Genomic DNA, 115,343 nt, shown 5'->3' with positions numbered 1-115,343 from the left:
CGCTAGCCTGGGTGGTTACCCGGCGTTTGTGGGGGCGTGCCGGCTCCGGGGCGCCCTCATCGGCGCGAACGTGGAGAGCGCCGTGAACGCAGGTCCCGTTCACCTGGAGGTCGGATGCCGCCCCTCGTCCACAGCCATGTGGAAATCGTCGCTCGCCTGTGGATAACTCTGTGGGCGGTGGAGAGCTGGGCGGGCTAAACCGGATATCTATCTATATTTCGGGCAGGACTAGTCACATAACTAGCCTGCGGGGCTGTGGACGAAGATGTGGACAACGCTGTGCACATCCGGCCGGCAAAGTGTCCGGCCGGTTAACGCGAAGGGGCGCTCATGCCGGAATACGTGCAGGTCCAGGTCGCGGTGGACGACCGCGCCACGGCGGCCGCGCTCGCACGGTCGGCGGTCGAGGCCAGGCTCGCCGCCTGCGCCCAGATCGTCGGCCCGATGACCAGCGTCTACCGCTGGAAAGGCGAGATCGAGACGGCCGAGGAGTTCCTGTTGCTCGTCAAGACGACGCGCGAGCGCTCCGGCGAACTCACCGAGCACATTCGGCGGGGGCATCCGTACGAGACCCCGGAGATCATCGCGCTTCCCATCGAGGGCGGGCTCGGCGCGTACCTCCGGTGGATCGGCGAGGAAACGGCGCCCGTCCCCGCAGAACCCCGGGAACCGTAGGAAGAGGTCCCGTCCCGAGAACGGTTAAGATGCGGGTTCGCGGGGAACAGGCACCAGGCGCGATAGTGACGCCTGCTGCGAGCGTTACGGCCGATACAAAGGGGAATATAGGCGCAAATTTCGACGCGATCAGTGTCACGGGAGCGCTGAGACCATTGACCCTCCCATTGACACGCCAATCCATAGTGGATGAGCATGGGTCCGGTTTCTAACCCTGAGCTTGGTGCAAGCTGCACGCGATGGTACGAGAATTTCGGGCCATAACCGAAGATCCCCCGTCATAACATATCCGTGACCATGCCGTTCCGCCCCGTGGTCATGCGGTTCGTCTCGATCGGCCCAGAGTTGATCGATATCAGCGCATGGTGCGGGCGTCGGCCCGGTCCCTGATTCGGGAGCCCCCCACCCATGAGGATCAGCGAGAAACCCGACCGCGACAGCCGTGCGCCCGTCAACGCGGAGCGCCCGGGGTCGCCGGGCGCGCTGTCGGGCCCCGCGTCCCGCAAGCTCCCCGTGCCGCCCCGCGAGCGCAAGCCCGCCCTCGCGGCCCTTGCCCTGCTGCTCGTCCTCGGCGGCGCCCTCGCCACCACCCTGCTCGTCGTGCGCAGCGGCGACCGCGTCACGGCCATCCGCATCACCCAGCAGATCGGCCCTGGCCAGCCGATCATCCCCGCGGCGATGGAAGAGGTCCAGATCGCCGACACCGGCATCGCCTACGTCGACTACCGCCACCGCGACGAGGTCGCCGCCACCTTCGCCCGCGTCACCCTGCTGCCGGGCACCCTGCTCACCGAGGCGATGGTCAGCAGGGACAGCGAGCAGAGCGGCCCCGGCAAGGTCACCCTCGGCCTCGCGCTCAAGCCCGGCCAGATGCCGATCGGCCTCCAGCGCGGCGACCACGTCCAGGTGCTGTACGTCCCCGGCTCGGGCAGGGGCACCACGCAGGGCAAGGTGCTCGCCCCGAGCGCGCTCGTCGAGAACGTGGGCTCCAGCGAGACCAGCAGCACGGGCCTGGTGTCGATCATCGTCGACTCCTCGGTCTCGCCCACCGTCGCCATGTACGCCTCCAGCGGCGAGATCGCCCTGGGCAAGCTCGCGGGCACGGGCTGAGGTGGCGCTCATCGCCCTCGCCGCCGACAAGGGAGCCCCCGGCGTGACGACCGCCGCCACCGCCCTCGGCGCGGTCTGGCCCCGGCCGGTGCTCCTCGCCGAGTGCGACCCCTCCGGCGGCGACCTCGTCTACCGCCTGCCCGGCATGGACGGCGCCGTCCTCAACCCGTCCCGGGGCCTGCTGAGCCTGGGCGCGACGGCCCGGCGCGGCCTTCGCCCCGAGCAGATCCACGAGCACACCCAGAAGCTCGTCGGCGGCCTCGACGTCCTCACCGGGCTCACCAACGGCGAGCAGGCCGCCGGGCTGACCTGGCTGTGGGGGCCGCTCGGCCGGGCGCTCGCCGCGCTGCCGCAGGCCGACGTCCTCGCCGACCTCGGCAGGCTCGGCGCCCACCCGCAGATGAACGAGCTGATCGCCGAGGCCGAGCTGACGCTGCTGTTCACCAGGCCGAGCCTCGACCACGTGGCACACCTGCGCGAGCGGCTCATGCTGATCACCGGGCAGGTCGGCGTGGTCGTGATCGCCGAGCCCCGGTCCTACCGCGCGTCGATCGACGAGGTGCGGCGCATCGTCGCCGCGACCAGCAAGGAGGTCGCGTTCGTGGGAGGCCTCGCGTACGACCCCAAGGGCGCCGAGCTGCTGCGCGGTCAGTGGGGCGGCCGCCTGGACCGCTCCCTGCTGATCCGCACGGCCCGCGAGCTGGCCGGACGCCTGGCCGCCCGCGTCGCCCCCGGCCGTACGCCGGCCCCCGGCCGCACGCCGCCTCCGTCCGGCGACGTGCCGCGCCCGCGGACGGGAGGGCTGTCGAGATGACCGTGACCGCATCGACGGGGGAGGAGGCGAGCGGGTGAGCATCGACCACACGCTGGTGAAGCGGTTCCGGCAGGAGGTCGGCGACCGGCTCGCGCACCAGCGCCGCGTGGACCAGGCGAGCGGCCTCGCGCCCATGTCGGGCGAGGACGAGCGCCAGTTCGCGCGGGCGCTGATCTCCCAGGTGCTGGAGGAGCACGCCCGCAACGAGATCGGCTCGGGCCGCACCCCGCCCACCGCCGAGGAGGAAGAGGCCCTCGCGGCGGGCATCCACGCCGCGCTGTTCGGCGTCGGCAGGCTCCAGCCTCTGCTGGACGACCCCGAGGTCGAGAACATCGACGTCAACGGCTGTGACCGCGTGTTCGTCGGGTACGCCGACGGCCAGGAGCTCATGCACGACCCGGTGGCCGACTCCGACGAGGAGCTGATCGAGCTCATCCAGATCCTCGCCGCCTACAGCGGCCTGTCCAGCCGGGCTTTCGACACCGCCAACCCGCAGCTCGACCTGCGCCTGCCCGACGGCTCACGCCTCTCGGCGGTGATGGACGTCACGGTGCGCCCCGCCGTGTCCATCCGCCGGGCGCGCCTCGGCAAGGTCTTCCTCAGCGACCTGGTCGGCAACGGCACGCTCACCCCCGAGCTCGGCCGCTTCCTGTCGGCCGCCGTGGCCGCCAGGAAGAACATCATGATCGCCGGCTCCACCAACGCCGGGAAGACCACGCTGCTGCGGGCCCTCGCCAACGAGATCCCGCCGCACGAGCGGCTGATCACCGTCGAGCGCGCCCTGGAACTGGGCCTGGACCAGTTCCCCGAGCTCCACCCCAACGTGGTCGCCTTCGAGCACCGCCTGCCCAACTCCGAGGGCCAGGGCGAGATCACCATGGCCGAGCTCGTCCGCCGCTCGCTGCGCATGAACCCCAGCCGGGTGATCGTCGGCGAGGTCCTCGGCGACGAGATCGTCACGATGCTGAACGCGATGACCCAGGGCAACGACGGCTCGCTGTCGACCATCCACGCGAACTCCTCGATCGAGGTGTTCAACCGCATCGCGACCTACGCCCTGCAGGCCGAGGAGCGGCTGCCCATCGAGGCCACCCACATGCTGATCGCGGGCGCCATCGACTTCGTCGTGTTCATCGAGAAGCGCAACGACTACCACCAGGGCGGCCGCCTGCGCCGGTACGTCGCCAGCGTCCGCGAGGTCGCGGGCGTCGACGGGCGGGTGCTCTCCTCGGAGGTCTTCGCCCCCGGCCCGGACGGCCACGCCGTGCCGCTCGCGCCGATCGCCTGCCTGAACGACCTCATCGACCACGGCTACGACCCGACCATGGGGGGCTGGCCGTGATCCCGCTGCCCGTAGCGCTGTTCGACTGGCTGGCCCTGCTGGCCGGGGCTGCCGTCGGCGGGGGCCTGTTCCTGCTCGGCCTAGCCCTGTACGGCGTCCGTCCCCGGCCCGCCACCCCCGACCGCGGCGCGCGCCGCCGCGAGCTCGTGCGCAGGCTCTCCACCCGCTCGGCGGTCGCCACCATCACCGGCGGCCTGGTGCTCGTCGTCACCCGGTGGCCGGTCATGGCGGCGGGCGCGGTGCTGCTCGTCCTCGCCTGGCGGGGCCTCACCGGCGGCGCGGCCGAGGAACGCTCGGCCATGAGCCGCCTCGAAGGGCTCGCGGCCTGGACCGAATCGCTCAGGGACACCATCGCCGGGGCCGCGGGCCTGGAACAGGCGATCCCGTCCTCGATCAGGGCGGCGGCGCCGACCCTGCGTCCCCACCTGCGCTCTATGGTCGACCGCCTGCACACCCGCATGCCCCTGGCCGACGCGCTGCGCCTGTTCGCCGACGAGCTGGACGACCCGTCCGCCGACCTGGTGATCGCCGCGCTGATCCTCAACGCCAAGCTGCGCGGCCCCGGCCTTCGTGAGGTGCTCGGCGCGCTCGCCGTCTCGGCCCGCGAGGAGCTGGACATGCGCCGCCGCGTCGAGGCCGAGCGCAGGTCGACGCGCCGCAGCGTCCAGATCGTGGTCGGCACGGCGATCGCCTTCGCCGGGCTGCTCGTGGTCTTCAACCGCTCCTACGTCGAGGAGTACAACACGCTGCTCGGGCAGGCCGTGCTGGTCGTCGTGGCCGCGCTGTTCGGCGCGGGGTTCGCCTGGATGCGGAGGCTCGCCCGCTTCGACAAGCCGGCCCGGCTGCTCGGCCCGGCCACGAGCGCCCCCGTGGAGCGCGAGCCGGTGCCGGGAGGCGCCCGTGGTTGAGAACATCCTGGCGGGCGCGGCTGTGGGCCTCGGCCTGTTCCTGCTGTTCCGGGCCCTGTTCCCGCCCCGCCCCGGCCTGGTGGCCCGCCTGCTCGCGCTGGACTCGGTGCGCGAGGGCGACGACGCGTTCCGGCTCCAGCTCATCAGCCCGGACGAGAACGTCAGCGCGTTCCGGCGCGGCCTCGGCGTGCGGCTCGCGCAGTTCTACGCCGCCCGCGGCTGGGAGGTCCGCTCCGTCCGCGCCGACCTGACGCTGCTCGGCCGCTCCTTCGAGGGGTACCTCGCCACCAAGGTGCTGCTCGCGGTCGCCGGGCTGCTGTCCTTCCCGGTCCTGGTGGGCTGGCTGGCGCTGATCGGCTGGTCGATCTCGCTCCAGGTGCCGCTGTGGGCCGCCCTGCTGGTCGCCGTGGTGTTCTTCTTCCTGCCCGACCTGCAGATACGCCGGGACGCCGCCGTGCGCAGGCGCGACTTCCGGCACGCCGTCGGCGCCTTCCTCGACCTGGTGTCGATGAACCTCGCCGGAGGCAGGGGCGTGCCCGAGGCGCTGCTGATGGCGGTCTCGGTCGGCGACGGCGGCGGCACGTCCAACTGGGCGATGGCCCGTATTCGCGAGGCGCTCGGCAACGCCAGGATCGTCGGCATCACCCCCTGGCAGGCGCTCGGCCAGCTCGGCGACGAGATCAACGTCGACGAGCTGCGCGACCTGTCGGCTGCGCTCGGGCTGGTGGCCGACGACGGCGCCAAGGTCCGGACCTCGCTCACCGCCCGCGCGGCGACCATGCGGCGGCGCGAACTCGCCGAGGTCGAGGGGCAGGCCGGCGAGCGGTCCCAGTCCATGCTGGTCGCCCAGCTCCTGCTCTGCGCGGGATTCGTGGTCTTTCTCAGTTTTCCGGCAGCGATGAAGATGTTGGGGGCATAGATGCTCACTCCACCGTGGCTCGAATACCTGGTCGCCGTGCTGCACGTGCGGGTCGACCGGGCCAGGAACGCCCCCTCGCGCGGAGCCTCCGCCGTCGAGTGGGTGATCATCACAGCGATCATCGCGGGCGTGGCCCTCGGGCTCGCCACGTTGATCAAGACTCTGGTCACCCAGAAGCAGAACGAGATCCAGAGCAACTTCGGCGGGGGCGGCGGTACCGGCGGAAAGCCGTGACCGTACGCGTCCGCCGGGATCGCGCCTCACCGGTCGCCTGTGTCTCACACGTCGCTCGGGTCCCATGGGTCCGCCGGTATCGCCGGACGGGTCCGGACGACCGGGGCTCGATGGCGGTCGAGGCCGTCATGCTCGCCCCCGTCTTCCTGCTCTTCCTGATGTTCCTCGTCGGCGCGGGCCGCGTCGTGGAGGCGCAGGGCGAGGTCAACGGCGCAGCCAGGGACGCCGCGCGCGCCGCCTCGGTGCAGCGCACGATGAGCGCGGCGTCGGGGGCGGCGGCCGAGGCGGCGAAGGCGGCGCTCGGCGGCCAGTGCCGTCCGGACGTGAGCCTGGCGGGCAGCGACTGGAACGAGGGCGGCACCGTCCGCGCGACGGTGATCTGCGAGCTGCGCCTGGACTTCCTCGGGTTCGGCGCGATCAAGCAGGTGAAGGGCACGTCCGTCGCGCCGCTGGAGCTGTTCCGGAGGGTCGGATGAGACCCCTCCGGGGCGACCACGGCTCGGTGCCGGTGTCCGCCGACTGTGGCTCGATGTCGGCCTCCGCCGACGGCGGCTCGATGTCGGCCTCCGCCGACGGCGGCTCGATGTCGGCCTCCGCCGACGGCGGCTCGATGTCGGCCTCCGCCGACGGCGGCTCGATGTCGGTGTTCACCGTGCTGTTCTCGGTGGTGGTCTTCATGCTGGCCGGGCTGCTGGTGGACGGCGGGGCCGCGATCAACGCGCGGCTGCGCGCGTCCGACATCGCCGAGCAGGCGGCACGGGCGGCGGCCGACCAGATCGACGTCGAGAACCTGCGCGCGACCGGCACCGTCCGCCTGCTCGCGGACGAGGGCGCGGTGTGCGGCAAGGCCCGCCAGATCGTGGCCGCCCACGGCGACTCCGGCGTCCGGCTCACACGCTGCCAGACGGGCGCGGGGCAGGCGCAGGTCGACGTCGCGGTGAGCGTCCGCTGGAACGCGATCTTCCTGTCGGCGCTCGGCTTCCCCGGGTCGGAGATGTCCGGCGTCGCCATCGCGGGCCCCGACCCCGGCGACCAGCCGCCGTGACCGCGCCGTCCGTCATGGGCGGACGCCGCGAAAGAGGCTCGAAGGACCGGGGGACGAGGGAGGAAGAGGGATGAGCGCGTCACGCAGGCCCCCGTCGCGTACGCCGTCCAGGGGGATCACTCCGGCGCCGGTCGCGCGCATCCGGCCGCGCCGCACGCCCGGCGACGTGATCGTCGGTATCGGGGCGCTCATCGTCCTGGCCGCGCTCATGGGCGGCGTCCCCTACGCCCTCCTGCGCTACGCCGGCCCGCCGCTGCCCCCCGAGCTGCTGAGCGGCGACCTGCTCACCCGGCAGATCGGCACCGGCACGGCCATCGCCATCTTGATCCTGCTCGTCTGGCTGACCTGGTTCCAGCTCGTGATCTGCGTGATCGTCGAGGTGTACGCCGGGATCCGCAGGATCGGCATGCCCGCCCGCGTCCCCTTCTCCGGCGGGCCGCAGGCGCTGGCCAACCGGCTGGTCTCGGCCGCGCTCATGCTCTTCACGGTGTCCGCCGCCGCCGTCCCGCTCACCGCCTTCTCGTCCGCGCCCCCTCCGGCGAGGCCGACGGTGGTCGCGTCCGCCCTGCACGGCCCGGCGAGCACGGACGCTTCGACGGCCACCACCCTCGACTCCCTGGAAGCGGTGCGCCAGGTCAAGAAGGTGTACGTCGTCCAGCCGCCGCACGGGCGTCACCACGAGAGCCTGTGGGAGATCGCCGACAAATGCCTCGGCGACGGGCGCCGCTATCCGGAGATCTACCGGCTCAACCAGCACAAGACCCAGCCGGACGGCACCCGCCTGCAGATGGCCGACCTGATCAGGCCCGGCTGGGTGCTCGACATGCCGGACGACGCGCGGGGCGTCCACGTCGTGCCGGTGGACGAGACCCGCGAGGCCACGCTCAAACGCCACGCCGGCGAGCCGGTCGAGGCCGACGGCCGCACGCAGTTCGTCGTCCAGGACGCCGGGAGCCGTCAGGCGGGCGGCACGGACGTCTCACGCGACCGCCTGGGCACGGTGGACCGGCAGTCCGGCGCCGAGGAGGGGACGACCGAGGCCGGCCGGGACGCCGGGCAGGAGACGAAGAAGATCTCCACCCCGCCCTCCCCGCTGCCGGGCCGCGTCTACCACCTGCCCCCGCAGAAGGGGACGGGCGCGACGGCGGTCCCGTCCGTCAAGAACGCCACCGCCAAGCCCGAGCAGATCGACCGGCCCCAGAAGCCCGAGACCCAGGACACCGGCGGCGGTCTGGACCTCATCGACTACCTGGCCGGGGGGTCGCTGGCGGCGGCCGGCCTGCTCGCCGCGCTCGGGCGCCGCCGCCGCGAGCAGCTCTGGAACCGCGCGTTCGGCCGCCGTATCGCCCGTCCGCGCGGGGACGCCGCCGGGGCCGAGGTGGCGCTGCGCCTGGGTTCGGACGCGCCCGGCAGCCGCATGCTGGACAACGGCCTGCGCCTGCTCGGCAAGCTGCTGGCCGAGCAGGGCCGCGTCCCGCCGACCGTCTACGCCGTCCACCTGTCCGCCCGGGGCCTCGACCTGTGGGTCCACCCGCCGGAGCCGGACGCGCCCGAGCCCTGGGAGGCGCACGACGGTGGCCGTACCTGGCGGCTGCTCGCCCACGAGGGGCGCGGCATCGACGAGCACGCCCTGGCCGACGCCCCCGCCCCGTACCCGGGCCTGGTGTCGCTGGGGGTGACCGACTCGGGCCGCGTGCTGGTCGACCTGGAGGCCGCGCACGGCGTCATCGCCGTCACCGGGCACCGCGTCCGCGACGCGCTGGCCGCGCTGGCCGTCGAGCTGGTCACCAACCGCTGGTCGGACCGGATGCGCGTCACGCTCGTCGGCTTCGGCCGCGACCTGTCCATGATCGCCCCGGAGCGGGTGCGCGTCGTGGGCACCCTCGCCGAGGCGCTGCCCGAGCTGGAGGCCCAGGCCGAGGAGGTCGCCGCGTCGGGCGACGGCGTGCTGACCGGCCGGGTCCACGCGCGGGCCGCCGACCCCGCGTGGCCGCCCCATTTCCTGCTGTCCGTGATCGCGCCCGACCCCGACGAGGCCGGCCGCCTGGCCCGCCTCGGCCGCGTGGGCACGCGCATGGCCGCGGGGTACGTCGTCGCGGGCGACGTCCCGCACCCCACGTGGACGTGGGAGATCACCGACGACGGCAAGGCGAAGGTCGACGCGCTCGGCGTCACGGTCGCCGCCCAGTTGCTGCCCCGGCGGCACTACGACGCGGTGATCGAGCTGTTCCGCACGGCCGAGCGCCGCGACGGCGAGCCGGTGCGCGAGGAGGAGGTGCCGCAGGAGTTCACGACCTCCCCCTCGATCAACGTGCGCATCCTCGGGCCCGTCGAGATCGGCCCGCTGCCGCCGCTGGAGGAGGGCAGGGCCGAGCTGGCGTCCGAGTTGGTGGTGTACCTGGCCACGCACCCGGCCGGCGTCCACCCGGTCGTCCTCGGCGGAATCCTGTGGCCGCGCGGCGTGCAGTCCGTCGTCCGCGACGCCACGATCGCCCGCGTCGCCGACTGGCTGGGCACCGACAGCGAGGGCAGACCCAACCTCAGGACCGACGACACCGGACGGCTCCGGCTCGGGCCTGAGGTGCGGTCCGACTGGCAGCTCTTCCGCGAGCTGGTCCGCCGCTCCCACAACGATCCGGGCGCGCGGGCCGTGCTGCTGGAACGGGCGCTGGGCCTGGTCCGCGGGCCGCTGCTCAACAGCAGGCCGCGGGGACGGTACGCGTGGCTGGCGGCCGACGAGCTGGAGTACGAGGTGGCCGCGAGCGTGGCGGACGCCGCGCACCGGCTGTGCGAGGTGCGGCTGGCGCACGGCGACCCCGACGCCGCCGTGGCCGCCGTCCGCGCGGGGCTGCTGCTTGCGGCCGACGACGAAGGGCTGTGGCGCGACCTGCTGAGGTCCGCGCACGCCACCGGGGACCCGCTCAAGCTGCGCGCGGTCGTGGACGGGCTGCACCGCCGGGCCGCCTCGCATCCCTACGGCGGCGGGATGGCTCCGGAGACGGAGGCGCTCATCGACGAGCTCCTGCCGTCCTGGCGGCTGCATTCGATGCCGAGCGCGTGAGCCATGCGGGAGCGAACGGTGCGGGAAAGGGCGAAGGTGGCGGTGCTCGTGGGACGCGATGATTCCGGCGAGTCATGCCGATACCCGCAAAACGGTGGTTGGGGCGGGCGGGGCGTGGTTAGCGTCGCGGGTATGCGGATGCGGGTCGCCCTCGCCGCCGTCGCGCTGCTCGCCACGGGCTGCGCGGCCGGCGCGGAGCGTCCGTTCACTCCCGGCGGTTCGTCCGGCGCCGCGCCCGCGCCGGGAGCCACCTCGGACGTCTCATCGGGAGCGGGTGTCGTCACGCCCGGAGCCCCGAAGGCCCTGTCCACCGCGGGCGCCGAGACGGTCGACGTCGCCCTCGGCCTGTCGGTGTCGATCGAGTGGCCCGCCGGCCTGGACTCCGCGCGGCAGGCCATGGTCAGATCCTTCACCGACGGCTACGTCGGCGCGTGGCGGGCCGTCACCACCGGCGGCGAGGACAAGTCCTACCTCGACGGCGTCGAGGACGAGGCCGCCCGCGACGCCTACACCTGGGTGCGCGGCTTCCTGAACCGCGGCGAGTCCGCCACCGGGACCGCCAAGTTGTACGCCCTGCGGGTCGCCTCGGTCGTCGGCCGGGGCGCGGAGGTCGACGCGTGCGTCGACGAGTCCGGCCTCCAGGTCACCGGCACCGACGGGCGGCCCGTCACCACCCAGCCGTCCTGGACCCGGCCGCCCGCCGCGATCTACCTCCAGGTCGCCGCCCTGCGCAGGGGCGACGACGGAGCCTGGCGCACCAGGGCCTTCATGCACGCCGCCTACCCCCATCAGCGCGCTAAGGAGTGCCGCCGATGAGAACACTGATCGCCGTGGCGCTCGCCGCCGCGCTGAGCCCTTTCATCCAGGCCGCCGCCTACGGGGACGACGGAGGGCCGAAGGGCACGGGATTCCAGGACGGCCGGACCAGCGGCGTCGTCCTCCTGCACTCCAAGATCGTCGTGAGCGGTGACGGCCTCGGCGGCAAGGGCGACGGCTATCGAGTGAAACGTCCCTGCTGGTACGAGCCCGGCGACGACGCCGACGCGATGCTGAAGAAGCAGCAGGACGTCGACGTCTACTGGCGCCACGTCAACCCGAACGCCAGCGAGCAGGACCACAAGAAGCACATGGAGCAGTTCGCGGACAAGGTGGGCCAGGACGGCCGGTGGTGGACGCCCGCCTTCAACGCGGCCGACCCCGACGGGCTCGCGTGCTGGTCCGGGCTGCAGGGCGCCGTGTGGGTGCCCGCGGGCGGCACGCCGCCGGGCGGGATCACCCTGGAGGAGCTGTACCAGATCGCGCGCGCGGCGCTGACCGTCCCCGAGCCCAAGATCCAGCTCAGCCCGAACGTCAAGAGCTACGTCAACCTGCCCACCTGGGTGTGGCTGACCGGCATCGGCGCCCCCACCCGCTCGGTGACCGCGGAACTGCCCGGCATCATGTCCGCCACCGTCACCGCGAACCTGAGCAGGGTGACCATCGACCCCGGCACGACCTCCGACCGCGCCGAGGTCAAGGAGGACTGCGGCCCCACCGGCCACCCGTACGTCAAGGGCGGCGCCTTCTCCTGCGGCGTCCGCTACCTCCGCGCCTCCGCCGACCAGCCCCGCAGGACGTACACCCTGCAGGTCACCACCGTCTGGACGGTGACGGCCGCCGCGGCCGGCTTCGCCTACGCCCCCGTCCAGGTGGCAGCCGCCAGGGACGTCCCGGTCGGCGAGGTCCAGAGCATCGTCCGCGACACTCCCCGCAACTCCTGATCGGACTCCTTGCCGGGCCCGCCGAGGCGCGCGGGCGGCTCTGCCCGGCGCCCCGGTGGGACCGCGCCCCTACGGGCGGTAGGTGTTGCGCGTGTAGTTCAGGCTGTAGGTGCCCAGGTTGGCGAAGTACTTGGAGATCAGGTACGCGGGGTCGGTGGCGATGACGCCGGGCTGCAGGTCGCTGCCGTCGTCCATGTCGTCCCAGGCCCACGGCGCGTGGGCGGCGTTCGCACGGCCGTTGTCGCCCGCGAACGTGCCCCAGGACGCGTAGGGCTGGGGGTCGAAGCGGCGGTCCCACAGGCCGCCCGCGCCGAAGATGTCGACCAGGCGGTAGGCGACCGATCGGTCGTTGCCGCCGGACGGCACCTGGCCGTCCCCGCGGCTCGGGTAGTAGACGATGCCGTCGCCGCCGGGGAAGCCGCCGCCGTTCCACGCCTTGTAGCCGTGGCCCTTGGCCTCCTGGAAGCCGGTCGGATGCGGCTGGCCGTCCCAATTCTGCATGATCAGGGTGCCGTCGATGTTCTCGCGGCCGTTGGTGAACGGGCTGCCCGGCGGCGTGTAGGAGTAGAAGTTGTCGTGGGACAGCGTGACCATCGCCTGGAGCACGCCGTACGGGCTGCCGTCCTTCCTGACCGTGAGCAGCAGCCCTTCCATGTCGTTCTCGTGCGGGCCGAGCGTCTTCCAGTCGCGCGGGTGGAAGAAGGCGTACGTGATGAACCAGTGGGTGTCGGTTTCTACCACCGAGTAGTAGACCGTGCCGACGAGCCGGGAGACGTTCGCGTCGAGGTTCTCCCAGTTGTTGCGCGTGTTCCAGTCTCCGTCGTAGTCCACCGGGGCCAGATAGTCGGCCGTGTACTTGGACGACGCGCTGTCCTGGTAGTGGATGGGGGCCCATCGGTACGCGAGGTCCGCGTCGCCGGCCGCGGCGTCCGCCGTCCCTGTGATGCCGATCACCGCGATGGCCGATACCGCGAGGACGAGTGAGGCGAGCTTGCGTCGGAGCATGCCGAATCTCCCGTGACTAGGGGGTTTGGTCCGGGTCACGGTGAACGTAAATCGGGAAATCCATGCTGAAAAGAGCGGCGACGACCCTTCACGCGGAGATCATGGTCCCGTCACGACACGTTCGGCCCCGGGTCCGGGACGGGTCCGGCGCTTGGCCCGGGTGCTCGCGGGCCGATGTCCGGAAACAGGGTCCGCTCCGGGGCCTCCGTGCCAGGATCATGGGTCATGCCGCGCCGGCGGCATGTCGCCCGGTACTTTTGCGGAGGAACCCGCGTGAAGCAGCTCATCGCACGACTCTGGCGAGCCCTGGCGGGCCCGCTTCAGTGGCGACTGCTCTGGCTGCGCCACGCCACGTTCATGGTCGGTGTGACGGGAATCGTGCGGGACGCCGACGGGAACGTGCTGCTCCTCAAGCACCGGCTCTGGCCGGAGGGCCGCCAGTGGGGCCTGCCCACCGGCTACGCCGAAAAGGGCGAGACCTTCGAGGACACCATCGTCCGCGAGGTCCGCGAGAAGACCGGCCTCGACGTCCAGGTCGGCCGCCTCGCCCACCTCACGAGCGGGTACGAACCGCGCGTCGAGATCGCCTACGAGGCCCGCGTGACCGGGGGAACGCTGCGCGTCGACTCCCTGGAGATCCTGGAAGCCCGCTGGTTCACCCCCGACACCCTCCCCGAAGGCCTCCAGGAGAGCCACCGCCCGCTGATCCGGCCTGTGACCGTCCGAGACGGTCAGGCATAGAGGTTGCGGGTCACTCCGTGACCAGTGAATGAGCGCTCACTCCGTCGTGGTGGCCGTCCCTCCACGTCGGCGACGTTCTCGAGGCGTATCAGCGCCGCTGCCTGCTCGGTGACGGTCTCGCCGGGGCGGTGGCCACGCCGTCACAGGGCCTTCTCGTGGCCGAGGAGCCATTCCTTCACGTGCGGGCCGTAGTAGTAGCCGCCGAAGCCGCCCGCCTGCGGCAGCACGCGGTGGCAGGGGACGAAGGGGGCGATCAGGTTCTGCGCGCAGGCGCCTCCCGCCGCGCGGGCCGCCGTCTTCGGCATGCCGGCGCGCTCGGCCAGCTCGGCGTAGGACACGGTCGTCCCCGGCGGGACGGCGCGCAGGGCGGTCAGAAGGCGCTGGCGGCGGGGCGTGCCCGGCTGTTCGGCCTCCACGCCGTCGAGCGCGAACAGGTCTCCGTCGAGGTAGTCCCGCACGGCCTGGGCCGGCTTGCCGAGGTCGTCCACGACGTTCAGGGGGAGAGCCCTGAGCGCCGGGGAGAGCCGGGCGAACATCTCGAGGGGCGCGCCGGTGAAGCCGGCCGCGACCAGCACGCCGCCGTGCGTGAGCAGCGACAACGGGCCGATCGGGGTGGGCAGGACCTGCGCGTCGATCGTCTCGGTCATAGGGTGCTCCAGAGGTAGAGAGCGGCGTACGCCCGCCAGGGGCGCCACCGTTCGACGTCGTGTTCGGTGATGTCGAGCGCCTTCATCGCCTTGCGCAGGGCGAGATCGCCCGAGGGCCAGGCGTCCGGGTCGCGCAGGGCGCGCATCACGATGTAACCAGTGGTCCACGGGCCGATTCCCGGGATCTCCATCAACCGCGCCGCCGTCTCGGCCGGGTCGGCGCCTCCGTCCAGGTGGATCTCACCCTTGGCCGTCCTCTCGGCGAGGATCCTGAGTGTCTCGACACGCCGCCCGGTCATGCCGAGACCGGTGAGATCCGCCCCGGCGAGCTGCCCGGCGGTGGGGAAGAGCAGGTACGGCCGCCCGCCGTCCACCTCGGGCGCACCCGTGGCACCACGTCCGTCACGGCCGGCGGGGACGGAGGCGTCCGGTGGGGCAGGTTCGGCGGGGGCTCCAGCGCGGGATGCGATGCGGCCGAGGAGGGTTCTGGCGCCCGCCACGGACACCTGCTGGCCCACCACCGCGCGGACGGCCAGCTCGAAACCGTCGAAGGCACCGGGGACGCGCAGCCCGGGACGGGCTTCGACGAGCGGACGCAGCATGGTGGTCCTGAGCGCGTCGGCGATGGCGTCGGGGTCGGTGTCCAGGTCGAGCAGGCGGCGGCAGCGGGAGACGATCCTGGCGAGGTGACGGGTGTCGTCCAGCGTCACCGACAGGTCGATGTGGCCGTCGGCGGGCGTCAGCGTGATGATGCCCCCGGGGACGGCGCGGCGGTAGACCGTGGAGGTCGCCTGCTCGACGCCCGGGATCGCCCGCGCCGCGAGGAACCCGAGCAGGTTGCCGGCGTCGTACGGCTTGCGGTGGTTGAGCCGGAGGGTCAGCGCCGCCGGGGTGCCCTGCGCGAGCGCCCTTACGTCCACCCGGGTACGGGGGGCGGAGGTGGGTGGCCGGCCGCGAGGGTCCGCCGGAGGTGACAGGGCGGGGTCGCCGGTCGGAGGAGGAGGGCCGGCGGGCTTTCCGGCCGGCCGGGTACGAGGTCCGGACGACTTGCGGAGGTCGCTGGGGGCGAAGCCGTAGGCATCCTTCATCGTGGCGTTGAACTGGCGGACGCTGCCGAAGCCCGCCGCGAAGGCGACATCGCTGATCGACAGGGACGTCTCGGTCAGAAGCTGCTTGGCCAGCAGGAGCCGTCGCGTCCTCGCCACAGCCAGCGGCCCCGCGCCGAGGCGTGCCGTGAAGAGGCGCAGAAGGTGGCGCTCGGTCACGTGCAACCGCCCCGCGAGCCCGGCGACGCCGTACTCGTCGGCCACGCCGTCGTCGATCAGCCGAAGCGCCCGCCCGACCAGGTCGGCGGCGACGTCCCAGCCGGGGTCGCCGGGGCTGAGCTCGGGGCGGCAGCGGCGGCACGGGCGGAACCCGGCGGCCTCGGCGGAGGCGGCGTGCCGGTAGAAGCGGACGTTCTGCCGGGCTGGTGTACGCGCGGGGCAGACGGGCCTGCAGTAGATGCCCGTCGACGTGACGGCCGTGTAGAACCGCCCGTCGAACCTGGTGTCCCGGGCGCTGACCGCCCGGTAACAGGAGTCGAAGTCGAGCGTCTGATGGGGTGTCACACCCTCACGCTATGCCCCGCCGAAGGCGAGTCACTGGCGGAATTCGGACCTCACCATCTCCCGCCGTGCGCCCATGAAGCGATCTTCCATCGGTGGGGTGACCAGACGATGCCGAGAGGGATGCACCACGCGTACAGGATGATCTAGCGGAAATCAGACACATCCGTTGGGCGTGGTTGCCGGTGGGCCGCCGTTATGGGCGCCGTGTTCGCCGGCCTACGTCCCACCGCGTCGGCGCCTGTGAGAACGAGCCCCACGGAGGGGAAATGAGCGAGCCCCTACTGGGGATGTGGTGAGGCCGGTGCTGGGGGGAGGCATGGTGAGGCAAGTGATGACATATCCATGCGGAGGCGATGGGGGGAGAAAGGGACCGGCTGCGGTTTTGGGGCGCGGGTGGTTACTTGGTGGAGATGCCGACTCCCAGGTCGAATTCTCGGTAGACGCGGGCCCAGAAGCCGTCGCGGAGCCAGACGCGGGCCTCGGGGTACGGGCGCAGGGAGTGGCCCAGTTCCTTTTCGGCCTCGATGAGTAGTTCGGTGTCGATGACGGTCGGCAGGAGTGGGCCGGGAAGCAGGTCGCGGATGTTGTCGCGGCCGCGGGTGAGTATCCACTTCTGCGCGACGTGCTCGCCGACCTCCTCGACCCTCGGGCGGCTCGGGCCGAGCTTGGTGACCTGGCCGGGGTGCTTGACGGCGGGCTTGGCGCTGATCGGCGTGCGTCCGGCGAAGACCTGGGCGGGCGAGGGCGGGGAGGGCGCCGCGGCGGGGACGACCTGGGCGGCGCGGCTGAAGTAGGGGCGCAGGAAGTCGGCGCCCAGTTCCTCGACGGTGTCGGACTCCCATACGAGCCGTTCGGCCTGATTCGTTCCATACGGGGGCTCGACACCCCACAGGTGGATGCGCACGCCGAAGGTCTGCGCGGCCTCGACGGCGGGCACCATGTCCTCGTCCCCGGCGATGAGGACGGTGTCGCTCACCGCGTGGTGGCGGGCCAGCGCCTCGAGGTCGCTGCGGATCTGCGCGTCGACGCCCTTCTGCTGCCCCCGGGCGTTCAGGTTGCCGAGGCGGACCTTCACCCAGGGAAGCTGGGCGATGACCCGCTGGTCGACGGTGGGCACGCGGTCGCGGGCGGCGTCGTACCAGTAGACGCGGAGGAGCTCACCGGGGATGCGCTCCATGGCATGCTTCTTGAGTGCCTGGATGAGCTCGTCGGCGGAGACGCGGTATTCTTTGCGCTCTTTGGCGCCCAAGAGGACCTCGCCCGCGGCCGCGTAGAGGTAGCCGACATCCACGAGTACGGCGTATTTGGCCGCCACTGGATGCGGTGTGAGGTCCGGGATTGCCATGCTCTCCTCCAGGGCCTCTGACTCAGGCGATGATCGGCTGACTATATTCCCCCATTTCTAGATAGTCCCAACTCTTGGCTCGCTTGACACCCACTTCCGAAGATCTAATGAGGTCGTGAGCTCGCTCGCCACGCCCCCGCCCCTGCGAAGAGTGGTGTTCTCATCAGGTGTGCAGGGTTACGCCACGAAGCTGGCTTTTGGGCGGGTTGCGGGGGAGTTGCCGCCCTTGTCGCCACCGCGATGACCAGCGCGGCGAGTTCCTCCGGCGTGGCCGCCCCGTGCACGACCCTCAGATACGGCTGAGCCATGGACCCTTCCTCCTACAGCGGGATGTTGCCGTGCTTCTTCGGCGGCAGGGTCGCCCGCTTGTTGCGCAGCGCGCGCAGCGCCCGGACGATCTTGATCCGGGTGTCCGACGGGCGGATCACCGCGTCGACGTACCCTCGCTCGGCCGCCAGGTAGGGGTTGGCGAGCGTGTCCTCGTAGTCGGCGATCAGGCGCGCGCGCTCCTTCTCCGGCTCCTCGGCCGTCGCCAGCTCGCGGCGGTACAGGATGTTCACCGCGCCCTGCGCGCCCATCACGGCGATCTGCGCCGTCGGCCACGCCAGGTTGATGTCGGCGCCGAGGTGCTTGGACCCCATGACGTCGTACGCCCCGCCGTACGCCTTGCGGGTGATGACGGTGACCAGCGGAACGGTCGCCTCGGCGTAGGCGTACAGCAGCTTGGCCCCGCGCCGGATGATTCCGTTCCACTCCTGGTCGGTGCCCGGGAGGAAGCCGGGCACGTCCACGAATGTCAGGACGGGGATGTTGAAGGCATCGCAGGTGCGGACGAACCGCGCGGCCTTCTCGGAGGCGGCGATGTCGAGCGTCCCGGCGAAGCTCATCGGCTGGTTGGCGACGACCCCGACCGGCCGCCCCTCGACCCGCCCGAACCCGACCACGATGTTCGGCGCGAACCCGGCGTGGATCTCCAGGAACTCGCCGTCGTCCAGGACGTGCTCGATCACCTGGTGCATGTCGTACGGCTGGTTGGCCGAGTCGGGGATCAGCACGTCCAGCTCGCGGTCGGCGTCGGTGACCGTCAGCTCGGCCGGGCTGTCGAAGGCCGGCGCCTCGTCCATGTTGTTGGACGGCAGGTACGACAGCAGCGCCCGGGCGAACTCCAGGCAGTCGGCCTCGTCCACGGCCTCGTAGTGCGCGACGCCCGACTTGGAGTTGTGGGTGTGCGCGCCGCCGAGCTCCTCGAACGTGACCTCCTCGCCGGTCACCGTCTTGATCACGTCCGGCCCGGTGATGAACATGTGGGACTTCTCGCGCACCATCAGCACGAAGTCCGTGAGCGCGGGCGAGTACACCGCGCCTCCCGCGCAAGGCCCCATGATCAGCGAGATCTGCGGGATCACGCCCGAGGCGTGCACGTTGCGCTTGAAGATCTCGGCGTAGAGCCCGAGCGAGACGACGCCCTCCTGGATGCGGGCGCCGCCGGAGTCGTTGATGCCGACCACCGGGCAGCCCGTCTTCAGGGCGTGGTCCATGACCTTGACGATCTTCTCGCCGAAGACCTCGCCGAGCGAGCCGCCGAAGACGGTGAAGTCCTGCGCGAACACCGCCACCGGGCGGCCGGACACCGTGCCGTAGCCGGTCACCACGCCGTCGCCGTACGGGCGCTCGCGCTCCAGGCCGAAATTGGACGACCGGTGGCGGGCCAGCTCGTCGAACTCGACGAACGACCCCTCGTCCAGGAAGTCGACCAGCCGCTCGCGGGCGGTCATCTTCCCCTTGGCGTGCTGCTTCTCGACCGCACGCGCGGACCCGGCGTGCGCGGCCTCGTCGAGGCGCCGCTCAAGGTCGGCGATCTTGCCCGCGGTGGTGTGCGGGTCGACGCCCTCGACGTGTGACACGGGCTCAGCGCTCATGCCCGTAGGGTAGTCCTCCCGCGAACGACGCCGTCACACCGAGTCGCCGGTCGGCCCACCGATCGGAAATCTAGGGCGCGGACCCCTGGCTTCAGCCATGGGGTAAGCCCTTCTTTCGACGCCGCCGTCTCCCGGCCCGCCTGAGGCACCCTGTCCGAGGCCCTGTTAGATGCCCTGTCAGATGCCCTGTCCGAGGTTCCCGACAGGCCGTCGCATTGGTCTAGTCCATTAGGTGAGACCGGTATCCAGCTCCGGCCGACGCTTGGATACCCTTCCTGCTATGGCCGCCATCGCTTCGCAGCAGGCAGACCGTTCCTTCACCGAACGGCACAGCGCCGTTTCCGAGATGCCAGACGAGCTGCGCGCCGACGTGCGCATGCTCGGTGAGTCGTTGGGTCGCGTGATCGCCGAGGACGGCGGGCCCGACCTGTTGTCCGACGTCGAACGCCTCCGCAAGGCCGTGATCGCCGCCCGCAGGCGCGAGATCTCCGTCGACGAGGTGGCCGCAATGGTCGCCGAGTGGCCGATCGAGCGCAGCGTGCAGATCGCCCGTGCCTTCACCTGCTACTTCCACCTGGTCAACCTCGCCGAAGAGCACTACAGGATCCGCATCCTGAGGTCCCGGGACACCGGCGAGGCGGCCCTGCCCGACTCGCTGGCCCAGGCCGTCGCCGAGCTCAAGCACGACCTCGGCGAGGACGAGCTGACGCGGCTCATCGCCGACCTGGAGTTCCGGCCGGTGCTGACCGCCCACCCGACCGAGGCCCGCCGCCGCGCGATCGCCACGGCCATCCAGCGGGTCAGCGCCCAACTCGCCGAGTACAACGCGCCCGAGCGCGGCGCCCAGGAGCGGCAGGAGGCCCACCGCCGCCTCCTGGAGGAGATCGACCTCCTCTGGCGCACGGCCCAGCTCCGGCACACCAAGCTCGACCCGCTCGACGAGGTCCGCACCGCGATGGCGGCCTTCGACGAGACGCTCTTCCGCACCGTCCCGCGCGTCTACCGGTCCCTGGACGCCGCGCTCGCCGAGGGCACCGGCACCCGCGAGCCGAAGGCCAAGGCGTACATCCGCTACGGAAGCTGGATCGGCGGCGACCGCGACGGCAACCCCAACGTCACCGCCCGCGTCACCCGCGAGGCCGTGCTGATCCAGGCCGACCACGTCCTGACGGCCCTGGAGAACGCCGCCACCCGCATCGGGCGCACGCTCACCGTCTCGGCCACCTTCGGCGGCCCGAGCAAGGACCTCGCCGACGCGATCGCCCTGGCCGTCGACGACCACCCCGAGCTGGTCTCCGAGCTGGCCACCCGCGCGCCCCGCGAGCCGCACCGGCAGTGGATGCTGTTCGTGGCCGCCCGCATCGCCGCCACCCGCCGCCGCGACCTCGACCTCGCCTACCGCTCGCCGGACGAGCTGCTGCGCGACCTGCGTACCTGCCAGGCGTCCCTGGTCGCCGGCGGGGCCGTCCGGCAGGCGTACGGCGAGATCCAGCAGCTCATCTGGCAGGTCGAGACCTTCGGGTTCCACCTCGCCGAGCTGGAGGTCCGCCAGCACTCCCAGGTCCACGCCACGGCCCTGGAGGAGCTGCGGGAGGGCAAGACCTCGGAGCGCACCGAGGAGGTCCTGGCGACCATCCGCATGATCGCCTGGATCCAGGAGCGCTTCGGCGTCCGCGCCTGCCACCGGTACGTCGTGTCCTTCACCCGCTCGGCCGACGACGTCGCCGCCGTGTACGAGCTGGCCGAGCACGCCCTCGGCGCCCGCGCGCCCGTCCTGGACGTCGTGCCGCTCTTCGAGTCCGGGGAGGACCTCGCCAACTCGGCGGACGTCCTCAGCGGCATGCTGCGCATCCCCGCCGTCCAGCGGCGCCTGGAGCAGGCCGGCCGGCGCCTGGAGGTCATGCTCGGGTACTCCGACTCGGCCAAGGAGCTCGGCCCCGCCGCCGCCACCCTCAAGCTGTACGACGCGCAAGCCGAGCTGGCGTCCTGGGCGCTCACCAACGACATCCGGCTGACGCTCTTCCATGGCCGCGGCGGCGCGCTCGGCCGGGGCGGCGGGCCCGCCAACCGGGCCGTGCTCGCCCAGGCCCCCGGGTCGGTGTCCGGCCGGTTCAAGGTCACCGAGCAGGGCGAGGTCATCTTCGCCCGGTACGGCCACCCGGCCATCGCCCTGCGCCACATCGAGCAGGTCACCAACGCGGTGCTGCTCGCCTCCACCCCCTCGGTGGAGTCCCGCACGGCCGACGCCGCCGCGCGCTACCGCCTGCTGGCCGAGCGGGTCGCCTCCGCCTCCGAGCGCGCCTACCGCTCGCTCACCGAGGCGCCCGGCTTCCCCGAGTGGTTCGGCCTGGTCAGCCCGCTTGAGGAGATCGGCTCCCTGCGCCTCGGCTCCCGCCCGGCCCGCCGTGGGCTCGGCGCGCCCAAGTCCCTGGACGACCTGCGGGCGATCCCGTGGGTGTTCGCGTGGGCGCAGACCCGCGTCAACCTCCCCGGCTGGTACGGCCTCGGCAGCGGCCTCCTCGCCGCCACCCGCACCGCCGAGGACACCGCGCCGAGCGCCCCCGCCACGACGGCCGCCGTCCCACCGGAGAACGGGCGCGCGGAGCCGACGACCGAGATCGGGCGGGCAGAGTCGACAGCTGAGAACGGGCGGGCGGGGTCGCCGGTCGAGATCGGGCCGGGGCTGGAGGAGCTGCGCCGGGCCTACCGCGAGTGGCCGCTGTTCGCCTCGCTGCTGGACAACGCCGAGATGTCCCTGGCCAAGACCGACCGCCAGATCGCCGCCCGCTACCTCGCCCTCGGCGGACGCCAGGACTTCGCCGACCAGGTCCTCGCCGAGTACGACCTGACCCGCGAGCTGGTCCTCGCGGTGACGGGCCACTCCCGCCTGCTGGAAAGCCGGCGCGTCCTGTCCCGCGCCGTCCAGCTCCGCGACCCGTACGTCGACGCGCTCTCACACCTGCAACTGCGAGCCCTCTCGGCCCTCCGCGCCGCCTCCGACCTCAGCGGAGACGAACGCGAACGCCTCGAAACCCTCCTGCTCCTCAGCGTCAACGGCGTGGCCGCCGGCCTCCAGAACACCGGCTGACCACCCACCCCGAGGCACCCGGCACACCAGGCCCGGGTGCCTCTGGCGTTTCAGATCCTGATGGTGACGATGAAAAGCCCCGCCAGTCCCGGAGGACGGCGGGGAGCAATGGCCCCACGCTAGCGAAGAGATCTTGTCGCTGGGCCGGTTCCGTCGAGGTTCTTGTGTGTGGAGTCGGCTGTCGGGAGGGTGATGCGGTCGGGGCCCGAGTAGATGTTGAAGCGTTCGTCTCTGAGGAAGCCGACCAAGGTCATGTTGAACTCTCGGGCCAGGTTCACGGCGAGGGACGAGGGGGCCGAGACGCCGCAGACCATGGGGAGGCCCGCTGCCAGGGCTTTTTGCATGATCTCGTAGCTGGTTCTGCCGCTCACCAGGAGGAGGCAGGACGTCAGGGGGAGGCGGCCGGACAGGAGGGCCCAGCCGACGAGTTTGTCGACGGCGTTGTGGCGGCCGACGTCCTCGCGCAGGGCGAGCAGGGTGCCGTTGGCGGTGAAGAGGCCCGCCGCGTGGAGGCCGCCGGTCTTGCCGAAGATGCCCTGGGCCTTTCTGAGGTGCCGCGGGAGGCCGTACAGGGTCTCGGCGGGGACCGGGCCGAACGGCGGGGCGGCAGGGGCGAATCCGGCACTTCCGGAGGGGTTGGCGGGGCTCCCGGGCGTGCGGGCGGTGGAGGCGTCGGGGGCGGAGGGGCCGGTGGTGCTGGAAGGGCCGGTGGTGGGTGCAGGGGTGTGGCGGGTGTGGAGGGCTTCGAGACTGGCGGTGCCGCAGACGCCGCAGGCGCTCGATGTCATGAAATGTCGGTGCATGGTGGGTAGGTCGGGCAGGGCCGGGCCGTGCAGACGTACGGTCACCGTGTTGTAGCGGGCCTCGGGCGGCAGGTCCTCGTCGGTGCAGTACGCGATCGAGGCGATGTCGCCCGGCCCCGCGATGCCCTCGCCGGAGAGGAAGCCGGCGGCGAGCTCGAAGTCGGCGCCGGGGGTGCGCATGGTGACGGCGAGGGTACGGGTCTCGCCGCCGGCCGTGATGCGGATCTCCAGGGGCTCCTCGGTGGCCAGGTCGTCGCGGCGGTCGCGTACGGACGTGCCCGAGACCTCCCGGACCCGGGCCCGCGTCGTCGGCCCGGGACGCGCGGACCTCGCGGCGAGGTCGGCGTCGATGCTGGTCATGGCATGCTCCTTACCCGCGCCGCTGGCCGTCATGGGTGAGCTGGAGGTCGGCGGTGGTTCCGCGAAGTCCGTACCCAAGCCGGGGCCCGGCGGAGCCCGTGCCCGTGTCGAAGATCGTCATGGCGGGGGTCACAGGGCGCGGAGGGTGACGGTGGCGTTGTAGTCGGGGATGCGGGCGTCGGGGGAGCGGCGGTGCGGGTCGAGCAGGACGTTGCCCTCGGGCCAGTGGATCTGCAGGTTGCCCGGGGTGAGCGGCGCGCGCAGCACGCGCCCGGTGAACCGCCCGGCGGCCCCGGTCAGCTCGACCTCGGCGCCGTCGGCCAGCCCCAGGCGGTCGGCGTCGTACGGGCTCATCAGCACGGCCTCGCGGGTCGCGCCGTTGAAGCCGTCCCGCCGCTCGTGGACCATGCTGTTGAACTGCTTGCCTCGCCGGGTGGCGACCATGAACGCGCCGCCGGGCCGTTCGAGCGTGGGCACGGGGACGGCGGAGAAGTGGCCGAGGCCGTCCGAGGTGGGGAAACGCCCGCCAGGGCACAGGTGCCGCCCGCCGTACTGCACGTTGTCGCCGAACTTCGTGAGCCCGGCGATTCCCGTGTAGAACGGCACGGCGGCCTCGATGTCCCGCCGGATCTCCGCGGTGCCTCCCGGGTAGCGCACCCGGCCGGCCAGCTCCGGGCGGGCGCGCGCGGCCAGCTCGGTGAAGATCTTCCACTCCGGCCACGCCTCGCCGACGCGCGGCCCGGCGACCTCGGGGGAGAAGATGACGCGGCGCTCGGTCGAGGTCTCGGTGACGCCGCCCTCCATCTCGTACCGCGTCTGCGCGGGCAGCAGCAGCACGTCGCCCTCGGACTCGACCAGCATCTGGCTGGACAGGACGATGTCGACGTGGACGCGCAGCGGCAGGCGGGACAGCGCCTCGCGGCAGTACGCGGGGTCGGGCAGCACCTCCAGGAAATTGCCGCCGGAGGAGATCAGCACGTCCAGCTCCCGCGCGTGCGCGGCGTCGATCATGTCGGTGGCGGTCAGGCCCGGCGCGACGGGCACCTCGAAGCCCCACTTCTCACCGAACATCTCGGCGTTCTCCGGGGTGACGGGCAGCCCGCCGGGCAGGCCGGTCGCGTACGCGCCCATCTCGGCGCCGCCCTGGACGCCGCTGTGCCCGCGGATCGGCATGAGCCCGCAGTTGTCGCGCCCGACGAAGCCGCGGGCCAGCGCGAGGTTGACGATCGAGCGGACGTTGTCCTCGCCGTAGGTGTGCTGGGTGATGCCCATCGACCAGACCAGCACGGCCGACTTCGCCCGGCCCAGCAGGGCGGCCAGCTCGTGCATCTGCTCGCGGGTGGCGCCGCTCAGCGCCTCCAGCTCCTCCCACGACTGCGCGGCCACCGCCGCCCGCGCCTCCTCGAAACCGGCGGTGTGGTCGTCGATGAACGCCTTGTCCAGCCAGTCGTTCTCGATCAGGTGCTTGAGCACGCCGTTGAGGAAGCCGATGTCGCCGCCGACGTTCACCCCGAAGAAGTGGTCGGTGATCTTCGTGCCGAACATCGCGGACTCGGCGTTGGACGGCACCCAGTAGCGCTCCATGCCCGGCTCGCGGTAGGCGTTGACCATCGCGACGCGGGTGCCCGCCTTCTTGGCGTGGTAGAGGTACTTCATCGCGACCGGCTGGTTGTTGGACGGGTTGGACCCGATGAAGACGATCAGGTCGGAGCCGATCCAGTCGGTGTAGGAGCAGGTGGTCGCCGCGGCGCCGATGGTCTGCTTGAGCGCGACCGTGGAGGGCGAGTGGCAGATGCGCGCCGCGTTGTCGATCGAGTTGGTGCCGAGCGCCCGCACGGCCTTCTGCGCGGCGAAGTAGTTCTCGTTCGGCATGCCCCGGCTGGTGAGGTACACGCCGAGCCGGTGGCCGCGCACCTGGGACGCGGCGAGCTCCAGCGCGTCGTCCCAGCTCACGCGGGTGAACCCGGGCTCGCCCCTGCGCCGCAGCATCGGGTACGGCAGGCGGCCGAGGTCGCGCAGCGCCGCGCTGCGCATCCCGGCGAGGGGGGCGACGTCCGCGAGCAGCGAGGTGTCCAGCGCGGGCATGGTGTTCAGCTTGAGCAGGCGCAGCCGGATGTTGCACAGGTGGATCTCGTCCATCGTCCAGTCGCGCATGCCGCGCGTGCCGAGCGCACAGCCGTCGCAGGTGCCCTGGGTCAGTACGCGCCACGCGTAGCGCCGGTTGCCCTTGACCGATCGGAACGCCTTCCACAGTTCGAGGTAGTTGTTGGGTTTGCGCTCGCCGATGCCGAAGGGCTTCCAGCTCGCCCAGTTCCGAGGGTCAAGACGCTTGCTCACCGGGGGTCCACCGTTTCTCGCTTGTTCCTAGCCTGTTCCTGGCCGTTCCGAGCCGTTGCCGCCGTCTCCGGCCGTTCCGCGCGCCCGCCGCGGTCGTGCGGGCGACGTACCCATAGCATCACCCCTCCTCCCTGTTTGACCACCGGCGGCCCCGCGCGCCCGGCCGGAGGTCAGGTAAGGGGAGGACAAAATTTCGCGGGCATGGCGGGCATAAGGGAGTCTTCGCCGGTCCGCACCCCCCGAGTGGCACATCACCGCGGCGGAGGGAGGAGGATGGAGCCGTGCTTGACTCGCCGTACACCGATCTCGACCGGCCGCCGCTCTCGCAGGAGGCGCTGACCCGGGCGCTCGTCCGGCCGGACGGCCTGTGGTCCCGCCTCAGCGTCGTCGAACGCACCGGCTCCACCAACGCCGACCTGGCGCAGGCCGCCCGCGAGGGCGCGCGCGAGGGTGCCGTGCTGATCGCCGAGCTCCAGCTGGCCGGGCGCGGCCGCCTCGGCCGGGTGTGGACGGCGCCCGCGCGGTCGGGGCTGACGTTCTCCGTCCTGCTGCGGCCGCCGGTCCCCGTGGTCCGGCAGGGCTGGGTGACGCTGCTGGTGGCGCTGGCCGCCGCCTCGGCGGTCCGCCGTGTCGCGGGCGTGGACGTCCGGCTGAAGTGGCCGAACGACCTGCTGGCCGGCGAGCGCAAGCTGGCCGGGGTGCTGGCCGAGCGGGTCGACAGCGCGGTGATCGTCGGCATGGGGCTGAACGTGTCGGTGCGCGCCGAGGAGCTGCCGGTGTCCACCGCCACCTCCCTGGCCCTGGAGGACGCCGAGTGCGCCGACCGTGACCCGCTGATCCGCGCGGTGCTGCGCGAGATCGAGACGCACTACCGCCAGTGGGTGGCCGCCGGGGGCGACCCGGACGCCAGCGGGCTGCGGGCCGCCTACGTCGCGATGAGCGCCACGATCGGCCGGGACGTCCGGGTGGAGCTGCCGGGCGAGCGCATCCTGGAGGGCCGGGCCACCGGCGTGGACGGGTCGGGCCATCTGCTCGTCACGTCCGGCGGGGTGGAGCGGGCGGTCAGCGTGGGCGACGTCGTCCACGTCCGCGCGACGTGACCCTCGCGGGCGCGCGGGTCAAGATCGGGCCAAGGGAGCACCCGTGTCGTCCGGGTATCGGCATGGCGCCGCGCATGGGGCAGACGCAGGGCTGATCGCCGTGCCACGATTTGCCCCATGGGTCTCCCTGAACATCATCTGACGACCGGGGAGCGGGTCGTCCACTCGTTCCACCCGCACTGGAAGCGGCTGGTCGTGCCGTTCATCGCGCTGGTCTTCGTCATCGCCGTCTCCAGCGTGGCGTTCATCTACATTCCCACGGACTACGAGTACGTCCGTTACGCGTGGATCGCGGTCGCCGTGGTCTCCGTGGTCGCGCTGATCCTTTGGTCGTTCATCCCGTATCTGCGCTGGAAGACCACGTCGTACACGCTCACCACCCACCGCTTCAACATCAGCACGGGCATCCTGAACAAGTCCGACGACGACATCCCGCTGGCGAAGGTCAACAGCGTCAGCTCCGACCAGACGTTCGTCGAGCGCATGCTCGGGTGCGGCACCCTGGTGGTGGAGTCGGCGTCCGACAAGGGCGAGATCACGCTCAGGGACATCCCGAGGATCCAGACGGTGCGGGCGGAGCTGTTCCGGCTCGTCGAGGACGCCTCGGACGGCGAGATCGACGGCCGGTAGGGGATCATCGGCGCCGCGGGACTTGACGGGCGGCCGGTCATCGACAACGGTCGTCAGGGTCGTGAGCGCCGTCGACGCCTCCACCAGGGCGCACATTGGTCGACACGCGCGGAACAGCGATGAATATGGAATGGAGTCAGCATGCCGTACGAAGTGCAGGGCGTGATCGCCGCAGGTAAGGGTGAGCCGGTGTCGGTGCGGACGGTCGTCGTCCCGGACCCGGGGCCGGGCGAGGCCGTGGTGAACGTCCAGGCGTGCGGGGTGTGTCACACCGACCTGCACTACCGCGAGGGCGGGATCAACGACGAGTTTCCCTTCCTGCTCGGGCACGAGGCCGCGGGCGTGGTCGAGGCGGTCGGGCCGGGCGTGACCGGCGTGGCCCCCGGCGACTATGTGATCCTCAACTGGCGGGCCGTGTGCGGCGACTGCCGGGCATGCCTGCGCGGCCGTCCGTGGTACTGCTTCAACACGCACAACGCCACCCAGAAGATGACCCTGGAGGACGGCACCCCGCTCAGCCCGGCGCTCGGCATCGGCGCGTTCGCCGAGAAGACGCTGGTCGCCGCCGGGCAGTGCACCAAGGTCGACCCGGCCGCGCGGCCGGCGGTGGCGGGCCTGCTCGGCTGCGGCGTGATGGCCGGGCTCGGCGCGGCGCTGAACACCGGCAACGTCGGCCGCGGCGACTCGGTCGCGGTCATCGGCTGCGGCGGGGTGGGCGACGCCGCGATCCTCGGCGCGTCGCTGGCCGGTGCCGCGAAGATCATCGCGGTGGACGTCGACGACCGCAAGCTGGACTGGGCTGGACAGTTCGGCGCGACGCACACGATCAACTCCAGGACCGCCGACCCGGTCGAGGCGATCCGTGAGCTGACCGGCGGCCACGGCGCCGACGTCGTGATCGACGCGGTCGGGCGCCCGGAGACCTACCGGCAGGCGTTCTACGCCCGCGACCTGGCCGGCACGGTCGTGCTGGTCGGCGTGCCGACGCCGGACATGACGCTGGAGCTGCCGCTGCTGGACGTCTTCGGCCGCGGCGGCTCGCTGAAGTCCTCCTGGTACGGCGACTGCCTGCCGAGCCGCGACTTCCCCATGCTGATCGACCTCTACCTGCAGGGCCGGCTGAACCTCGACGGGTTCGTCTCCGAGACCATCGAGCTGGGCCAGGTCGAGGAGGCGTTCGGCAAGATGCACCGCGGTGAGGTCCTGCGTTCGGTGGTGGTCCTGTGAGCGGCACGGCGGGCATCGGCCGTCTGATCACGTCCGGGACGTTCACGCTGGACGGCGGCACGTGGGACGTCGACAACAACGTCTGGCTGGTCGGCGACGAGCGCGAGGTGGTGGTGATCGACGCAGCCCACGACGCCGCGGCGATCACGGCGGCGGTGGGCGACCGGCGGCTGAAGGCGATCGTCTGCACGCACGCCCACAACGACCACGTCAACGCGGCCGAGGAGCTGGCCGACGCCACGGGCGCGCCGATCCTGCTCCACCCGGACGACGAGGTGCTGTGGCGCATGGTGTACGCCGACCGCGGGTTCGACCCGCTGCGGGACGGGCAGGTCATCGAGGTCGCGGGGACCGGCCTGCGCGTGCTGCACACGCCGGGTCACGCGCCCGGGGCGGTCTGCCTGTACGCGCCGGACCTCGGCACCGTCTTCAGCGGCGACACGCTGTTCTCGGGCGGGCCGGGCGCGACCGGCCGGTCGTACTCCTCGTTCGACACCATCATCGGCTCGATCAGGGATCGGTTGCTCGTCCTGCCGCCGGAGACGGTGGTACGCACCGGCCACGGCGACGAGACCAGCATCGGGGCTGAGGCCCCTGACCTGGAGAAATGGATCGCCCGGGGTCACTGACCCCGGCTCACGGGCACGCCCGCGCCCCCCAATAGGGGGTAAGTGTGGAGGAACTCACATAGGCAAGCCTTACCTTGGTCCGCTAAGGTGAGGCTTACTTTTTCCCCCATTCCCCGAAGGGCGTTTTCAGCATGTACGTGTGCATCTGCGAGGCTGTGACGGAGAACGAGGTTCACGCCTGTATCGCCGCAGGTGCGAGGACGGCACGCCAAGTACGCGACATCACGGGCGCGGGCAAGGACTGCGCGACATGTGTCCGCAAGATCTGTGCGATTCTGAACCGATCTACGGAGCTTGTCGCAACCGCGTGAAATGAGGGTCTGCCCATGCAGGGGGACAAGGACATCATCGCTCTGCTGAACGAGCAGCTCACATCCGAGCTGACCGCTATAAACCAGTACTTCCTGCACGCCAAGATGCAGGAGCACTGGGGCTACACCAAGCTCGCCGCGTACACGCGCGCCGAGTCGATCGACGAGATGCGGCACGCCGAGACGCTCACCGACCGGATCCTCTTCCTCGAAGGGCTTCCCAACTACCAGAAGCTCGGCACGCTGCACATCGGCCAGACCGTCAAGGAACAGCTGGAGTCAGATCTTCAGCTCGAACTCGGTGTGGTGGCCCGCCTGCGCCCGGGGATCGCCCTGATGCGCGAGCGGGGGGACATCACCTCGGCCCGCATCTTCGAGGACATCCTCCAGGACGAGGAGCACCACATCGACTACCTGGAGACCGAGCTGCAGTTGCTGAGCACGCTCGGTGAGGGCCTGTACCTCCAGCGCTTCCTCGGGGTCCCCGGAGGCGAGAGCTCCGACTGACCCGCGCGGGTTCGCCCGCGGCCGGAGAGCCGTCTCGTGATTCGTCCCACCGGCGTGTCGAAGCCGTTGCGGAGGGTACGCATGGTGCAGCGGATGTGTGAGGGCACTGCGGGCGAGCTCATCCGGGTTTCGCCGTGTTTGCCCAGGTCAATTGGTGGGTCAACGACGAGTCAAACCGCGCGCTGTACCCGGGAAACGATCGCCTAAGGTCCTACGATCGCTTTATGACCTGCGTACTTCTCGCCGAGGATGACACCTCGATCTCCGAGCCCCTGGCGCGCGCGCTGCGCCGTGAGGGCTACCAGGTGGAGGTGAGCCCTGACGGCCCGCAGGCCCTGGAGAGGGCTCTGTCCGGGGGCGTCGACCTCATAGTGCTCGACCTCGGCCTACCGGAAATGGACGGGCTGGAGGTCGCCCGTCGAATTCGCGCTGAAGGGCACGGCACGCCCGTGCTCATCCTGACGGCTCGCGTGGACGAGGTCGACACAGTGGTCGGCCTCGACGCCGGGGCCGACGACTATGTCACCAAGCCCTTCCGGCTCGCCGAGCTGCTCGCCCGCGTGCGGGCGCTGCTGCGGCGCGGCACGTCCGAGACCCCCGTGGTCCAGGGCGTGCGCATCGACGCCGACTCGCGGCGTGCCTGGATGGGAGACAAGGAGCTGCATCTCACCACCAAGGAGTTCGACCTCCTGCGTGTGCTCGTCCGTGATGCCGGCAAGGTCGTCACGCGCGAGCAGATCATGCGCGAGGTCTGGGACACCAACTGGTGGGGTTCGACCAAGACACTCGACATGCACATCTCGTGGCTGCGCCGCAAGCTGGGGGACGACGCCGCCAAGCCGCGTTACATCACGACGGTTCGCGGGGTCGGTTTCCGATTCGAGCGCGAATAGCATCCAGCTAGATGCGCCGTAGGTTGCTGTCCTCGACCTTGGTGGTCGCGGCCATCGCGGTCTTGCTCCTGGGCGTCCCACTCGGGCTGGTGGTCACTCGTCTCATCGACGACGAGGCGGTCCAGCAGCTCCGGGCACAGGCGACGCTGCTGCTCAGCCAGGTGGAATACGCCCGTATCGAGGATCGCCCGATCGATCCCGAAGAGCTGCAGCGGCAGTATCCGAACAGATACGTCCAGATCTTCATCCGCAACAGCCCGACCGTCATCGTCGGTACGGAGCCGCCCCCCGATCGGCAGATGACCGAGGAGACCCACTCGGAGAGCGGGGTCTATGTCCGCATATCTAGGGACCGAGCCCAGGTAGAGCGGAACATCCGGGGATGGCTCATGCTCATCGTCGCCCTCGCCGGGTTGGCCCTCGCGGTCGCGGTGTCGCTCGCCGTCGTGCAGTCCCGCCGGCTGACCCTGCCGCTCCAGGATCTGGCGAGGATGGCGGAGCGGCTGGGCTCCGGCGAGGCCAGGCCGAGCCGGCACCGGTACGGCGTACCGGAGCTGGACGGGGTCGCCGAGGTGCTGGACCGCAGCGCCACCCGCCTCGCCGAGCTGCTGAGCCGCGAGCGGGAGTTCGCCACGGACGCCTCCCACCAGCTCCGCACCCCGCTCACCGGGCTCACCATGCGCCTGGAGGAGATCGTGGCCGCGGCCGGCCAGCCGGCGATCGTCCGCGAGGAGGGCGAGGCGGCCATCGTCCAGGCCGAGCGGCTCACGGCGGTGATCGACGAGCTGCTGGCCGCCGCCCGGCGGCAGCGCCATGCCCAGGCGGAGGCGATCAGCCTGGACGAGGTGCTGCGCCAGCAGATCACCGAGTGGGAGCCCGCGTTCCGCAGGTCCCGGCGCACGCTGCACCTGGACGGGGCCCGTGGCCTGCGCGCGCTGGTCAGCAAGGGCGGGCTGAGCCAGGTGGTCTCGACGCTGTTGGAGAACTCCCTGGAGCACGGCGACGGCCCGGTGACGATCACGACGGGCAACGGCGACAGATCGGTCGTGATCGAGGTCGCCGACCAGGGGCAGGGTATCCCCGAGCACCTGCGGGCCCGGGTGTTCGACCGCAACGTCAGCGGCGCCGGCGGGACCGGGCTGGGGCTGACGCTGGCGCGGGCGCTGACCGCATCCGACGGCGGGCGCCTGGAGCTGGTCCGGCCGCGACCGGCGGTGTTCGCCCTGTTCCTGCGCCCGGCCGACGAGAACGCGCGCCACCGCGTGGTGAGCGGGCCCGCGTGAGGGCCGCCGTCCGCGCTATGGGCGCGAGGTGTTCATGGGCGCGAGGTCGGCGCGCCGGAGCCCGGGCGGGGGGATTTGCCGTTGACGGTCTTCGCCGGGGCCGGGTCGAAGGCCTGGAACGTGACCCCGCCGGCGGTGGAGCGCGGGGGCTCGGCGGTCTCGGGAAGGCCGGTGTGCGGGTCGACCGGGGGCAGGCCGGGCGGGAGGAAGACCCACTTCTTGTACGACCAGAACCGGAACAGCGTGCCGAGGGCGGTGCCGATGATGATCGAGATGTTGTAGCTCAGTGGGTCGGTCATCGCCAGCATGTACTCGACGAAGCCGATGATCAGCAGCGAGATCAGCAGGCCGATGCCGTTGAGCACGAAGAACAGGAAGTACTCGCGCGCCAGGCCCGTCTGCTCGCGGTGCCGCCAGGTCCAGAACCGGTTGGCGAGATAGGCGAACGTGGCGGCCACGACGGTGGCGACGACCTTGGAGGTCAGCGGCCCGAGCTGGACGCCGTACCGCATGAGGTTGGTGCCGCCGAAGTCGACGACGAACGCGACGGCGCCGACCGCTCCGAACTTCGCGACCTCGTGCAACAACGAGGAGAACCGGTCATACAAGCGACGTATGAGCTGCACAACGGTCCTTCCTGGGGTCGAAAACCCCTTTAGGCTACCGGTGCCGAGGTAAGCCGCGGGCCGAGTCCGCAGACCTCTCATAAATACTGTTGTGTGAAATGTCCGGATTTTTACGGCTAGTAACCGGTGTGGTGCGCTATGCCGCGCCGCAGTCCGCAATGGTGTGCCCTGGAGCGGTGGCTCCCAGCGTGCCGCGTCGGTCGGCCGACATCACGGCCATCTGAGCGCGCTCGGTAGGGTTTGGGCTTGTGACCAGTGAAGCGACCAGCAGGGAAGTGGCTCCTATCGGCCCCGTCGTCGGCCCCGTCGTCGGCATGGTGGGGGCGGGCCAGCTCGCCCGGATGACCCAGCAGGCGGCCATCGCGCTCGGCGTCGAGCTGCGCGTCCTCGCCAACTCCTTCGACGAGAGCGCCGCCCGGGTGATCGCCGGGACGCGCCTTGGCGACTACCGCGACCTCGCCGTGCTCCAGGCCTTCGCCGAGGGCTGCGACGTGATCACCTTCGACCACGAGCATGTCCCGACCGGCCACCTCGAGGCACTGACGGCGCGTGGCGTGGCCGTGCGCCCGGGAGCCGAGGCGCTGGTGCACGCCCAGGACAAGGCGGTGATGCGCGAGCGCCTCACCGCGATCGGCGCGCCCTGCCCGGCGTGGGCCCGCGTGTCCACCGCCGAGGACGTCGAGGGCTTCGGCAAGGAGCACGGCTGGCCGGTCGTGCTCAAGGCCACGCGCGGCGGGTACGACGGCCGTGGCGTGTGGGTCTGCGCGTCGGCCGCCGACGCCGCCGGGGTGCTGGCCTCCGGCACCGCGCTCATCGCCGAGGCGTTCGTCCCGTTCGAGCGCGAGGTGGCCGTGCTGGTCGCCCGCTCGCCGCACGGCCAGGGCGTCAGCTACCCGGTCGTCGAGACCGTCCAGAAGGACGGCATCTGCGTCGAGGTCATCGCCCCCGCTCCGGGCCTGGACCCGGAAGACGCGGCCCACGCCCAGCACGTCGCCCTCAAGATCGCCAACGAGCTGGGGGTGACCGGGCTGCTGGCCGTCGAGATGTTCCAGCTTCCCGGCGGCAGGTTCGTGGTCAACGAGCTGGCCATGCGCCCGCACAACAGCGGCCACTGGACGATCGAGGGCGCCCGCACCTCGCAGTTCGAGCAGCACCTGCGCGCGGTGCTCGACCTGCCGCTCGGCTCGCCCGCCCCCGCCGCGCCCGTCGTGGTCATGGCCAACGTCCTCGGCGGGGCCGACCCCGACGTGTTCGCCCGCTACGAGCACGTCATGGCGCACGACCCCGGCGTGAAGATCCACTTCTACGGCAAGGAGGTCCGGCCGGGGCGCAAGATCGGGCACGTCACCGCGCTCGGCACCGACCTGGACGAGGTGCGCGCCCGCGCCCGCCACGCCGCCGTCCACCTCGCCACGGGAGAGTACGTCTGATGCCGGGCACACCCCAGGTCGGCCCCATGGTCGGCCCTTTGGTCGGCCCCGTGGTCGGCATCGTGATGGGCAGCGACTCCGACTGGCCCGTGATGCGGCTCGCCGCCGAGGCGCTCGCGGAGTTCGGCGTCCCCTTCGAGGCCGACGTCGTCTCGGCCCACCGCATGCCCCGCGAGATGATCGCCTACGGCGAGGAGGCCGCCGGGCGGGGCCTGCGCGTCATCATCGCCGGGGCCGGGGGAGCCGCCCACCTGCCCGGCATGCTGGCCTCGATGACCCCGCTCCCGGTGATCGGCGTGCCGGTCCCGCTGAAGTACCTCGACGGCATGGACTCGCTGCTGTCGATCGTCCAGATGCCCGCCGGGGTGCCGGTGGCCACGGTCGCGGTCGGCGGCGCGCGGAACGCGGGGCTGCTGGCCGTGCGCGTCCTGGCCGCCTCCGACGAGCGCCTGCGGGCGAAGATGGCCGCCTTCCAGGCGGACCTGCGGGACCAGGCCCACGCCAAGGGCGAGCGGCTGCGCGCCGAGGCCGCCGGCCTGGGCGGCTGACGGCCCGCCGAGGGCGATCCGGAAGCCGGGAGCCCGACGCCGAAGCCTCGGCCCTCGAAGTCGGCGTGTACCCGGCCTGACGGCCACGTGAAAGGGCCGCCCCCGGACGGGAGCGGCCCTGTGGCGTTCCTGGGGCGGCCCGGCTATGGGCGGCCGAGCGCGCGGTAGTGCCAGCCCGAGGCACGCCAGGTCTCGGCGTCCAGCGCGTTGCGGCCGTCCACGATCTTGCGGGCGGACACGACCGCGCCGAGCTCCTCGGGGTCGAGGTCGATGAACTCCTGCCACTCGGTCAGCAGCAGCACGACGTGCGCGCCCTTGGCCGCGTCCAGGGCCGAGGAGCCGAACCCGAGCGTGGGGTGGGCCTTGCGCGCGTTGACGAGCGCCACCGGGTCGTAGACGGTGACGTCGCCGCCCTGCTCGCGGATCTTCACGGCGACGTCGAGCGCCGGGGAGTCGCGGATGTCGTCCGAGTTGGGCTTGAACGCCGCCCCGAGCACCGCGACCGTGCAGCCCTGGAACGAGCCTCCGGCGAGCTCGCGCGCCAGGTCCACCATGCGGGCGCGGCGGCGCATGTTGATCGCGTCGACCTCGCGCAGGAAGGTGAGCGCCTGGTCGGCGCCCAGCTCGCCCGCGCGGGCCATGAACGCCCGGATGTCCTTGGGCAGGCAGCCGCCGCCGAAGCCGAGGCCCGGGTTGAGGAACCGGCCGCCGATGCGCTCGTCGAAGGACAGCGCCAGCGACAGGTCCTTGACGTCGGCGTGCGCGGCCTCGCAGACCTCGGCCATGGCGTTGATGAAGGAGATCTTGGTGGCCAGGAAGGCGTTGGCGGCGACCTTGACCAGCTCGGAGGTCGGGTAGTCGGTGATGATCAGCGGGGTGCCCTCCGCCAGCATGGGCTCGTAGACCTCCCGCATGACCTTCTCGGCCTTGTCGGAGACGACGCCGAGCACGATGCGGTCGGGGCGCATGGTGTCCTGGACGGCGAAGCCCTCGCGCAGGAACTCGGGGTTCCATACCAGCTCGACCAGCTCCCCGGCGGGGGCGAGGCGTACGAGCTTGTCGGCGAGGCGCTGGGCGGTGCCCACGGGTACGGTCGACTTGCCGACGACCACGCACTCGCGGGTGAGGTGCGGGGCGAGGGACTCGACCACCGCGTCGAGGTACGAGACGTCCGCCGCGTACTCGCCCTTCTTCTGCGGCGTGCCCACGCATATGAAGTGGACGTCGCCGAACTCGGCCGCCTCCTCGTAGGAGGTGGTGAAGCGGAGCCGTCCGGAGGCGAGGCCCTGCCGGAGGATGTCCTCCAGGCCCGGCTCGTGGATGGGGAGCTCACCCGCGGACAGGCTGGCGACCTTGCCCGGATCGACGTCCAGGCCGAGCACTTCGAACCCCAGAGCGGCCATGCACGCCGCGTGCGTGGCACCCAGGTATCCGGTCCCCAGGACCGTCAGGCGATAGGACACGAGCGTGCTCCCTCCATGTTCCTGTGTCGACCCCATCTTTACCGTTACGTTGCCGAGGCATGTTACCGGCCCCCCTGGCTCCCGCAACAGAACAAACCGGACATTTCACCAGGGTGCTATCCATATACCCCCGTTCGGTCCCCGTATTGTTGGACGTCCTACTATTTGTCTATGAGCTTCCCTCTGTACGCACCCGGTGACGAGCACCGCATGCTCCGCGAGACCGTTCGGGCGCTCGCCGACGAGAAGATCGCCCCACACGCCGCCTCCGTGGACGAGAACGCAGAGTTCCCGTGGGAGGCATACAAGGCGCTGGTGGCCGCCGACCTGCACGCCGTCCACATCCCCGAGCAGTATGGCGGCGCCGGAGCCGACGCGCTCGCCGCCGCGATCGTCATCGAGGAGGTCGCGCGGGCGTGCGCGTCCTCCTCCCTCATCCCGGCGGTCAACAAGCTCGGCACCGTGCCGCTGCTGCTGTCGGCCTCCGAGGACCTCAAACAGCGCTACCTGCCGCGCGTGGCCGGCGGCGAGGGTATGTTCTCCTACGCCCTGTCCGAGCCGGAGGCCGGCTCCGACGCCGCCGCGATGAAGACCCGGGCCGTCCGGGACGGCGACCACTACGTGCTTAACGGCACCAAGATGTGGATCACCAACGCGGGCGTCTCGGAGTTCTACACGGTCATGGCCGTCACCGACCCCGCCGCCGGGGCCCGGGGCATCTCGGCCTTCGTGATCGAGAAGGACGACGAGGGCGTGAGCTTCGGCGCCAAGGAGAAGAAGCTCGGCATCAAGGGGTCGCCCACGCGCCAGGTCATCCTGGAGAACGTGCGCGTCCCCGCGGACCGCATGATCGGCGAGGAGGGCACAGGCTTCAAGACCGCCCTCGCGACCCTGGACCACACCCGGATCACCATCGCCGCCCAGGCGCTCGGCATCGCCCAGGGCGCCCTCGACTACGCCATCGGCTACGTCAAGGAGCGCAAGCAGTTCGGCAGGCCGATCGCCGAGTTCCAGGGGCTCCAGTTCATGATCGCCGATATGGCGATGAAGCTCGAGGCCGCCCGCCAGCTCACCTACGCCGCCGCGGCCAAGTCCGAGGCCGTCATGCACGGCGAGAAGGTCGCGGACCTGACCTTCTTCTCCAGCGCCGCCAAGTGCGCCGCCTCCGACGCCGCGATGGAGATCACCACCGACGCCGTCCAGCTCCTCGGTGGTTACGGGTACACCCGCGACTACCCGGTGGAGCGCATGATGCGCGACGCCAAGATCACCCAGATCTACGAGGGCACCAACCAGATCCAGCGCATGGTCATGGCCCGCCAGCTCCTCAAGTAGCCCCTGACATGCAGGAACCCCGCCTCCCATGCTCGGGAGGCGGGGTTCGCCGTGTCCGGACGGGACCTCTGAACGATCACGGTTTCGTACCTGTTCCGTGAGAGCCGGTTCGGGCCGGCGTCGCGGCAGCCGCCGAAGCGCCCGGCGTCCGGCCGAGCGAAGCCGGTCTCCTGTGTCTCGCCTCGGTCATCGCCTCCTTCCAGATCAGGCCGGGAACCGACGTACCTGAGCCCGAGCCGCTCGGCCATCCTGACGGTCTCGCACAGGCAGGCCTTTTCCTGTGAGCGCATGGAGAAGGTGTTCACCGCGTCTTGGGTGCCCGATCGCAGGGTGACGAACCGGTCCCCGCCCTTCTCCCCGTTGCGAATGGTGACAAACGGATCGCCGACGGCCTAATGCGTAGTTACCACGCATCTCGGGAGATATTCGTCGAGAGATCGGCCATGGTGAACTCGCGGTCGCCCGTCCGTTCAACTTCAAATGGTGGACTGCGCCGAGTTTTCGATCGCGTTAGAAGGGGTACCGCCATGTCCACAGAGGATCCCGGCTACATCGGCACCGCCGGGGATGGCGAGGGTCGAGCCTCCGCCGGGGGTAGTGGCTTCCGGCCGACACGCCGGCGGGTGCTCAAGGGCCTTGGCTTCGCCGCCGGGGCCGCGGCGGTCGGTGGCGTTGCGGTGGGTGGCGCTGATCCGGCCGCAGCGGCGCCGGTGAAGTCACCTGGTCCGTTGCCGTCGGCCGACTATGTGCTGCCCGAGGGCTTCACCGGGACGCTGGCCGATCTGAAGCATGTCGTGATCCTCATGCAGGAGAACCGCCCGTTTGACCAGTACTTCGGTCAGCTGCCGGGCGTGCGCGGTCACTACGACAAGCAGGCCCTGCGCTTCCAGGACGGGACGACCGTTTTCCAGCAGCCGAACGGCTCCAAGGTGGTCACGCCGTTCCACTCCGCCAGCAACTACGGGTTCGACCACAATTTGTACGGCGCGAACGGCGGCCGCTGGAACACCTGGGTGCCGGACAAGGGCAGCAACAGCCTGCACTACTACTACCTGAACGAGGTGCCGGTGCATGCGACGCTGGCGCAGGAGTTCACGGTCTGCGACATGAGCTTCTGCTCGGTACCTGGCCCGACCACCCCGAATCGGTTGTTCCTCTGGACGGGGACCTCGAACGGTGTGACGAACAACGGTGGCGAGTCCTCCGGCAACCGCGCTTGGCCGACCTACCCGGAGGCCATGCAGGCGGCGGGCGTCAGTTGGCGGATTTATGTCGACAACACCAACAACGGTGACAGCTGGGTCGGCGACTACACCGACAACCCGATCCGCGGCTTCGCCGCGTTCACCCCGTCGAGCGCGAACCTCAACGACCCGGTCAAAACCGCTCCCGGCACCGGCCTGGTGTGGCGCGCCAACTCGTTCCCGTACGCCTCGACCGGTGTCCCGAACAACAACTCCGACACGAACCTCGCCGGCGTGCTGAAGGAGTTCATTGCCGCGTGCCGGCCCGACGCGCAGTACCCGTTGCCGGACGTGTCGTACATCGTCGCGCCCTACGGCTGGTCCGAGCACCCGGCGGCAGGTCCGGGCGACGGCGGCCGATTCGTCAAGAAGGTGATCGACACCCTCCAGGCCAACGAGGAGCTCTGGAAGTCGACGCTGCTGATCATCACTTACGACGAGAACGACGGCGCGTTCGACCACGTCCTGCCGCCGCGTCCCGAACCGGGAGAGCCGGCTGAGTGGGCCGGCAGCATCCCGATCGGCTATGGCCCTCGGGTGCCGATGATTCTGGTGTCGCCGTGGACGCGTGGCGGCTGGGTCAACTCGGAGGTCTTCGACCACACCTCCGTCGTCCGCTTCCTCGAGACGTGGACGGCGTACCGCGGCACGCCGGCGATGAGCACCACGATCAGCAGATGGCGCCGCGGTATCAGCGGCGACCTCACCAGTGCGATCGACTTCACTCGCCCGATCGTCAAGCCGCTGACGCTCAGCACGTCCAGCGTGCCGACCTACCCCGCGGGGCAGCTCAAGCCCCTGCCGCTGCCCTTCCACGGCCACGGCGTGCTCGTCGAGGACCGCGTCAACGGCACCGTCCGCGCCGACCTGTCCGTTCATGGCGGCGCGTCCGGCAAGACGCTGAGCATGCAGGTCTTCCCGGACAAGTACCAGGCGTTCGCCAACACCGCGATAACCGTCGGCCAGGGCGCCACGAAGAGCTACACCTGGGACGTCACGCAGACCGACGGAAAGTACGCCTTCTCGGTCTACGGCCACGACGGCTTCGTCCGCTCCTTCGCCGGCCAGGTTGTGCCCGCCGGACAGAACAACATCGGGATCCCGCGTGTCGACGTCGACCTCGTGGCCGGCTCCGCCGCGACGGTCAAGATCACGCTGCGCAACGACGGGTCGCAGTCGGTGCGCTACTCGTTGACGGCCAACGACTACCTCGGCGGCAACCAGACCCTCCGGGTGGCCGGCGGCAAGTCGACCGTCGTCGAGTGGCCCACCAAAAACGGCTACTACGACGTGATCATCACCGCCGACACCGGAACCGGCTGGACCCAGCGCTACGCCGGCCGCGTTGCGACGATCTGAGGAGACGACAATGCATATCAAGCGGGGAAGGAAGGCAACCGCCGTCACCGCGGCCGGTGCGATGCTGTTCGCACTGCTCACCGTGTCGGCGACGCCGGCCGGCGCATCGGTGCCGACGGTTTCCGGAGACGTCCAGCCAGTCGCCTCGTACGACTTCGACAACGACTCGGGTAGCACGGTCGTCGATTCCTCGGGCCACGGCAACAACGCGACCTGGACGGGAACGCCCGGCTATGCCAGCGGGATCAGTGGCAAGGCGATGCAGTTCTACCGCGGCACGCGGATCGTCACGCTACCGTCGAACGTCAAGCCCGGCAGCACCGGCGTGTCCGTCCAGTTCTGGCTGTACGAGACGGAAGCCAGCCAGGACGGCGCCTTCTTCGGCAACGAAGACTGGCGGTCGGGTTCGGGCCCTTACGGTGGCCTGCTGCTCTACAACCTCAACGGCACCACTCAGCTCAGTGCGCTGATCGGCGGCAACTCGGCCCGGCTCACCAACCTCGACAACATCAAGGGTAAGTGGGTCTACATCGGCGCCGTCGTCGACAGCACCGCCAAGACCCTGAAGGTCTACGAAAACGGCGCCCAGGTCGGAAGCACCCTCAAGTACACCACGACCAATCCGCTCGACGGTGGCCTGCCGTTCCGGATCGGCACCGATGGCCGCGGTGTGACGCTCACCGGCGACTACCCCGATGCCTGGGCCAGCGGCCTGGTCGACGACTTCAACATCTACGACCAGCCGATCAGTTCCACGCAGATCGCCAACGACTACGCCGCCACGAACCCGGCCAACTACCACTCGATCACGGTCACCAGCGGCGGCCACGGATCGGCATCGGCCGACTTCGCTGCGACCGGCCCGGGCACGAAGGTGTCGCTCACCCAGAACGCGACGACGGGCTACCACTTCGCCGGTTGGCAGGTTCAGAGCCCGTCGGGTCTGACGATCAGCTCGGACAACACGTTCGCGATGCCCACCACGGACGTGTCAGTGCGGGCGACCTTCGACCCGAACGTGTATACCGTGCACTTCGTCGGCAACGGTGCGGACGGCGGATCCACTCCGGACCAGAAGATCGGTTACGACCAGTCCACGCCCCTCACGGCGAACAGCTACACCCGTACCGGCGCCGGCTTCGTCGGCTGGGCGACAAGCCCGACCGGGCCGGTGGTCTACCGCGACGGGGAGAGCGTGTCGAACCTCGCCGTGGCCGACGGGGCGACCGTCACGCTCTACGCACGCTGGCGCGGCACGGGGCAGCACCTGGTCTCGTTCGGCACCGGTGCGCACGGCACCGCGACCGCTTCGGCGGACTCGGTCACCCCGGGCGGCACCGTGACACTCACCCCGGCGCCGACCACTGGATATCACCTCGCGGGTTGGCAGGTCGAAACTCCGGCAGGCCTGACGGTGAATGCCAACAACACCTTCACCATGCCGGCAGCGGACGTGACGCTCACCCCGCAGTTCGCGCCGAACACCTACACGGTCCACTACGACGGCAACGGCGCCGACGGGGGCACAACGGACGACAGTTCGTTCTCCTACGACCACGCTGCGGCGCTTGCGCCGAACGGCTCCGCCCGCGAACACTTCCGCTTCGCCGGGTGGAGCACCACCGCGACAGGCCCGGTCGTCTATGAGGACATGGCCACCGTCAACAACCTGACCGCCGAGCAGGGCGGCACCGTCACGTTGTACGCACAGTGGACCAAGCTGTCGGTGCAGCCGGGCTCGTGGTCGAGCCTGCCCGCGGGTTTCGTCACCGACACCTTCCACCTGCCGAGCGTGCCGGTCACGGCGGCGATCAGTCAGCCGCTGGTCGGGCTGTGGAACGGCGCGGCGCCGACGCAGTTCAGCAAGGTCTCGGGTGACGAGTGGCTCAGTGTGAGCGCGGACGGCACCGTCAGGGGGACCGCCCCGGGCACGGTGCCGCAACATGCCGGCGAGATCACGGTGTCGGCGACCAACGGGACCACGACCTCGCGCATCCTCGTTGAGGTGCCGGTCGTGGCGCTGCACGCGGCCCCGCGAATCCAGACCGCGTCGTGGAACGCCTGGGACAACGGCCGGCGCGTCACCGACGCGGCCGGGAAGAACCTGGCCGTGATCGCCTCGCAGGGCATTGGTGTCGTTGGGTTCCAGGACGGCGGCTACGCCATGGCGCAGTCCGTCGGGACCGCGCTGGGCTGGCAGGTCCACGGGGCCGGTGACCTCGGCATCGTCTCGTCCTACCCGTTCACGACCGCGAAGCGGGTGTACCCGACCAACTCGACGCCGGCAGCCGCGGCGACGATCAGCGTTGACGGCAACCCGATCCACGTGTGGGACGTCCACCTCAACGAGTCCGACTACGGCCCCTACAACGCCTGCTTCGACGGGGCGACCGCCCCGGGGACCCTGATCTCGCACGAGAAGTCGACCACTCGGTACGCGCAGGCGCAGGCGGTGGCACAAGCGATGAAGGACGACCTGAAGCGCAGCGTGCCGGTGATACTGCTCGGCGACCTGGCCTCGCCCTCGGGTGCCGACTGGACCGCTGCCACATCGGGTTCGCACTGCGACGCAGGCGCTGTCGACTGGCCCGTCCCAGACGTGTTCACCAAGGCCGGGCTGGCCGACTCGTTCCGGGTGGCCAACACCGATCCCGCCGCCAACCCCGGAAACACCTGGTCACCGGTCACCCCGACCAACGGCAACGGGCAGCCCGAACCGCAGGACCGCATCGACTACGTCCACTACACCCGCGGTGCCCTGCACGTCGAGGAGGCACACACGTTGACGGTCGGCTGGCCCTCGGCCACAAATGTCGCCCGCAACGCCTGGGCCAGCGACCACGCCGCGGCGGTCACGACGTTCGCCGTCGGTGGCAAGACCACCGGCCCGACACCGGCGAAGGCTCCAACAGTCACGGTGAACAGGCACACGATCGCCTACCAGGTCGGCCAGGGTCCGGCCGACGACGCCGCATTCCTCAACGACGTCGGCGCCGGCACCAACCCGGGTAACGCCACCCTCGCTGTCGACCTCAGCCAGGTGGACTTCACCGCCGAGGGTTGGTACACCGCACTGATCACGTCGACGAGGAAGGGCATGATCTCCGACCCGGTCACCATCGCCGTCCAAGTGGAGCCCGCGCCTTAGCCGACGCTGCCGGCCCCTCTGGGTCAGTCTCAGCACCGCAGCGGCCGGGCCGTCGAGCATGATCGCTCGACGGCCCGGCCGTACTCGCCCCGGAGGCCTCAGCCCAGGCCGTGCACCCGCTTGTACTCCAGCGCGTACGCCAGCTTGCCGGGCTTGGCGTCGGAGTACGGCTTGCTCAGCTTGTCGAACTCGCCCTTATTGGCGGCCTTGCCGTCGTTCCACTGGCCCAGCGCGCCCAGCTGGGCGGCGGTGAAGCCGTTGTCGACGACGGTGTTCTTGGGCAATGCGGTGATCGCCTCGGTCAGTGCCCTGACGGTGGCCAGGTAGCTGCCGTGGTCGTTCTGGTTCCAGTTGGCCAGGTCGATCGGCTTGGCGTCGCGGACCCAGCTACCCCAGTAGAACTCCTGGAACGGCAGCCCGTTCTGCGCATAGCCGATGTCGCGGCCGAAGTAGAGCAGGCTGCGGTACTTGTCGTCGGTGAAGTTGGCCAGCCCCACGCTGGTCGGCAGCTTGTTCACCTTGACCGGGTCGCCGTTGGGGCCGCGCAGCCACACCCACTTGTTCGCCCGCATCTCGTTCCAGAAGGCCTGACGGGTGAGGGTGCTCAGGTTGGCCTGCACCCGCAGTCGCACGTGCAGGTCGGCGCCACCATCGGGGCTCTCGAAGAAGGAGGTGAGCGTGTGGTGCCCATCGGTGAGGAACGGCTCGCCGCCGGGACCGATCACGACGGTCTTCATGACGGCGATGCTGTCCGCCGTCTCCGCGCCGACCGGGAGCCGGCACGTGAACGAGGACGGGTCGTTCAGGCGCGCGCCGGGCGACGCCGACGCCGCCGCCACCCGGCCATCGGCCTCGCACCAGTCGTCGAACTTCTTGTTGATCGCGTCCTTGCCGAGGGTGTAGCGGCCGAGCTTGTAGTACACCTCGTCATAACCCAGCGACGGCTGGGTCGGGTGCACGTCGCCGATGCGGACATCGAGCAGGTCACCAGGCTTGGCACACAGGTACTGCGCGAACGGCGTGCTGCGATTGTCGTGCTGGCAGAACGACGGCCGGGTACCCGGAGCGCCGGGCGCGGCGAGCGCGCCCGGCGCCAGGGCGGCACCCGCGCCAACGGTGACGGCGAGACCCACCCCAAGCGCCGAGGCCAGGCGGTACGGAGAACTGAAGCGCATAACACGTGCTCCTCGTTGGCAATGCGTATGTCGACGGTGAGGGTGCCGGTAATCAACCAACGCACGAGATCATGACCCCGACATCCGGGAAAACCAGAGGCGAACATCGTTCTTCTCCGGGGAACGAAAGGGCGGCGGGACTTCCGAACCGAGCCGCCCAGTCGAAGGCGACGCCGGGGAAAACGGTGATCATCGCGGTGAGCGCGCGGGCCCCGAAGGACGGTTTCCGAACCGGTGCAGGCTCTTGACCGGAGGTCCACCGGGGGACGATTCCCTGGGTAATGCCGGTCGCATTGAACCTCCTTATTCATTTCCCCGGCATGGCGAAACCGCCTGCGGTGGAGAGGGCGGCAGCGTTTTATGCCATGATCCAGGATCACCTTAGGGTCTTGACCGGCACGGTGTCGATGTTGTGCTTTGCCAGAATCACTCCGTACTTGGGGCTTGAGCTGGGCTTTGTTCGGTTTGGCGGAGACGGGGTTCGGGCACGGTCTCCACTTCCCCCGACCAGCACCCACGCGACGAGGAGGAACGGCGATGGCCCCGTGGCAGGTGCGCGACCTGCACGAGAACGACCTCGGCCAGGTGGTCCGCCTGCTCGAAGAGTCCCGGGACACGGCCGCCGAGCCGGTGGTGACGCTGGCCGAGGCCGTCGGAGCCGTCCGGGGCGGCATGCCCGCGGTGGTGGCGACGGCCGGCGCGACGCTGGTGGGCGTCGCCGTCTCGCTCGTCGCCGGGGAGCGCGCCTGGGTGCTGCGGCTCGCCATCGACCGCGAGTGGCGGCACCACGGCATCGGATCGGGCCTGCTGTCGGCCCTGGAGAAAAGCTTCACCGACCGCCGCGTCCGCCGCGTCGGCGCGCTGCTGCCCTCGCACGAGCTGGGGGAGACGGCCTTCCTCAACTCCGGGTACGCCGGGCGTCCCGACACGACGTACTTCGAGAAGGCGCTGCCGTCGGCGCCGGCGGAGGCGACGATCCTCGACCAGGTCGGCGGGATCGTCCCCCAGGCCGGCCTCTGGGACCGCATCGCGGGCATGGACGCCGAGAAGGCGATCATCGAGCGCAGGCTGGTGATGCCGCTGGAGCACCGGGACCTCGCCGAGCACTACCATCTGGAGCCGCCCCGGGCCGTCGTGCTGTTCGGCCCGCCCGGGACGGGCAAGACGACCTTCGCCCGCGCGGTCGCCTCGAGGCTGCGGTGGCCGTTCGTGGAGGTGTTCCCGTACCAGCTCGCCGCCGACCCGCACGGGGTGGCCGGGGCGCTGCGGCAGCTCTTCGCGCGCGTCGACCACCTGGGCCAGGTCGTCCTCTTCTTCGACGAGGCCGAGGAGATCGCCTCCGAGCGGCGCGACCCCACGTCGCTGGCCCACCGGATCACCAACGAGCTGCTCAAGCTCATCCCGGTGTTCCGCCGCCGCGACCGCAGGTTGCTGATCTGCGCGACCAACACGGTGCGCCGCATGGACCCGGCGTTCCTGCGGCCGGGACGGTTCGACTACCTGATCCCCATCGGCCCGCCGGACGCGGACGCACGCCGGGCGATCTGGGCCCGGTACATCGGACCCGACCGCCTCGCGCACGTCGACCTCGACCGGCTGGTGGAGGCCAGCGCGCGGTTCACCCCCGCCGACATCGAGTACGCCGCCCGCACGGCCGCGCAGACGGCCTTCGAGCGCCACCTGGGCGCGGACGGTCAGGCCGCGGCCCCCGCCGACCCGGAGCGGGTCACCGCCGACTACCTGGACGCCGTCGCGGCCACCCGCACGTCCCTGACCGAGGACGACATCACCGCCTTCGATCGTGACCTGCGCGCGGCCGCGCGGGTGTAGCGGAGCCGGCACGGCCGCGCGGGTGTAGCGGAGCCGGCACGGCCGCGCGGGTGTAGCGGAGCCGGCACGGCCGCGCGCGGGTGGCCGTCACCACCGGTCGTGGGCCCGGCCGGGCGCGTTCGCGGGCTCGCGGAGGCCGAGGGCGTTCGCGGGGCCGCTGCGTCGAGCGGACCGGGGGACGGGGGCTGGCGGACGGCGGCGGGCCGGGCGGCGGTAGCCTGAGAGCGGCTGGGGAGGCGGGAGGGCCGCCTGGGATCGCAGAGCAGGGGGCAGGGTGAAGCTTCTCCACTCCGGGAAGGTGCGGGACGTCTACGAGGACCGCGGGGACATCGTCCTCGTCGCCTCCGACCGCGTCTCCGTCTACGACGTGATCCTGCCGACCCCCATCCCCGACAAGGGCAAGATCCTCACGCGGCTGTCGCTGTGGTGGTTCGAGCAGCTCGCCGACGTCGTGCCCAACCATGTGATCTCGGCCACCGACGTCCCCCCGGAGTTCGCGGGCCGGGCCGTGCGCTGCCGCAGGCTCGACATGGTGTCCGTGGAGTGCATCGCGCGCGGCTACCTCACCGGCTCCGGCCTGAAGGAGTACCAGGCGCGCGGCTCGGTGTCCGGAGTCGCGCTGCCGTCCGGCCTCGTCGAGGGCTCACGCCTGCCCGAGCCGATCTTCACGCCAACCACCAAGGCCCCGCTCGGCGAGCACGACGAGTTCATCACCTTCGACGACGTGACGGCCCAGGAAGGCGCCAAGACCGCCGAGGAGCTCCGCCGCGCCACCCTGGAGGTCTACCGGCGCGGCGCCGAGATCGCCGCCGAGCGTGGCGTCGTCATCGCCGACACCAAGCTGGAGTTCGGCCGGTCCGCCGACGGCACGCTCACGCTGGGCGACGAGCTGCTGACCTCCGACTCCTCGCGCTTCTGGCCCGCCGCCGACTGGCGGCCCGGGCGCCCACAGCACAGCTTCGACAAGCAGTTCGTCCGCGACTGGGCCGCAGGGACGGGCTGGGACAAGCAGGCCCCCGCGCCCGAGGTCCCCGCCGACATCGTCGAGGCCACCCGCGCCCGCTATGTCGAGGCCTACGAGCTCATCACCGGCAAGACCTGGTGACGCCAAGCCGGGACGGACCGGTCATTTCTTGCAGATGTTCTGCGTCGCCGTCCTGGCCACCGGGGCGTCCGAGGCCGAGGGAGAGGTCGAGGGGGACGCGACCGCCTCCTTGACCGGCACCTCGCGCGCGCCCGAGTACTTCGTGCCGACGATCACCTCGACGCCCGCGACGTCGGCCTCGCGCATCTCGGCCCCGGGGATCGCGGCGGCGACCGTACGCGCCGAGTCCTCGCGCCCGGCCGGGTAGCGGACCACGGAGTCGGTGTAGTTCCTGGTCGCGGTGTCGCCCGGCGCGGACGGCACCTGGAACCCCACCAGCAGCAGGTCCGCCTTGGTCCGCGCGCCGAGGCCGGTGACGGACGTGCCGTTGACCACGCGCACCGCGATGCGCTCCGGCGGCACGGTCAGGTCCTTCCCGGCGGAGGCGTCCGCCGAGTCCGGCGAGGGCGACGCCGCCGACGCCGACGACGCGGACGCGGACGAGCTCGCGGACGGGCCGGGGGTGGCGGACTTGGTGACGGCGGGCTTGACCAGCGGCTCGTCGTCGGCGATTCGCCGGAACAGGTCGCGGGCCGCCGTCTTGTCCCACAGCACCGCCGACTCCCCGGTGGGCGCCCTGTAGTTGACGTCCGCGAGCGGCACGGTGGTGAACGCGACGTCGTCGGTCGAGACGTCCTTGAGCTGGTTGGCCAGCCCGAGCAGGTCCTTGGACAGCGCGTCGTCAACCGTCAGCGTCTGCAGCGTCGACCTGACCAGCGCGGTCAGCTTCACCGGGTTGGCGAGGGTGCCGCCGCTGAGCGCGCGGTGCAGCAGCGCCGAGATCACCTGCTGCTGGCGGTCGATGCGGTCGAGGTCGGAGCGCGCCGTGGCGCGGGTGCGGGCGTAGAACAGCGCCTTCGCCCCGTCGAGCTCGTACGTCCCCGGCGCGAGCTTGAACTTCGTGTGCTGGTCGTCGATGGCCACGGGCGTGCAGACCGAGATGCCGCCGAGGGCGTCCACGACCTTGATGAAGCCGAGCACGTTGACCTCGACGTAGTGGTTGATGGTCAGCCCGGTGGCCTCGCTCACGGTGCGGACGGCCAGTGGCGCGCCGCCGAGGGAGTACGCCGCGTTGATCTTGTGGGTGCCCTTGCCGGGAATGTTCACCCAACTGTCCCGGGGCAGGCTGACCACGGTGACCTTGTCGTGGTCCTCCGACAGGTGGATCACCATCATCGTGTCGCTGCGTTGCCCCACCTCGTGGCCGAGGTGCAGCCGGTTCTGCTCCTTCCGCGTGAGATCGTCGCGCTTGTCCACCCCCACCAGCAGGATGTTCATCGCGCCTCGCGCGTCCGACCCGGCCGTCCCCGCGTCGACCGATTTGATCTGGCTCGTCGCGTACGTCGAGAAGAACCAGAGCGCGCCCGACCCGGCCAGCACCATGGTGGACAGGGCCCCGGTCACCATCACGCCCCGCGCGCCGGCCCGCGACCGCCTCCCACGGCGCTGCGGGAGCCGCACCCCGCCGTAGGCGTCGCCGCCCACCTGGACGCCGGAGTCCGCGCCCACGGCAACGCCGGAATCGTCGTCGCTCACCGTGGTGTCCCCCTCGTCGACGAGAACGCGTCGTCGGTGAGGACGTTTCGCGCGTCCGTGGGTTGCCGTCCCCACCCGCTCGTACAGTAGCGTGAGCGCCGCCATGAAGGAGTTCCCCGACTCGCCCCGAACAAGCCGGACCACACGCGTCTGGCCGCCCATCTCGGTCGTCATGCCGGTGCTCAACGAGGAGCGCCACCTGCGTGAGGCCGTACGACAGGTGCTCGCGCAGCGCTACGACGGCCCGATCGAGGTCGTCCTCGCCGTGGGCCCGTCCCGGGACCGCACGCAGGAGGTCGCCGACGCCCTCGCGGCCGAGGACCCCCGCGTGGTCGTGGTGCCCAACCCCACCGGACGCACGCCGAACGCGCTCAACGCCGCCATCGGGGCGTCCCGCAACGGGATCATCGCCCGGGTCGACGGCCACGCCATGCTCCCGGAGGACTACCTCCAGGTCGCGGTCGAGACGCTCGAAGCGACCGGAGCGGACAACGTGGGCGGCATCATGGCCGCCGAGGGGGTCACGCCGTTCGAGAAGGCCGTCGCGTGCGCGATGACGTCCAAGATCGGCGTGGGCAACGCCCGCTTCCACACCGGAGGCCAGGCCGGGCCCGCCGACACCGTCTACCTCGGCGTGTTCCGCCGCGAGGCCCTGGCGCGGGTCGGCGGCTACGACGAGCACTTCCAGCGCGCGCAGGACTGGGAGATGAACCACCGCATCCGCGAGACCGGCGGCCTGGTGTGGTTCCAGCCGCGCATGCGCGTCTCCTACCGGCCCCGGCCGAGCGTCAAGGCCCTCGCCAAGCAGTACTTCCACTACGGCCGCTGGCGCCGGGTCGTCGCCCGCACCCACGAGGGCACGATCAACCTGCGCTACCTCGCGCCGCCGGTCGCCGTGGCCGCGATGCTCCTCGGCCTGCTGGTGTCCCCGTTCTTCTGGCCCGCCATCCTCATCCCCGCGGCCTACGTCGTGGCGATCCTCGCCGGCTCGGTGCTGACCGGCCGCGGCCTCCCCGCGAACGTCCTGGCCCGCCTCCCGATCGTCTACGCCACCATGCACCTCTCCTGGGGCTGGGGCTTCCTCACCAGCCCCCCGGCCCTGAGCAGACCGACCCGGACGACCACCCCCTGACCTGGAGAAAAGCCCGTCCGGTGCCGCTCGGGCCGGGCGGTGCACGACACTGGGACTGACGAGAAGAGGGTGCGGTCGGTGACTGGAGGAGACGTGCGGCGGCGGGTCGTGGGAGTCGTGCTCGCGGGGGGCGTCGGCCGGCGCATGGGGCACGGCAGGCCGAAGCAGTTGCTCAAGCTCGGCGGGCGGACGATCATCGAGCACACGCTGGCGGTCTTCGAGCGCGCGCCCGAGATCGACGAGGTCGTCGTGCTGATGGCGCCCGGCTTCACGGCCGAGGCCGAGCGCATCGTCGCCCGGGGCGGCTTCCGCAAGGTCCGTCAGGTCGTCGAGGGCGGTGCCACGCGCACCGAGTCCACCTGGCGGGCCCTCCAGGCGCTCGGGACCGACGAGTGCGACGTGCTCCTGCACGACGCGGTCCGGCCGCTCGTCGAGCCGCGCATCATCTCCGACTGCGTCGAGGCGCTGCGGACGCATCCGGCGGTCAACGTCGCGATCCCGTCGTCCGACACGATCCTGGTGGCCGCTCCCGGCCCCTCCGGCGAGGTCATCCGCGAGGTCCCGGACCGGTCCCTGCTGCGGCGCGTCCAGACCCCGCAGGGCTTCCGGCTGTCGGTGATCCGGGAGGCGTACGAGCGGGCGTGGCGCGACCCGGACTTCGCGGGACGGCCGGCGACGGACGACTGCGGCGTGGTGCTGCGCTACCTCCCCGACGTCCCCATTCACATCGTGCCGGGCAGCGAGCGCAACATGAAGGTCACGCATCCGGTCGACGTCCACATCGCGGAGAAGCTCATCGAGCTCGCCTCGCGCGCCGCGCCCGCCCCGGCCGGGCCCGACGCCTGCCGGCGCGCCCTGGAGGGTAGGACGGTGGTGGTCTTCGGCGGCGACGACACCGATATCGGCCCGCGGATCGCCGGTCTCGCGACCGGGTACGGCGCCACCGTCCACGTGTTCTCGCGGACGACGGGGCCCGGCGGGAGCGGGGTGCGGGTGGAGGACCCGGCGTCGGTCGCGCACGCCCTGGAACAGGCGTCCAAGCGGAGCGGCCATGTGGATCACGTGGTGCATGTCGCCGGCCCGGTGGTGGGGGCCGCGGGTGACGGCGGGCTGGACGAGGTCGGCGAGGAGGCCGTCCGCGAGGCCATCGCCGTGGACCACCTTGGCCCGGTCACCATCGCCCGAGCGTCCCTGCCCTACCTGCGCGAGACGCGCGGCCACCTCCTGCTGTCCACCCCCGGCGCGTCCGCGGGGGCCTCGGTGAACGTGAGCCTCCGTTCGTCCACCGCCGCCGCCGTGGCCGCCCTGACCCACGCCCTGGCGGAGGAATGGGCGGACCTCGGCATCAAAGTCAACTGCGTCACCCTGACGGACCCCGGCATCCCCCCGGTGGAGCCGAGGCACGGCGACTCCCTCCCTTCACCGGACGACATCGCCCGGACGGCCGTCACCATCCTCGCCTCCGACCTGACGGGCCACCTGACCACCGCCGCCCACACCCCCTGAGCCGGTCCTCGGCCGACAGGCAGGGCGGGGCGGTCAGCCGGATGAGGTGCGACGGTCGGCCGGGCAGGGGCAGAGTGGTCGGGCTCCGGGCTTCGTGAACGGCGTGTTGGCTGTGTTGTGAGGCTGGTTCTTGCTGTATTACTGGTGATTACTGGTCTTGGTCGCTGGTTCTTTGTTAATTGATGCTGGTCGCCGGTTTTGGCTGGTTCTTTCGGTGGCCAGTGCACGCCTGGCTCTACTGATCTTCACTCGGGGTCGTCGTCCGTCGCGGGCGGTGTCCGGTAGGGGTCGTTCTTCCTGAAGCGGGACGATCGTTGCGCTCTGGTACCGGTGGGCGCGGCGGGGTGCCGTCCGCCGAGGAGGCCTGACGGGCTTTCACCTGCGGTGCGAGGGGCGACGCGCCGGATGGGTTTGCAAGCTGTGTGATCGCTCGGTTACGTTGCGGGGTGGACGATCCCCGGTTGCGGAAGGAGACCCCCGGTTTGCCCGAGTCGGCGTCCCCACCCCCCGCGCAGCCCCCGCCGGCGCCGATAGGCCCTCCGGTGCGGCCTCCGCACGTCAAGGCGTCCAGGCGCGTGACGGCCGTGCTCGCGACGACCCCGGCCACCCGCCTGGTCTGCGCCGAGGGCACGCTGGCCGAGCGCCTGACCGGACAGCTCGCCACGCTTCATGCCGGGCCGGTGCATCTCATCACGAGGGCGACGCCCCTCGTGATCGGCGCCGACGCCGCGAAGCCGGCCGACCCCGCACAATCCGCCCCGCCCACACCCACACCCACGCCCGCACCCCTGACGCCCCCGGCCCCATCCTCACCCGAGTCGTCACCCGCGTCCTCACTCACGTCCACGCCCGCGTCGCCGAGCCCGCCCTCGTTGACGCCCCCGGCCCCGTCCTCACCGTCGTCGCCCGAGTCGTCACCCCCGTCGTCACCCGGGTCGTCACTCACGTCCACGCCCGCGTCCCCGGCCTCGCCCCCGACCGCGCCCATGCCTCCCGTCCCGGCGCCGCGCCCGGCTCTGCTCGTCGCGGACCCGGCCGCCCTCCCGCCGCCCGAGCGGACGTCCTCCCGAGGACCGGCCCCCGTGGCCAGGGCGACGCGCAGCGGCGGTCTCGCCGGGGACCTGCGGGCGGTGGCCGATCTGGCGCGGTCCGGGGCGGGGCCGGTGGCCGTGGTTCCCGGGGATCTGGTGGCGCACACCGAGGCTCTCGCCCTGGTGCTGTCCGACCCCGCGCGCGGCACCGGCGCGCTGGTCTCCTTCGGCCATGCCGAGGGCGATCCGGCGGAACCGCCAGTGCGCGCCGAGCGCGGCCGGGTGGTCGCGGCGGGTAACTCGTTCCACACCGTCAGCGCCCCCAACGCGGCCTTCCACGGCGTGCTGCACGTCGGCGAGGCGGACCTGGCGAGCTTCGCCGACGTCGCCGACGAGCTCGCCAACCTCGCCCAGGAAGACCGCCTCGGCGATGCGGACGAGTCGGAGGTCACGGCCCTGCTGCTGGCCGGGCTGGTGCGGGTCGGCGTGCCGGTGCGGGCCGCGCCGCTCGGGCGGCTGCGCTGCGAGCGGGTGGCGACCCAGCCCGCCGCGGACGCCGCGATGGCCCGGCTCGCCGAGGTGGACGAGAACCGCGCCCGCCTGCAGGCCGCCGTCAAGTCCGACGACGGCTTCACGTCCACCTACCTGGTCAGCTCGTGGTCGGGCCACCTGGTACGGGCTGCGGCGCGGCTGGGCCTGTCGCCGAACGCCGTGACCGGCCTGTCCGTCGGCCTGGCCGGCATGGCCGCCGTGGCCTTCTCGTCGGGGCAGCGCCGCGCGCTGGTGGCCGGCGCCGTGCTGCTGTACCTCTCGTTCGTCCTGGACTGCGTGGACGGGCAGCTCGCCCGCTACACCCGCATGTTCTCGCCCCTCGGTGCCTGGCTGGACGCCACGTTCGACCGCGTCAAGGAGTACGTCGTCTACGTGGGCCTCGCCGTCGGGTACGCCGGCGGCGCCGAGGCCGGGGTGCTCGGGCCGGACGGCATCTGGGCGATGGCGGTCGCCGCCATGCTGCTGCAGGGCGTCCGCCACATGGTCGACTTCTCCTTCGCCGACGCTCGAGCCGAGGCGGGCGGCGGCGCCGTCGCACGCGTCCAGGCGCGCCTCGACGGGAACACCACGGTGCGCTGGCTGAAAAAGATCATCGTCCTGCCGATCGGCGAGCGAATGATGCTGATCGGCGTGACGGCCGCGCTGTTCGACGCGCGGGCGACGTTCGTGGCGCTGCTCGCCTGGGGCGGCTTCGCGTTTCTGTACACCCTCACCGGCAGGATCGCGAGGTCTTTCTGACATGACCACCACACCTGCCCGCAGAGACCCCCGTGAGCGGCGCCGCGAGGCCGCGCCCGAGGTGACCACGGTGCACATGACCCGGGTGCCGCGCAGTTCCGTGGTGACCTACCGCGACGACGGTGTGCTGGCGCGCGGCATGGGCCTGCTCGTCGCCGGGCAGCTCCCGCCCCTGCCGCCCGCGATCGCGGGGGCGTTCGTCACCGGCGTGATGCTGCTGCTCGGCGTCGCGGGCGCGGACGGCCCCGCCGTGTTCGCGCCGGCCGTGGCGTTGCTGCTCGCGGGCCCGGGCAGTTCCCACCCGCACGACGGCCGTCTGGACTGGCTGGTCCCGCCCATCCTGCGGATCACCGAGTACGTCTTCATCGCCAGCGTGGGCTTCGCGTGGGACGTCCCCCGGTTCCTGGTGCTGGCCCTGCTCGGCGCGGTGCTGTTCCACCACTACGACGTCGTCTACCGCTGCCGTCAGCACGTCTACCCGCCCACCTGGCTCGCGTCGGCGGGTCTGGGCTGGGAGGGGCGTATGCTGATCATCGCCATGGGCGCCCTGCTGGGCATCGTGACGGCCGTCTTCGTGCTGGCCGCGTTGTATCTCTCGGCGTTGTTCTGCTGGGAGAGCGTCACGTGCTGGCTGGCCGCGCCCAGATCCGGTGTCGAGGCGGCCGACCTCGGCGCGCAGGACTGACGGCGGGTCCCTCCCGAGGCCGGCCCCGGACATGACCGGGACTTGACCCTTTAGTGAGACGCGGGCGGCTCGGATGTCCCGTCTGTCCCCAGTGACACTCCTGTCACGGCCTACATTGCCAAGATGAGGTCTTGTAATCGAATAGGTGAACTCCCGATTACACGATCACCACCTCCAGGCAACTAACCTTTGGCCTTACAGATTCGCAGTCAGACTGAGGAGTGCACGTTGCTGGGAATGGTGCTGGCCGCCGGGGCCGGACGTCGGCTGCGGCCGTACACCGACACGCTGCCCAAGGCACTCGTGCCGGTCGACGGTGAGACCACGATCCTGGACATCGCGCTGCGAAACCTCGCGGCCGTGGACCTGCGGGACGTCGTGGTCATCGTCGGGTACGCGGCGCGGGCCGTCCACGACCGCCAGGCGGAGCTGGAGCGGCGGCACGGCGTGAAGCTCACCCTCGTGCACAACGACAAGGCCGAAGAGTGGAACAACGCCTACTCCCTGTGGTGCGCCCGTGACCACTTCGCGTCGGGCGCCCTTCTCGTCAACGGCGACACCGTCCACCCCGTCTCGGTCGAGCGCACGCTTCTCGACGCGCCGGTGACCGGCGACATCCTCCTCGCGGTGGACGATGTGAAGACCCTCGCCGACGAGGAGATGAAGGTCACACTCGACGAGGCCGGCCACCTGCGCCGCATCACCAAGCTGATGGACCCGTCCGAGGCCTACGGCGAGTACATCGGCGCGACGCTGATCCGCCCCGGGGCCGCCGAGCGTCTCGCCGACGCCCTGAAGGCCACGTTCGAGCGCGACCCGCAGCTCTACTACGAGGACGGCTACGGCGAGATGGTGTCCCGCGGCGAGAAGATCGCCGTCGCGCCCATCGGCAAGGTCGACTGGGTCGAGGTCGACAACCACGACGACCTCGCCAAGGCCAGGGAGATCGCGTGCACGTACTAGCCGCCCCGGCCGCCCCCGCCGGCGCGACGACGGCCTTGGAGACCGCATGCCCCTTCTAGCTCGAATGCTCACGGCCCCGCTGACCGTCGAGGTCCGCCGGGGCGCGGTGGCCCATCTCGGCGCGCTGCTCGCCGACAGCCGGGTGGCCACCTCCGGCCGCGTCGCGGTCGCGGTCGGCTCCGGCCAGGGCGACCACATCTCCGGCATGATCGCCCCGACCCTCGGCGAGGCGGAGGTCTTCCGCGTCCCCGACGGCTCGGTCGACGCGGCCGTCTCCCTCGGCGCCGACCTGCGCAAGGGCGCGTACGAGGCCGTGGTCGGCATCGGCGGCGGCAAGACGATCGACGTCACCAAGTACGCCGCGTCGCTCGCCGGCATCCCGATGGTCGCCGTGGCGACGAACCTCTCGCACGACGGCATCTGCTCGCCGGTGTCCTCGCTGGAGCACGAGGGCGGCAAGGGGTCGTTCGGCGTCCCGATGCCGCTGGCGCTGCTCGTCGACCTCGACTTCGTGCACGACGCGCCCCCGCGGCTCGTCCGCGCGGGCGTCGGGGACGTGATCAGCAACCTGTCCGCCATCGACGACTGGCAGCTCGGCAACGTCGAGCGCGGCGAGCCGATCGACGGTCTGGCCGTCTCGATGGCCCGCACCGCCGCCGAGGCCGTGCTGGGGCGCCAGGACTCGATCGAGTCGGACGCGTTCCTGACGGTGCTCGCCGAGTCGCTGATCCTTTCGGGCATGTCGATGGTCGTCGCGGGGTCCTCGCGTCCGAGCAGCGGAGGCGACCACGAGATCCTGCACGCCATCGACCAGCTCTACCCGGGGACGTCGAACCACGGCGAGCTCGCCGGCATCGGCGCCACGTTCTGCTACTTCCTGCGCGAGGAGCACCGGCCGCTGTCGCTGGTGGTCGAGTGCCTGCGCGCCCACGATCTGCCGGTGACCCCGGGCGACATCGGCCTGACGAACGAGCAGTTCTGCGCCGCCGTCATGCTCGCGCCCTCGACCCGTCCCGGGCGGTACACGATCCTTGAGCACCTGCGCCTGTCCGAGGCCGAGGTGCGCGACCGGGTGGAGCGATATGTCCGGGCCGTCGGTAATTGAGCTTCGCGCGGTCGCCCAGCCGCAGACCACCATGGGCCGCAACTCCGGCGAGCACTGGGCCGGCGCGCTGTACATGCGCAAGCTGTCGATCTACGTGACGTGGGCGCTGGCGCGCACCGCGATCACCCCGAACCAGGTCACCGGCCTGATGATCGTCGCCGGCGTCCTGGCGGGCGTGGTGCTGGCCCTGCCGGGGCTGTGGGCGGCCGTCGCGGCGGCCGTCCTCATCCAGGTCTACCTGCTGCTCGACTGCTCCGACGGCGAGCTGGCCCGCTGGACCCACCGCACGTCGATCACGGGCGTCTACCTCGACCGCGTCGGCCACTACTTCGCCGAGGCGGCGCTGCTGATCGGCCTGGGGTTCCGGGCGTCGGCCACGCTGCCCGACTGGTACACCGTGCTCGGCGTCGCCGCCGCGCTCGGGGCCATCCTCATCAAGTCCGAGACCGACCTCGTGGACGTCGCCCGTGCCCGTTCGGGGCTCACGGCCACCACGGAGGCCGCGGCCGAGCAGTTCCAGTCGCGGCGGCTCGGGGCGGCGCGGAAGGTCGCGGCGGCGCTGCGCTTCCACCGGGTGATCCAGGCCGTCGAGCTGTCGCTGATCGCCGTCGTCGCGGCGGTCTGGGACGCCGTGGCGGGCGGTCTGACCGCGACGCAGGTGCTGACCGTCGCGTGCGTGCTGTTCGCGGGGCTGCAAACCGTCCTTCACCTGGTGAGCATCCTGGCGTCCCGGCGGCTTGCGTGACATGAGAGAGCCCCGGAACCGACGGCGCCCTGTCGGCGTCCCACAACTATCGGATCGAAGTTTGTCAAGTGTCACCGCCCCATCGTCATTCAATGTTCGGTGGGGGTTTCCTGACAGTTCCGATACGCTTAATTCACAGTATGCAGACACAGCCGGGATTGCCCCCTTACACAGACTCGGTGATCATGAACACATGCGTTCTCCATGCGTCGGGACGATGACGCGTTGAAGATCTCCTGTGTCATCCTCACCATGGGTAACCGTGTCGCCGAGCTTGATCGCGCGGTCGAGTCCGCGCTGACGCAAACCGACGGCGACGTCGAGGTCGTCGTCGTGGGCAACGGCGCCGACGTCCCCGCCCTCGCGTCCATGTCGCGCGGCGGATCGGGGTCCCTGCGCACCGTGCGCATCCCGGACAACGTCGGCATCCCCGAGGGGCGCAACCACGGCGTCCGCGAGTGCGGCGGCGACGTCGTCATGTTCCTCGACGACGACGGCTGGTACGCCGACGACAAGGTGGCGGCCCACGTCCGCCAGCGGTTCGCCGACGAGCCCGACCTCGCGGTGCTGTCCTTCCGCGTCATGGACCCGGACGGCGGCGTGGGCCAGCGCCGCCACGTCCCCCGGCTGCGGGCGGGCGACCCGCAGCGCTCCTCACCGGTGACCACCTTCCTCGGCGGCGCCTCCGCCATCAGGCGCTCGGCGTACCTACAGGTCGGCGGCCTTCCCGGGCACTTCTTCTACGCGCACGAGGAGACCGACCTGGCCTGGCGGCTGCTCGGCGAGGGCTACCGCATCGAGTACGACGCCGACTGCGTCATGTACCACCCGCAGGTCCCGCCGACGCGCCACGCCGACTTCTACCGGCTCAACGCGCGCAACCGGGTCTGGCTGGCCCGCCGCAACCTGCCCTGGCCGCTCGCGGCGCTGTACCTCCTGGACTGGATCATGCTCACGCTCCTGCGCGAGCGCTCGGGCCTGGCGATCCGGTCGTGGTTCCGCGGCTTCGTGGAGGGCATCCGCGAACCGGCCGGCGAGCGCCGCCCCATGGCGTGGCGCACAGCCTGGCGCATGCTCCGCCTCGGCCGCCCCCCGATCGTCTGACCCTCCCAGACGATCCGCACGTTGCCTGATTTCGGCGCGTGAGCCCGAGTTTCTGTCTCGGGCTCACGCGCCTCTCTCCCGGCCGCGGAGGACCATCCGGGGCATCTGTTCCGACATCGTGGTGCCGGTCACCCTGACTGAACACCCACCGACATCACCGGGCGTTCATCACGGGACCTCTCTTCCGTCGGAGTGGTCTCCCCGCCGCTGCACCTCGTTCAGTCGCTGGAGCACGCTTTCCGCGAGTAGACGGAATTCGGCCCGACATTTCTGCACATAGCTTTGGGTACTGCCAAGCGCGCCATCGGCTGCCTTCAGGTCGAACATCGGCTTTCGCGCGTCGCGGGCCAAGGGCATCAGGCTCTGGTAGTTGCGCATCGTCGCGAGCTCATACGACCGCCCATCCGGATCCCGCGGTTCGGCGAGCATTGACTCGGTGAAGACCTGCGGAATCCGTTCGAGCCACCGGCGATATCCTCGGACCGGCCGGTCCAGGCGCGGGAGCGGCTGCATGATGACATATCCGATCGGTTTCATGGCCCCGGAGGGGGCCGGAACGGCCGACGGCACCTTGGGCAGCACGGTCTCCTGCCAGGTACTTCGCCACCCCCGCAGTGCCGGGCCTAGAGCGCGCAGTTCACGAAGTGAGAACAAGTCCGCGGCGAGTGGGACGAGCACGGTGTCGGCGGCGAGGAGGGCCGCACGATTGATGGCCCCGAGATTCGGTCCCACATCGATCAGGACGATGTCCGCGCTCACCTTACGTGCAGCGTCGTTGATTATCCGGTAGAACGCCGTGGTCGTCCGGATGGCAGCCGGATCCCCCGTGAAAGTCGAGGGCCACGCCGCCGAGAGGCGGTCCTCGAAGGCGCTGAGTTCGAGATCTCCAGGGACCAACCAGAGCCCGTCCGTGACCTGGCTCGGCTCGAAGAACGCGACGTCACCCAGCTCCTCCATGATCGGCTTCACCGATGTCGCGACCGTCCCCGTGTCCTGCTGGATACGAGAAGCGAGTGGAATGGTGAGGGCATTCGCCCCAGAAGTGTCCGTGCCTCCCCAGGCCGGACTCTCAGGCTCTGCCCATAGTGCCGCCAGGGAGTCCTCATCGAGGAACAATGACGTCAAGTTCGCCTGGGGGTCCAGGTCAACGGCCAGGACCCGGTGGCCGAGTCGCTGGAGCATGTGAGCCAGATGGTACGTGAGCGTGGTCTTGCCGACTCTGCCCTTGATGTTGAAGAGCGCCATCGAGATCATTCTGCTCTCCTCAGCGTCACCGACCCTCATACGGTTCACGCGCTCGCCTTGCCGAGGCGCGCTGCGATGATGGCGGCCATCTCCTCCTCGGACGTCAGGTCGCCTCGCTCCTCGGCGGCTGCGGCCTCGGCGAGTTCGGCGCGCATCTCCGGATCGGAGAGGATCTCCAATGTCTCCCGCAAGGATTTTCGCTCGGCCTCGGACGAGATCACGGCATGAGGGTTGAGCGTGAAGTGATCGTGCTCGCGTGCGGCACGGGAAGCTCTCGTTTCCGTCGTCGTGGGGGCCGTTCTCCATCGTGCCCATACGGTCTTGCCGGGGCCTTCGGGGAGGGGGATCACCCCGAAGGCCCCGGCCAGTGCGGCGACGATGGGGAGGCCTCGGCCGTGGACGGCGTCCGGGCCGAGGTCGAGGTGTCGTGGCGCCTCGGGGCCGTGGTCGGTCACGCGGACGCACAGGTCGTCGGCGGTGGCCCAGAGGGAGAGCCGGATCGGCGGCGCGCCGTGGGAGACGGCGTTGCTCAGCAGTTCGCCGATCACCAGCACTACGTCATCAGCGAGGTAGTCCAGTCCCCACCCGGTGAGGACGTCGCCCGCCATGTGCCGAGCCTTGCCGACCGCCGCGAGGTCGTGCGGGATGTCCCAGGTGACGGTACGAAGACCGTCCGGCGTTCTCGTCATCGATGCTCCATGGGGAGTGGGCGTGGTGAGGACATGGGTTCGGAATGCGTGCGCCGGTTGGCCGGAGGCGTTGGCACGGTGGGCCATGGCTTCTGATTCCGCCTCTTGCATGAGGCCGCACAGCTCTGCGAGAGAGGGGGACTCAATGATCAGCGGCTTGGTGGCGGACCAGGTCGCGATGGCATAGAAGCGGCGGCTGCCCACCCCATACCAGACCGTCCATGCCGGCTGTAGAAGATCCACCTGCTCTGCGGCGGCCTGCTGGGAGGCGTCCCAAGGTCTATGCAGGACCTCTGGGGCGGCAATGCCTCGTCGGTGGCGCCCACGCATGTCTCTCGGCCTCCCGCTCTGGCGGTCCCGACGTAACCGACAGGTTCGCGGGTGTAGTCGATCACTCACGATCAGTGAGGATGCCTCCCGTGGTGGCGTTGATCGATCGAACTATCAAGCGAAATCTTTGATTGACCAAAGTTCCGCGCGCTCTGTGCGCACGGCATATGATCGGTCACCCAGTGTGTGGAGGTGCCTGCATGATCCCCGGTAGCCCTACGGTCAGGCGTAGGCGGCTCAGCGCCGAGTTGGCTCGGCTGCGCGAGCAGGCCGGCCTTACCGTTGAGGAGGTCACCAAGCGTCTGGAATGGTCACGTGGCCGGTTGAGCCACATGGAGCAGAACAGATGGACTCGGCCCGATCTTGGGAACATCCGGGCTCTGCTCGACCTGTACGGTGTCGCCGATATCGAGGTGCGCGAGGCGATCTTGAACCTTGCGCGGCAGTCGCGCGAAAAGGGCTGGTGGGCTCAGTACAAGGAAATATTCGGGGGCAGCCTCCCGGGCTTCGAGGCCGAAGCCACGCAGATCCGCAGTTTCGAGCTTGCACTCGTTCCCGGCTTGCTGCAGGTGCCTTCTTACGCCAGGGCGATCTTCCAGGCCGGCCAGGTTCTCGACGAGGCATCGGTTCAACGGCGTGTCGAAGCCCGCCTGACTCGACAGCAGATTCTCTTCCGCGAGACGCCACCACAACTGTGGGTCGTCATCGACGAGGCAGCGCTGAGGAAGATGATCGGCGGTCCCGAAGTCATGGCAGAGCAGATCCAGCACCTCATCGATTGGGCGAGGCGCCCCAACATCACGATCCAGATCCTGCCTGATGCCGTGGGCGCACACGCGGCTCTGCAGGGGGCCTTCGTGCTCCTGGACTTCGCCAGCGAGCTGGACCCCAGTCTGGTCTATTTGGAAACGGCGACCGAGAGTCTATGGTTGGAGAAACCTGACCAGGTGCAGGCCTATACGCTCATCTATAACCGTATTGTGGCGGCCGCGCTTACCGTTGAAGACTCTGTGCGTCGCATGGTCGCTGTAAGAGATCACATACTACAAAATTAGAGAGTGGCAACCCTGTGAGTCGAAGCGTGCCAGAACTTGTTTGGCGCAAGAGCAAGGCCAGTGGACAAGGGGAGAACTGCGTCGAGGTGGCATGCCTTGATGCCGGCGGGTGGGTCTTACGGGACAGTAAGTATCCGAGCGGACCCCTGATGAGGGTTTCGTCTGGCGCGTGGCGGGCGTTCGTGGCGGGGGTCAAGGCGGGTGAGGTGGGCTGAGTGGTGGCTCGGGGGCGGGGCCTTGATTCCATCTCGGCTTACAGCCGCGTGGTCGCGGTAGCGCTGACTGTCGAAGATTCTGTCGCGTACGTAGCCTCGCTGGTAGATCAACTGCGACCGTAAAGGCGGATGTCGTGGACGAGGCGAAGCTGTTTGTGTGGCGCAAGAGTACTTTCAGCGCTGCTGGTGACAACTGTGTTGAGGTGGCATACCTCGATGCCGGCGGGTGGGTCTTACGGGACAGTAAGTATTCGAGCGGACCCCTGATGAGGGTTTCGTCTGGCGCGTGGCGGGCGTTTGTGGCGGGGGTCAAGGCGGGCGAGGTGGGCTGAGCGGAGGCTCGGGGGCACGGCCTTGATTACATATCGGCTTACAACCGCGTGCTTGCGGCAGCGTTGACCGTCGAAGATCGGAACTGGTCGGCGCGGCGTATGCCCGGATGTAGGCATACCAGGAACACCTCGCACGCTGGGTCGCCCAGTGCAAGCGCGAACGGAACTGGCACCGGTAGGTGCCCTGCCCCTGCTGATCACGGCCCGCCGCGTGCGCGGCACCAGGTCAGGCGGTCGTATCCAGGGTGGCGAAGTCGGCGGGAGTCTGCTCGATCGTCTCTGGGTAGGCCTCTCGCTTGGCGTGCTCGGCCAGTGCCGGCGTGCGGTCAGGACTGGTCAAAGGCCCGTTCGATCGCGCGGCGGGCCCGGTCCGCGGCCGCCTGGTCGTGCTGGAGCTGCATGGCCGCGTTCAGTGCCAGCCCGGCGGCGACGATCTCGAACAGCGCCTGGTCGATGTCGAACCCGGCGGGTAGCTCGCCGTTCTCCACCGCCGCGGTCAGGTCCGCCCGCAGCTGTTCCCGCCAGCGCGACCACACCTCGGCCACCGCGTCGCGGACCCGGCCGGGGCGGCCGTCGTACTCGGTGAGCGCCGCGGTCATCAGGCAGCCGCCGGGCAGCAGTGGCGCTTCCAGGTAGCCCACGGAGTTGGCGCACACCGCGCGCAGCCGCCGCAGACCCGGCGGCTCGGCCAGTGCGGGCTCGACCACCCGGTGCCAGAAGTCCACGAACGCCTTGTCCAGCGTGGAGATCTGCAGAGTCTCCTTAGTGCCGAAGTGCTTGTGCACCCCGGACTTGCTCATCTCCAGCTCCTCGGCGAGCCGGCCGATGGTGATGCCGTCCAGCCCTTCTTCGGAGGCGATCTCGGCGGCACGGCCGAGGATCCGGCCCCTGGTGGCCTGCGCTTCGGCCGCTGAGCGTCGTGGTGACATGCGACGAGGATAGCGTACGTTCGTTCGCTATTGATTTAGTGAACGGTCGTACGCTAAATTCGGCGGCAACCACCGGGACGAAGGAGTGCGAGATGCGGGTGCGACGACTGGGCTGGGCCGGACTGGAGATCGAGGCAGGCGGCAACCGACTGGTGATCGACTACGTGTGGGACCTCTCACCGCTGTTCACGGGGTGGAAGCCCGGCGAGGGGCTGGCGGTGCCGAGCGGGAAGGTCACCGCCGCACTGGTCACCCACCTGCACCGGGACCACACCGACGCGTCCGCGCTCGCGGACGCGCTGACGCCGGGGGCGCCGGTGCTGCGACCGGCGCCCGGTCACGGCGACGACGTGGACAACGTGACGACGCTGCTGGCCGAGCGCGAGCTGGCCCTGCACCGGCTGGCTGCCGAGGTCGTGGATGCCTGGTCCACCCGCGAAGTCGGGCCGTTCCGCGTCACCGCGGTCCCCTCCGTCGACGGGCTGGGCGACCCGCAGCTGAACTGGGTGGTGCAGGCCGACGGGCAACGGGTCTTCCATGGCGGCGACACGATGTTCCACGGCTACTGGTGGCTCATCGCGCGCCGGTTCAGCCCGTTCGACGCGGTGTTCCTGCCCGCCAACGGCGCGGTGGTCGACGCGCCGCACCTGCAGCCGCCGAGCCCGCTGCCCGCCGCGATGGACCCGATGCAGGCCGCCGCGGCCGCGCAGATCCTCGACGCCCGGTACGCAGTGCCGATGCACTACGAGGCGGAGCAGCCGGACAAGATCGCGGGCTACGTCGAGGTCTTGGACCCGGAGAATGAGTTCCGCACGCACGCCGGACGGCGCGCACACGTGCTGGCCGTCGGGGAATGGCTGGACCTGGCCACATGACCGGAAACTCCGCCGTGCCAACTGGTGCGGTGCCCCTGTCGGCCTGGGCTGCAAGACTCCGTCGGGAGGACGGGTCGAGGAGCCGCACAAGGCTCGCCGGGCGGCGGCAGGCCCGCTGTCGTAGACGACGACACCGCAGGTCCCGACATGCGGATGCCCCCGCAGCAGGGTGCGAGGGCATCCTCTGGCCTATCAGCCTGAGACCTCTGCATAAGCGCAGATGAAAGGCATATCCGTTGGATCCTGCGCCATTACTACCGGGACCCCGGTCCGTCGTCGCGGAGTCGGGGCATCGGGGGTTCGCTCGGGATTCTTGGGAATGATCGGGCGATTTCGCGCACTCTCCGCCATTGGGTGGCTACTGTTTCCATAGCGCGGGAAAGGGCGCGCCTAGCGTCCCGCGCGCGAACTGCATCGTTCCAAAACCGAGCACCCGGTCCCCCACCGGAGGTCGACATGAGCGACGGAACACGCCCCCGCAGGCGTGAATCGGTGTTGCCCAGCGCCCGTCTTCGACCGGCCGCCGACGGCGTCCGGCTCGTGGCAGTGAATTCTTCGTGTGACGCGCGGAGGGCCGGATGAAGGGCCACGGCCCGGGGCCTCGGCGATTAGGAAACTGGCCTCCCCGGAGCCTTCTCGGCAGTCTGGAGCCCGCGACGCGGGACCTCATGCTGCGGCTCGGCACCGCGACGCAGTTCGGCGCGGGCGAGACCCTGCTGCGCGAGGGGGACCCCGACTCCCGGCACGTCCTGCTGCTCATCGACGCGTGCGTCAAGGTCGTCAGCGACACCGCCGACGGTCACACCGTCCTGCTCGCCATCAGGACCGACGGCGACCTGGTCGGCGAGTTGGCCAGCCTGGACGGCCAGCCGCGCGTGGCGAGTGTCATCGCCGTCAAACCGTCCGTGGTGCGCCGCATCGGCCAGGGGGAGTTCCTCGACTTCCTCGACCACAATCCCGCGGTGTCGCGGGCGGTGTATCGGGTCGTCACGACGAAGCTGCGCAACTCCACCTGGCACCGCATCGAGTACGGCAGTACGCCCGCGCCGCTGCGCCTCGCCCGCGTACTCGTCCAGCTCGCGGCCCAGCATGGGGAGCGGGTGCCGGAGGGCATCGAGATCCGGCTCGCCCTGACCCAGCCCGACCTCGCCGCGCTGGCCGGGGCCCGCGAGCCCACCGTGCACAAGGAGCTGCGCGCGTTGCGCCACAGGGGAGTGGTCGAGACCGGATACCGGCGGATCCTGATCAGTGACCCCGCCGCCCTGCACGCCATCGCGGGAATCTCCGAGATCCCGCCGGAATACGGGGTGTGGCCCGCGCCCCGGCCCCAAGGTGAGGGGGAGTGACCGGTCCGGCGCATGCCGGCGGCGAAGGGGCGATATGGACTCCGATCCGGTACGGCGACTGTGCGCGGCCGTCCGCGCGCAGTGGCCGTCGCGCGCGCGGGCCGCGGACCCGCACCGCCTGCTGCTCGACGTCGTACGGGAGGCCTGCGCGGCGGCCGGCCTGGACGGGGCGTTCGTGCAGGAGCAGTGCCACGGCGTCGGGGACCCGGCAGGGGTCGTGCTCGTGATGCCTCCCGGCGTTCACGAGGCCCGCGTCGTAGAGGACCTCACCCGGGAGCTGCGCCGTGCGGCGCGGAGCCCCGACGCCGGGCGTCTGCGGGTGGCCTTTCATCAGGGGATCACCCGGCTGGGCCGCGACGGCTTCGAGGGCCGGGCGGTGACGGCGGTCTGCGGCATGTGCGCGGTCGAGACGCTGGACGCGGAGCTGTCCGCCGACCCGCGGCGCGACCTCGCGCTGATCATCTCCTCGCCGCTGTTCGACGAGATCACCCACCCGGGGTTCCCGGTGCTGCGCCAGGACCGGTTCCGGCGGGTGGGCGTGGAGGTGGCGGGCGTGAAGTCTCCGATGCCCGTCTGGATCCGGCTTTTCGGCCCGGAGAGCCCAGATCAGCCGGAGAGCTCGCAGTACTCGGAGCACCCAGAGAGCTCGCAGCACCCGGGCGACCTGGAGCACTCGCAGCACCCGGGGCACTCGTGGCAGCCGCAGGACTCGAGGCGCTTGCGGCATCAAGACCTGGAGCACTCGCATCAGGAGTACTGGGGGAGCTGTGGGGGCTCGGCAAACCCGGAATATCCGGTAAATCCGGAAAGCTCGGAGAAGGAGTGACATGAGCGGTCCGGACCGCGTCCTGCGGGGACAGACGCCGGAGGTCGAGCAGGCCGAGCCGAGAACCCGTCCCGATGGCACCCTCGACGGCTGGCACCTGGCGCCCCCACGGCCCAGGGACGCGTTCGTCGCGCGCGCCTTCACCGACGACACCCTGTCCCTCTCACCGGACGGCTCCTTCGCCGCCCGCCTGGGATCGGCGACGCTGCGCGGGAACTGGTGGACGGCGGGCGGCTCGCTGGAGTTCGCCGCCGAGAGCCCGCCCGGCGAGGGACGGCCCGCCTCGGTGGACGGCTACCTGACCCTGGACGCCGGCGGCGCGTGGACCCTGGACGCCCTCTACCTCGGCCCGGGCCGGTTCGGCAGCGTCATCGCGCACGTGCGGCAGCGGCTCGTGCCGCTACACGAACAGGAGGCGGGCCCGGTCGTCCGCCGGATAGGAGACGTCCCGGTGCCGACCTCGTACGCCGTCACCCTGCGGGGCACCCACAACGGGATCCGCCTGCCCGAGCAGCCGGCGATGCTGTACCTGGAGAAACCGCCGCCCGGCTCGCCGCTCGCCGTCAACGTCACCCTGGCGACCGACACCGTCACCGTTCCCGGCGACATGATGATGATCGCCGCCGAGCCGGACAGCTCCCGCGTCACGGCGAGCGGCGGGATCGTCGAGGTCGTCATCGACCCGGGGCCGTCCGACCCGGTCGGGGCGTTCTGGGCGTACCGGGAGCCGCGGCTGCCGATCGCCGGGCTGGTCCAGGCGCGGCGGGGCGGCGCGCGGATCGACGTGGCCGGCGACCAGGTGACGGGCAGGCTGTGGCTGGGCGGCGTCGGCGCCGACGGGGTCGCCGGCCGGTACGAGGCGACGTTCTCCGGGCGACGGGTGGAGGCGGACTGGGTGCCCGGCGAGGGCGGCGGCCCGCCCGGGCCGGGTCCGTACCCTGACCCCACGCCGCCGTCCCCCGCGCCGGGCGGTGCGGTGGAGCGGCTGCGCGCGAAGCTCGCGGACGCGTCGCTGCGCGGGCGGTGGCGGGCGGCGCTGGGCCCCGGCGGCCGCCTTACCGTGAGCACCCGCACCGAAACGGCCGCCACCGGGGAGGGGCCGGGGTACGCGGCGGGCGCGGCGGTCGCGGGGCAGAGCTCGGGGTACGCGAGGGGAGTGGCGATCGCGGGGGAAAGCTCAGGGGACGTGGGGGAAAGCTCAGGGTACGCGGAAGTGCCCATCGCGGGGGAGGGCTCGGAGCGCGCGGGGGGAGTGGCCGGGGAGGACTTCTGGTCCGTGCCGTACGGTCCCGTGAACCGGGTGGCTCGGCCAGGGCCCGGCGACGCGCTCGGGCGTCGCGGGTTCCTGCGCCTCGCGCCCGGCCCGGACGTCGCGGCCGGTCTCGTCCCCGAGGGTGGGGACCTGTGCTTGGCCGTACTCGTCCGGGACGATCCGGACGAAGAAGCCAGCGACGCGTTCACGGCCGAGGACCGGGCGGCGCTGCGCCACCTCGGCATCGACCTCCAGACGAGCGGCCGCTACGGCCAGGCGGACCGGGTGCTGGAGCGGGCGGCCCGGCTGTACGCGGACCCGCCCGCGACCGGCGACATGGGGAAGGACGTGCTCGACCGCCTCGGGCTGGTCGAGGCGCGGATCCGCTGCGCGTTCGCCCGCTCGGACCACGCGCGGATGGAGGACCTGCTGGCCGTGCTCGCGGACCTGCGCCGCACCAGCGTGACCACCCTGAGCCCGTGGCGGAGCGTCGTCCGCTCGACGCGGGCCTCGGTCGCGGATCTGGCCGACCGGCTCCGGTACTTCAGGCAGGCGGCCGCCGACGCCCGCGAGCGGCTGCTCGGCGGGCCCGACCTGGTCACGGCCACCGAGGTCCACGCGGCGGCGTCGGACGCCGTGGCTGCGCTCGCCCCGCTGGAGGAGGTCGTCGGCCGCCTGCGGCCCGCGCCCGAGAACCCCGCGACGCTTACCCTGGCGGCGTCCGAGCTGGACAGGGCGCTGGCCGCCGTGGAGCGGCAACGCGCCGCCGTGTTCGAGCCGGACCGAGCACCGGCCGACGGGAAGCCTGCCTCGGACGAACTGCCCGGCGTGGACGGGCTGCGTGCCGCCGTGTTCGAGCCGGACCGAGCACCGGCCGACGGGAAGCCTGCCTCGGACGAACTGCCCGGCGCGGACGGACTGCGTGCCGCCGTGTCCGAGCCGGACCGAGCACCGGCCGCCGTGGACGGGCTGCGTGCCGCCGTGGCCGAACTGGACGGGGCGCTGGCCGCCGCCGCGGATGGGCTGCGTGCCGCCGTGCCCGCGCCCTGGGCGTCCTCCGACCACACCGGCCGCGTCTACACCGAGGTGCTCGGCGAGGACGAGGTTCCCGCGCCGAGGGAGCTCTTCGCGATCCTCGCCCGGGACGGGGCCGGCGAGCTCGACCTGCTGCGCGACCGGCTGGCCCGGTCGGACGCGGCGGGCGGGGCCGCGCGGCTGCGCGACGGCACCCAGGAGGGCGTGCGCCTGGCGAGCCGGTACGTGGAGATGGCCCGGGCGCTGCTGGACGACGACTGGGACAGGATCCAGTCGACCCGGCGCGCGATGCCGTTCTACGAGCGCATCGTCACCCTGCTGCTGGACCTGGACGCCCCCGAGGACGCCCTGGTCGCCTCGGAGATGTCCCGCGCCCGCGCGTTCGCCGACCTCCTGGAGGCCCGGTCGGACCGCCCGGCGCCTCCCGGTTTGGAAGCGGCGGGCGTCGTCGACCGCACGCGGCTCGCGGAGATCCTGGCCGCGCACGACGCGACCGTCGTGGAGTACTTCCTCGCCGGAGACCTGCTGGTGATCTGGGTGGTCCCCCCGGGCGGGCCGATGAGGGTGATCCGCCGCCCGCTGGACCGCCGCCGGCTGGCCGAGGCGGTCGGCACGTTCAGGCGGCTTGCGGAGCTCGGCCGGCTCACCGATCCGCTCCGCCGGGACATGGCCGACGCGCTGCGCCTGCTGCACGCCGAGCTGTGGCAGGTCATCCCCGCCGACCTGCTGCCCGCCGACCCCGACACCCCCGTCACGGTCGTGCCGCACGCTGAGCTGTTCCAGGTGCCGTTCTGCGCGCTGCTCGACGCGGAGGGCACCCATCTGGTCCACTGGCACGCGATCCGGGTGCTTCCCGCGCTGGCGATCCTGCCGGACCTGGCCGCCCGCCGGGCGCGCACGGCCGGGGCGCCGCCGTCGCTGGTCGCCCTGATCGACCCGGCGCCGCTCACCGACGGCTCGGAGCCGCTGGAGGTGCTCGAACGGCGGTTCGGCGACATCGCCGGGTACTACGCCGAGGGCCGCCGCCGCGTCCACCGAGGGCCGGACGCCGGGTTCGTGACGCTGCGGGAGGCGGGCGCCGAGGGCACGGTGCTGTTCTTCGGTACTCACGCCAAGGTGGTCGAGAACGACCCGATGATGTCCTACGTCGCGCTCGCCGGGTCGGACGCCGACGACGGGCTTCTGCGCGCCCGCGACATCCCCGCCCTGGACCTCGCCGCCGACCTGGTGATCCTCGCGGCGTGCGAGACCGGGGCAGGCGACGTCACGCCGGACGGCGTCATCGGGCTCAGCCGCGCCTTCCTAGCGGCCGGGCCGAGCGGTCTGCTGATGACCCTGTACCGGGTCGGCGAGGTCACCACCCTGGACGTCATGGCGGAGTTCCACGGCTGCTGGCTGGAGGACGGCCTGCGGCCGGTGAGCGCGCTGAGACGGGCGCAGGCCGAGGCGGCGGCGGAGCTGTCGACCTCCCGGGAGCCGCACGTGTGGGCCGCCTGCACCTATTACGGGCTTTGAGCCGTGCCCTCGGGCTTTGAGCCGATGTCGAGAGAAGTCGTGGACGAACAGAATGGAGCCGGTCCGATGAACGACCTGCCGAGCGCCGACCTCCTGGAGGACGAGCCGGAACTGGACGCGCGGGACGTTCTGTCCCGCCCGGACCTGTTCCTCACCGAACGGTTCCTCGGCACGGGCGACCAGTGGTCGCGCCAGTCGGGCGCGGTCATGGCCCGCCCACTGGCCTACGTCGTCCCGGACGAGTGGCTCTCGCCCGCGCTGCGCGGCCGTCGCCGCAGCCTGGGCATCGACTACTACGGCGTGCTGTTCGCCTTCGACCTGGAGGGGCTGCCCGCCGAGCGCCGCTACACGCGCGTGCGCTTCGAGGTGCGCCTGATCGACGAGGCCACGCCGCTCAGCGTGCGCGCCGACGACGGCGCCTGGGACGAGGTGACCGGCCCCTGGCCCGCGCCACCGGCCACCGACGCGCGCAGGGGCCGGTGGATGTGGAGCCGGCTGCGCCGTTCCGGCCCCGGCGAGGAGGAGCCGGAGGTCTTCGGCATCCGCAGGACCGACGGGTTCGGCTACACCGTGACCGCCCGGCAGGGAGGCGCGCTGCGCCGCAGGTACGGCCTGCACGCGCTGGTGGAACTGCCCGTGGGGATCCCCGACCTGGCGGGCAGCGCGTCCCTGACCACCGAGATCACCCGCACCCGTCGTCAGCGGACGAACGTCCTGCCCACCGGCCTGTCCACGCCCGAGACGTTCAGCGAGCCGCTGCCCGTGACCGGCCACGACGGCCCGCCGCCGGCGCCTTCCCCGCGCGCTCGCGCGGCCGTGCGCCTGTGCGTGAGCGCGGACATCGAGAAGTACAGCAGGTTCGACGACAACGAGCAGGAGGCCGCTCAGGCGCGGCTGGTCCGGGTGCTGGAGGGCGCCCGGCGCCGGGCGGGCGTGGCCGAGGCCGAGGTCGGCTGCCAGCGGTCGGGGGACGGCCAGTTCGCGATCCTCCCCCCGGGCATCGACGAGACCGTGGTCATCCCCGAGCTGATCCGGGGGCTGCGCATCGAGCTCAAGGACGCCAACGCGGGCCTTGACGACCACCACCGCCTCCGGCTGCGCGTCGCGCTGTGCCGGGGGATCATCCGCGAGGCGGCGAACGGCTACGTCGGCGCGGCGTCGATCGCGGTGAACCGCGTCCTGGACTCGAGGCCGCTCCGGGACGCCCTCGCGGGGGACAGGTCCGCCGACATCGCCTTCGCCGTCACCGACTCCCTGTACCGGGAGGTGGTCGTCCACGGGTACGAGGACCTGATGCCTTCGGATTTCCGCCAGGCGGCCGTCGTGATCCCGGAGAAGCAGTTCTCCGAGACCGCCTGGCTCTTCGTCCCCCCGGCCCTGCGCGCGGCGAGCCTTCCGGTGTCCTGATCTCCGGCTCCGCGGCCCGCGGATCGGCCCACCGTCCGCGGACCGCCCGCCGGTTACTCGCCGGTGAACAGATATATCTCCAGGCGGGCGGTGCCGGGGGAGAGGGCGCCGTCGTGGAAGTCCCGCATCACCGCGCGCGAGAAGACCTTCGGGTAGGCCGCGCGCAGGTGCCGGTTCATCGTGCGGGCCAGCCCGGAGCCCATGGAGGCGTCGCCCGCGCCGAAGGTCAGCACCAGCCCGGCCCGCCCGCCGAGGAACCCGCGGTCACGGCCGCGCAGCTCGCCTCAGCCCCGCGGCCCCGCCCTGGACCCGTACGACGGCGACCTTCGGCTTCACCGACAGGCTGATCGCCACTGGGGACGGGGATGGGGACGGCGCGGTGGGCGACGGCGCCGGGGCCGGGGACGCGGGGGGTCTCGCGGCCGTCCCCGGTGCCGGGGCGGAGATTTCGGCACCAGCACGAGCGCGGCCAGCAGGTCCGCGAACAGCCAGCCCGCCACGGCGGTCGTGGACATGCCCGGCTCCCGGTTCCGCGACATCACCCGTCCTCCCGGCCCGCTTTCTTCTCCCACAGCACGATCGCCGTCCGGTCTCCCCGGCTCTGCGGCTCGGGGAGGGCGAGGTGCCCGAGGAAGCGGATCAGCGCGGGCGGCCCGTCCAGCCACTCCGCGGCGATCCGGTCGGCGAACCGCGGCCCCGACAGCAGGCGGGTCGTGGAGGCCGTGCACGCCACGGTGACCTCCCCGGCCGTGGTCGAGAACCGCTCCCACCGCACGGCGCCGGGGGACGTGGGCAGCAGTTCCTTGCTCCGCTCGGGCCCGCCCTCCTCGGGGTCGTACGCCTGGGCCGGGCCGTCCGTCCTGAGCACGGTCACCGACCCGGCGCCCACGCCGAAGACCAGGTGCTCGCGCTGCGGGCCGTCGCCGAGGCGGGTGAGCAGGCAGGTGAGGTCCGTCGCGACGTCCTCCGGGCCGAGGGCCCGCCACCGGGCGGCCTCGGTGAGCGGGTCGACCAGCCGGAGCACCACGTCGCCGAGCAGCCGATCGAGCAGGCCGGACGCCGCCGGGTCGCCGGCGACCGCCGCGCGCCAGGCCGCGTCCAGGTCCGGGGCGGCCTCCGACAGCCGGTGCTGGACGCTTCGGCAGACCTGCGCGGCGCCGATCTGGGAGCGTCTGCTGCTCGGCCGGCCCGCGGCGACCGCGGACAGCAGGACCGGCGGGTCGAACAATTCCAGGACGGCGAGCGAGACGGTCTGCTTGCGGAGCTGGGCGTTCTGACGCGCGGGCTCGCCGCGGACCGAGGCCGCGCGGACGGTGAGCCGGCCGAACCGGGCGCCGTCCACGACGCTGTCGGGCACGGTGTCGGGCACGTCCGGCAGCGCCTCGGGGTCGGCCAGGTGCTCGGCGCCGGGCGGGGTCTCCGGCTCCTCGTGCTCGACGTACGTGACGACCTCGACCGGACGATCGACGTGTTTCACCACCTCGACCGGACGGTCGACGTACGTGACGACCTCGACGGGGCGGTCGACGTACGTGACGACCTCGACGGGGCGGTCCACGTGTTTGACCACCTCGATCGGGCGGTCCACGTACTGGATCCGCGGGGCGACGGTGGCGGGGAGGAGGGCGAGCCGGGCCAGCAACTCCCGCTCCCGGCGCCACAGCACCCCGCAGGCCACCAGCGAGGCCAGCAGGAGGATCGTCACGATGGTGCTGAAGATGTCCATGTCAGGTGCTTTCTGCGATCGGCCCGTCGGGTCCGGGGAGGTCTTCGCGCGGGTGGTCCGTGGCCGTGCCGGTATGCCGGTCCGCTTCGCGCCGGTCACCGGGCCGCCCGTTCGGCGCGGTGACCGGCGCGATGACCGCTTCGGTGACGGGCGCGGCGTCCGGCATGGTGGGGAGAGGGACGGCGGTCCTGGTCAGGGTCTCGTTCAGCCGGTCGGCGGCGGTCATCATCGCCGCCAGGCCCGTCAGATGACGCTCCAGCGCCTCGAACCGGGCCACCGCCTCGGCCCGGTCGCGCGCGGCCGTCTCGACCAGCGCGCGGATCCGCTCGTCCGTCATCGCGGCCGCCGCCTGGGCGGACTCCGCCTGCTCGCGCGAGGTCTCGCGGACCTCCCGCGCCGCCGTGTTCAGCCGCTCGCCAATCAAGATCATCTTCTCCTCTAGGTCCACGGCCGCCGCCGCGACGGCCTCCTGGTAGGTGTGGCCGATGTCGCGGGCCGCCCGCCCGCCGGACGCGCCGATCTCGGCCGCGAAGCCGCCGCCCGCCGCCACGAGCCCGTCGGTGGCCTGGGAGACGCGCTCGGCCAGCCCGCCGAGGGTCTCCTCCACCTGGTCCCCGACCTCGCGCAGCGTGGCGCGGCCGGCCGCCTGGAGTGCCCCGAGCTCGGTCCTGGCGGCCTCGGCGGACGTCTCCAGCCGGGCCGCCGCGTCCGCGACCTGTCCCGTGATCTCGTCCCCGAGCCGGCCCACGACGCCGCGCAGCGCGGTCGCGGCGGCGCCGGCCGCGGCGCTCGTGGTCTGGAGCCGCTCGGTCGCGGTGGTCAGGGACGTGGCCGAGGCCCGCAGCTCCTTGGACGCCTGCGCGTTGCGGAGCGCCAGGTCGGAGGTGCTGCGCTGCGTGGTCGACGTCCTCCAGGAGCTCGCCGAGGCGGTGGGCGGCGAGCGACAGTTCGGCGGCGAACCGGGCCGGAGAGCCCAGGCGCCGCCGGTTGAGCGCACGCTGGGCTCGGCTCAGCACCGGCACCAGCCGCGAGAGCAGCGCCTCGCGACGCCGGGCGGCGGCCTGCTCGTCCGCCTGCCGCAGCCCGGAGGCGGCGGCCGTGACGGCGATGAGCAGGCCGATGGACACCAGCGCGTAGGCCGCCACGTGGGTGAGGTCGAGCAGGCCGGTGAGCCGTCCGCCGAAGCCGCTCTGCCAGAGCTCCAGGAAGCTGTGGCCGGCGGCGGCGCGCCGGCCCTCGGGGTCGCCGAGCATGGAGCCGTAGGCGGAGGCCGCGCCGCTGATGCCGAGCCACGTGCACAGCAGCGGCAGGAAGACCAGGCTGGAGGCGAGCAGCGACAGGTTCCGGCGCAGGCGGGGGCGTCGCGTGGGCGCGGGGGCGAGCACGTCGTCCCGTGCGAACGTCGCGAGCAGGTCCGTGCCGGTCCAGGGATCGGCGTCCGCCGAGCCATGCGCCGGGCCGTCCCGCAGGATCGCGCTCAGCTCGAGCAACTCGGCGGCGCGGCCCCTCAGCTCGGGTTCCGCCGCGAGCCCGTCGATCGCCTTCGCGACGGCGCCGTCGGCGCTGTGCTGCTCCCTCACCGCTCCGTCCTCTCTACGTCCGCGGGTGGATCCGGCGTCGAAAGTCCTCCCAGTCAACACAGGACGTTTCTCCGGAAACCCGTTTAAGGACGGGATGCGGTGCCCTGTCCTGTCCGTACGCTCACGCCGTACTCCGGGAGGCGGGAGGGCCGGCCTTATGGCGATGGATGAGATAGCGGCGATGCGCGCGGACGCGGAGAAGCTGCGCGCCGCGCTGAACGCCCACGTGTTCCCTGACGACGAGACGCTGCGCGCTGTGCGCGACCGTGTCGAGCAGCACGCGCTGGACCTGATCACGCAGGCGGACGAGCCGATCACCATCGGCGTGGTGGGCGCGTTCTCGGTCGGGAAGTCCATGATGGTCGGCACGCTCCTCGGCCGCCCCGACCTGCTCCCCACCGAGCAGCGCGCGACCACGGGCAACGTCACCGCGCTCTACCTGAAGCCCGGCGAGCCGGGCGCGCGCACGGAGTGGGACGAGCTCGCGACCGTCACGTACATGAGCCGCCAGGAGCTCACCGACTGCGTGCGCGACATGCTCGGCGAGCTCGTCCTGTCCGTCAAGAAGATCTTTCCGGACGCCGACGTGGCGCCGCTGGCCGAGTACGACCCGATCGCCCAGGGCTGGGACCGGCTGGAGCACTGGTGCCGGGCCCAGATCTGGGCCGGCGCGCACGGCAACATCGAACACCGGAAGATCGCTGTCGAGCTGCTGGCCGTCCGCGACGCGCACCTGAGCGCGCCCGACCTGCTCGGCCAGCGGGTGGTCGTCGTCGGCAAGCTCATCCGCGATACCGTCGACCTCGGCGACGACATGCCGGTCCCCGGGCAGTTCCCGGCCCGGTCGGTCCACTCGGTCACCCTGGACGGGGTCACCCGCGACGGTGAGGCCCTGCGCGCGACCTTCCCCCTGATGAAGCGCGTGTCCTACCGGGTGCGGGTGGACCCGGGGGTGTGGCCGCTCGGCGGGCTGAGCGACCGCAACGAGGTCGTGCTGCTGGACTTCCCCGGGCTGGACTCGCGGCGCTCGGCGCTGCGGGACGAGTACCTGAGCCGCAGCGAGCTCCGCGACATCCACACCATCATCACGGTGATCGACGCGGACAACCCCTCGACCAGCGTGCCCGACCGGTTCTACGGGATGCTGCAGCGGTACGGGCGCGACGAGAAGGAGCTGCGCGACTACGTCCTGGTCGCGGGCAACCGCTTCGACCTCGTCCCCCCGCCCACGACGGGAGTGTACGACCAGCTCACCTTCGCCGACCTACGCGCGGCGTCGCAGAACCTGACCGGCCTGTCCAACACCGCGCTCAACCTCGTCCAGGACCAGGCCGAGCGGATCCGGCTGGTCTCCTCGCCCGTCGCGATGAGCAGGACCGAGCTGACCGGCTACTTCCCCGGCGAGGAGGGCGAGAAGGTCCAGGCCGCCGTGGCCGCCGCGCCCGCCGTCGCCGACCGGTGGCGCGAGATCGCCGCGCGGCTGACCGCCGCCGACCCGTCCGACCTGTGGGCCGTCTCGCTGGCCGGCTTCGCCGAGGACGGCGGCATGAGCGCGCTGCGGGCGCTGATCGAGGACCACGCGCGCACGCACGGCCTCCAGAACAAGTTGCTCACCATGCGCAGCCAGGACAGGCGCATGCGCGACGCGCTCGTCCAGCTCGAACGGCTGCTGCTGGCCGAGGAGCTGACCGACGACGAGAACTCCTCGGCCCGCCGGCTCGTCGAGGAACTGTTCAACGACTTCCGGCTGCGCCACCAGCGGGTCGCCGAGTCGCTCAAGGCGCTCCACGACCCGGCCGGGCTGCGCGCCGCCGACGGGGCGCCGCTCGTGGAGCGCATCCGCACCTCGGCCGTCACCGAGGTCATGCGGTGGCCGGAGTGGCAGGCCATCCTCCAGCGCTCCCAGGACGGGTTCATCCCGAAGACCGAACGCGCCGAGCCGCCGGCCGTGGACTGGTTCCTCGACGAGGACGATCTGGAGGGCGACAGCTCGCTCGGCAACGAGACCACGGTCACGTTCTTCGACTCCTACGCGGACGTCCTCAGGGCGGCGGCCACGCGCGGACGTCGCGGCGTCGAGGAGGCGGCGCTGCGCTGGATCGAGTCCAGCGTCGAGCCGCTCGGCGACCTCAAGGAGCGCTTGGGCGACCCGGAGGTCGCCCGGCTGCTGGACGCCGGGCTGCCCAAGCTCGGTCGGCTCTACGGCGCGGGCGTCGGGCAGGTGCTCACCCGGCTGGCCGACCTGTCGTGGATGGCCAAGGGCGTCAAGAGGATCCTCGAAGGCGAGACGCCGGTCGAGGACGTCGCCGCCGGGTACCCGCTGTACCTGGAACGGGCCCTGCCCTGGCACGCGGACGTCCACGAGGGGCCCGGCGACGTGGAGCAGCAGATGGCCCGCCACCAGGTCTACGTGTTCCGGCTCCAGCGGGAGCTGTGCAACGGGCTCACGGCCGGGCTGACGGCCCAGGCCAACGCCGACGTCGAGCGCCTGCACGGCGAGATGCTGAAGGTGCTCCAAACCCTGTGGCAGCGGATCCCGGGCCCCGCCGCGCCCCGCCTGATGTTCCCGCCCGACCGCAGGAGGCCGGACGACGATGACGGGACGTCCGGGACCGGCGGGTCCCCGCAGGACGGCGGCGGGCCCGGAGGCGGCGCGAGCCCGCTCATCGAAGTGATCGCGGAACTGAGGAGCCGGTGATGTTGCTGGAACTGTCCTTCGAGACGCCGGGCGAGCACGTCCAGGTGGCCGCCACCGGGGCGTTCCGCCTGTACGAGACCGGCGGCGTCTACGTGCTGCCCGACGTCGTGCTCTTCACCGGCCCCGCCGTCCCGAAGGCGGAGCTGCAGGAGGCCGCCGTCGTGAAGGCGAGCGGGTCGACGCCCGACCAGCAGGACCTCGCGGCGGCGATCCGCGTGACGTGGAACGAGGCCGCCGCACGGGCCGACGTCTGGGAGACCGGGCGGAGCTGGGTGTCCGGGCGGAGGGAGCTGGCCACCCGGGTCCTCGTGTCCGCCGGGCTGCCCGGGTTCGGCCCCGGCTCGTCCCCCGAGGTGGTCGTGACCTGGCGGTACGTGTACACGGACGTCACCGGCGTGTTCGCGTCCAACGACGTGCGGGTGCGGCTGGTCTTCATGCCGGTGGGCGTCCGGCCTCCGGTCCCGGCGGAGGGCACGTCCCCCCACAAACCGTCCGTGCTGCGCGTGCGCGGCGAGGACGAGAAGGACTACACCGGCTTCGCCGTGGTCGACTTCGGCACATCGTCCTCGGCCGTGGCGCTCTACGACTCGCGGCACGTCCACCAGCGGGCCATCGACACCGGGCAGGCCGCCCGGCTGCGCAAGGAACTGGCCGGGCTGCTGCGCGCCACGCCGCCGTCCCCGCTGGACGTCCAGTGGCGGGCCCTGCTGGAGGAACTGGTGGAAACCGTCCGGCCTCGGCTGCCCGCCCCCGGTGTCGCGGACGCCGGGGCCCTCGCCGACCGGCTGACGGGGCACCCCGTGTCCGGCGGCGGGGGGACCGACCCGCTGCTGGACGAGATCTGCCTGGTGCTGGAGAAGTCGCTCGCCGCGTGCGGGACCCACCTCGCCGAGTGGTTCGCGCCCCGGCTGCTGGCCTGCCTCGACCACGCGTTCGGCGTGCCGAACCTGGAGGAGCTGCAGATCCGCCAGGTGGTCTTCGACCTGGACGAGGACCTGCGGGAGCGGCCGAGCTCGATCCGCGTCACCCGCGAGAACCCGGTCGAGATCGAGCTCAGCGTGGACGGCCAGGGCGTGCGGCGCGACCTGAAGAGCTACCTGTTCGAGAGCGAGCTCCTGCCCGGCATGACCGTCGAGGACGGCCGCGAGGCCACCACCGACGACCTGATCGCCCGGGTGTACCGCATCCTCGTCGAGGACACCGAGAACTTCGCCCGCGACGGGGACGAGAAGCCGGTCGAACGGCTGATCAACCTGGTGGCCACCTACCCGACCACCACCCCGCCCTCCGCCCGCCGTCACCTGCACGACCTGCTCGGAGTGTCCCTCGACCTGAAGAAGGTCGTCATCGACTTCGACGAAGGAGTGGCCGCCGGCCTGTACTTCCTCATGCGCGACTTCGGGAGCGGCAGGCTGGAGTTCGGCGCCGAGGCGATCCGCGCCCGCGCCCGCCAGGTGTCCGCCGACCCGCCCACCTGGCGGCAGAACATGCTGCTCATCGACATCGGGGCGGGCACGACCGACATCGCGCTGATCGGCCTCACCCTCCAGGACATCACCCCCGACCACCCCAACAGCCTCGTCCGGGGACGGCACTACATCCTGCGCCCGGAGGTGCTCAACTCCACCGGCCACGCCCAGCTCGGCGGGAACTACCTGACCCTGCGCGTCTTCTACTGGATCAAGGCGGCGCTGCTCGACTCCCTGCTGTCGGGTACCGGCGCCGAGGAGCAGCGGCGGGAACTCGCCGAGCGCGTCTTCGGCAGATTCCGCGGCAAGGACATGGACGCGGGGCAGCGCGTGCCGCTGGCGCCGCTGGTCGTCGGCTCGGACGCGGAGGAGCCCGTCCCGGAGGACCTCGGGAACGCCCTGAGCGCGGGCCTGCCCACGCACTGGCACCGCCGTTCCGAGGGACAGCAGAAGGCCCAGGACGCCTTCCAGCTCCTGTGGAACCTCGCCGAGAAGGCCAAGATCGACCTGAGCGGCACCGACGGCGACGGGATCGACCTGGGCCACACCGCCCTGCAAGATTTCCTGCGCGCCGTCGACGCGCAGAAGGTCCCCGGACTGCCCGCGCTGATCGACCTCCTGCCGAAGGCGGACCTGCGGCTGCTCCGCGAGGACTTCGAGACGCTGCTCCGCCCGGCGCTGCAGGAGGCGGCGGAGCTGGCCGCGTGGCTCGTGCGCACCACGCTGGCCGACTCGGAGGAGACCTCGCTCGACCGCGTCATGCTGTCCGGCAAGACCAGCAAGATGCCGCTGCTGTCCCAGGTCGTCACCAAGGTGCTCGCGCAGGGCGAGGAACGGCTGCCGTGGAACCCCTCCGAGCTGGCCGTCGAGTCCGAGCTGGCCAAGCAGGCGGCCTCCCTCGGAGCCTGCTGGGCGCAGGCCATCCGCGAGCGCGGGACCGGCGGCGGCGAGTCCGAGCTGGACCGGGGACGCACATGGGTCAACATCGACGTTGAGAACCTGTTCCACAGCCTGCCGTGCGGGTTCCAGCTCAAGCTCGCCGCCAAGCAGAGCAAGACGCTGCTGTCACCCGGCACGAAGATGATCGAGGTGGACGACAAGCACACGCTGGCCGCCAGGGCCGCCGAATGGCAGCCCATGATCCCCAACTTCGAGATCCACCGCCCCACCGGCTGGGGCCGGACCATCCAGTGGGGGGTGTTCCGCACCTACAACTACCAGGACCGCGGCGGCTACCGCCCGGACAGGACCATCTTCGAACCCAGCTCGGACGGCACCCGGCCCGCGCTCGTGCGGGCGCAGCTCGAAGTCGACCAGTCCCTCACCCCGTACCTGCACCTCAGCCACGGGCCCGCCCACTACCACGTCGGAGTGGTCGCCAACCAGGTCATCGACCTGCGCTCGGCGCTCGGCGCGTCCTGCTGGAGCACCGAGGAACGGCGGCTGCGCGAGCTGCCCGCGACGGTCTGCGTCGTCGCCGCGGACGCCGACGGGTCCACCGGCGCCGTCGAGCTGTTCCCCCAATGGCGGCCCGCGCCCGGCGACGAAGTGACCGGCTACTTCACCCGGTTCTTCCACGACGAGGCCCACCTGGAGAGCCCCGCCGTCCCCGGCGTGATCTCCGCGCCGCTGCCGCCCCCGTCCTCCGAGGGCGACTACCGCTTCTTCCTGCGCCGCCCCGACGGCAAGGAGGAGGAACTGGACATGCTGCACGTCACCGGTCGGCGCGGGCCCGCGGCGCGGTACGTGGCGAGCCTGGACGTGCGCGGACGGCTGCGCCTGCACCGCGGCGAACCCCGCTACTGGGAGGCCAAATCCGTGCGCGACGTCGAGCGGACCCCCGGATCGGTCCTGCGCGTCTCCATGGAACCGGGCGAGCCCGAACTGAGGCCCGAGCGCAACCCGTTCAATGGAAGGCACTGATCCGCCATGACCACGCCGAGCGCCGCCGGCCCCGAACGACTCGGCCCGGCCCTCATCGAAATCCTCACCCGCCTCCCCGAGGAGCGTGCCCATCCCGTCCGGGCGAAGCTGCGCGAGCTGCGGCACACGCTCGACGACGGCGTGAGCGCGGCCCTGGACGTCGAGGCCCCGGAGGGGAGGGAGGAGGAATACCGGCTCGCCTGCACGGCGAGACAGGCCCTGGAAACCGTCCTGAAAACCGCCCACCCCACCCCCGCACCTCCGTCGCCCACTGCTACGCCCGTGCCCCCGGCTCCGACGCCGACCGCGCCAGATGACCCGACCCTGCCCCTGACCTCGACCGTGACGTCGACCTCGCCGGTGACCTCGCCCCTGGCCGTGAGGTCGGCCGTGACCGCACCGGATGAGCTCGCCGAGGTCCCGACGCCGGAACGCGATGAGAAGGACACCGCCGACACGGCTCCCAAGGCCGCCGTGGGCAACGCGGGAAACGTCGGCAAGGCGGCTGACGTGCCCACCGCTGCCACGAAGGGGGTCGCGACCCCCGTCAGAGAGGAGGCGGCACCCGTCCTCACCGCGCCCGAGCACGACCCGCTGCCCGTAAAGGATGCCGTGGACCCTGTGGACGCTGCCGCGCCTGGGGACGACGCGGTGGCCGCGGACGGTACCGCCCCCAAGGCGACCCCCGTGGCGGGCGGCCAGGAGCCGTCCGGGGGCGGTGATCCGGCGTCCGCGCCCCTGAGCCGGGAGGAGGCCGTCGCCGGCGCGTTGCGAGAACTCTGCCGGGAGCTGTCCGACTCCCCGGAGACGGAGGATTACGCCGCCGCCTACGAGCTGAACGACCTGACCGGCCCGGCCCTGACCGGCTCCTACCAGGAGTGGCCGGCGGCCGTACGGCGACGGGCGGACCTGCTGTTCCTGCGCCTGGCGGAGGACGCGGCGGAGGCGTGGAGACGTCGCTCGGCCGCCCTGGTCGCCCAGGCCCTCCGCGACAACGGTCACACCGAGGAGGCTCACGCGGGCGACCTCGCATCGGCGTGCGGGCCGGACGGCGGCGCGGCCCCCGAGCCGCCGGACACCCTCACCCCGGACGTCGACGACCCGGATGTTCTCGACTCGGACGCACTCGACCCGCGTCGAGGCCGTACCCGTACGTTGGCGCGGGTCTCCTTCGACCCGGAGGTCGTCACGACCCTCCTCGGCGCGAACCCGGAGCGCGGCGAACCGTGGAGGAGGCTCGCGGAGCTGGCCGCGTCGATGATCTGGCTGGCCGAGCACGACCCCGCGACGTGGATCGGCCTCGAGGCCATCGCGCCCGACGGTGGCCTGCGTCCCGCGGCCGACGAGGTCACGTCCTACCGCGAGGCCATCGCGAGCCGCTTCGGAAACCTCCTGGAGGCGGAGCCCGGCAGCGCCGCGGAGTTCGCCAGGCTGGCCGAGACCGATGAGGCGATCCGAGGGCTCGTGCCGATGCCCTTCCCGCGACGGGACAGTTGGTGGGACCGGCAGGTCAGGTCACTGCGGACCATCATCGTCGGGCACCCCGAGGGACACGGCGCGACCGTGATCACCCCGGGAAGCATCCCCTTCAAGAACCTGCGGAAGGAGAACAAGGTGGCGGTGTCCATTGCGCTCAGGGGTAACGGCTACCCGGGCCTTGCCCGCTGCGAGCGGGGAAGCGTCGTATGGACCCTGCGCGTGGGATACGGCTCGAACAACGTCAGCCGAGTCGTCTACGTCCCCAGCTAGTGACAAACCCCCCGCAGGCCCCGGCGCCCGACCTCGTGCCGAACACCACGTCCGTTCCGGATCCTGCATTCGTGCCGAGCACGGCGTCCGTTCCGAGTCCTGGACCTGTGCCGAGGACCGGGTCTGTTCCGGGTCCCGGGCTCATGTCGAGCACCCCTTCGGACGAGGCGGGGGCCGTCGTCGGCGCGGGCGGGGTGCCGGAGCGATGGCCGAGGGTCGCGTCGCTGCTCGCGAGGATGCCCGTGACGGTCACCGGAGGACTCCTGCCGCAGCGCCTTCTGGACGACCTCACGGCCATCACCACCGGCGCGCCGGCCCGAGGGGAGTACGAACTCCGCGTCCTCGCCGTACCGGCCCTCTCGGGATGGCGGCCGCCATGACGCTGCGTGCCGCGCTGGCAGGCGCCCATTCGGCGCTCCTGATCGTCGACTACCGGGACCTCTACGGGAACGTCGCGCCGGATGGCGCCCGCGAGCGCCTCGCGCAGGTCGCCACGTGGTTCTCCGTCGCCCTCGAACACACCGGTCCCGAGCGGACGACGCTGGTCGTCGACGGCCTGGGACGCGCACGCTCCGATTCGGTCGTGGCCGCCGCCTGGGCGCGGCAGCGGGTCCGAGCGAAGCTGCGCCTTCCTCCCTCCTGGCCCGACGAGGCCATCGTCCCCATCGACTCGGTGCTCGCCGCCGAGGCCGTGCGGCGCGACGGGAGGTGGGCCGACGAGGACTGGCGGGCGTCCGGCATGCCCGCCCTCCTGGACCGGGTCACCGCCCCGCTGGCCGCAGATCCGGTGGCCCTCTACACGTCCGCGGCCGTCACGCGGTTCCACGCCGCCTGCACGTGGATGAGCCGCCGGTGCGCCGAAATCCTCGCCCTCGCCGTCCCCCTGACACGGTGACGGGCGTCCGCGCCAACGATTTCGACATAACCGATGTTTCGGCCTTCGGTCCCTGAAAAGATCGGATCTCGTGACATCGAAGCCTCAGATGGAGATCGTGACGCACGACCCCGATGTCGGGGTTTATGCGAGCAGTAGTGACTATGTGCATGCGGTCGAGGTACGCAACGCCCAGCGGCTGTTGTTCGTGGCCGGGACGATGGGCCTCGACGCGACGGGTGCGGTCGGCGCCACACTGGAGGAGCAGCTCGGTCTCATCTGGTCCAACCTCCGGACGATCCTGGCGTCGGCGGGCATGACCGTGGACAACATCGTGCGCCTCACCAGTTACCTCCGCGACGCGTCGTACGCCGAGGCGAACGCGGCGGCCCGCGTGGCGGCGCTCCGCGGACGCGTGATCCCGACCACGGCGATCGTCGCCCAGACCCTCGACACCGACTGGCTGGTGGAAATCGAAATAACCGCCGCCGGCTGACCGCAGCCCCCCACCCGCGAAGCCGCCCGCCGGCACGCCGAAAGAACACCCGCCCCTCTGGTGAGCAGACCCGGCGCTTCCTGGTCAGGCGTTGCCGTACAGCATTGGGATGTCGACGAGGAGGATCGCCGGGTCGCGCTTGGCTTCGGCGCGCAGGGCGTCATGGAACCCGGCGCCGCTGTAACAGGCCAGCGTGGTGTTCGTGGTGTCGTAGCCCTTGGCGGCCAGCAGATCGCGAGCCCGGCGGAGGCGTTCAAGGTGGCGAAGATCCATGACCTTGTCCCATTTGGCCTCCCCGAGGGACTTGACCGCACGCGCCTCACCCGCGTGCGCGACGCCGAGAACGGCGATGTCCACGTCGATCCGGGACTTGTTGGCGGGATCCGCGACCGTCCCGGCCACGACCTCGCCGATGCCTCCCTCGCCGAAGTGCGCCCGGCCGTAGCGCAGCGCGTACTCTCTGCAGAGGGTCTCGAAGTGCGGGCCCATCACCTTGGAGAGGAAGCGCTGGCGCGACCGTTCCCAGACTTCCGCGGCGAAGCCGAGGCTCAGATCCGTCCATTCGGGACGCATGATCGCCTGGTAGAAAGTGATCAACGGCTCGGCGATGCGGTAGCGCGTCCGTCCTGACTGGAAGGCGTCCTTCTCCTTCACGAGCAGGCCGCAGTCCTCCAAAACGTTGAGCGGGTGGGCGATGTCCGAGGACCTGTGGCCGATATGACTGGCTATGCCGCCCCAGGTGTTGTTACCTTCCGCAACCGCGGACAGAACCGAGTGGTACAGCGCGGGATCGCGGATGTCGGACTCCTCGGTGAGGAGATAGCGGCCTTCGCGGAAGAGGGACGTCCGCCGGTTGAGCACCGTACGCGCCACCCACCCATCGAAGTCGCCGGCCGACGACGGGATGTCGCCTGCCACGAACTCGTCCCGGTACGCCGGGGTGCCTCCGACGATCGCGTGGAGCATCGCGGCCAGCCGGGGGTCGGAGATTCCCCAGAAGTCGGCCGCCGCGCGGTACGGGAGAGACTGGATCACCAGTTCCAGTCGTGCCCGCCCGCGCAAGGGCGCCTGCCCGGACAGCACCTTACCCATGACGGGCAGCGCCGAGCCGCAGATCAGCACCCGGGCGTTGCTGGTGCCCCCATGCGTACGGCCTCGTAGGTCGATCTCCTGCTTGAGGATGGACGGGATGGCGGAGTTGGCCCTCATCAGATACGGAAACTCGTCGATGACCAGGGGCATCGGACGATCCTTGGGTAGCGAGAAGAAGAAGGTGAGCGCGTCCCGCCAGTCCGCGAAAGGGTAGCCGACCGGAGAACCGGAGTGGCGGGCGAGGGCCATACCGAACAGGCGGAGCAGTTCGACGTTCGTACCCTCGGTCGCCTCGAAGTAGAACCCTCCGAGGGCTTCGGTCAAGGATCTCAGCAGGAACGTCTTTCCCTGACGCCGTCGCCCGCTGACGACGCCGAAGGAGACCTCGGCATGAGAGCCGGTCGCGAATGAGGTGAGCGCTTCCCATTCCCAGTCACGGTCGAAGACGTGGGTCGGCTTGGGGACCAAGAGTGATGTCTCCAATACTGAAGTACAGTTCGCTGAACTGTACTTCAGCGCACCCGGGTTCCGGGTGTGGACGGCGCGGCTGAGTGGTGGCTCAGGAGTGGGGGAGGGTTTCGGGTTGGGCGAAGGTCATGGTCATGTGGGTGATCGTCGTGGTCAGGAGGGCGTGTTTGGGGAGGCCGAGCTCGCTGAGCTCCTTGGCGATGGGGTGGTTGCCCAGCCTGATCAGCGCGCCGCCCGGGCGGGAGCGCACGCTCTGGGGGCGGGTGGTCCAGCGGACGCGGCGGGTCGTGCCGTCCAGGTGCGTGTACGCGTCCAGGCGGGTGGAGCCGGGCGGGACGGGCATTCCCGGGCGGATCAGCAGGTCGAGGATGAGACGTCCGTCCTTGCGGAGGATGCATCGCTTGTACGGCGAGGACATGCGCAGGTCGATCTCGGCGAGTTCCTTGGGGAAACCCCAGATCGAGCGGCCCGCCTCCATGGTGAAGCGCTGGTCCACGGGGAGCCAGTGGACGAACGCGCCCGTGCCCTGCTTGCGCAGCTCGCGCATGCCGTGCAGCGCGTTGCGGGCGGCGGACGGCCGGTGCGCGTCCGCGGGGCGTACCATGAAGCCCACGCCGAACTCGTTGTACGCGCCGAGATCGCCGTCGTCGTAGCGGATGAACCCGAGCACGCACAGCGCCTTGCCGGGGAGCACCTCGGTGACGTCAAGGTCGGGAGAGTAGGCGAGCACGGCCCGGGCGGCGTCGGCGCGGACGGTGTAGATCGCCGCGCAGGCCGTGGCGTCCGCGACCTTCACCGGCAGGGTGACCTCGCGCCCCTGGATGAGATGGCTGGCCATGACACCAAGTACACCAACCCCAGGTGCCCGACGCCACCGGTAGCAGAACGACGCGGGAGGGCCGTGTGGTGAACAGCCCATGCGGGCCCTTAGCGGGATGGGTCTACGGGGATGCCGGCGCCTTTGTGCGGTGCTGAGGGGCTTGGGGGGTGTTCGTGTTCGACCGCACGGCGCTCGTCCGGGTGAGGGCCCGGGGACGGGTGAGGGTGCCGGTCAGGCGGGGACCACTCGGGGGAGGGCGGCGGCGGGGGTGGGGAGGGACCATTCCTCCAGGCGGGCTATGAAGTCGCGGGCGTGGTCAGGCCAGTGGTAGTGGCCACGGGCCTCGGCGTAGCCGCGGGCGCCCATGACCGCGCGGCGCTCGGGGTCGTCGCGCAGGCGCAGCACCGCCTGGGCCACCGCGTCCACGTCGCCGTACGGGACGATGACGCCGCAGTCGGCGCGGCCCACGATCGAGGCGGCCATGGGAAGCGGCGTGGTGATGGTCGGGATGCCCCTGGCCATGTATTCGATGATCTTGGTGGGCAGCGACTGCCGGTAGTTGGGCACGTCGTGCAGAAGAGAGAGCCCCGCCAGAGCCCCTTCGGCCATGCGCAGCGCGTGGTCGTTCGGCACGTACCCGTACCAGTCGAGCAGGCCCGCGCGCTGGGCGTCGCGCAGCATGGGGCGCACGTCCGGGTCGGCGGCGCCGACGAGGTCCAGCCGGACGCCCGCGGGCGCGAGCCGGCGCGCCAGTTCGATCATCTCCAGCGCGCCCCTGGCCTCGGACAGGTGGCCGACGTAGACGAGCCGGTTGGCGCCGGGGAGCGGCGGCGGCGTCGCGGGCACGTACGTGGTGTTGGGGATCACCGGATGGTTGCCGAGGAAGCGGTCGCGGTAGGCGGCCTCGGCGAGGATCAGGTGCATGCGCCGCTCGGCCCGGCTCTCGATGCGGTTCACGAGGTGCGGGAGCATCCGGCGGGCCGATTCGGGCAGGTACGTCTTGGTTTCCAGCGAGCCGACGAGGTCCTCGTGCACGTCCCACACGGTGGTCGGCCGCTTGCGGGGCAGGGCGAGCAGCAGCTCGATGTCGTGGATCAGCAGGATGTCGGCGTCCATGGCGCCCTTCTTGAGGGCGCGCCGCGCGGCGCTCAGCGCACGTCCCCGCCGCAGGCCGACGGCGCGGGGCACGTCGATCGCGGTGATCTGGCGGGGCGGGGTGACATTGCAGTGGGTGAACGGCGCGATGTACGTCACCGCATGTCCGGCGTCGAGCAGGGCGCGGATCTGCCGGTGCATGATCCGAGCGTCCTCCGGATGGTGGACGATCGTGCCGACACATACCTTCATATGTAGATGTTGGGTGCCGTTTCCTTCAGATCCGGATGCGTCCAGTTAATCGCGGTGGAAATGCCGTTGAACATACGCCCCTAGCGGGCACCCGCGCTGGCCTCGGCGGACGGCCTGCGGTAAAGCCAGGTGAGGCGTGGTTCGAGCAGCCATTTGAAGACCGTTCGGGTCTCCGGCAGGCACAGAATGATCGCCAGGGCGAAGCAACTGCTCGTGATCGCCATCACGCCGAGCGGGCCGTGCAGCCACGGGAAGCCCAGCCAGCCCATTTCTTTGGCGATGTACACCGGCACACCGTGCAGCAGGTAGCAGTACAGGGTGCGGGTGCCGAGGTCGGAGAACCAGGTGTTCTTGCGGGGGACCAGGGCGAGGACGGCCGCCGAGACGAGCAGCGCCGCGACCAGCAGGGCGGCGCGCATCGCCATGCCCATCCACCACGACATGTGCAGGTCGGCGTAGCTGTCCTTGTAGTAGATCGGGCCGAGCGGCACGCGCGGCGAGATGAAGATCGCCACCGCGGCCGCGCCCGCGAGCACGCCGACCGCGAGGATCTTCACCCAGAGCCGGTCGAGCAGGTCGAAGTGGTGGGGCTGCAGCAGCAGGCCGAGCACGAAGAACGGCATGAGCCCGAAGAAGCGGTCCATGCTGAAGTCGCCGGGCAGGTCCGACAGGCCCGCGAGCAGGTAGACGGCGACCGCGATCGGCAGCGGGTAGCGCATGCGCTTCCACACGGGCGTGGACAGCCGCCACAGCAGCAGGGCGAGCAGGTACCAGTTCAGCCAGGCCGGGTCGATGATCGTCAGGCTGAACTTGTGGCCGAACGCGAAGCGGAGCAGGGCGTACCCGAGTTCCACGACGACGTACGGCATGAGGAAGGTGTCGACGAGCTTGTTGGTCTTGGCGTTGGAGTTCCAGAAGTTCCGGCTCAGGTAGCCGCTGATGATGACGAACAGCGGCATGTGGAACACGTAGATGAACAGGTACGCCGACCGCGAGGAGTGGGCCGACAGGGTGGGCACCAGCGAGTGGCCGGTGACGACCAGGGCGATCAGCAGGAACTTCACGTTGTCGAGGTACGGCTCGCGCGGGCGCTTGGCGGGCCGGGCCTCCGGGGCCTCCTCGGCCTCGGGGGCGGGCGCGTCCCAGGTGGCCTCGGTGGACGGGCGCCGGCCGCGGGCGCCGCCGCCCATGCCCGGGGCGCCGAAGCCGGAAGGCGCGGACCCCCGCGTGTCCCAGCCCGGGGGAGGGGGCGCCGGCGCCTCGGGGACCCGCCGCTCCCAGTACGAGAAGCCGTCGGAGGACGGCGAGGCGGAGGCCGGGGGAGCCTCCCACGCGGGCACCGGCGGGGGCGGCGCCTGGCGGTCGCCGGCGGGCGGGGTGGGCCCGTCCCACGCCTGCGGCCCGGACGCCTCCCACGCCTGCGGCCCCGACGCGTGGTCACCCGCCTGCCGCGCGTGCTGGCCGGGCTGGAAATACGAACCGGACGCGTGCTCGCCGGCCCGGCTCGTGGGCCCGGATTCCTCACGGCCCCAGGACGGGCTCGGCCCCGGCGCCTGCTGGTCCCAGGACGGGGTCACCGGTCCCGATGGGTGCCGGTCCCAGGACGGCGGCGCGGCGTGGCCACCGGAGGAGGTCTGCGGGGGCTCGTCCCACGAGGGACGGTCGAAGCTGAACGTCTCCGGGTCGTCGTCACCGATGGGACGGCGGGCGCCGTCGTGAGGGGTGGGCGCGTCCGGCTCGGCGACGGGCCACAGGGGCTGCCGGGGCTGGTCGCCGGTCTGCGGGCGCAGCCGGTCCCAGGCGCCCGTCGGCGGCTCGGCGTAGTCGGGGACGGGCCAGCGGGCCGTCGGCGCGTCCTCCTCGGTCGCCTTCGCGTCCGGGCCCGGCTCGACGGGCCCCTCTCCTGGTCTGCCGGGGACGGCCGTGGCGTCGGCGTCGGCGGAGACGTCGTCGGTGCGGGGCGCCGGAACCTGGAAGGAGGAGGATCTCGTGTCGCTCACGGGGGAAAGCTCGGCTATCTGTCGGGAGACCAGGGCTGGCGTCTGGAGGGCGGCCTGTTTCTGCGAGGCGGACGGGAATGGCGGAAGGCGGCCCGGCCAGATCATTCACCATAACGCGCCCGCCGGTCGTTGTCGCGGCGGAGAGCCGAGTTCCCGCAGATTCGATCATGAAAAGGCCCGGCCCCACCGGGGGACCGGGCCGTTCCGCACGACGATCAGGCGCGGGTCAGGTGCTGCACACGTCGGTCTTGGAGTCCACGACGCGGGCGCTGTCCGGGATCGTCACGGGCACCTTGACGCCCTTGAAGTCGGCGCCGACGACGAGCTGGATGACGGGGCTGCCGGGCTCGGGCGTCGCGGTCGCCCCGGCGGGCGGATTGACCGCCGCGGACGGAGTGAACGGGGTGGTGAGCCCGGTCTTCACCTTGCCCGCCGCGGGCGTCACCTTGGTCATGAGCTTGGCGGCCAGCGGGGCGGCGTAGTCGGCGCCCTCGGCGGCCGTCTTGGCGTAGAGGACCATCGTCTGCGGCCGGTCGGTGCCGTCGGCCTGCCGCGCGTCGCCCACCTGCGTGACCTTGAAGCCCTGGGCGGCCAGCGCCTCGGCGACCTCCTTGGCCTTGCCACCGGTGTTGGTGCCGTTGAGCACCTGCACCTGGATCTGTCCCGGCTTGGGCGCGGGCTTGGCGGGGGCGCCGGACGTCGACGCCGCCGCGCTCGGCTTGGCCGTCGGGGTGACCTCGATGTCGTTGCGCAGCGACTCGAACATGCGCCCGGCGTCCGGCTGCTTCCACTGCACGCGGTTCTTGTCCGCCGGGTACGGCTCCCAGGGGACGGTCACGAACTTCACGCCCTTGGCGGTGAGGCTGCGGGCGCTCTGCGCGATCTCGATGAGCGTGTCGACGTCGAGCTGCGGGTCCATGACCACCGCCTTGGCGGCGGCGGAGACCAGGCCGAGCAGCTTGGTCGGGTCGGTCAGGGTGTCTCCGCTGGTGGCCTTCTTCGCCACCTGGGAGAGGAAGATCTGCTGGCGCTTGATGCGGCTGATGTCGCTGCCGTCGCCGAGGGAGTGGCGGGCGCGGACGTACGCGAGGGCGGTCTCGCCCTTCACGATCTGCTTTCCGGCTTGGAGGTGGAGCTTGGCGTCCTTGTCGTCGACGGCCGTGGGGACGCAGATCTGGATGCCGCCGAGCGCGTCGACGATGCTCTTGAAGCCCGTGAAGTCGACCTTGATGTAGTGGTCGACGCGGATGTTGGTGTTCGCCTCGATCGTGTTGATCGTGCAGGCCATGCCGCCCTCGTTGAACGCCGAGTTGATCATGTCGAGGCGGGGCGGGATCGCGGCCTTCGTCCGCGCGTTCTTGCAGGCGGGGATCTGCACCATCGAGTCGCGCGGGAAGCTGATCAGCGTCGCCTTGTCGCGGTTCGGCGAGACGTGCATGAGGATGATCGTGTCGGTGCGCTCGCCCTCGCCGGCCATGTGCTGGCCGTACCTCTTGTTGTCGCCGGCGCGGGAGTCCGAGCCGACGAGCAGGACGTTGAGCGCGCCGGTGCTGTTGACCGGGCGGTTGGCGTTGAGGTCGCCGTTGACGTCCTCGGTGTGTATGCCGCCCAGCAGGTTGCGGTACAGCGTGTAGCCGGTCAGCGCGACGATCACCAGCACCGCGGTGAGCGCGATGCTGATCCACGACAGCACCCCCATGCGCCGGCCGCCGGACGGGGGGTTGCGCCTGCGGCCCCGCGAGGGCTCGTCGGGCGGCGGGGGCGGCCCGCCCCGGCGGCGGCCGGAGCGCGGAACGTCGGCCGGGTCGGTCTCCTGCATGCTGCGGGAACGGGTCGGGGCGTAGGCGCCGTGCGCGCCGGATTCCTCGTGCGCGGCGACGAGCTGGTCGGGTGGGACGCCGCGGTGGCGGCGGCCGCGTTCCCCCTGGGACGGCGGAGGCGGGCCGGGAGGCTGCTGGCCCCGGCCGCGGCTCCGGCGGCCGGGTTGTGGCGGCTCGCCCCGGGGGTCTCCGACCGCGTCGTGTCGGTACTCGCTCATTTCGTCATGAGGTTAGTCATCGGCCCGGCCCTGGGAGCCATGATCGGGTGAATGAACGCATGATCATGAGGACTCCAGAGGGGTTCGTCCGGCGGTCAAGCCTACTCAGGCGAGGATATTCGGTGGAATATCGTAATCCCTGGCTTTACTGGAAGTTCACAGGAACCGGTGGGATCGGGCTCTGACCGGGGGCGGCCCCGTCCCGCCAGCGCCGCCGCCAGGCACGCCAGCGGCACCGACGGCAGCACGTATCGATAGTCGAACTGAGCCGTCACGGCCGGGGTCAGCAGCAGGGCCACCGACGACGCCCACGGCAGCGTCCAGGCCGTCCCCGTACGCCCCCGCCGCCGCGCCGCACGCGCGACCGCGACGGCGGGAGGCAGGAGCAGGACGACCAGCAGCGCGGTGCCGGGCAGCCTCACCACGTGCTGGTAGCCACGCGTCCAGCCCGCGAACGGTTCGACGATCCACGTGCCGATCGGCCCCCGCTCGTAGCGCTCGGCGAACGCGGCGCCGACCGTGGCGGGGTAGCGCCCGGGCGGCGGAGGCGGCGTGGCCGGGAACTCGTAGTAGCCGTAGATCTCGCGGTCCGGGTAGACCGGACGCCCCCAGGTGAACGTCCGGGCGAACTCCGACAGCACCGAGGCCGCGAAGTCCCCCGGCTGGCTGCGGATCGCCAGGGACGCGAACCGCCCCGCGAGCCGGTCGGTCTGTTCGGTGAAGGTGATGCCCGGCAGCGCCACCAGCGGGGACCAGGCCGCCCAGATGTACTCCTGGGACGGGGGACGGCGCTCCGGCGGGGTCGGGTCGCACAGCACCGCCAGGTCCGGCGACGGGCGCATCACGCCGCAGTCGGCGAACGCCATCGTCCGCGAATACAGGAAGACCCCGTTGGAGCCCACGATGCCGAACCGGTGGTAGGTCGCCGAGAACCACGCCGCGTACGCCGCGACCGGCGCCAGCGCCACGGCCGCGAGCAGCCCCGCGAGGCCCAGCCGCCGCGACCGGGACGCCCACACGCGGAGCCGCACCCCGGGAGGAACCCGTGTGCCCTCCGGGTAGGCCCTGCGCGTGCCTCCCGGGCGGTGCCCGGCGACCAGCCGCACCGCCGTCCAGCATGTCACCAGCGCGATCAGCGGCAGGCCGACCGTCCTGGTCAGCGTCGCGGCGCCGAGGAGCAGGCCCGCCGCGCAGACCGTGCGCCAGGTCGGCTCGCGCAGGGCCGCGACCACGGCCCCGGCCACGAGCAGGCCGAACAGCGCGTCGGAGACGAGCAGGTGCTCCAGCTCGATCTGGTAGGCGTCGAGCAGCACCGGCGCCGCCGCGAGCGTCCCCGCCCACCGCCGCCCGCCCGCCCGCAGGACGGCGTGGTAGACGAGCACCGCCGTCGCCAGGCCGATCAGATGCTGGACGAGGACCACCGCCGCGAAGCTGTGGAAGGGCTCCAGCAGCCGCAGGAACATCGAGTACCCGGCCGGGCGCACCAGGTCGGGCCGGGGCCGCATCGCGGTGACCACGTAGGTGTAGGAGTCGGGGAACCAGAGCGCCGGGCGGTACCCGAGCATGGCCACCGCCCGCAGCGCCGCGCCCACCGCCAGCAGGGCCAGGAACCACCGATGCGCACGGGCCGCACGAAGGGCCGCCGCGCCCAGCCGCCGGGCCGCGCGTGCGAGGCCCGGCCCCCTCGCTGCTGCCACTGGCTCCCCCTGCTGGTCGGATGCGGATACGCGTCGTCGACGGCCACTGGCGACCCTACGAGAAGAGCCGCCCCGAGGCACGCCCGGCCGCACGAGAAGCGCCACCCTGGGGCACGCCGGGCCGCCGGGCGGGCGCCGCGCCACCAGGGGACGGACCGGCGGCTAGGCTTTCTGATTCGATCAGTGAATCGTAGTTATGTCGTGGCATACTGTTACCGCACGCCCGGCGCCCAGGCGACGTCGGGCACCCTCCCCGGTCAGGCTGTACGCCTGACCGGTCAGCGTCCGGAGGGACGTGCTCAACGGGCCGGCGGCTCCGGTTGCCGGCACCCGGGCACGAAGACGATTGGTGAATACTGGGCAGCTCGTTGTGCCTTGATTCTGTGTAACGCACAGGATCGCTAAGCCAATCAGAGACGCTCGCGGGAACAGATGGACGGAACCGGGCTCGACCACTCACGATGGCCGCCGGCGGGCCAGGTGCTCGCCGCGGTCTCGATCATGCCCGCCCTCGTCCTGGCCGGATGGCTGCCGGCCGGGCTGGTCCTGCTGCTGCTCGGCGCGTTCCGGCCGTTGCCCGTCCTGTTGCTGGGCGGCGGGCTCGCCGTCGCAGTCTGCGCGTACGGAGTGCGGCTCACCCGCGCGCGCGAGGCGCCCGAGGCCACATTCTGGCAGGTCACGGCGGTGGCCGTCATCGCGGCCGCCTCGGGCCTGTTCAACGGCCTGTTGCACAGCCAGCAGCTTCTGGTGCGCCGCGACCCGGGCACCTACGCGCAGTACGCCGCCTGGCTGGCCAGGAAGGGGTCGCTGCCGATCCCGTACGACACGGCGGCATTCGGGGGCGCCGATCCCGCGCTGCGCTTCAACAGCGTCGGCTTCTACGACCACGGCGGCGCGGTGGTCCCGCAGTTCATGCCCGGCGCGCCGATGCTGTACGCGCCGGGCGACTGGCTCGGCGGCGTGCACGGCCTGCTGGTGATGCCCGCGGTGCTCGGAGCGCTCGCCGTGCTGACCGTCGCGGGGGTCGTCGCCCGGCTGGCGGGGGCGCGGTGGGCGCCGCTCGGGGCGCTGCTGTTCGCGGTCGCGCTGCCGATCCTCTACACGTCCCGGACGACGCTCAGCGAGATCCCGTCGCTGATCCTGCTGTTCGGCGGCATCGCGCTGCTCCTGGACGCGCGCGCCCGCCCGCGCGCGGCGGCCCTGGCCGGGCTGGTCTTCGGCCTGGCGCTGCTGGTCAGGATCGACGGCCTGCGCGACGTCCTGCCGGTGCTGGCGTACGCGGGGCTGCTGATCGCGATGCGCCGCGCGGGCGGCCGGGCCGCGGTGTACGCGCCCATGGGGCCGTGGCTGCTCGGCGGGCTGGTCGCGGGCGCCGGGCTCGGGTTCGCCGCCGCGCTCGTCCTTGCCCGCCCCTACCTGTCCTATCTGTCCGGCTCGGTGGTGCCGCTGCTGTACATCTGCGCGGCCGTGCTGGTGCTGACCGCCGCGGGCGCGCTGCTCGGCCCGAGGATCATCGCCTGGTTCGCGTCCCGGCGGGTGCCCCGGCTCGCGTCCCGGGTGCCGGCGCTGGCCGCCGGGCTGGTCGTCCTGGTCGCGCTCGGGTTCGCCGCGCGTCCCTGGCTGCAGACGGTCCACCGCGAGGCCGTCACCCCCGAGGACAGGCTCAACGCGGGGTTCATCGAGGCGGTGCAGCAGGTCAACGGGCTGCCCCGCGACGCCTCGCGGCTCTACTACGAGAACTCGCTGTACTGGGTGATCTGGTACCTCGGCGTGCCGGCCGTCGTGCTCGCCACATTCGCGGCCGCCCTGCTCGTGCGCCGCATGGCGCGGGGCCGCGAGTTCGCCTGGGTGCTGCCGCTGGCCGTCATCGGCTGGACCACGGTGACCACGCTGTGGCTGCCCGCCATCACCCCCGACCACCCGTTCGCGTCCCGGCGCCTGGTGCCGGTGGTGATCCCGGGACTGGTCGTCCTCGCCGTGTGGGGCGCGCGGTGGACGGCGGGCCGTATTCCGCACGCGCCTGCGGGGTACGGCCCGCGGGCGCGCGCGGCGATGTCCGTGACCGTCGGGGCGCTGCTGGTGGTCCCGGCCGCGATCACCTCGATCGGCACGGCGTTCACGCCGATGGAACAGGGGGAGGTCGCCCAGGTGGAGAGGTTGTGCGCCGCGCTGCCCCGCGACGCCGCAGTGCTGATCGTCGAACGGGTGACGACCGACCGATTCCCGCAGGTCGTGCGGGGCATGTGCGGCGTGCCGACGGCGTCGGTCCGCGTCGAGGAGGGGGACGTCGCGCCGCGCGCCGATGTGGAACGCCTGATCGGCCGCGTGCGGGCCGCGGGCCGCAGTCCCGTCCTGCTCGCCGCCGAGCGTCGCCAGCTCGCCCCGTACGGCACGGCGGAGGAGGTGGTGAACCTGCGGACCCGCCAGGACGAGCGCTCGCTGGTCAGCCCGCCGGACGGCACGTGGTCGCTGAACGCCGTCGTGTGGATGACCACGCCCTGAACGGCCGACCGGCGGCGGTCGTGATCGGGACCTCTATCGAGGCCCGTCGTGGGGGACGATCGGGGCGGCCGAGCCTTCGAGCACGCAGCCGTTCGCGTAGCGCTGGGCGAAGACGACGGGCCTGCCGTCGTACACGCCCCTGATGCGCACGTCGTAGGGGTCGTGTTCGGTCGTGCAGACGAGGCCGGGCCGGGGCCTGATCTTGTCGAGGTCGCCGCGGATCGCCCGCAGCATGGCGCACGCCTTCTCGGCGGCCGGGTGGGAGCCGCCCGTCGGCGCGCATTTCAGGGACCAGCTCTTCACGTCGCCCGGGTGGACATGGGCCCTGCTGATCACCAGGCGGACGGGGACGTCGGCCCCGGGAGCGGGGGCCGGTGTGATGGCGGTGGCGAGACCGATGGCCAGTGCTGCGGCGTACATGGGTGACCTCCTCGGAGTTCTGCACTCGAAGTGAGATCCTAGCTACGCTGCGTATATATTGAGGGAACTTTACCGCCCGCCCGCCGGGTGTTTCAGGGCAGATGGACCGCCGGGTGGCAATTGTCGCGGATCGCGTGGGGTCGGCGGCGGGAAATGATCGACGTCTCCGGTCCGGCGTGAAAGGGCGAAAATACAGCAAATCGCGAAAAGTCCCCGCAATGGCGTGGCCGGAACCCGGGCAGCGCCCGGCAAGCACATGGTCAGGCCGGTCAGGACGTTCCTCGCCGCCGCGACCGGCGAGATCAGGACGGCCGGAGTGGCGCCGCCGCGGACGGAAAAGACTCTGCAGATGGGGAAGATGTGGATTTCAACCTCGGCCGGGCACTGTATCCTCGCCCGACGTGAGTGTGACCGAGACGCCTGAGACTGGACCCGCCGTGGACGCCAAGCCCTATGTGACGATCGTCCTGCCCTGTTACAACGAGCAGGACCACGTCATCGCGGAGGTCGAACGCATCTGCGGGGCCATGGACGTGAGCGGCTACACCTACGAGCTGGTCGCCGTCGACGACCACTCCACCGACGGAACCCTGGCCCGGCTCCAGGAGGCCGCGCCCCTCTTCCCGCACATGCGCATCGTGGCGTTCCACCGCAACGGCGGCTCGGGCACCGTCCGGCGCATCGGCACGCAGGACGCGCGCGGCGAGATCGTCGTGTGGACCGACGCCGACATGACCTACCCCAACGAGCGCATCCCCGAGCTGGTGCAGATCCTGGAGAAGGACCCGGCGATCGACCAGGTCGTCGGCGCGCGCACCAGCGAGCAGGGGTCGCACAAGATCCTCCGGGTGCCCGCGAAGTGGTTCATCCGCAAGGTGGCCGAGCGCCTGGCGGGCCAGGAGATCCCCGACCTGAACTCCGGCCTGCGCGCCTTCAGGAGGTCGGTCTCGCTGCCCTACCTGCGGCTGTTGCCGCCCGGGTTCTCCTGCGTCACGACGATCACGCTGGCCTTCCTGTCCAACCAGCACGATGTGCACTACATGCCGATCGAGTACAGCAAGCGGGCGGGGAAGTCCAAGTTCAGCTTCATCTCCGACGCCTACCGCTACATCCTCCAGGTGCTGCGGATGGTGATGTACTTCAACCCCCTCAAGGTGCTCATGCCGCCCGCGATCTGGCTGGTGGTGATCGGGCTGGTGAAGGGCGTCGTGGACATGTTCCGGCACCCGTTCTACTTCCCGGCGAGCACGGTCATGGTGTTCCTCTCCGGGTTGATCATCGGCTCGCTGGCGCTGCTGGCCGACCTGATCGTCCGTTCCCGGGGCGAGTAGGCCGCGGCGACGGGGGCGGATGTCATGCGGATCGCGATCGTCGGGCCCACCTACCCGTACAAGGGCGGCGGCGCACAGCACACCACCGAGCTGGCGCACCGGCTCGCCGCGGGCGGCCACGACGTCGTGATCGAGTCCTGGCGCGCGCAGTACCCCTCGTTCCTGTACCCCGGGCAGCAGACGATCTCCGCGCCCGAGGGCGAACCGTTCCCGCACGTCCGGCGCGACCTCGACTGGCGGCGGCCCGACGGCTGGCTGCGGTGCGGACGCCGCCTGCGTGACGCCGGGCTGGTCGTGCTGACGCTGCTCAGCCCCGTGCAGGTGCCCGCCTACCTCGGCATCCTGTACGGCCTGCGCCGCGCGGCCCCGGTCCTGGCGCTCTGCCACAACGTGCTGCCCCACGAGCGCAAGCCGTACGACGCGCCGCTGGTCAGGGCGCTGCTGCGCCGGTCCGACCGCGTGCTGGCGCACTCGCCCGAGCAGGCGGCGATCGCCCGCGAGCTGGGCCCCGCGCCGGTGTCCGTCGCCGCCCTGCCACCGCACCTCCCGGCCACGGCGGGGGCGCGCGCGGGGGAGGGCGTGCGCCGCAGGCTGCTCTTCTTCGGCATGGTCCGGCCGTACAAGGGGCTCGACCTGCTGCTGCGCGCCCTGGCCCGGGTGCCGGGCGTGTCGCTGACCGTGGCCGGGGAGTTCTGGGGCGGCCTGGACGAGACGCGCGCGCTGGTCGCGGAGCTCGGGCTCGGCGACCGCGTGGAGCTGCGGCCGGGGTACGTCGCCGCCGAGGACGTTCCGGCGCTGTTCGCTGCGGCGGACGCCCTCGTCCTGCCCTACCGCTCCGCGACCGCCAGCCAGAACGTGTGGCTCGCCTACGAGCACGGCCTGCCGGCGATCGTCACCCGCGTGGGCGCCCTCGCCGACCATGTCACCGACGGCGTGGACGGCCTGGTCGTGGAGCCGGGCTCCGCGGACGCCCTCACCGAGGCGATCACCCGCTTCTACGCGGACGGCGAACCCGAACGTCTCCGCGGCAACGTCAAGTCCGTCGACCCCGAGCCGTACTGGGCGACGTACACAAAGGCTCTGATCTCCGGCGCGCCCTCGCACGCGCGAACGGAGACAGCGCCATAGGCGCTGTCTACTACGCTAGTCCGGGTGGGTAGGGAACGAGTCGCGCAGCTCGAGTACTCCGAGTTCCAGGCCGCGATGCTGGACGAGGCGAAGCGGCGGCGCAAGGCCGCGAAGATCATCGCCGTGCTGGCGCACTTCCTGGGGCGCGAGGCCAAGGACGACGGCGGCGCGGTCCTGGACGGGCTGACGGTCGCCGACATCGGCTGCTCGGCCGGGTTCATCGCCGACGAGCTGGCCTCGGCCGGCGCGAGGCGGGCGTTCGGGGTGGACATCGACGTCCCGGGCCTGCGCAAGGCGGCCGAGCGGTTCGGCGAGCGCGTCGACTTCGTCTGCGCCGACGGCACCGCGCTGCCCTTCCGCGACGGGTCGATGGACGTCCTGGTGTTCAACCACATCTACGAGCACGTGGTGGACCCGGACGCCGTGGTGAAGGAGATGCGCCGGGTGCTCGCCGACGACGGCGTGCTCTACCTCGGCCTCGGCAACCGGCTCGGGGTGATGGAGCCGCACTACAAGCTGCCGTTCCTGTCCTACCTGCCGCCGTCGCTGGCCGACCGGTACGTCCGCGCGTCCGGCCGGGCCGACCACTACTACGAGCGTTTCCGCACCCGGGGCGGCCTGCGCCGCATGCTGGCCGGTTTCCACGTCTGGGACTACTCGCTGCCCGTGCTCGCCTCGCCGCGGCGGTTCGCGGGCGCCGAACTCTTCCCTGGGGCCGTGGGCCGCGCCGCCCAGGCCACGCTGGCCCGTACGCCCCGCGCCGCGCTGCGCGGGCTGCTGCCCGTCGTCCCGACCTACCTGTGGGTGGCGTCCAAGACGCCCCGCGCGCCGCTCGGCTCCGCGCTCCCGCAGCCGCCCCAGCGGGTCGCCACCCGATGAGCGGCGCGCGCCGATGACGGGGAAGAAGCTTCTCAGGCTCGCGTTCCTGCTGGTCGCGCTGGGGTTCGGCGCGTGGGCGATCGCCGGGCAGTGGTCGCGGGTCGCGGACGCGTTCTCCCGCCTGTCGTGGCCGCTGCTGGGGTGCTCGCTCGTGGCGGTGCTGGCGGCGCTGGTGTCCGGCATGCTGATGTGGCGGGCGCTCCTCGCAGACCTCGGGTCCCCGCTGCGGTTCACCGACGCGGCGAAGGTGTTCTTCGTCGGGCAGCTCGGCAAGTACATCCCGGGGTCGCTGTGGCCGGTGCTGGCGCAGATGGAGATGGGCAAGGACCTCGGCGTTCCGCGCCCCCGCAGCGCCGCCGCCTTTTTCCTGACATATCCGATCTACCTGGCGACCGGCCTTCTGGTGGCCCTGCTGACCCTCCCCGCGTTCGCGGGCGCGTCGGTGTCCCAGTACGCCTGGCTGCTCCTGCTGCTCCCCGTCCTGGTCGCCGGGCTCCATCCCAAGGTGGTCAACACCGCCCTCGCCTTCGGCCTCAAGCTGCTCAAACGCCCCCCGCTGGAACGCCCGCTGACCCGGCGGGGCCTGCTGACCTCGGCCGGATGGGCGTTCGCGGGCTGGGCCGCGTACGGCGCCCACCTCGCGCTGATCGTCGCGGGCCTCGGCGCCACCGGGGGGCGCGCGCTCGCGCTGTCCGCGGGCGCGTTCGCCCTCGCCTGGTGCCTCGGGTTCATCGTGGTGATCGCCCCGGCGGGCGCGGGCGTCCGCGAGGTGGCGATGGTGGCCGCCCTGGCGCCCGTCCTGGACGGCGGGACGGCCATCGCGGCCGCCCTGTGCTCCCGTCTGGTCGTCTCGGCCGGCGACCTGGTCTGCGCCGCCACGGCGGGCGCCGCGGCCCGCCGCGCCGAACCCGTTCCGGCGGCCACCCGAGGGGACTGACCGCCCTCACGGGCCGGGCCCGGCGGCGGGGAGGAAGCCGAGCGCGACGCCGCCCGACGGGAATTGCGCCAAGGCGAGCTCGATGTGACGAAATAAGTGTTAAGTATTTGCTAAGTCTGCTCCATCGCGAGGATTCTTCGTGAAGATCCAGGCATGCCCTTCTACGGTGCGTTCCCGTTGGGCTGTTCCGAAAACAGGGGGATCCGCCTGCGCGGACGCGCGGTGCGCCGGGCCGGCCGCGGGGGTGCCCTGCCGAGCCTGTGGAGCGAGGTCGTCGTGGCCGGTGGACGGGCGTTAATCGTCCCCACGGTTAACGGGTGATACATGATTGGGGGATGAAAGGGGTTCGAGGTCGTACCGGGGGTTGCGAGTGGGGAAATGAGCGGTGATATCACTCACGAAACGGGGGAGCCTCGCAATAGAGTGAACCGGTGACCGGAAAGGAGCGCGGCTCGTGACGCCCCGTGTGCTCGTCGACGCCACCGCGGTCCCCGCCGACCGCGGGGGTCTGGTCCGCTATGTGGACGGTCTCGTCGGCGCCCTCGACCGCGCGGGCGCCGATCTCGCGGTCGTCTGCCAGCGCGCCGACGCCGACCGCTACGGCAAGATCGCGCCCGGCGCGCGCATCCTCTCGGGGCCTCCGGCGATCGCGAGCCGCAGCGCGCGGCTCGTCTGGGAGCAGACAGGCATCCCGGTGCTCGCGCGCAAGGTCGCGGCCCAGGTCATCCACGCGCCGTACTACTCGATCCCGCTGCACTCGGGCCTGCCCACCGTGGCGACCGTGCACGACGTGACCTGGTTCACCGAGCCCGAGCTCCAAGGCGACCTGAAGGCGTCGTTCTTCCGGGCCGCCACGCGCACGGCGGTGCGCGACTGCGCACGCGTGGTGGTGCCGTCCAAGGCCACCCGCGACGAGCTCGTGCGGCTGCTGGCGGCCGACTCCACGCGCGTCGACGTCGCCTACCACGGGGTGGACCGCGGCCTGTTCCACGAGCCGTCCGAGCAGGAGGTCGCGCGGGCCGTGGGCCGGCTCGGGCTGCACGGCCGCCCGTACGTCGCGTTCCTCGGCGCCTTCGAGCCCCGTAAGAACGTTCCGAACCTGGTGCGCGGCTTCGGCCAGGCGGTGCGCGACCTTTCCTTGCCGCCCACGCTGGTGCTGGCCAGCGGCGCCGGGTGGAGCGACGAGGTCGACGCCGCGATCAGCGAGCTGCCCGTGACGGTGCGCGTCGTCCGTCCCGGCTACCTGTCGTTCGCCGACCTGCCGGGTTTCCTCGGCGGCGCGGTCGTGGTGGCGTTCCCGTCGCGCGGCGAGGGGTTCGGCCTGCCGGTCCTGGAGGCGATGGCCTGCGGCGCCCCCGTGCTGACCACCCACCGCACCTCGCTGCCCGAGGTCGGCGGCGAGGCCGTCGCCTACACCGAGCCGGACGCCGAGAGCATCAGGGACGCCCTCAGGGTGCTCCTGGAGTCGAAGGAGCGCCGCGACGCCCTGGCCGCGGCCGGAATCGCCCGATCGAGGGAGTTCACGTGGGAGGCTTCGGCCGAAGCTCATTTGGCCACGTATGAACGAGCGGCCGATCAGTGAGCTAGCCTCACGGTTGTGACGGAGAGCTACTCGCCGGAAGCGGCGGACCTGGAGGCGATCCTCCTCGTGGGCGGGCAGGGCACCCGTCTGCGCCCGCTGACGCTGAACACCCCCAAACCGTTGCTGCCGACGGCCGGAGTCCCGTTCCTGGCGCACCAGCTCGCCCGGGCCAGGTCGTTCGGCGTGCGGCGCATCGTCTTCGCCACGTCGTACCGCGCGTCGATGTTCGCCGAGGCGTTCGGGGACGGGTCGGCGTTCGGGCTGGCGCTGGAGTACATGACCGAGGAGACGCCGCTCGGCACGGGCGGCGCGATCCGCAACGCGGCCGAGGCGCTCACCTGCGGGCCGGACGCGCCGGTGCTGGTGCTCAACGGCGACATCCTGTCGGGGCACGACATCACCGAGCAGGTCGGGCTGCACGTCTCGCGCGGCGCGGCGCTGACGCTCCATCTCACCGAGGTGGACGATCCCACGCGTTTCGGCTGCGTGCCGACCGACGGGCAGGGGCGGGTGACCGCGTTCCTGGAGAAGACCCCGAACCCGGTGACCAACCGCGTCAACGCCGGGTGCTACGTCTTCACGAGGTCGGCGATCGACGCGATCCCGGCGGGCCAGGTGGTGTCGGTCGAGCGCGAGACCTTCCCCGGCATGATCGCCGCGGGCGAGCTGGTGCTCGGGTACGCCGACCGGTCGTACTGGCTGGACGTGGGCACCCCCGCGGCGTTCGTGCAGGGCTCCTGCGACCTGGTGCTGGGCCGCATGCCCTCGGGCGCGCTGCCGGGGCCGTGCGGCGAGTTCCTGGCGCTGCCGGAGGCCCGGGTCTCGCCGAGGGCCAAGATCTCCGCCGGCACGGTCGTCGGGCCGCGCGCGGTCGTCGAGGCCGACGCCCAGGTGCGGGGCAGCGTGCTGGACGCCGACTGCGTGATCGAGTCCGGCGCCACGGTGGCCGACTCCGTGGTCGGCGCGGGCGCGCGGGTCGCGTCGGGGGCCGTGCTGCGCGACGCGGTGATCGGCGACCGGGCGGTGATCGGCGCGGGCAACGAACTGCTGGCCGGGGCCCGCGTCTGGCCGGGCGTCACGCTGCCGCCCTGGGCCGTGCGCTTCTCCAGCGACGCCTGACGCCTGACCGTGCCGTGCCCGCCCGGTACGCGCGGGCGGGTCCGGCGGCAATACCCTGGACGTCGTGCGAGAGCGCAGGTGGCGGCCCGGCGCGCCCCTCGATGTGCGGCTGACGCTGGCGCCGCTTCGCCGCGGGCCCGGCGACCCGGCGTGGCAGGCAGCGCCGGACGGTGCGATCTGGCGCACGTCCCGCACCCCCGAGGGGCCGGGCACGCTGCGGGTCTTCGTGGACGCGCGGGCGGGCGAGGTCGTGGGGAGGGCGTGGGGGCCGGGCGGGCTCTGGATGCTGGAGACGCTGCCCCGGCTGCTCGGTGCCGACGACCCGGTGGCCGACTTCCGCGCGCTGATGGAGCGGCTGGAGTTCGGCCACGCGCTGATCAGGGAGCTGGCCTCCCGGTACTCCGGCCTGCGCCTGAGCATCACCTCGCGGGTGTTCGAGGCACTGGTGCCCGCCGTGCTGGAGCAGAAGGTCGTCGGCCGGGAGGCGTGGCGGGCGTGGCGGTGGCTGCTGCGCGCGTACGGCGAGCCCGCTCCGGGGCCGGCGCCGGTCGGGATGCGCGTGTTCCCGGAGCCGGAGGTCTGGCGGAGGATCCCGTCGTGGGACTGGCATCGCGCGGGGGCGGAGGCGGTGCGGGCGCGGACGATCGTCAACGCGGCTTCGCACGCGGGAAAGCTGGAGGCGGCGGCGCCCGCGGAGGCGGACCGCCTGCTACGGGCATTGCCGGGCGTCGGGGTGTGGACGTCGGCCGAGACGCGGCAGCGGGCCCACGGCGACCCCGACGCGGTCTCGGTCGGTGACTACCACCTGCCCGCGCTGGTCGGGTGGTCGCTCACCGGCCGGAAGACCGACGACGCCGGGATGCTGGAACTGCTGGCCCCGTACCGCGGGCAGCGTCACAGGGTCACCCGCCTGCTCGAACTCGGCGGGCGGAGACCACCGGCACGCGGGCCGAGGATGTCCGCACGGGACTATCGCTCGTTCTGAGCTCGCGTAACCGGTGGGCGTTGGGGTCGTCGCCGGAGGCGGGCTTCCAGTCGCGCCCGTCGCGGCTGTCGGCGCCGAAGAACGGGGCGAGGACGGCGGCGGCGACGATGAAGGCCAGGATCAACCAGGACATCGGGGGCTCCTTGCACGGGCTTCGTGGGGACTCCTCAATTGTGTTCGCATGCATGTATTTACGTCCATCGAGACCTTCTGACCGATACTCTTAAGCGACACTTAACCGGAGGTGTTCTGAGGACCCGGTCACGGGAAGGGGAAGCGCCGTTCCGTAATGTGCCTTCATGGACGTGAACCCCACAGACGCCGCGATCCGGCGGGCGCTGGCCAGGGCCAGAGACGGCAAGGCGCTCGACGTGACGGAGGCCACGGTTCTGTTGCACGCCCGGGGCGCCGACCTGGAGAGGCTCCTCGAATACGCCGGTCGCGTCAGGGACGCCGGGCTTGCCGCGGCCGGACGACAGGGCGTCGTCACCTACAGCCGCAAGGTCTTCATCCCCCTCACCAGGCTCTGCCGCGACCGCTGCGGCTACTGCACGTTCGCCACCGCCCCCGGCAAGCTCACCGCTGCCTTCCTCGGCCCGGACGAAGTGCTGCAGATCGCCCGCCAGGGCGCCGCACTCGGGTGCAAGGAGGCGCTGTTCACGCTCGGCGACCGCCCCGAGGACCGCTGGCACCAGGCCAAGGAATGGCTGGACGCCCACGGGTACGACGACACGCTCTCCTACGTCCGCGCCATGGCGATCCGCGTGCTGGAGGAGACCGGCCTGCTCCCGCACCTCAACCCCGGCGTCATGACCTGGCGCGACCTCCAGCGGCTCAAGCCGGTCGCCCCGTCCATGGGCATGATGCTGGAGACCACCTCCCGGCAGTTGTTCGAGGAGAAGGGCCAGGCGCACTACGGCTCGCCCGACAAGGACCCGGCCGTGCGGCTGCGCGTCCTGGAGGACGCCGGCCGCTCCAACGTGCCGTTCACGACCGGCATCCTCATCGGCATCGGCGAGACCGTCGCCGACCGCGCCGAGTCGATCTTCGCGATCCGCAGGGTCGCCCGCGAGTACGGGGGCGTCCAGGAGGTCATCGTCCAGAACTTCCGCGCCAAACCCGACACGGCGATGCGCGGCATGCCCGACGCCGACCTCCAGGAGCTCGCCGCCACGATCGCGGTTACCCGGCTCGTGCTCGGCGGCAAGGCACGCGTCCAGGCCCCGCCGAACCTCATCGGCGACGAGTACGCGCTGATGATCCGGGCCGGCATCGACGACTGGGGCGGGGTCTCGCCGCTCACGCCCGACCACGTCAACCCCGAACGGCCCTGGCCCCAGATCGACGAGCTCGCCGCGCGCACCGCCGCCGCAGGGTTCACGCTCAAGGAACGCCTGACCATCTACCCCGAGTACGTCCGCGCGGGCGAGCCCTGGCTGGATCCGCGCCTGCGCGCGCACGTCGACGCCCTCGCCGACCCGGAGACCGGCCTCGCCCGCGACGTCCTCCCGGTGGGGCGGCCGTGGCAGGAGCCCGACGGCGGGTTCGCCTCCTCGGGCCGTACGGACCTGCACGTCGAGGTCGACTCCACCGGCCGCTCGGCCGACCGGCGCGACGACTTCGACAACGTGTACGGCGACTGGGACGCCCTGCGCGACCGAATGCCCGCCGCCCCGGCCACGGCGATCGGCCCTGGGATCGGCTCTGGGACCGGCCCTGGGACCGGCACTCGGATCGGCGCGGACATGCGTGAGGCCCTGCGCCGCGCCGCCTCCGACCCGGCCGGGCTCACCGACGACCAGGCGCTCACGCTGCTGTCCGCCGACGGCGCCGACCTGGAGGAACTCTGCCGGGTCGCCGACGACCTGCGCAGGGAGGCCGTGGGCGACGACGTCACCTACGTCGTGAACCGCAACATCAACTTCACCAACGTCTGCTACACCGGCTGCCGTTTCTGCGCCTTCGCGCAGCGGCGCACCGACGCCGATGCCTTCACCCTCTCGCTGGAGCAGGTCGCCGACCGCGCCGCCGAGGCGTGGGCCGCGGGGGCGACCGAGGTGTGCATGCAGGGCGGCATCCACCCCGACCTGCCCGGCACCGCGTACTTCGACATCGCGCGCGCGGTGAAGGAACGCTGCCCGGACATGCACGTCCACGCCTTCTCCCCCATGGAGGTCGTCAACGGCGCGAGCCGGACGAACATGTCCATCGAGGACTGGCTGCTGGCCGCCAAGGAGGCCGGGGTCGACTCGCTGCCGGGCACGGCGGCGGAGATCCTCGACGACGACGTGCGGTGGGTGCTCACCAAGGGCAAGCTGCCCACCCGCGAGTGGATCGAGGTGATCACCACCGCGCACCGCGCCGGCATCCCGACCACCTCGACGATGATGTACGGCCACGTGGACACGCCCGCGCACTGGGTGGCGCACATCCGGCTGATCCGCCGCATCCAGGAGGAGACCGGCGGCTTCTCGGAGTTCGTGCTGCTGCCGTTCGTCCACCACAGCGCGCCGATCTACCTGGCGGGCGTCGCGCGCCCCGGCCCCACCGCCCGCGAGAACCGCGCCGTCCACGCTCTGGCGCGCATCATGCTGCACGGCGCGATCTCCAACATCCAGTGCTCCTGGGTCAAGCTCCAGGACGAGTTGTGCCGCGCCGTGCTGTCCGGCGGCGTCAACGACCTCGGCGGCACGCTGATGGAGGAGACGATCAGCCGCATGGCGGGCTCGGAGAACGGCTCCTACAAGACGATCAGCCAGATCGCCGCGATGGTCGAACCGACCGGCCGCCCCCTACGCCAGCGCACGACGGGGTACGGCACCCCAACCCCCGAACGAGTAGCGGCGGCCACGGCCAGCGATGGCGTCTGCGGCAGCATCCGCCGAACAATCCCCCTGGTAGCCCGATGAGCGTTAGCGCGTTCGGGGCGTAAAGCATGGTCCGGGCGTTAATGGCGTAAGGCATGGTCCGGGCAGAAGCTGCGCTCCGCGCAAGAGATGCCCGGGCTGTGTTTGTCGAGGGCAAGCCCCCGAACCCCCAGCGAGGGGCCCCGCCCCCTCGCGCTCCCCGGACGCGCGCGCCCGTCGGATGAGCACTGCCGCAAATCCCCCGTGCGCGTCCATCGTCAGAGGCGTGACCGACCTGGCGCGGGCGGCGATTTCGGCCTGGTGTCGGCAAGGCTCTGGTGGAGGGGCCGCAGCCGCGATCGCCAATTTTGTGGGATGGCTACGTAGTGGGCGACGGTCACCGCCTTCGCCGCTAGGTAGAACGTCTGATCCGTAGGAAACGGCAGGAGCCGCGCTCGCAGCGTCCTGCGCAGCTAAAGCGAAGGATGTGGGTCGATGCCATGTGACCACGTGAGGCGGTGCTGCTGTACGCGCTGCTGTACAGCAACGTTCCCCGAGTTTGATTGGGAGTAGAAGGCCCGCGTGACGTTGATCCGTTATCCCGTAACAATGCCGCTTGTAGCGCCCTGACCTGTAGGTTAGGGCGGTGGGAGATGCAGAGCGGGTACGCGCTAGCAGAGACGGGGACAGGTTCCATTACTACTGGGCTGCCCGACGGGCGCTGCGTCTCCTGGATATAACCGGTGACCTCAAGGTCGTCGGTGTCGAGGGCCTGCCCGAGGGCGAAGAAGTCGAGGGCGAGGAGGTCATCGACGTTGCCGAGTACTACGGTGGGCACGACGCCGCCACCTGTGCGAGGTTCCGCTACGCGCAACTCAAGCACTCGACTATGCGAACCGAGGTACCGATAGTCGCCTCGGAGCTCGAAAACACCCTGAAGAAGTTCGCCAAGATTTACCGCACGGAGTTGGAGATGGGGCGGCGGGCGAAGCTGGAGTTCGTCTTCGTCGCGAACCGTACACTGAACGACAAGGTCCGACTCTCACTCGAGGAACTGGCCGCAGGTGCCGGAGCGTTCACTCACACGACTGAGGCTGAGCGCCTGCGTGGATACATGAAATTCGGTGCGGACACCCAGAGCGAAGTTGACTTTTGTCAACGTTTCGAGGTTGAGGAGGGTAGCCCTGGTATCGCAGACTTAGAGGGACTGCTTCGTGGCGAATTGCAGCAGTTCTTACCTGGTGGCGGCACTGGCACAGAGATGTCGCAGCTGATGGAGACCGTTTCGCGCTGCGCGACGTCGCTCGTGGACAAGCAGACCATCGAAGTGGGCGACATCTTGGTTGCTCTGCGCACTACCGCAGAGGAATTGTTTCCGGCACCTAGCGCCATCGAGCCACTCGACCACGTCATTCACACTCAGAACGTCGATAATGTCACCGCAGAGCTCCGGAACGGAACTAACAACAAGGTTCTGATCACTGCGGTCGGTGGTGCCGGCAAGTCCATCCTGACGTCGATCCTGCCAGGGGTCTTGCCGAAGAACTCCGTGACCATTGTTTATGACTGCTTCGCTGGCGGCGACTACCGTAAGGTTACCTCCCAGCGCCACGAGCATCGAACTGCTCTCACCCAGATCTCCAATGAACTCGCAGCCCATGGGTGGTGCACACCGCTTATCCCTACTGTGGCGACAGAGGCTAACTACACCCGAGTGTTCATGCGCCGCATTTGGGTGGCTGCAGAACAGCTTGCCCGTGACGACCCGGATGCGCTCCTCACAGTTGTCATCGACGCTGCCGACAACGCGGCCATGGCCGCTGAAGAACAGCAGATGCGCACATTCGTCACCGACCTATTCCGAGAGGACTGGCCAGCGAACACTAGGTTGGTGCAAATGTGCCGGCCTGAGCGGAAGCGTCTGCTGAAGATTCCGCAAGGCAGCGTGACGGAGATTGCGCTCGACGGGTTCCAGAAGTCCGAGTCCCTCGAGCACCTGCGGACGAGGTTTCCGGATGCGACCGAGGCAGAGGGCGCTGAGCTGCATGTACTCAGCGACGGGAACCCGCGCGTCCAGGCGATGGCGATGGAGAACGCGGAGTCGGTCGCGGAGGCCCTCGCCGCCATCCAGATTGCAAGAACCACGCCTGGAGAAGTCTTGGACAGCCTGCTCGCCAAGCAGGTTCACGACGTGGCTAAGGAAGGACACCTGCTCCCCGGCGAGCTTTCGCGATTGTGCCAAGCCCTGGCGACGCTGCATCCTCCGATGCCGCTGGACGACCTGGCAGCCATCACGGCTTTGGACGCAGACGCAATCCGCAGCTTCGCTGTCGCGCTTGGGCGCGGCCTTCACGCCGCAGGCAATATCCTTCAGTTCCGCGACGAACCGACTGAGACATGGTTCCGGACAACGCACGGCCTAGGACCTGCCCAAAAGCGGGAGTTCGCGATGAGCGTCAAGCCGTTTGCCGCGAGGTCACCTTACGTCGCCAGCACGCTTCCGCAGCTTCTGTTCGAGGCGGAAATGCTCGACGAGCTCGTCGAGATGGCGCTGTCGGACACCGGTTTGCCGGGTGGAACCGAGGAACTTCAGGCTCAGGAGATTGCACGTTCACGTGCCAGGTTCGCTCTGTGCGCAATGCTGCGCGCTGGACGTAACACGGACGCTGCGCTGCTGGCGGTCAAGGCCGGCAACATGTCCTCTGGTCACTCGCGCAAGATGGCTTTATTCCGAACTCATACCGACCTCGCTGCCAGGTTTTTGGACGCCGATGTCGTTGAGGTGCTCTGCTCGGGCCGGGAACTTGCCACCGACTGGCCTGGATCGAACCTGCACGTCGAGGCGGTCCTGCTGTCGCATATCGACCGGTTCAAGGACCTAGCCCGCAGCAGGCTGAGATCGGCATTCAACAACTTCGCCGCAATCTTGAAGCTACCGGAGGATGAGAAGTCCCGCCTGAGGAAGAACATCACGGCTAAAGAGGTCGCGGACCTCGCGATGGCGGCCACCAACGTTGATGGCCCCAAAGGCGGGCTCGACTTCATGTCTCGCTGGGATTCGGAATCTTTCGTTCGCAAGGTGGCAGCGAAGTTGTGCGTGCGCCTCGCAGACGCCGGGCGCTACGACGATCTGGCGGGGCTCATTCTGAGCGGCAAGCGGCACGAGCATGTTCAGGCGGCCGCGGCAGAGACGATGTTTAAGTACAATATCGTTCCGACTGATGAAGCCGCAGAGGCCTTGGCCAAGATGCTTGGCAGGCGGAAGGAGCCATTCAAACCAGCTCGTGACGTCTTGCATTACGAACCTGTGGACGTTCGCGGGGTCGTGTGGGGACTGGCGCACGGCCTGAGAGTCAGGCGCCTGAGCGACGCTGAAGCTCTACGTATTCTCGACATCCACCTCCCTGACCACCTCCCCGACGGCGCCGGCTCGCGCCTGACCACGCTTTCCCTCAGCAGCCTCCTGCTCGCGTATGCGCTACGCGCCCGCCTCACCGGAGACATCCTCAAGGTCGAAGACGTCGCGAGCGAAGAGCTGCTCAAGCTTATGGAGCAGCAGGAGCAGTCAAGCGACCACAACGCGCGAGACTTCAAGACGAACATCCCAGGCGTTTTACCTTGGGCCGAATGCTGGCTGGCTGCAATTCTGGATGGCGACGCGGAGGAGGTCGTTTCCAGGCTCGATGCGCTGATCTCCAATGACTTGAAGCAGGTCAGCCACTACAACCCGCCGTTCGTATTCCTCAACGCGGTCGCCGAGATCGCAACCCGGATACTGACTCTCGTCCCTAAGGAAGACCTGGTCGAAAAGTTCACAAGCTGGCACAAGGCCAATGACGAGCCGCTAACTCGTTCACGCCTCGCTGTCGCTCGCATCGCGTCGCATTCGCTGCATCTCGAGACGCTTGGCCTTGAGGCGGCGACACGCGGGATTGAAGCTGCGCAACGTGATCGGACGGACGCTGAGAGCCGGGTCGAGTCACTGATTGACCTTGCGCGAACACTCCTCGCTGTCAACGAGGCCGAAGCACGGGCTACCTTCGATGCTGCAGTGGCTGAGGCTGAGCAGGTGGGCGATGATCTCTATGCCCGCTGGGACTCGCTTGTGAAGACGGCGAAGGCGCTGGCTACTGGCACCGAACCTGTCCGCGCATACCGCCTGTTTCAAATCGCCGAGGAACTGGGCCGCACACAAGGCGAGATTCACACAACCGAGCTCGCTGAGTGTCTTCGCACGATGCATGAACCGACCTACTTCGCCGCCACCTCTCGGGCACGTGACAGGCGCACTTTGCCATTCGACGCGATGCTCACCCCGGCTCTCAAAGGCGCAGCAGGACCAGGATGTGAACGGCTCGGTTTCCTGGCTTTGTACGCGTTCGAGCCAAGGTTGAGATGGCGAAGCCTGCTCGCTGACCTGTCGCCGACATCTGCAGCGATGGTGACCAACGTCTTCGAGACATTCACACGTTGTGAGCGCATGCCAAGCGAGAGGGCGGTGCAGCCGTACAAGGGTCCCAACGTCTTCGACGATCGGGACGAGGACCCGCCGCCAGATCCGGCCGTTCTGTTCTCGGATAGCGACTTCACTACTGAGGACGCCTGGAACGAGGCATTGAGTCAACTCGGCTGGCGAACTGAGGCACGACGTGCACTGGCAGAGTTCGCCATCGACAAGCATCCGAACCGGCGCCCCGCAGTGCTGGACGCGTTGGGTCGCGCAACTAGGGCGACACAGATGGATTTCGAGAATCTTGCCCAGGCGGCCGCGCAGCGACCCCAATCTCTCGCGCTCAAGAAAGCTCGAAAGCAGCTCGGCACAACCCTGGCAAGCCGCTTTGCGCGGTACATCTGCACTCGGGCCTATGACGACTCCAGCATTGTCACCGTCGCCGAAGCAACCGGGACCACGGTCAGCAACCTGACACAGATTGCGCTCCAAGAGCTGGGCCGCAGCGCCCACCAACTGGCTTACCGGGATTACTTCCTTCTCGCGTCCAATCTCGCCAACATGTTGGACCCCCAACCTGCTGGGGAGGTTTTTGATGCCCTCGCGGACTTGTTTGACGACCTTGCACCGTCTGGTACGTCCTCTGACGGCCCTTACGGGTCGCTCTCGCCCCCACCAGCCGACTCCGCGTCCTATATTGCTGGCCTGATATGGGCTGCGCTGGGTGACATCTCCGATAAGTCACGATGGCAGGCGGTGCACGCTGTTCTGCTACTGGTGCGACTTGGCTGCAAAGATGACCTCGATGCGCTTGCTCAATTCGCCGTCGGGACCAAGCCGGTGACGCCGTTCCTCGATGCGCGATTCCCATTCTACTCGCTCCACGCTCGCATGTGGCTGCTGCTCGCTCTCGCACGGGCAGCAAAGGAGCCGAATGCTACAACGGTGACCGGATTCACCACCTGGCTGACAGGTGTCGTGCGAGGTCCACATCATGCGGCGAACCAGGTGCTAGCCCAGCAAACATTGGTTGATCTATTCGAGCGCAGCCACTTTGCCCTCGAAAGCGCGGACGCCGACGTGCTGACCACGCCGGTTGTCGCCGACTGGGTCGAGATGGAGTATAAACAGCGGCAAGCCCGCCCGGACCCGTTGCTTAACGGCGATAAGGATGAGGACGTCGAGCCTGAACGGGGCCGGTTCTTCTTCGACTTTGAGCCGTACTGGTGTAGGGACGTTGCGGAGATCTTCGGAAGTACCGAGAATCACATCGCACGGCGCGCCGCCCAGGCCGCGACCAAGTTCGACGGATACGACGTGTTCGCAGCTGGAAAGGACCCGCGCTCTGACGCAGGTGTCTATGACCAGCGACGTGCCTACCCGGACCACAGGAGTTGGCCGGGCGAGGACACCATTTCGTTCTATATGGCGGTTCATGCATTGCTTACTGTCGGTGCAGAACTTGCCGAGACCGAGACCGCGTACAAGGAGCCCGAGTCAGCTGAGGACTCCTACACCGACTGGCTTGCCCAGTTTCTGCCGAAGCGGTCCGACGGCAGGTGGCTTGCGGACCGCAGAGACCCACCGCCGATCCCAGCTCCTGATGAGGTGCTCGCGGTGCAGGAAACGAAGGTGGACTGGCCCTGGACCCTCTCGAAGAGGGATTTCGAGAGGGTGGCCGGAGTAGGAGGCGACTGGGTGACGGTGGGAGCGAACATCCACGCGGCGCACGATGAACTCGCAGAAGACACACTGGTCAGTAGCGCTCTTGTCCCACACGAGACGGCGCGTTCACTACTGGTCACCTTGCAAACCTCGCCGCTGGGTCCGCACTCTTTCAGGATGCCGACAACCGACGACCAACACGACCGTCCCGACAATCATCCGTTCGAACTCATCCCATGGCTGGACATGAAGGAAATGCACTACGGCATCGATAACCGGGATGAACGCGGGCAGGGTGTCGGCTTCCCCCCGACGAGACCCGGCGAGAACATCATTAGCCGATTCAATCTTACGACTGACGAAGACCAGCGCGTGTGGTTCCAAGATGGCGTCCCGGTCCTCCGCAGCAGGGTCTGGAGCAGCATGTTGCCTGGACTCTATGAACGCGAGACTGGAACTCGCGGCGAACAGTTCGAGATCCATCACGAGTTCTTGAGGACGGTTTTACAGGAGCTCGACACGACTTTGGTTCTCCAAGTCGGGCTACGGCGCGATAGGCATCGTCCTTACTACGAACGCAGAAAGGGAAATGACGATGAGTTCGACTGGCTCGAGTGGTCCGGCAAGGTCTATCTCATCGATTCGGGAGGACGCTGGCTCGAATATTAATGATGTCCTCGAACTCGGGCGAATGCTCGCAGCTCACTTGGAAAACTACAACACCGTTGGTCAGTGGATGGCATACCATTTGGCCGAGCTTATTGTGACTGCCCAGGATGATGCGACCATAACCGTAGAGCAACGGCAGCAGATCGTGGAGATCATACTGAAAGTATGGGCCCATCGTTGCTACTACCCCGGAGAAGCACCTCTGGAGGAATTCTCTAGCGTGTTCGTAGCGCTCGACCGCCTTGGCAACGATGACCCGTGGAAGTTCTCTCAGCTGTTCGATACAGACGCGGAGGTATCTGACCTGGGGGCTTCAGGTCTTCCACTCATAGGGGTCGCGGCGGAGCTGGAACGTCTCACACGTGAAACCTTGATACGTCTCATCTGGCTCGCAGCTCGGGACGCAAGAGAAAAGAACCGGGGATGGCTGGAAGCGGCAGACAAGGTCGCATCGAACCTGGAGAGCGACGTGACCACGACTCTATGGCGACTTCGCCGTCGTATCGCACACCACCGCCTCGGGGCCGAAGAAGGCGGTCCGAAAGATGTCGCGGAGATTGCCACCGTGACAACAGCCAAGGACGCCAGTATCGATGGCGAGGCTGAAGATGTATTCGAAGGGCCAACGGAGAACGCTGCAGAGGACAGCACTGTGGAGAGCGGCCTTGAAGACGGCAGCGAAGGCCTGATCAATGGTGAAGTGGAGGATGAAAGCAACCCACTGAGCGACGGTAACCACGTCAAGCGCCTACGCGAGATGGCCGACCTACTCAACCTGCTCGCCGATAGTCTCAGCACCTCAGTCCCATCGAACCAATATAGAGTAGTGCTTGGAAACAGCGCTGACACCTAGAACAGATTCAACTGGACCATCAAGCCGAAACGGTATCGACGATCATTCTCGGTTCATTGTGATCGCTCAGTTGGTGATCCGGGCGTCGGGGTGTGCGGTGTGTCAGGCGTTCGGCAGCGCGATGCGGGCGTTCGGGGGAGACCACCTATGTCGGCTCTTCAACTTTGAGGGGGATGCCTCGCCTTATGCCGCTGGGTTGATCATGTGATGTGTGCATGCCAACCGTACGCGGCGGCGCTGGTTGTTG

89 protein-coding genes are annotated in these 115,343 nt (G+C 70.8%); 63 read left to right on the top strand and 26 right to left on the bottom strand.

Going from position 1 to position 115,343, the window contains the following annotated elements:
- Positions 1-330 precede the first annotated feature (330 nt).
- From cutA to AB0H21_RS33350, 12 genes are all read left to right on the top strand, one after another.
- Positions 331-675, top strand: a complete 345-nt coding sequence (gene cutA / locus AB0H21_RS33405; protein WP_358524819.1) for a divalent-cation tolerance protein CutA — start codon at positions 331-333, stop codon at positions 673-675.
- Positions 676-1,083: 408 nt separating this feature from the next.
- Positions 1,084-1,785: a hypothetical protein gene (locus tag AB0H21_RS33400; protein ID WP_358524817.1), complete on the top strand. Its 702-nt coding sequence runs from the start codon at positions 1,084-1,086 to the stop codon at positions 1,783-1,785.
- Position 1,786: 1 nt separating this feature from the next.
- On the top strand, positions 1,787-2,599 hold the full coding sequence (locus AB0H21_RS33395; RefSeq protein ID WP_358524815.1) for a hypothetical protein: 813 nt from the start codon (positions 1,787-1,789) through the stop codon (positions 2,597-2,599).
- 34 nt (positions 2,600-2,633) lie between these two features.
- The gene (locus tag AB0H21_RS33390; RefSeq protein WP_358524813.1) at positions 2,634-3,941 is read left to right on the top strand and encodes an ATPase, T2SS/T4P/T4SS family; all 1,308 of its coding nucleotides are present in this window, start codon (positions 2,634-2,636) and stop codon (positions 3,939-3,941) included.
- Entirely contained in the window at positions 3,938-4,849 is a 912-nt protein-coding gene (locus AB0H21_RS33385; protein WP_358524810.1) for a type II secretion system F family protein, read from the top strand. Before AB0H21_RS33390 ends, AB0H21_RS33385 begins: the two co-directional genes overlap by 4 nt.
- Positions 4,842-5,768 (top strand): type II secretion system protein, encoded by a 927-nt coding sequence (locus tag AB0H21_RS33380; protein WP_358524808.1) that lies wholly within the window; start codon positions 4,842-4,844, stop codon positions 5,766-5,768. The genes AB0H21_RS33385 and AB0H21_RS33380 overlap by 8 nt, the downstream gene beginning before the upstream one ends.
- On the top strand, positions 5,769-6,002 hold the full coding sequence (locus AB0H21_RS33375; RefSeq protein WP_358524805.1) for a hypothetical protein: 234 nt from the start codon (positions 5,769-5,771) through the stop codon (positions 6,000-6,002).
- Between the two features lie 110 nt (positions 6,003-6,112).
- On the top strand, positions 6,113-6,478 hold the full coding sequence (locus tag AB0H21_RS33370) for a TadE/TadG family type IV pilus assembly protein (protein WP_358524803.1): 366 nt from the start codon (positions 6,113-6,115) through the stop codon (positions 6,476-6,478).
- Complete coding sequence (locus AB0H21_RS33365; protein WP_358524800.1) at positions 6,475-7,047, top strand: pilus assembly protein TadG-related protein; 573 nt, start codon at positions 6,475-6,477, stop codon at positions 7,045-7,047. The genes AB0H21_RS33370 and AB0H21_RS33365 overlap by 4 nt, the downstream gene beginning before the upstream one ends.
- 70 nt (positions 7,048-7,117) lie before the next feature.
- On the top strand, positions 7,118-10,108 hold the full coding sequence (locus AB0H21_RS33360) for a bacterial transcriptional activator domain-containing protein (RefSeq protein ID WP_358524798.1): 2,991 nt from the start codon (positions 7,118-7,120) through the stop codon (positions 10,106-10,108).
- A gap of 132 nt (positions 10,109-10,240) precedes the next feature.
- Positions 10,241-10,924: a hypothetical protein gene (locus AB0H21_RS33355; protein WP_358524795.1), complete on the top strand. Its 684-nt coding sequence runs from the start codon at positions 10,241-10,243 to the stop codon at positions 10,922-10,924.
- Complete coding sequence (locus AB0H21_RS33350; RefSeq protein ID WP_358524792.1) at positions 10,921-11,868, top strand: hypothetical protein; 948 nt, start codon at positions 10,921-10,923, stop codon at positions 11,866-11,868. Before AB0H21_RS33355 ends, AB0H21_RS33350 begins: the two co-directional genes overlap by 4 nt.
- 69 nt (positions 11,869-11,937) lie before the next feature.
- Here the strand turns inward: AB0H21_RS33350 and AB0H21_RS33345 are convergent, their stop codons facing one another.
- Complete coding sequence (locus tag AB0H21_RS33345; RefSeq protein WP_358524789.1) at positions 11,938-12,873, bottom strand: hypothetical protein; 936 nt, start codon at positions 12,871-12,873, stop codon at positions 11,938-11,940.
- A gap of 273 nt (positions 12,874-13,146) precedes the next feature.
- Between AB0H21_RS33345 and AB0H21_RS33340 the strand changes: the two genes are divergently transcribed.
- Entirely contained in the window at positions 13,147-13,614 is a 468-nt protein-coding gene (locus AB0H21_RS33340; protein ID WP_358524786.1) for an NUDIX domain-containing protein, read from the top strand.
- Positions 13,615-13,754: 140 nt separating this feature from the next.
- On the opposite strand, the gene AB0H21_RS33335 is transcribed toward AB0H21_RS33340, so the two are convergent.
- The 5 genes from AB0H21_RS33335 to AB0H21_RS33315 all read right to left on the bottom strand — a co-directional run bounded on the left by AB0H21_RS33335 (position 13,755) and on the right by AB0H21_RS33315 (position 19,135).
- Positions 13,755-14,261: a methylated-DNA--[protein]-cysteine S-methyltransferase gene (locus tag AB0H21_RS33335; RefSeq protein WP_358524784.1), complete on the bottom strand. Its 507-nt coding sequence runs from the start codon at positions 14,259-14,261 to the stop codon at positions 13,755-13,757.
- Entirely contained in the window at positions 14,258-15,871 is a 1,614-nt protein-coding gene (locus tag AB0H21_RS33330) for an AlkA N-terminal domain-containing protein (protein ID WP_358524781.1), read from the bottom strand. The genes AB0H21_RS33335 and AB0H21_RS33330 overlap by 4 nt, the downstream gene beginning before the upstream one ends.
- Before the next feature lie 397 nt (positions 15,872-16,268).
- Complete coding sequence (locus AB0H21_RS33325) at positions 16,269-17,216, bottom strand: NYN domain-containing protein (RefSeq protein WP_358524778.1); 948 nt, start codon at positions 17,214-17,216, stop codon at positions 16,269-16,271.
- Between the two features lie 104 nt (positions 17,217-17,320).
- Entirely contained in the window at positions 17,321-17,524 is a 204-nt protein-coding gene (locus tag AB0H21_RS33320) for an acyl-CoA carboxylase subunit epsilon (RefSeq protein ID WP_358524776.1), read from the bottom strand.
- A 12-nt stretch (positions 17,525-17,536) separates the two neighbouring features.
- Positions 17,537-19,135, bottom strand: coding sequence for an acyl-CoA carboxylase subunit beta (locus tag AB0H21_RS33315; protein ID WP_358524773.1), 1,599 nt, complete (start codon positions 19,133-19,135; stop codon positions 17,537-17,539).
- A 280-nt stretch (positions 19,136-19,415) separates the two neighbouring features.
- Here AB0H21_RS33315 and AB0H21_RS33310 point away from each other — a divergent pair, with 280 nt between their 5' ends.
- Positions 19,416-22,223 (top strand): phosphoenolpyruvate carboxylase, encoded by a 2,808-nt coding sequence (locus AB0H21_RS33310; protein ID WP_358524771.1) that lies wholly within the window; start codon positions 19,416-19,418, stop codon positions 22,221-22,223.
- Positions 22,224-22,342: 119 nt separating this feature from the next.
- On the opposite strand, the gene AB0H21_RS33305 is transcribed toward AB0H21_RS33310, so the two are convergent.
- Both AB0H21_RS33305 and AB0H21_RS33300 read right to left on the bottom strand, forming a co-directional pair.
- On the bottom strand, positions 22,343-23,386 hold the full coding sequence (locus tag AB0H21_RS33305) for a formate dehydrogenase accessory sulfurtransferase FdhD (protein WP_358524768.1): 1,044 nt from the start codon (positions 23,384-23,386) through the stop codon (positions 22,343-22,345).
- A gap of 129 nt (positions 23,387-23,515) precedes the next feature.
- Positions 23,516-25,723, bottom strand: coding sequence for an FdhF/YdeP family oxidoreductase (locus AB0H21_RS33300; protein ID WP_358524766.1), 2,208 nt, complete (start codon positions 25,721-25,723; stop codon positions 23,516-23,518).
- Between the two features lie 281 nt (positions 25,724-26,004).
- Here AB0H21_RS33300 and AB0H21_RS33295 point away from each other — a divergent pair, with 281 nt between their 5' ends.
- The 8 genes from AB0H21_RS33295 to AB0H21_RS33260 all read left to right on the top strand — a co-directional run bounded on the left by AB0H21_RS33295 (position 26,005) and on the right by AB0H21_RS33260 (position 32,303).
- Positions 26,005-26,823, top strand: coding sequence for a biotin--[acetyl-CoA-carboxylase] ligase (locus tag AB0H21_RS33295; protein ID WP_358524763.1), 819 nt, complete (start codon positions 26,005-26,007; stop codon positions 26,821-26,823).
- A 117-nt stretch (positions 26,824-26,940) separates the two neighbouring features.
- Positions 26,941-27,453 (top strand): PH domain-containing protein, encoded by a 513-nt coding sequence (locus tag AB0H21_RS33290; RefSeq protein WP_358524760.1) that lies wholly within the window; start codon positions 26,941-26,943, stop codon positions 27,451-27,453.
- A gap of 141 nt (positions 27,454-27,594) precedes the next feature.
- The gene (locus AB0H21_RS33285; protein WP_358524757.1) at positions 27,595-28,680 is read left to right on the top strand and encodes an S-(hydroxymethyl)mycothiol dehydrogenase; all 1,086 of its coding nucleotides are present in this window, start codon (positions 27,595-27,597) and stop codon (positions 28,678-28,680) included.
- Entirely contained in the window at positions 28,677-29,309 is a 633-nt protein-coding gene (locus AB0H21_RS33280) for an MBL fold metallo-hydrolase (protein ID WP_358524754.1), read from the top strand. The genes AB0H21_RS33285 and AB0H21_RS33280 overlap by 4 nt, the downstream gene beginning before the upstream one ends.
- A 131-nt stretch (positions 29,310-29,440) precedes the next feature.
- Positions 29,441-29,620: a (2Fe-2S)-binding protein gene (locus tag AB0H21_RS33275; RefSeq protein WP_114031390.1), complete on the top strand. Its 180-nt coding sequence runs from the start codon at positions 29,441-29,443 to the stop codon at positions 29,618-29,620.
- Positions 29,621-29,635: 15 nt separating this feature from the next.
- A complete protein-coding gene (gene bfr, locus AB0H21_RS33270) occupies positions 29,636-30,127 on the top strand; it encodes a bacterioferritin (RefSeq protein ID WP_358524752.1) in 492 nt (163 codons plus the stop codon).
- Positions 30,128-30,351: 224 nt separating this feature from the next.
- On the top strand, positions 30,352-31,020 hold the full coding sequence (locus tag AB0H21_RS33265; RefSeq protein WP_030451323.1) for a response regulator transcription factor: 669 nt from the start codon (positions 30,352-30,354) through the stop codon (positions 31,018-31,020).
- 11 nt (positions 31,021-31,031) lie between these two features.
- The gene (locus AB0H21_RS33260) at positions 31,032-32,303 is read left to right on the top strand and encodes an ATP-binding protein (RefSeq protein WP_358524747.1); all 1,272 of its coding nucleotides are present in this window, start codon (positions 31,032-31,034) and stop codon (positions 32,301-32,303) included.
- Between the two features lie 32 nt (positions 32,304-32,335).
- Here the strand turns inward: AB0H21_RS33260 and AB0H21_RS33255 are convergent, their stop codons facing one another.
- Positions 32,336-32,929, bottom strand: coding sequence for a GtrA family protein (locus AB0H21_RS33255; protein ID WP_358524745.1), 594 nt, complete (start codon positions 32,927-32,929; stop codon positions 32,336-32,338).
- A 284-nt stretch (positions 32,930-33,213) separates the two neighbouring features.
- On the opposite strand from AB0H21_RS33255, the gene AB0H21_RS33250 reads away from it, so the two are divergent.
- Together AB0H21_RS33250 and purE are read left to right on the top strand one after the other, a co-directional pair.
- On the top strand, positions 33,214-34,359 hold the full coding sequence (locus AB0H21_RS33250) for a 5-(carboxyamino)imidazole ribonucleotide synthase (protein WP_358524978.1): 1,146 nt from the start codon (positions 33,214-33,216) through the stop codon (positions 34,357-34,359).
- The gene (gene purE / locus AB0H21_RS33245; RefSeq protein WP_358524742.1) at positions 34,359-34,907 is read left to right on the top strand and encodes a 5-(carboxyamino)imidazole ribonucleotide mutase; all 549 of its coding nucleotides are present in this window, start codon (positions 34,359-34,361) and stop codon (positions 34,905-34,907) included. The genes AB0H21_RS33250 and purE overlap by 1 nt, the downstream gene beginning before the upstream one ends.
- A 143-nt stretch (positions 34,908-35,050) precedes the next feature.
- On the opposite strand, the gene AB0H21_RS33240 is transcribed toward purE, so the two are convergent.
- Positions 35,051-36,370, bottom strand: a complete 1,320-nt coding sequence (locus tag AB0H21_RS33240; protein ID WP_358524740.1) for a UDP-glucose/GDP-mannose dehydrogenase family protein — start codon at positions 36,368-36,370, stop codon at positions 35,051-35,053.
- Positions 36,371-36,541: 171 nt separating this feature from the next.
- Here AB0H21_RS33240 and AB0H21_RS33235 point away from each other — a divergent pair, with 171 nt between their 5' ends.
- The 3 genes from AB0H21_RS33235 to AB0H21_RS33225 all read left to right on the top strand — a co-directional run bounded on the left by AB0H21_RS33235 (position 36,542) and on the right by AB0H21_RS33225 (position 43,456).
- Positions 36,542-37,705 carry an acyl-CoA dehydrogenase family protein gene (locus AB0H21_RS33235; protein ID WP_358524737.1) on the top strand — a complete coding sequence of 388 codons (1,164 nt, stop codon included), beginning with the start codon at positions 36,542-36,544 and terminating at the stop codon, positions 37,703-37,705.
- Positions 37,706-38,232: 527 nt separating this feature from the next.
- Positions 38,233-40,308 (top strand): alkaline phosphatase family protein, encoded by a 2,076-nt coding sequence (locus AB0H21_RS33230; RefSeq protein WP_358524734.1) that lies wholly within the window; start codon positions 38,233-38,235, stop codon positions 40,306-40,308.
- A 10-nt stretch (positions 40,309-40,318) separates the two neighbouring features.
- Positions 40,319-43,456 (top strand): InlB B-repeat-containing protein, encoded by a 3,138-nt coding sequence (locus AB0H21_RS33225; RefSeq protein WP_358524731.1) that lies wholly within the window; start codon positions 40,319-40,321, stop codon positions 43,454-43,456.
- Between the two features lie 98 nt (positions 43,457-43,554).
- On the opposite strand, the gene AB0H21_RS33220 is transcribed toward AB0H21_RS33225, so the two are convergent.
- On the bottom strand, positions 43,555-44,631 hold the full coding sequence (locus AB0H21_RS33220; protein WP_358524729.1) for a ParB/Srx family N-terminal domain-containing protein: 1,077 nt from the start codon (positions 44,629-44,631) through the stop codon (positions 43,555-43,557).
- Between the two features lie 537 nt (positions 44,632-45,168).
- Between AB0H21_RS33220 and AB0H21_RS33215 the strand changes: the two genes are divergently transcribed.
- Positions 45,169-46,461: a bifunctional GNAT family N-acetyltransferase/ATP-binding protein gene (locus tag AB0H21_RS33215; RefSeq protein ID WP_358524726.1), complete on the top strand. Its 1,293-nt coding sequence runs from the start codon at positions 45,169-45,171 to the stop codon at positions 46,459-46,461.
- A gap of 274 nt (positions 46,462-46,735) precedes the next feature.
- A complete protein-coding gene (locus tag AB0H21_RS33210) occupies positions 46,736-47,566 on the top strand; it encodes a phosphoribosylaminoimidazolesuccinocarboxamide synthase (protein ID WP_358524723.1) in 831 nt (276 codons plus the stop codon).
- A 21-nt stretch (positions 47,567-47,587) separates the two neighbouring features.
- Here AB0H21_RS33210 and AB0H21_RS33205 read toward each other — a convergent pair whose 3' ends face one another.
- On the bottom strand, positions 47,588-49,141 hold the full coding sequence (locus tag AB0H21_RS33205; RefSeq protein WP_358524720.1) for an LCP family protein: 1,554 nt from the start codon (positions 49,139-49,141) through the stop codon (positions 47,588-47,590).
- Positions 49,142-49,244: 103 nt separating this feature from the next.
- On the opposite strand from AB0H21_RS33205, the gene AB0H21_RS33200 reads away from it, so the two are divergent.
- Together AB0H21_RS33200 and AB0H21_RS33195 are read left to right on the top strand one after the other, a co-directional pair.
- Positions 49,245-50,273, top strand: coding sequence for a glycosyltransferase family 2 protein (locus AB0H21_RS33200; RefSeq protein ID WP_358524976.1), 1,029 nt, complete (start codon positions 49,245-49,247; stop codon positions 50,271-50,273).
- 78 nt (positions 50,274-50,351) lie between these two features.
- Positions 50,352-51,779 carry an SDR family oxidoreductase gene (locus AB0H21_RS33195; RefSeq protein ID WP_358524717.1) on the top strand — a complete coding sequence of 476 codons (1,428 nt, stop codon included), beginning with the start codon at positions 50,352-50,354 and terminating at the stop codon, positions 51,777-51,779.
- Positions 51,780-52,446: 667 nt separating this feature from the next.
- Here the strand turns inward: AB0H21_RS33195 and AB0H21_RS33190 are convergent.
- Positions 52,447-52,767, bottom strand: coding sequence for a hypothetical protein (locus AB0H21_RS33190; RefSeq protein WP_358524715.1), 321 nt, complete (start codon positions 52,765-52,767; stop codon positions 52,447-52,449).
- On the opposite strand from AB0H21_RS33190, the gene AB0H21_RS33185 reads away from it, so the two are divergent.
- The 6 genes from AB0H21_RS33185 (at position 52,766) to AB0H21_RS33160 (ending at position 58,702) form a co-directional block, all read left to right on the top strand.
- Positions 52,766-54,100: a CDP-alcohol phosphatidyltransferase family protein gene (locus AB0H21_RS33185; protein WP_358524713.1), complete on the top strand. Its 1,335-nt coding sequence runs from the start codon at positions 52,766-52,768 to the stop codon at positions 54,098-54,100. The two genes, AB0H21_RS33190 and AB0H21_RS33185, sit on opposite strands and share 2 nt — an antisense overlap.
- Position 54,101: 1 nt before the next feature.
- The gene (locus tag AB0H21_RS33180) at positions 54,102-54,785 is read left to right on the top strand and encodes a DUF5941 domain-containing protein (protein ID WP_358524711.1); all 684 of its coding nucleotides are present in this window, start codon (positions 54,102-54,104) and stop codon (positions 54,783-54,785) included.
- 228 nt (positions 54,786-55,013) lie between these two features.
- Positions 55,014-55,748 (top strand): phosphocholine cytidylyltransferase family protein, encoded by a 735-nt coding sequence (locus AB0H21_RS33175; protein ID WP_358524708.1) that lies wholly within the window; start codon positions 55,014-55,016, stop codon positions 55,746-55,748.
- Between the two features lie 64 nt (positions 55,749-55,812).
- Positions 55,813-56,853, top strand: coding sequence for an iron-containing alcohol dehydrogenase family protein (locus AB0H21_RS33170; RefSeq protein ID WP_358524973.1), 1,041 nt, complete (start codon positions 55,813-55,815; stop codon positions 56,851-56,853).
- Positions 56,831-57,598 (top strand): CDP-alcohol phosphatidyltransferase family protein, encoded by a 768-nt coding sequence (locus tag AB0H21_RS33165; protein ID WP_358524706.1) that lies wholly within the window; start codon positions 56,831-56,833, stop codon positions 57,596-57,598. Before AB0H21_RS33170 ends, AB0H21_RS33165 begins: the two co-directional genes overlap by 23 nt.
- A 204-nt stretch (positions 57,599-57,802) precedes the next feature.
- Positions 57,803-58,702, top strand: a complete 900-nt coding sequence (locus tag AB0H21_RS33160; RefSeq protein ID WP_358524703.1) for a glycosyltransferase — start codon at positions 57,803-57,805, stop codon at positions 58,700-58,702.
- 168 nt (positions 58,703-58,870) lie between these two features.
- On the opposite strand, the gene AB0H21_RS33155 is transcribed toward AB0H21_RS33160, so the two are convergent.
- Positions 58,871-59,956 carry a ParA family protein gene (locus AB0H21_RS33155; protein ID WP_358524701.1) on the bottom strand — a complete coding sequence of 362 codons (1,086 nt, stop codon included), beginning with the start codon at positions 59,954-59,956 and terminating at the stop codon, positions 58,871-58,873.
- Positions 59,957-59,991: 35 nt separating this feature from the next.
- Positions 59,992-60,636 (bottom strand): ATP-binding protein, encoded by a 645-nt coding sequence (locus AB0H21_RS33150; protein ID WP_358524699.1) that lies wholly within the window; start codon positions 60,634-60,636, stop codon positions 59,992-59,994.
- Between the two features lie 530 nt (positions 60,637-61,166).
- Between AB0H21_RS33150 and AB0H21_RS33145 the strand changes: the two genes are divergently transcribed.
- The 3 genes from AB0H21_RS33145 to AB0H21_RS33135 all read left to right on the top strand — a co-directional run bounded on the left by AB0H21_RS33145 (position 61,167) and on the right by AB0H21_RS33135 (position 62,568).
- On the top strand, positions 61,167-62,021 hold the full coding sequence (locus AB0H21_RS33145) for a helix-turn-helix transcriptional regulator (protein WP_358524697.1): 855 nt from the start codon (positions 61,167-61,169) through the stop codon (positions 62,019-62,021).
- Between the two features lie 14 nt (positions 62,022-62,035).
- Positions 62,036-62,236, top strand: a complete 201-nt coding sequence (locus tag AB0H21_RS33140) for a DUF397 domain-containing protein (RefSeq protein ID WP_358524694.1) — start codon at positions 62,036-62,038, stop codon at positions 62,234-62,236.
- Positions 62,237-62,370: 134 nt separating this feature from the next.
- Positions 62,371-62,568 (top strand): DUF397 domain-containing protein, encoded by a 198-nt coding sequence (locus AB0H21_RS33135; protein ID WP_358524691.1) that lies wholly within the window; start codon positions 62,371-62,373, stop codon positions 62,566-62,568.
- A 326-nt stretch (positions 62,569-62,894) separates the two neighbouring features.
- Here the strand turns inward: AB0H21_RS33135 and AB0H21_RS33130 are convergent, their stop codons facing one another.
- Positions 62,895-63,497, bottom strand: a complete 603-nt coding sequence (locus tag AB0H21_RS33130) for a TetR/AcrR family transcriptional regulator (RefSeq protein ID WP_358524688.1) — start codon at positions 63,495-63,497, stop codon at positions 62,895-62,897.
- A gap of 92 nt (positions 63,498-63,589) precedes the next feature.
- Here AB0H21_RS33130 and AB0H21_RS33125 point away from each other — a divergent pair, with 92 nt between their 5' ends.
- From AB0H21_RS33125 to AB0H21_RS33105, 5 genes are all read left to right on the top strand, one after another.
- Complete coding sequence (locus tag AB0H21_RS33125) at positions 63,590-64,372, top strand: MBL fold metallo-hydrolase (RefSeq protein ID WP_358524686.1); 783 nt, start codon at positions 63,590-63,592, stop codon at positions 64,370-64,372.
- Between the two features lie 578 nt (positions 64,373-64,950).
- Positions 64,951-65,718 (top strand): Crp/Fnr family transcriptional regulator, encoded by a 768-nt coding sequence (locus AB0H21_RS33120; protein WP_358524683.1) that lies wholly within the window; start codon positions 64,951-64,953, stop codon positions 65,716-65,718.
- A gap of 34 nt (positions 65,719-65,752) precedes the next feature.
- A complete protein-coding gene (locus AB0H21_RS33115) occupies positions 65,753-66,544 on the top strand; it encodes a hypothetical protein (protein ID WP_358524681.1) in 792 nt (263 codons plus the stop codon).
- Between the two features lies 1 nt (position 66,545).
- Complete coding sequence (locus AB0H21_RS33110) at positions 66,546-70,346, top strand: CHAT domain-containing protein (RefSeq protein WP_358524678.1); 3,801 nt, start codon at positions 66,546-66,548, stop codon at positions 70,344-70,346.
- Positions 70,347-70,412: 66 nt separating this feature from the next.
- Positions 70,413-71,753 (top strand): hypothetical protein, encoded by a 1,341-nt coding sequence (locus tag AB0H21_RS33105; RefSeq protein WP_358524677.1) that lies wholly within the window; start codon positions 70,413-70,415, stop codon positions 71,751-71,753.
- A gap of 53 nt (positions 71,754-71,806) precedes the next feature.
- Here AB0H21_RS33105 and AB0H21_RS33100 read toward each other — a convergent pair whose 3' ends face one another.
- The 3 genes from AB0H21_RS33100 to AB0H21_RS33090 all read right to left on the bottom strand — a co-directional run bounded on the left by AB0H21_RS33100 (position 71,807) and on the right by AB0H21_RS33090 (position 74,476).
- A complete protein-coding gene (locus AB0H21_RS33100; RefSeq protein WP_358524675.1) occupies positions 71,807-71,986 on the bottom strand; it encodes a hypothetical protein in 180 nt (59 codons plus the stop codon).
- Positions 71,987-72,291: 305 nt separating this feature from the next.
- A complete protein-coding gene (locus AB0H21_RS33095; RefSeq protein ID WP_358524674.1) occupies positions 72,292-73,479 on the bottom strand; it encodes a protein phosphatase 2C domain-containing protein in 1,188 nt (395 codons plus the stop codon).
- 1 nt (position 73,480) lies between these two features.
- Complete coding sequence (locus AB0H21_RS33090; protein WP_358524672.1) at positions 73,481-74,476, bottom strand: hypothetical protein; 996 nt, start codon at positions 74,474-74,476, stop codon at positions 73,481-73,483.
- Between AB0H21_RS33090 and AB0H21_RS33085 the strand changes: the two genes are divergently transcribed.
- The 7 genes from AB0H21_RS33085 (at position 74,467) to AB0H21_RS33055 (ending at position 84,268) form a co-directional block, all read left to right on the top strand.
- Positions 74,467-74,616 (top strand): hypothetical protein, encoded by a 150-nt coding sequence (locus tag AB0H21_RS33085; protein WP_358524670.1) that lies wholly within the window; start codon positions 74,467-74,469, stop codon positions 74,614-74,616. The genes AB0H21_RS33090 and AB0H21_RS33085 overlap by 10 nt on opposite strands.
- A gap of 606 nt (positions 74,617-75,222) precedes the next feature.
- Positions 75,223-77,757, top strand: a complete 2,535-nt coding sequence (locus AB0H21_RS33080; RefSeq protein WP_358524668.1) for a hypothetical protein — start codon at positions 75,223-75,225, stop codon at positions 77,755-77,757.
- A complete protein-coding gene (locus AB0H21_RS33075) occupies positions 77,757-81,149 on the top strand; it encodes a hypothetical protein (protein WP_358524665.1) in 3,393 nt (1,130 codons plus the stop codon). Before AB0H21_RS33080 ends, AB0H21_RS33075 begins: the two co-directional genes overlap by 1 nt.
- 6 nt (positions 81,150-81,155) lie before the next feature.
- Positions 81,156-82,898 (top strand): hypothetical protein, encoded by a 1,743-nt coding sequence (locus tag AB0H21_RS33070; RefSeq protein ID WP_358524662.1) that lies wholly within the window; start codon positions 81,156-81,158, stop codon positions 82,896-82,898.
- A 143-nt stretch (positions 82,899-83,041) separates the two neighbouring features.
- Positions 83,042-83,278 carry a hypothetical protein gene (locus AB0H21_RS33065; protein WP_358524659.1) on the top strand — a complete coding sequence of 79 codons (237 nt, stop codon included), beginning with the start codon at positions 83,042-83,044 and terminating at the stop codon, positions 83,276-83,278.
- Positions 83,275-83,793 carry a hypothetical protein gene (locus tag AB0H21_RS33060; RefSeq protein ID WP_358524657.1) on the top strand — a complete coding sequence of 173 codons (519 nt, stop codon included), beginning with the start codon at positions 83,275-83,277 and terminating at the stop codon, positions 83,791-83,793. Before AB0H21_RS33065 ends, AB0H21_RS33060 begins: the two co-directional genes overlap by 4 nt.
- Before the next feature lie 70 nt (positions 83,794-83,863).
- Entirely contained in the window at positions 83,864-84,268 is a 405-nt protein-coding gene (locus AB0H21_RS33055; protein WP_358524656.1) for a RidA family protein, read from the top strand.
- 84 nt (positions 84,269-84,352) lie between these two features.
- On the opposite strand, the gene AB0H21_RS33050 is transcribed toward AB0H21_RS33055, so the two are convergent.
- The 6 genes from AB0H21_RS33050 to AB0H21_RS33025 form a co-directional block, all read right to left on the bottom strand.
- On the bottom strand, positions 84,353-85,828 hold the full coding sequence (locus AB0H21_RS33050; RefSeq protein ID WP_358524653.1) for an ATP-binding protein: 1,476 nt from the start codon (positions 85,826-85,828) through the stop codon (positions 84,353-84,355).
- A gap of 91 nt (positions 85,829-85,919) precedes the next feature.
- Positions 85,920-86,666: an acetoacetate decarboxylase family protein gene (locus AB0H21_RS33045; protein WP_358524651.1), complete on the bottom strand. Its 747-nt coding sequence runs from the start codon at positions 86,664-86,666 to the stop codon at positions 85,920-85,922.
- Between the two features lie 213 nt (positions 86,667-86,879).
- Positions 86,880-87,995, bottom strand: coding sequence for a glycosyltransferase (locus AB0H21_RS33040; protein ID WP_358524648.1), 1,116 nt, complete (start codon positions 87,993-87,995; stop codon positions 86,880-86,882).
- Between the two features lie 80 nt (positions 87,996-88,075).
- A complete protein-coding gene (locus tag AB0H21_RS33035) occupies positions 88,076-89,995 on the bottom strand; it encodes an acyltransferase family protein (RefSeq protein ID WP_358524646.1) in 1,920 nt (639 codons plus the stop codon).
- Between the two features lie 226 nt (positions 89,996-90,221).
- Positions 90,222-92,033 carry an LCP family protein gene (locus tag AB0H21_RS33030; protein WP_358524643.1) on the bottom strand — a complete coding sequence of 604 codons (1,812 nt, stop codon included), beginning with the start codon at positions 92,031-92,033 and terminating at the stop codon, positions 90,222-90,224.
- Between the two features lie 101 nt (positions 92,034-92,134).
- On the bottom strand, positions 92,135-93,730 hold the full coding sequence (locus tag AB0H21_RS33025; RefSeq protein WP_358524640.1) for a hypothetical protein: 1,596 nt from the start codon (positions 93,728-93,730) through the stop codon (positions 92,135-92,137).
- 432 nt (positions 93,731-94,162) lie between these two features.
- Here AB0H21_RS33025 and AB0H21_RS33020 point away from each other — a divergent pair, with 432 nt between their 5' ends.
- The gene (locus AB0H21_RS33020) at positions 94,163-96,232 is read left to right on the top strand and encodes a hypothetical protein (RefSeq protein ID WP_358524637.1); all 2,070 of its coding nucleotides are present in this window, start codon (positions 94,163-94,165) and stop codon (positions 96,230-96,232) included.
- A 33-nt stretch (positions 96,233-96,265) separates the two neighbouring features.
- Here the strand turns inward: AB0H21_RS33020 and AB0H21_RS33015 are convergent, their stop codons facing one another.
- The gene (locus AB0H21_RS33015) at positions 96,266-96,652 is read right to left on the bottom strand and encodes an SSI family serine proteinase inhibitor (protein ID WP_358524634.1); all 387 of its coding nucleotides are present in this window, start codon (positions 96,650-96,652) and stop codon (positions 96,266-96,268) included.
- Between the two features lie 401 nt (positions 96,653-97,053).
- Between AB0H21_RS33015 and AB0H21_RS33010 the strand changes: the two genes are divergently transcribed.
- The 10 genes from AB0H21_RS33010 (at position 97,054) to AB0H21_RS32965 (ending at position 115,096) form a co-directional block, all read left to right on the top strand.
- On the top strand, positions 97,054-97,983 hold the full coding sequence (locus AB0H21_RS33010) for a glycosyltransferase family 2 protein (RefSeq protein WP_358524631.1): 930 nt from the start codon (positions 97,054-97,056) through the stop codon (positions 97,981-97,983).
- Between the two features lie 24 nt (positions 97,984-98,007).
- Positions 98,008-99,111 (top strand): glycosyltransferase family 4 protein, encoded by a 1,104-nt coding sequence (locus AB0H21_RS33005; RefSeq protein ID WP_358524628.1) that lies wholly within the window; start codon positions 98,008-98,010, stop codon positions 99,109-99,111.
- Positions 99,112-99,135: 24 nt separating this feature from the next.
- Positions 99,136-99,990 carry a class I SAM-dependent methyltransferase gene (locus AB0H21_RS33000; protein WP_358524625.1) on the top strand — a complete coding sequence of 285 codons (855 nt, stop codon included), beginning with the start codon at positions 99,136-99,138 and terminating at the stop codon, positions 99,988-99,990.
- A gap of 13 nt (positions 99,991-100,003) precedes the next feature.
- Entirely contained in the window at positions 100,004-100,927 is a 924-nt protein-coding gene (locus AB0H21_RS32995; RefSeq protein WP_358524623.1) for a lysylphosphatidylglycerol synthase domain-containing protein, read from the top strand.
- Positions 100,928-101,381: 454 nt separating this feature from the next.
- Positions 101,382-102,509, top strand: coding sequence for a glycosyltransferase family 1 protein (locus AB0H21_RS32990; RefSeq protein WP_358524620.1), 1,128 nt, complete (start codon positions 101,382-101,384; stop codon positions 102,507-102,509).
- A 15-nt stretch (positions 102,510-102,524) separates the two neighbouring features.
- Positions 102,525-103,628, top strand: a complete 1,104-nt coding sequence (locus tag AB0H21_RS32985; protein ID WP_358524618.1) for an NDP-sugar synthase — start codon at positions 102,525-102,527, stop codon at positions 103,626-103,628.
- 64 nt (positions 103,629-103,692) lie between these two features.
- The gene (locus tag AB0H21_RS32980) at positions 103,693-104,613 is read left to right on the top strand and encodes a DNA-3-methyladenine glycosylase 2 family protein (RefSeq protein WP_358524615.1); all 921 of its coding nucleotides are present in this window, start codon (positions 103,693-103,695) and stop codon (positions 104,611-104,613) included.
- A 299-nt stretch (positions 104,614-104,912) separates the two neighbouring features.
- A complete protein-coding gene (locus AB0H21_RS32975; protein WP_358524612.1) occupies positions 104,913-107,522 on the top strand; it encodes a bifunctional FO biosynthesis protein CofGH in 2,610 nt (869 codons plus the stop codon).
- A gap of 583 nt (positions 107,523-108,105) precedes the next feature.
- Positions 108,106-114,243: a hypothetical protein gene (locus tag AB0H21_RS32970; protein ID WP_358524611.1), complete on the top strand. Its 6,138-nt coding sequence runs from the start codon at positions 108,106-108,108 to the stop codon at positions 114,241-114,243.
- Positions 114,170-115,096 (top strand): hypothetical protein, encoded by a 927-nt coding sequence (locus tag AB0H21_RS32965; protein WP_358524608.1) that lies wholly within the window; start codon positions 114,170-114,172, stop codon positions 115,094-115,096. Before AB0H21_RS32970 ends, AB0H21_RS32965 begins: the two co-directional genes overlap by 74 nt.
- Positions 115,097-115,343 lie beyond the last annotated feature (247 nt).

This window comes from Sphaerisporangium sp. NPDC051011, assembly GCF_040653595.1.
GTDB lineage: Bacteria > Actinomycetota > Actinomycetes > Streptosporangiales > Streptosporangiaceae > Sphaerisporangium.
The sequence above is the reverse complement of the archived record's forward strand: the minus strand, read 5'-3'. Positions and strand labels throughout refer to the sequence as shown.

Coding starts and splice junctions, on each gene's coding strand:
- cutA (WP_358524819.1), top strand. CDS start 331: ATGCCGGAATACGTGCAGGTCCAGGTCGCGGTGGACGACCGCGCCACG.
- AB0H21_RS33400 (WP_358524817.1), top strand. CDS start 1,084: ATGAGGATCAGCGAGAAACCCGACCGCGACAGCCGTGCGCCCGTCAAC.
- AB0H21_RS33375 (WP_358524805.1), top strand. CDS start 5,769: ATGCTCACTCCACCGTGGCTCGAATACCTGGTCGCCGTGCTGCACGTG.
- AB0H21_RS33370 (WP_358524803.1), top strand. CDS start 6,113: ATGGCGGTCGAGGCCGTCATGCTCGCCCCCGTCTTCCTGCTCTTCCTG.
- AB0H21_RS33365 (WP_358524800.1), top strand. CDS start 6,475: ATGAGACCCCTCCGGGGCGACCACGGCTCGGTGCCGGTGTCCGCCGAC.
- AB0H21_RS33360 (WP_358524798.1), top strand. CDS start 7,118: ATGAGCGCGTCACGCAGGCCCCCGTCGCGTACGCCGTCCAGGGGGATC.
- AB0H21_RS33355 (WP_358524795.1), top strand. CDS start 10,241: ATGCGGATGCGGGTCGCCCTCGCCGCCGTCGCGCTGCTCGCCACGGGC.
- AB0H21_RS33350 (WP_358524792.1), top strand. CDS start 10,921: ATGAGAACACTGATCGCCGTGGCGCTCGCCGCCGCGCTGAGCCCTTTC.
- AB0H21_RS33345 (WP_358524789.1), bottom strand. CDS start 12,873: ATGCTCCGACGCAAGCTCGCCTCACTCGTCCTCGCGGTATCGGCCATC.
- AB0H21_RS33335 (WP_358524784.1), bottom strand. CDS start 14,261: ATGACCGAGACGATCGACGCGCAGGTCCTGCCCACCCCGATCGGCCCG.
- AB0H21_RS33325 (WP_358524778.1), bottom strand. CDS start 17,216: ATGGCAATCCCGGACCTCACACCGCATCCAGTGGCGGCCAAATACGCC.
- AB0H21_RS33320 (WP_358524776.1), bottom strand. CDS start 17,524: ATGGCTCAGCCGTATCTGAGGGTCGTGCACGGGGCGGCCACGCCGGAG.
- AB0H21_RS33315 (WP_358524773.1), bottom strand. CDS start 19,135: ATGAGCGCTGAGCCCGTGTCACACGTCGAGGGCGTCGACCCGCACACC.
- AB0H21_RS33310 (WP_358524771.1), top strand. CDS start 19,416: ATGGCCGCCATCGCTTCGCAGCAGGCAGACCGTTCCTTCACCGAACGG.
- AB0H21_RS33305 (WP_358524768.1), bottom strand. CDS start 23,386: ATGACCAGCATCGACGCCGACCTCGCCGCGAGGTCCGCGCGTCCCGGG.
- AB0H21_RS33290 (WP_358524760.1), top strand. CDS start 26,941: ATGGGTCTCCCTGAACATCATCTGACGACCGGGGAGCGGGTCGTCCAC.
- AB0H21_RS33285 (WP_358524757.1), top strand. CDS start 27,595: ATGCCGTACGAAGTGCAGGGCGTGATCGCCGCAGGTAAGGGTGAGCCG.
- AB0H21_RS33275 (WP_114031390.1), top strand. CDS start 29,441: ATGTACGTGTGCATCTGCGAGGCTGTGACGGAGAACGAGGTTCACGCC.
- bfr (WP_358524752.1), top strand. CDS start 29,636: ATGCAGGGGGACAAGGACATCATCGCTCTGCTGAACGAGCAGCTCACA.
- AB0H21_RS33265 (WP_030451323.1), top strand. CDS start 30,352: ATGACCTGCGTACTTCTCGCCGAGGATGACACCTCGATCTCCGAGCCC.
- AB0H21_RS33260 (WP_358524747.1), top strand. CDS start 31,032: ATGCGCCGTAGGTTGCTGTCCTCGACCTTGGTGGTCGCGGCCATCGCG.
- purE (WP_358524742.1), top strand. CDS start 34,359: ATGCCGGGCACACCCCAGGTCGGCCCCATGGTCGGCCCTTTGGTCGGC.
- AB0H21_RS33235 (WP_358524737.1), top strand. CDS start 36,542: ATGAGCTTCCCTCTGTACGCACCCGGTGACGAGCACCGCATGCTCCGC.
- AB0H21_RS33230 (WP_358524734.1), top strand. CDS start 38,233: ATGTCCACAGAGGATCCCGGCTACATCGGCACCGCCGGGGATGGCGAG.
- AB0H21_RS33225 (WP_358524731.1), top strand. CDS start 40,319: ATGCATATCAAGCGGGGAAGGAAGGCAACCGCCGTCACCGCGGCCGGT.
- AB0H21_RS33220 (WP_358524729.1), bottom strand. CDS start 44,631: ATGCGCTTCAGTTCTCCGTACCGCCTGGCCTCGGCGCTTGGGGTGGGT.
- AB0H21_RS33215 (WP_358524726.1), top strand. CDS start 45,169: ATGGCCCCGTGGCAGGTGCGCGACCTGCACGAGAACGACCTCGGCCAG.
- AB0H21_RS33200 (WP_358524976.1), top strand. CDS start 49,245: ATGAAGGAGTTCCCCGACTCGCCCCGAACAAGCCGGACCACACGCGTC.
- AB0H21_RS33185 (WP_358524713.1), top strand. CDS start 52,766: ATGCCTCCCGTCCCGGCGCCGCGCCCGGCTCTGCTCGTCGCGGACCCG.
- AB0H21_RS33190 (WP_358524715.1), bottom strand. CDS start 52,767: ATGGGCGCGGTCGGGGGCGAGGCCGGGGACGCGGGCGTGGACGTGAGT.
- AB0H21_RS33180 (WP_358524711.1), top strand. CDS start 54,102: ATGACCACCACACCTGCCCGCAGAGACCCCCGTGAGCGGCGCCGCGAG.
- AB0H21_RS33170 (WP_358524973.1), top strand. CDS start 55,813: ATGCTCACGGCCCCGCTGACCGTCGAGGTCCGCCGGGGCGCGGTGGCC.
- AB0H21_RS33165 (WP_358524706.1), top strand. CDS start 56,831: ATGTCCGGGCCGTCGGTAATTGAGCTTCGCGCGGTCGCCCAGCCGCAG.
- AB0H21_RS33160 (WP_358524703.1), top strand. CDS start 57,803: ATGCGTCGGGACGATGACGCGTTGAAGATCTCCTGTGTCATCCTCACC.
- AB0H21_RS33155 (WP_358524701.1), bottom strand. CDS start 59,956: ATGATCTCGATGGCGCTCTTCAACATCAAGGGCAGAGTCGGCAAGACC.
- AB0H21_RS33150 (WP_358524699.1), bottom strand. CDS start 60,636: ATGACGAGAACGCCGGACGGTCTTCGTACCGTCACCTGGGACATCCCG.
- AB0H21_RS33145 (WP_358524697.1), top strand. CDS start 61,167: ATGATCCCCGGTAGCCCTACGGTCAGGCGTAGGCGGCTCAGCGCCGAG.
- AB0H21_RS33130 (WP_358524688.1), bottom strand. CDS start 63,497: ATGTCACCACGACGCTCAGCGGCCGAAGCGCAGGCCACCAGGGGCCGG.
- AB0H21_RS33125 (WP_358524686.1), top strand. CDS start 63,590: ATGCGGGTGCGACGACTGGGCTGGGCCGGACTGGAGATCGAGGCAGGC.
- AB0H21_RS33120 (WP_358524683.1), top strand. CDS start 64,951: ATGAAGGGCCACGGCCCGGGGCCTCGGCGATTAGGAAACTGGCCTCCC.
- AB0H21_RS33115 (WP_358524681.1), top strand. CDS start 65,753: ATGGACTCCGATCCGGTACGGCGACTGTGCGCGGCCGTCCGCGCGCAG.
- AB0H21_RS33110 (WP_358524678.1), top strand. CDS start 66,546: ATGAGCGGTCCGGACCGCGTCCTGCGGGGACAGACGCCGGAGGTCGAG.
- AB0H21_RS33105 (WP_358524677.1), top strand. CDS start 70,413: ATGAACGACCTGCCGAGCGCCGACCTCCTGGAGGACGAGCCGGAACTG.
- AB0H21_RS33095 (WP_358524674.1), bottom strand. CDS start 73,479: ATGGACATCTTCAGCACCATCGTGACGATCCTCCTGCTGGCCTCGCTG.
- AB0H21_RS33080 (WP_358524668.1), top strand. CDS start 75,223: ATGGATGAGATAGCGGCGATGCGCGCGGACGCGGAGAAGCTGCGCGCC.
- AB0H21_RS33075 (WP_358524665.1), top strand. CDS start 77,757: ATGTTGCTGGAACTGTCCTTCGAGACGCCGGGCGAGCACGTCCAGGTG.
- AB0H21_RS33070 (WP_358524662.1), top strand. CDS start 81,156: ATGACCACGCCGAGCGCCGCCGGCCCCGAACGACTCGGCCCGGCCCTC.
- AB0H21_RS33065 (WP_358524659.1), top strand. CDS start 83,042: ATGTCGAGCACCCCTTCGGACGAGGCGGGGGCCGTCGTCGGCGCGGGC.
- AB0H21_RS33060 (WP_358524657.1), top strand. CDS start 83,275: ATGACGCTGCGTGCCGCGCTGGCAGGCGCCCATTCGGCGCTCCTGATC.
- AB0H21_RS33045 (WP_358524651.1), bottom strand. CDS start 86,666: ATGGCCAGCCATCTCATCCAGGGGCGCGAGGTCACCCTGCCGGTGAAG.
- AB0H21_RS33040 (WP_358524648.1), bottom strand. CDS start 87,995: ATGAAGGTATGTGTCGGCACGATCGTCCACCATCCGGAGGACGCTCGG.
- AB0H21_RS33030 (WP_358524643.1), bottom strand. CDS start 92,033: ATGAGCGAGTACCGACACGACGCGGTCGGAGACCCCCGGGGCGAGCCG.
- AB0H21_RS33020 (WP_358524637.1), top strand. CDS start 94,163: ATGGACGGAACCGGGCTCGACCACTCACGATGGCCGCCGGCGGGCCAG.
- AB0H21_RS33015 (WP_358524634.1), bottom strand. CDS start 96,652: ATGTACGCCGCAGCACTGGCCATCGGTCTCGCCACCGCCATCACACCG.
- AB0H21_RS33005 (WP_358524628.1), top strand. CDS start 98,008: ATGCGGATCGCGATCGTCGGGCCCACCTACCCGTACAAGGGCGGCGGC.
- AB0H21_RS32995 (WP_358524623.1), top strand. CDS start 100,004: ATGACGGGGAAGAAGCTTCTCAGGCTCGCGTTCCTGCTGGTCGCGCTG.
- AB0H21_RS32975 (WP_358524612.1), top strand. CDS start 104,913: ATGGACGTGAACCCCACAGACGCCGCGATCCGGCGGGCGCTGGCCAGG.
- AB0H21_RS32965 (WP_358524608.1), top strand. CDS start 114,170: ATGAGTTCGACTGGCTCGAGTGGTCCGGCAAGGTCTATCTCATCGATT.